A 115343-nucleotide genomic window follows, 5' to 3' on the forward strand; every position below is an offset into this window, starting at 1 on the left:
AAATGAATGAAATTATAAAACAGTAAACAGACAAATTAGTATGCTCCTAAAAGTGAAAATACTTTAGGAAAACTAAAATTGAGCATACATTAATTTGTCCTCGTCTGTTTTATAACATTTTAGTGTTTTTGATTACAGTCTTGATCTTTTGTTACTTTTGTATCAAGACAAAAGTAAAAGAATACAAACTGTAATTCAAATTATACCGATTATGAATATATAATAGTCCAATATCGGCTACGCCTTATTGTACTAAATATATTGCTATATCGGCATTTACCATTGTAAAATACAAAATAGTTTAGACTATTTTGTATTGACAATTGGTATTACTTAAACGTTCCAAGATGCTATCTTAAAATATAAATCATTGATATAATAACGGATAGTCAGGAATAATTGAATATTTAGAAGGAAAACTACCTTATCAATTTAATTTTTTGTACTACATCAAATTTTTGTCCGTCTTTTCCGCTGGCTCGCAGTTTTAGTAGGTAAATTCCACTTTCTATTTCTTTGTTTTTAAAAGTTCCATTCCAGCTTTCGTTGGTATTTGTTCCTTTAAATAATAATTCGCCCCAGCGACTGAATATTTCAAAATTTACAGTTCTTAAATCTTTGCCATAAATTTTAAAAAGGTCGTTTTGTCCATCATTGTTTGGCGTAAAAGCGTTCGGAATATTTAAAGTAGAAAAGTAATTAACTAAAACATTAATGGTATCAATAGTTGTGCAACCGGAGTTTTCGTCTGTTATTTCAATATAAAAACTTGTAGGGTCAGATGCTGTTAACTCATTATTAGAACAAGGATTATAACATGTGTCATTATTTATATTATTCCAAATAGTGTAGGAGTAATTGTTGTTTCCAATAATGCTAAAAGGGAATATTTCGCCAGAATTTATGGTTACATTGTTGGGTGTTACAGTAAAATTTGATCGTTGTATTTTGTATAATCTTGCTACTGTTGAATCACAAGCATATTCACTTTGATTTTCTACAGTTATTTCAATTATCGTATCTTTTGTTATCCAATTTCCAAATTGTAAAATAGAATCACACCTTATAATGGTATCTCTACCGTATTTTGGATTAGTAACTGAAAAAGTTATTGTTGAGTCTTTATCTGCTAAACATGAGTTCGGTTTTGATACGGTGTAGGTAATACTATATGTTCCTAATTTACCAATAGTGTTAAATTGATTGCCATTTTCTACATCTCCACTCCACGTTCCATTTTGAGTAGCTACATTGCTTAAAAAACCGTTTAAATTTAAGATGCCATAGTCGTTGCAAAGTTCAGAGGGGAGAGACCAATAGGGTTTTAGTGTATTAACAGGAGCATTGCAACCAGTATTATAGTAAGTAGGAGTTCCCAAGGTGTCAAAATCTACAGCACCACCATCGCCACCTATTAAATTTGTAGGAAGATAAGTAACGGTTTGAGATTGAGAGCAGTTTCCGCTATAACTAACGGTTAAACTTCGTGGTGTGTTTGCCAAATTGCTAAAGTGTCCGGATGTATTTCCTGCACATTGATACATTATATAAATAGTGTCGTCTAATCCTTCAAAAGAATTTGCTGTAATTAGCATATCTGTAGAACTGACTATGATTACTTTTTCATTAGCGGGTATTATTCCTGCCGGTGGTTCTAATAAAAAGCCACAACTGTTTTGAATGGTATTATTTAACTGAGCAGTTAAATTAGCATCGGCACACCAAGATAAAAATGAGTTGTTGGGCCAGTCAAAATCCAACTGGTTGATACTAATATCTGTATAAGTTTTAAGCGTAACCATTTCATTAGCACCTTCGGGGTCGCCACAAGCATCGGCTAAAATAGTTTCTATGCTAAAGCATTGTGCAAAAGCTACTTTAACACATAAAAATGAACTTAAAATAAGGAAATAGAATAATTTCATTAGATAATATAACGAACCACAAAGTTATAAAATATCTAAATGTCTATTTTTTATAAGTTTAATTGTCTTTTAAAATTTAGGACAATTAACAAATTCTCTATATCTACTTTTTTGTGTGCGAATAGTGTAAATAACATACAACTCGGGTCCTCCCATAAAAGTGGCTGCATTTCTAAGGTCAGAAACAGTTATATCATAAGCAAAACCTACGTCTAATGCTTCGTATTCAAACCGAGCACCTAAAATAAATGCATCACTTCCAAAAGATTTTTGTTCGTAAGCCGATAATCTATATTGCCCACCTACATAAAAAGCGGTATAGCTTCTTGTATTTAACAAAAACTGTACGTAAGAACCAAAAACTAATTCAGTATGAGGCCCTTGTTTTTGGAATAGTAATGTGGGCATTATAGAAACAATATCTCCTTTAAGCTGCAATTTACCACTGGCGTGAGCTGTAAATTTTCTAAATAATCTATCGTCTCCATTGCCATTAAAACTAACATTAGGTTGAGCTAAATGAGTAGCTGCAAAACCAACATTTAAGGCATGTTTATTGTCAAAATTGGCAAAATAATTTAATCCTGCTCCTACATCAAATATTATTTTACTATTATAAGCACCAAAATCTATGGGGTCAGTATTGCTATTAATTTCAAACAGGTTTCCAAAAATCAAATTTTGCAGATTAATTTGTTTAGAATAATAACTACCTAAAATACCGAGACTTAAAAAGTGTTTTTTTCTATTATTTCCCAGTTTTTGGGTGTAGGAGATAGGTAAACTTATTCCCATATTTTTAAATTCTCCGGTACTTTCCGTATCATAATAAAAACCAAGACCTGTACCAATAAAATTTCCGTTCAATTTGTTTCGCCATAAATTGGCATCAACAGAAACGGCATAAGTGGTAAAGGTGGCTTGCTGAAACCATTGGTTTCTATAATTGGCGGCAAACCTTACATTGTCGTCAAATAAACCACTTAAAGCAGGATTGAGATTAACTGGCGAACCCCAATACTGCGAGAAATGAAAATCTTGAGCATTAACATTACTCACTAAAATAAAACCAAAAACTAAGTATGCAATTAACTTTTTCATATTATCTCACCAATTTAATTTTTTGAACAATTTCATATTTCTGTCCGTCAGCACCTGCGGCTCTAATAACGGCCATATATATTCCTGACTCAACAGGCAATCCGTTAAATACGCCATCCCAACCTTCGGTTAAGATATTGGTTATAAACATTCTACCTCCCCAACGGTCAAATATCTCTAATTGATATTCTACAATATCTTCGCCATAACATCTGTAAATATCATTTTCCCCATCACCATTAGGAGTAAAGATATTAGGTACGTTAAATGCTGAATTATAGATTAGATTTACTATCATGGTATCAGATACAATACAACCGGTAGTGTCATCTGTAATAGTAAAGTAATAGTACGTTCTAATTTCTGTAGGAGATACTTCAAATTCTGCACAATCACTTTCGCAAGCTGTACCATCGCTGGCTATCCATCCAAAACTTAAATGACCATTATCATTGTCTATATAATATGGCACATCAGTACCTGAATTAACAGAAACTTCATCAGGAATTACGCCAAAGTTAATATCGTAAAGTAATACCGTTTGTGTGTGTGTAGAATCACAACCATTACTTAAAATTGTAGAACTAACATTTTCTCCAACATTTGATGCAAAACAAGTATAAATTGTATCTGTAGTAGAAACACTATAGTTAATTGTTAAATTTAAAGTAATAGTAGAATCACAACCATTAGTACCCAATATAGTATGAGTGGCAGTATTATTACTTGAAGTGTATGTATTACCATTTATCCAAGTATAAGAATCACAGGCTGTTATTGTATCTATTGAACTTGTACTATTATTTATGGTTAAATCAAGCGTTATTATAGAATCGCAACCTATACTGTTTGGTACAATATGAGTGGCAGTATTATTACTTGAAGTATAAGTATTTCCGTCAATCCATGTATAAGAATCACAGGCAGTAATTTCATCTGTAAATGTAGAACTATTGTTTATAGTTAAGTTAACAGTATGCGTAGAATCACAACCGTAAATAGTTGTATCATTTATAGTGATAGCTTGAGAACTAAAGTACCAAGTTCCATTAATATTAGCAGAATCACATTCAGTAATATTTTCGCTTGTAGCGGTAGAATTATTGATAGTTACATCTACATAATGCGTAGAATCGCAACCGTGAATAGTGGTATCGCTAAACGTTAAAGATTGTGTATTGAAATACCAGTTACCATTAACATTAGCAGAATCACAAGCTACAACAGTATCAAAAGTTTCCGTAGAATAATTAATAGTTACATCAACATAATGAGTAGAATCGCAACCGTGAATAGTGGTATCGTTTATAGTAACAGGTTGAGAAGTAAAATACCAATTTCCATTAACCATAGCGGAATCGCAAGCTACAATAGTATCAAAAGTTTCAGTAGAATAATTAATAGTTACATCAACATAATGTGTAGAATCACAACCGTGAATAGTGGTATCGTTAATAGTAACAGGTTGAGAAGTAAAATACCAAGTTCCATTAACATTAGCAGAATCACAAGCTACAATAGTATCGTAAGTTTCCGTAGAATAATTAATAGTTACATCAACATAATGCGTAGAATCACAGCCATTAACCGTAGTATCACTAAACGTTAAAGATTGCGTATTGAAATACCAGTTGCCGTTAACCATAGCGGAATCGCAAGCTATAACAGTATCAAAAGTTTCGGTAGAATAATTAATAGTTACATTGTACGTAATTATACTATCACAACCGTTAGCTGCTTGTCCAATTAAAGTATCATTGAAAGAAGTATTAGCGAAATACCAATTTGATACAAGTTGTATAGAATCACAAGTGGTGGTATCAATAGTATTAAATGCCGTAGGTATAAGTTGAGTGTAAACGGTATGTAATGAATCGCAGCCATATTGATTTAAGTATGGAGTTGTTACATATCCAGTATCACTCGGGTTACAAGATGTAATAGTTTCAAATGTAGAATCAACTGGATTAACATAAATAGTCATGGTGTCAAAACTTGAACAACCGGCACTACTTATTAACTCTAAAGTATATTGTGTAGTAGCAGTAGGGAAGAAGTTAGGACTTTGAGCATTAGGATTATCCAAAGAATTTGCTGGCGACCAATTATAAGTAACTCCGGATAAAGGAGCAGTTATTGAAATGGTATCGCCATAGCAAATAGTGTCATCTTCTAAAGCAATGTAATCTAATTTTTTCACTCTTACGCGGTGTTCATTATAGGCTCCACCTGTAGCAGCGGTAACGCCCCAATAAACTGTTGGATTACCACCAAAGATATTATTTACAATATCTCCGGTATAAGATATTCTTAAATCACCATCAAAATAAACTTCAAAAACCATAGTAGTAGGATTCCAAGTTATTTCTACATCATGATAAGCACAATCTTCAATATTAGCAGATGTTGCTGTTGCCGTTACTGGTCCAGATAAGTTATCAGCTGTAGCGTGATTTAAATTTCCGTTTTGTTGTATGGCAATATGGTCATCTGCTAAATCGGAAGAAGCGGTATTTTCATAAGTATCAAATTCAACGCCCAAAGAAGGTACAATGCCTCCATATCCCATACCTCCGCCACTTACACCTATATTAGTATTATTTTGTTGCAGTACAAATACTAAGCCGTCCGCTCCGGCATCATCACACCCAAAGAACAATTCAAAACTTAAATCAAATTCTTGTGTTAAGTCAATAGCATTAGTAAACCAAATAGAACCGTAATCTGAAAATTGATTTTCAGTTAATGAAAACGTATTTCCATCCATTTGATAGGCATTACCGTCTAAATTCATTTCACTAAATGATAATGGAGAATTTGTTATGTCTATTATTGTTGTATGCACAGAATCACATATTGCTGTAGGATAGGTATCTACAACTGTATCTTCTTGATAATACCATGTCCCGTTAAAGTATAAGGAATCACAGGCGTTAATGGTGTCATAAGTATAAGTAGTGTAATTAATAGTTACATCATAAGTAACAATACTATCGCAACCGTTATTAGCCGCTCCCGGCATTGTATCAATAACTGTAGTATCAGCATAATACCAATTGCTTAATAAACTTATAGAATCGCAAGCCGTTACATTTTCAGTATGATATGAAGTTGGAATTAATGTAGTATGAACAATGTGGGTAGAATCGCAACCATTTTGATTAGTGTAAGTAGTTGAAACTACGCCTGTATCACTCGGATTGCATGAAGTAGCATTTTCATAAGTTGTATCTAAAGGATTAACATAAATAGTCATAGTGTCAAAACTTGAACAACCGGCACTACTTATTAACTCTAAAGTATATTGCGTAGTAGTAGTAGGGAAGAAGTTAGGACTTTGAGCATTAGGATTATCCAAAGAATTTGTAGGCGACCAATTATAAGTAACTCCGGATAAAGGAGCAGTTATTGAAATGGTATCTCCAATGCAAATAGTGTCATCTTCTAAAGCAATGTAATCTAATTTTTTCACACGAACTTGATGTTCATTACTTTCATTTCCTGTTGCTGCAGTAATGCCCCAATAAACTGTAGGATTGCCACTAAAAACGGTATTGACAATATCTCCTGTGTAAGAAGTTCTTAAATTACCGTCAAAATAAACTTCAAACACCATTGTACTTGCATTCCAAATTATTTCAACGTTATGGAATACACAATCTTCAATATTCGTTGAAGAAGAAGAAGCTTGTACAGGACCAGATATAGTATTAGTTGTTCCGTGATTTACATCTCCATTTTGTAAAATAGCTATGTGGTCATCGCTTGGGTCATTCGTATTTGTGTATGTGTCAAATTCAACACCAATAGAAGGAACAATTCCATCGTATCCCATGCCAAATCCACTACTTCCAATATTGGTATTATTTTGTTGAAGAACGAAAACCATACCATCTGCACCACTGTCATTACACCCAAAGAATAGTTCAAAACTTAAATCAAAAGATTGTGTTAAATCAATAGCATTGGTAAACCAAATAGAACCATAATCCCAATTTTGATTTTCAGTTAAGGAGAACGTGTTGCCATTCATTTGGTAGGCATTTCCGTCTAAATTCATTTCACTAAATGATAATGGAGAATTACTTATATCTATAATAGTTGTATGCACAGAATCACATATTGCTGTAGGATAGGTATCTACAACCGTATCTTCTTGATAATACCATGTTCCGTTAAAGAATAAGGAATCACAGGCGTTAATGGTGTCATAAGTATAAGTAGTGTAATTAATAGTTACATCATAAGTAACAATACTATCGCAACCGTTAGTGGCAGCTCCCGACATTGTATCAATAACTATAGTATCGGCATAATACCAATTGCTTAATAAACTTACAGAATCACAAGCCGTTACATTTTCTGTATGATACGAAGTTGGAATCAACGATGTTTGAACAACATAAATAGAATCGCAACCATATTGATTAGCGTAAGTAGTTGAAACGACCCCTGTATCGTTTGGATTACACGAAGTAGTAGCAATATATACTGAATCTAAATTATTTACTGTTAAATCTAAAATAACAATAGAATCGCAACCCATGCTATTCTGTACAGTATCGTTATAATAACCTGCTGTGTTTACATATTCATCATTAAAATAAACAGAATCATTAGCACAAATAGTTTGATAGATAGTATCTTGATTAGGTGGTGGCGGTGGATTGGTAGACGATTGAGCTAAGAAGCCGGCATAACCCGGAGTTGAGTATATTTCAAATATGATATTGTTGTTTCCTGCTTGCCAATCATTGCAGAAAGAAAGAGATAAAATAGATGAACTACTAAACCCACCTGTATTTGGTGTAAATGTTCCATAAGGAGATTGAGGTACACCATTTACATAAATTTCTGTAATGGTATTATCTGAGAAAACGTCAAGATTTAAACAGAAATTATTTAATAAACAATCTTCACAAGGCAGTTCAAAGTCGGCTTGGTAGAAGAATGATTGATTTACAGAATGCGAACCGTCATTATTGTGTGAAATCCAAGTGGCATCCGGCCAAGGACTTGAATAATAAACAGCAGGTGTAGTTGTCATCACTACCGCAGGATTATAAACACCATTTAGTGTAGTTGTTGAAACTGTCCATAATAAATCTTGTGAGCCACCTGGAAGTGTACCGCCCATTCCGTCAGAACCAGTATTGAAATCTGATGAGCTTGGAGGGCTTATTGTAGAGCTGTTTATAGTAATGTTGTATTGGGCAATAGAATCACAACCATTAGCAGCTTGTCCAAATAAGGTATCGTTATAAACCTGACTACTTGTAAACCAATTACCATTAATCAAAATAGAATCACAAGCACTTGTATCAATGGTTGTTATAGGTGTAGGCAATAAAGTTGTAGTAACAGCATGCGTAGAATCACAACCGTATTGATTGTTTGTAGTAGTATAAACTACACCTACGTCAGCCGGATTACACGAAGTGGCAGTTGCAAACGTAGAGTCTGAATAGTTGATAACAAGATTATAGTTTACTAAAGAATCGCAACCATTAGCAGAGCCACCAATTATTGTATCTACAAAAGACGTATCAGCATAATACCAATTACTTAGCACAAAAGTAGAATCACAATCAGTTGTATTTACGGTTGAAGATGAATAAGGAGCTAAAGAAGTATAAACCGTATGCATAGAATCACAACCGTTTACATTTTGGTAAGGTGTAGTTGCAAAACCTGTATCAGCAGGATTGCACGAAGTAGTATTAGCAAACGTAGAATCCGAAAAATTAATTATTAAGGTATCAATTAAAATTACATCACAACCAAAATCACTTCCTCCCACATTCACATTATAAACAACTTGAGAATTATAATACCATGTACTATTGAATAAAATTGAATCACAGCCTGTTTGAGTAGCATGAATAATGGTATCATTAGAATGAATAACCAAATCTGTATAATGAATAGAATCGCACCCATTTGAGTTCATTCCCAAAAATGTATCAATTACCATTTGGGTATTATAATACCATGTACCATTTATCTGAGAAGAATCACAAGCATCTAAATATTCATAAGTGGAATCTGTGAGTAATAAAGTAGTGGTAACTGTATGTACGGAATCACAACCAAATTGATTACTTGTAATGGTATTAACTACTCCTGTATCCAAATAATTGCAGGAAGTAACAGTTTCAAACGTAGAATCCGAATAGTTGATAACAAGGTTGTAAGTAACCAAAGAATCGCAACCATTAGCAGAGCCACCAATTATTGTATCTACAAAAGAAGTATCAGCATAATACCAATTACTTAATACAAAAGTAGAATCACAATCAGTTGTATTAACTGTTGAAGACGAATAAGGTGCTAAAGCGGTATAAACTGTATGCGTAGAATCACATCCGTTTACATTGGTAAACAACGAAGTAGCATAACCCGTATCGGCAGGCAAGCAAGAAGTAGCGTTAGCAAACGTAGAATCTCCAAAAAGAATAGTAATATTAAAAGGTGTAATAGAATCACAACCATTAGAAGCACCGCCAATAATCGTATCATTCACGGTCTGATTAGTAGTGTACCAAGTTCCCGAAATATTAACAGAATCACAACCCGAAGTATCTACAGCAGCAGCCGTAATAGGCGATAAGATAATCACATTAAAAGGCGTAATAGAATCACAACCGTTAGCAGCACCGCCAATAATTGTGTCATTTACGGTTTGATTAGCGGAATACCAAGTACCTGCAATATTAACGGAATCACAACCGGCAGTATCCACAGCCGTAGCTGTAATAGGCGATAAGATAATCACATTAAAAGGCGTAATAGAATCACAACCGTTAGCAGCACCGCCAATAATTGTGTCATTTACGGTTTGATTAGCGGAATACCAAGTACCTGCAATATTAACGGAATCACAACCGGCAGTATCCACAGCCGTAGCTGTAATAGGCGATAAGATAATCACATTAAAAGGCGTAATAGAATCACAACCGTTAGCAGCACCGCCAATAATTGTGTCATTTACGGTTTGATTAGCGGAATACCAAGTTCCCGAAATATTAACGGAATCACAGCCTGCCGTATCCACAGCCGTAGCCGTAATAGGGGAAAGAATAATCACATTAAAAGGCGTAATAGAATCACAACCATTAGCAGCACCGCCAATAATTGTGTCATTTACGGTTTGATTAGTAGTGTACCAAGTTCCTGAAATATTAACAGAATCGCAACCTGAGGTATCTACAGCCGTAGCGGTAATAGGCGATAAGATAATCACATTAAAAGGCGTAATAGAATCACAACCATTAGAAGCACCGCCAATAATTGTATCATTCACGGTTTGATTAGCAGAATACCAAGTTCCCGAAATATTAACGGAATCGCAACCGGCAGTATCTACAGCAGCAGCGGTAATAGGCGATAAGATAATCACATTAAAAGGTGTAATAGAATCACAGCCATTAGAAGCACCGCCAATAATCGTGTCATTTACCGTTTGATTAGTGGTGTACCAAGTTCCCGAAATATTAACGGAATCACAACCCGAAGTATCTACAGTAGCAGCCGTAATAGGCGATAAAATAGTAATATTATAAGGCGTAATAGAATCACAACCATTAGAAGCACCGCCAATAATCGTGTCATTCACGGTTTGATTAGCGGAATACCAAGTACCTGCAATATTAACGGAATCGCAACCTGCCGTATCCACAGTAGTAGCTGTAATAGGCGATAAGATAATCACATTAAAAGGCGTAATAGAATCACAACCATTAGAAGCACCGCCAATAATTGTGTCATTTACGGTTTGATTAGCGGAATACCAAGTTCCTGAAATATTAACAGAATCGCAACCCGAAGTATCTACAGTAGCAGCCGTAATAGGCGATAAGATAATAATATTATAAGGCGTAATAGAATCACAACCATTAGAAGCACCGCCAATAATTGTGTCATTTACGGTTTGATTAGCGGAATACCAAGTACCTGCAATATTAACGGAATCACAACCTGAGGTATCTACAGCCGTAGCGGTAATAGGCGATAAGATAATCACATTAAAAGGCGTAATAGAATCACAACCATTAGAAGCACCGCCAATAATTGTATCATTCACGGTTTGATTAGCAGAATACCAAGTTCCCGAAATATTAACGGAATCGCAACCGGCAGTATCTACAGCAGCAGCGGTAATAGGCGATAAGATAATCACATTAAAAGGTGTAATAGAATCACAGCCATTAGAAGCACCGCCAATAATCGTGTCATTTACCGTTTGATTAGTGGTGTACCAAGTTCCCGAAATATTAACGGAATCACAACCCGAAGTATCTACAGTAGCAGCCGTAATAGGCGATAAAATAGTAATATTATAAGGCGTAATAGAATCACAACCATTAGAAGCACCGCCAATAATCGTGTCATTCACGGTTTGATTAGCGGAATACCAAGTACCTGCAATATTAACGGAATCGCAACCTGCCGTATCCACAGTAGTAGCTGTAATAGGCGATAAGATAATCACATTAAAAGGCGTAATAGAATCACAACCATTAGAAGCACCGCCAATAATTGTGTCATTTACGGTTTGATTAGCGGAATACCAAGTTCCTGAAATATTAACAGAATCGCAACCCGAAGTATCTACAGTAGCAGCCGTAATAGGCGATAAGATAATAATATTATAAGGCGTAATAGAATCACAACCATTAGAAGCACCGCCAATAATTGTGTCATTTACGGTTTGATTAGCGGAATACCAAGTACCTGCAATATTAACGGAATCACAACCGGCAGTATCCACAGCCGTAGCTGTAATAGGCGATAAGATAATCACATTAAAAGGCGTAATAGAATCACAACCGTTAGCAGCACCGCCAATAATTGTGTCATTTACGGTTTGATTAGCGGAATACCAAGTACCTGCAATATTAACGGAATCACAACCGGCAGTATCCACAGCCGTAGCTGTAATAGGCGATAAGATAATCACATTAAAAGGCGTAATAGAATCACAACCGTTAGCAGCACCGCCAATAATTGTGTCATTTACGGTTTGATTAGCGGAATACCAAGTACCTGCAATATTAACGGAATCACAACCGGCAGTATCCACAGCCGTAGCTGTAATAGGCGATAAGATAATCACATTAAAAGGCGTAATAGAATCACAACCATTAGCAGCACCGCCAATAATTGTGTCATTTACGGTTTGATTAGTAGTGTACCAAGTTCCTGAAATATTAACAGAATCGCAACCTGAGGTATCTACAGCCGTAGCGGTAATAGGCGATAAGATAATCACATTAAAAGGCGTAATAGAATCACAACCATTAGAAGCACCGCCAATAATTGTATCATTCACGGTTTGATTAGCAGAATACCAAGTTCCCGAAATATTAACGGAATCGCAACCGGCAGTATCTACAGCAGCAGCGGTAATAGGCGATAAGATAATCACATTAAAAGGTGTAATAGAATCACAGCCATTAGAAGCACCGCCAATAATCGTGTCATTTACCGTTTGATTAGTGGTGTACCAAGTTCCCGAAATATTAACGGAATCACAACCCGAAGTATCTACAGTAGCAGCCGTAATAGGCGATAAGATAGTAATATTAAAAGGTGTAATAGAATCACAACCATTAGAAGCCCCACCAATAATCGTGTCATTTACCGTTTGATTAGTAGAGTACCAAGTACCGGAAATATTAACGGAATCACAACCAGCCGTATCCACAGCCGTAGCCGTAATAGGGGATAAGATAGTAATATTAAAAGGCGTAATAGAATCACAACCATTAGAAGCACCGCCAATAATCGTGTCATTTACCGTTTGATTAGTAGTGTACCAAGTTCCTGAAATATTAACAGAATCGCAACCTGCGGTATCTACAGCCGTAGCCGTAATAGGGGAAAGAATAATCACATTAAAAGGCGTAATAGAATCACAACCATTAGCAGCACCGCCAATAATTGTGTCATTTACCGTTTGATTAGTGGTGTACCAAGTACCTGCAATATTAACGGAATCGCAACCCGAAGTATCTACAGCCGTAGCGGTAATAGGGTTTAATACTGTAACATCTATAGTGTCGGTAAGATCGGGACATGCTACAACAGGGTGTTCAAAAACTGCCCAATATGTTCCACTTGAAGTTATTACCCTTGTATTTACATGTGAGCCATCATCCCAAGTTAAATTTTCATAGGGAGGGAAGAAGGAATAAGGTCCTAATTCTATAGTTTCTCCTAAGCAAATAGTAGAATCTTCTGGCCAGTTAAACGGATTTGGAGGAGGTGTATTAACAAATATTTCTGCACGAAGAATATAATCTACGCATGTTCCGGAGGTATAAACGGTATCCCAAAAAACACCATCTTCATAATATTCAAAACTTGTACCCGGAGGCGTTACGGTATCTCCTTCACAGATAATAGCTTCCCATAAAATAGTATCCGTACTAAAAGTTACACTTATAGTATGAATAGAATCACAGCCATTAGCGTTTGTACCGTTGTTATTATAATTTCCTACTAAAGTAGGGTCGCAAGTTATAGAGTCTGCATGTGTGGAGTCTGATTGATAAACAATAATATTGAAAGGTGTAATGGTATCGCAACCATTAGAAGCTCCATTAAATATTGTATCATTCACTGTTTGATTAGCCGTGTACCAAGTCCCATTAATATTAACAGAATCACAGCCTGTAGTATCTACGGGAGTTGCTGTTATAGGGGATAACACAGTAACAGCCATGTTTGCCAATCTATTTCCACAAGCATTTGTGGCGGTAACAACATAAACTGTTGTAACAGTTGGCGATACGGTAATATCTTCAGTAGTACTTGCGGCAGGATCATCCCATAAGATACTTGTTTCATTGCTGATGGTAGTTTGAAGATTTACAGGAGTATCTCCGGGACAAATTTCTTGATCACCTAAATCTACTACAATAATTGGTAGTGGGTTTATAGTTACACTTACGGCTGTTCTAGCTGTGCTTTTACATCCACCGTCATTTTCTTCTACATAGTAAGTATAAGTACCCGGTACTAAAGTTCCGGGATTAAAAGGACTTCCTGTTCCTATACTTAGTCCTCCTGTGGCAACATTAAACCAATTTAACACACCATTGCCTGTTCCTGTTGCCGTAATGTTTATTGTAGTTCCTTCGCAAAAAGATTGTGGGGAAGCTGTAGGTGGTGGTAAACAGCAAAGTGTAGCGTTTAATTCTACTGCTTGGTCAGGTGTACATCCTATATCTGTCCAAATACCTGTTTCTCCATCAGCATAGGTTTTTACTTCCATACTTGCATCTTGATTAGGAATACAAGTGGCACTATTAACAGTAGTAATTTCAAAGCAAGCACTCCAAGTTAAACCCATTCCGTCTGCGGCATTGCCATAGCAAGTTCCTGTAGGAAATATACAATAAGGTGTTCCACTAGGACCTCCACCCGGAGGGTCGTACCAAGTTGCGTTTAATGATTCACAATAAGTTTGTGTCATTGAAGCATCTTGAATATCGGCATTCGTGCCGGGACCTACCCAAAGTGAATAACCCCAAAATGGATCTCCGTGACAACCTAAGCCTGGTAAGTATTCTCCGTAAATGGTGGAATTACAAATTGCTGAAGTAGTTGGATAAACAATGGCAGTACATCCGTCTCCCCAGCTATTATCTGGATCGGTAGGTAGTCCACCCGGAGAGTTGGTACTTAAAAACCACCAACCTGCATCGGGGATTAATGTACTTGTTGTATTATAATCTACTGTATTTCCCGGAAACCAATCCCATGTAGAGCCTGCTTCATTGTTAGCTGCCACATCAGGGTCATCGGTTGGTGTAATAGACGTAGCATCCCACCCTGGGCCAAAACTTGGAATAATACCATGTAAAAAGTTTACATTGGTTTGGTTATATTGGTTAATATCTAAACAAAACTCAACGGTAGTTCCGGGAGGGTATTGACTATTAGGAAAACTATTTGCCGGAGGCGTTGCCGTTAAAACCGCATCTACCAAGCATGGGTCATCGCCACAATTATATGTATTACTTACATTACCATAACTACAATGAGCATCGCTAATACTTATATTATATACATCATTGTTTGATAAACCATTTATAGTTACAGATCCACCATTTGGTACAGATGTAGTACTTAAAGTACCATCGCCACTATCTGTAATGGTAAAGTTGCCTCCTCCTGTAGAAGGATATCCTCCGGTTATAGTAAATGTTACAGTACCATTTCCAGTTGCAGGGTCACAAGTTTGTGTAATGGTATAAGTCATTTGAGGAACGTAAGTAACATGTATAGGTGTTCCCATATCAAAACAGCCGTCATTATCTATATCATAACCTATATTATTATCACAAAATTGAAGAATATCATCGCAATAATCATCAAATGTAATGGGTACAAAATATAAATCATTTCCCGTAGGGCTACCATTTGCATTTTCGTCCGGAGAAGGGTTAGCCACAATATAGTCATAGTAGGTATTGCCAGCGGTATTTGTTTCATTAAAATCTTCATTAATAATATACCACCCTGTAAAACAAGGATCTGTAGCCGGCTCTGAAGTGGTAGGTGCACAGTTATACACAGCATAGGCTAAACCAACAGGGTCGCTACTGGCAGGGTTTGGTAATGTATAATTATTATCTGACGTAACATTTAAAGTGGCATCGTAACATAAAAATACATTGTTTGTACCCATGTTGTTTGTTGTAGTTCCGGCATCAGCAGGACATGTAGATTCGCAGTTATCCGGCTCTGTGGCAAATACTAAGGTTACATCATTTAAAGTACCTTGATTAGCACCGGCATTGTCATTTATTTCTATTGTCCAAACGCCACTAACTGTTCCTGTTCCGTTGTTAAACTCATCTAATCCATTTCCGCCATCGCAACCTTCGTCCCATGTGCCCCAGTTTCCTGTATAGCACGGAGTTGTTCCATTACAAGGGTCGCTATAGTTTGGGCTGTTACAACTTCCTGTTCCTGTAGTTCCAAAAACGTTGGGTGCAGACATAGAAGGAATGGTAAAACATACAACCATATCGTCAGATGAATTACCAAAGGGGCTACCTTCATTTCCGCCCATAGAGCTATCACTGTTTCCATCTGCAAAAAGTACCACTTCCGTACCGTCCGGAGCTATTAAGGTAATGTCTAAATCACCTATCCAGTCATGGGTTATATTCAAACAAACTTGTTGCAGTTCATTATTTACACCCAAGGTATTATTAGATGTGTTTTGAACATTAATACTTGCCGTAAATGTAGTATTCAAATCATCGGGTAAATCAACCGGACAATTTGTACAACCACATTGAGCATAGATTTGATGTAGAGAAAGTGTTAATAATATATATAATAAAGTAAATTTTAATTTCATAGGCTGTCATTTAAGTAATAAATACTTTAAAAATTATTTTTCAAGTTTGCTTTCTAACTCTTTTATTTCTTCTTCGCAACATTGTTGTTCACGCAAATAAGCTATTTTGTTTAAAATATCTTCATTGGTATAACTTACTTTTTCTTTGTTATTTGATTTCCCAACCGCCATTTCTTCTTTCTTTGGCATCTTTTCAAGTTTTAATTTTTGTTTTGCCTCATAAATACTTTGGTAGTTTTCATCATTTACTTCAGATTTTTCTACTTTGTTTTGTGCATTTAAACTACTCATTAATCCAATGAATAAAGCGAATAATATTATTTTGCAAATTTTCATAAATTATTATTTTAATGTGTTTAAAAAACTAAACAACACTTAAAGTTATTAACATTTTTTAATTAAACAAACTATTTAAGTTTATTCGTAAAATTAAATCAATTTGTTACAGATTTTTATTGATTATCTTTGCAAAAAAATCAAACCAAATGCATAAAGTGTACAATAATATATTGCAAACCATAGGCGATACACCCCTTGTTAAACTCAATAATATTACCAAAGATTTTCCGGCAGATGTGTATGTAAAAATAGAATCTGTAAATCCGGGAAATTCTGTAAAAGACCGCATGGCTCTTAGAATGGTAGAAGGAGCCGAAGCCGAGGGCAAGCTAAAGCCCGGTGGCACTATTGTAGAAGGTACCAGCGGCAATACAGGTATGGGACTTGCCTTGGCTGCCATAGTAAAAGGCTATAAATGTATTTTTGTTACTACCGATAAGCAAAGCAAAGAAAAAGTAGATATACTTAAAGCCGTGGGAGCAGATGTTATAGTGTGCCCTACGGATGTAGATTCTAAAGACCCGCGTTCTTATTATTCGGTTTCGGCACGCATTGCATCAGAAACGCCTAATTCTTTTTATGTAAACCAATACGATAATCCGTATAATACCATTGCTCATTATGAGCAAACAGGACCTGAAATTTGGAAACAAACAGACGGAAAAATTACGCATTTTGTAGTAGGTGTGGGTACAGGTGGCACTATTTCCGGAACGGGGAAATATTTAAAAGAGCAAAATGCCGATGTGAAAATTTACGGTATAGATACTTATGGTTCGGTCTTAAAGAAATTTCATGAAACGGGTAAGTTTGATGAGAAAGAGATTTATCCTTATGTAACGGAAGGAATAGGAGAGGACATCTTGCCCAAAAATGTAGATTTTTCGGTAATTGACTACTTTGAAAAAGTAACCGATAAAGACGGAGCCGTAATGGCAAGACGCTTAGCTAAAGAAGAAGGTATTTTTGCCGGATATTCGGCAGGGAGTGCCATAGCAGGCGTACTGCAAATGAAAGATAAATTTAAAAAGGGCGATATGGTGGTTGTTTTATTGCACGACCATGGAAGCCGCTATGTGGGCAAGCTGTTTAATGATGAATGGATGCGAGAGCGTGGCTGGCTGGATAGTGCTCCTACGGCAAAATCTATTATTGAATTTAAGAAAACAAAAGGTTCTATAACTGTAGATGTCAATGAAACCATAGACAAAGTATTTGAACTGATGAAAGAAAATGATATTTCGCAGTTTCCGGTTACTAAAAATGGCGAAATAGTGGGTAGCGTATCGGAAAGAAATATTTTATCTGCTTTGTTAGAAGGTTCACATGCCAAAGAAACGCCAGTAAGTGGTGTTATGTTGCAATCTTTTCCTTATGTGGGTTTAAACGATAAAGCCAAAGATATTTCTAAATTAATCAACAAAAATAATACGGCTGTTTTAGTAAAAGACACCGCAGGGCTAATTCATATTATTACAGAGTATGATTTAATTGATGCTATGGCAAGGTAGGTTCTTAATTCTGCTTAAACCTTAGTAATTCTTGCTTATCTTTTAATAAAATTAAAGATGTATCTTTTAGCTGATAACTATCTGCTTCTTGTAGTAATTTGAAATACGCTTGCTCCGGAACATCTATACAGTATTTTTTAGTAGCGGCTATAGGTTTTAATACAAAACTATCCTCTTTTAGCGTAATAAAATCGGCAAAATAATAATTGCAACCACTAAAACCCATTATTTTATTTTCGCTAATATTAATTTCTAAATTAGGCACTTCATTTTTAAAAAAATCAGTAGCGTTTTTATTAGCCATTTTTTCTAAAACCCATAAATTGTTTAGCTTGTTTTCCTTATTTTCTGCTTGAGTATTCTCCACAAAATTTATCTTTTTAGTATTTTGTTTATTATCATCTTGGCTACAGTTATTAGCACTTAGTATAATTAATCCTATTAGTAAGTATTTCATCATTTTATTTTCTGTTTAGATGTTTTAGCAATGCAAATTCCACAAAAAAGTTATTCTTCTTTATCTATAAAACCTACAATAGTAGGGTGGTTGTTTTTAGTTAAAAAATCAAATCGTTTATCATAAGTAACTCGGTCTATATCGTCTATATCTTCTATGTTTTTCTTTATTTCATAAGAAGCTTTAAGTTTATCAAAATATGCTTTGCCTTCATCAGAGTTTAAGGTGTAAAAAATAAATTCGTTTTTAGAACTTCCTTTGCCGGCACCTCGGTTAAATACAGTAAGAATATTAACGGTATCGCCCGTTTCTTGTTTTTCTGCCATTAAATGAATAAAATAAGTTAGCTTTTCTTCATTTTGAGGTGTAGCACTTGAATATAATAACGTTATTTTATCTCCATTTTTTAAAGCATTGTTATCTATAGTGAAATTATCAGTTTTTTGATATTCAACATTAGGGGCACAAGCCCATAGAGCCACTAAGCTAATTATGAGGTAATAGTATGTTTTCATACTACAAAGATACAACAGTGAACATTAAAATTAAATGGAGAATATCTATTCTTATCTAAAATATTTTATCTTTGCTTTTAATGAACGCACGTATCATTTTAGATGCAACAAAATTTAAACTGGTAATAGACAGATTGTGTTATCAGCTTATTGAAAATCATAGAGATTTTGAAAATACCGTTTTATTGGGCGTTCAGCCAAGAGGTACTTTGCTGGCTTCGCGTATTTTTAACAGAATAAAGGAAATTTCGCCAAAAAATAAGCTACAGTACGGCAAGTTAGACGTAACTTTTTATAGAGATGATTTTAGAAAAAACAGTGAACCACTTCGTGCCAGCGAAATGGATATACCGTTTTCTTTAGAAGATAAAAATATTATATTGGTAGATGACGTGTTATATACGGGCAGAACTATACGCTCGGCTTTAGAAGCACTTATTGATTTTGGGCGACCTGCCGATGTTGAGCTTTTAGTACTTATAGATAGAAGATTGCACAGGCATGTACCTATTCAAGCAAAATATATAGGTAAAACCATAGATTCAATAACAGACGAAAAAGTGAAAGTGGAGTGGAGTGAACAGGGAGTAGATGATAAAGTTTGGATAGTAGATAAAAAATAAAGCAAATAAATGAGCTTACTAAGTCAAAAACATCTTTTAGGCATTCAAAATATCACAACAGAGGATATTCATTTAATTTTTGAAACCGCCAAACAATTTAAAGATGTATTGCAAAGACCTATAAAAAAAGTTCCTTCGCTTAGAGATATAACTATTGCCAATTTGTTTTTTGAAAACTCAACACGTACCCGTATTTCTTTTGAGCTGGCAGAAAAAAGACTATCGGCAGATGTTATTAATTTTTCGGCTTCATCTTCATCTACAAAAAAAGGAGAAACCCTAATAGATACAGTTAATAACATACTGGCAATGAAAGTGGATATGATAGTAATGCGTCATCCCAACCCGGGAGCTCATATTTTATTGTCTAAACACATAAATGCACAAATAGTAAATGCGGGCGATGGCACGCATGAACATCCTACACAAGCACTTTTAGATGCTTATAGTATGCAAGAAAAATTGGGCAATTTAAAGGGCAAAAATATAGTAATATGTGGAGATATTAAACATAGCCGTGTAGCATTATCTAATATATTTTGCTTACAAAAATTAGGGGCAAAAGTTAGAGTATGTGGTCCGCCTACATTAATACCCAAATATATTAGCAATCTTGGTGTAGAAGTTTCTTATAATATAAAAGAAAGTTTGCAGTGGTGCGATGTAGCTAATGTATTGCGTATTCAGCTGGAACGCCAAGATATAAAATATATACCTACACTTAGGGAGTACAATTTAGGCTTTGGAATAAGCAAAAAACTGTTAGACGGCTTAAACAAAGAAATAGTAATAATGCATCCGGGACCTATGAATAGGGGTGTAGAAATAGATAGTGATGTTGCCGATTCTGAACATTCTATAATATTGCAACAAGTAGAAAATGGCGTAGCTATACGTATGGCTGTGCTATATTTGCTGGCAGGGAAAAAGGAGTAATGTAGGTTATTCTAATAAAGTTTACGGTATAAATATTTATTTTTATGACTATGACTATCCGTAAAGATATCTATGAAGTATTTTACATTAACTTTTCTTTAGTAGAAAAGTTACAAAAGAATCGCACTAAGTTTTCAGCGACCCATTATAACCTTAACTCCTAAAAATCAAAAACTCATCACTCCGTTCTTCAAACAGTTTAATTTTTTACGGAGTTTTCGGTTAATGGGTGTCCCGCTTGCAAACTTAAGGTGCACTTTTTATCTGACCTTAATCAAAAATACGTTAAGAAATGGTGTAAAACAGACATCCAAAATGAATGAAATTATAAAACAGTAAACAGACAAATTAGTATGCTCCTAAAAGTGAAAATACTTTAGGAAAAATGAAATTGAGCATACATTAATTTGTCCTCGTCTGTTTAATAGCATTTTAGTGTTTTTGATTACAGTCTTGACCTTTGGTTACCTTTGTGTCAAGACAAAGGTAAAAGACCACAAACTGTAACTAAAATTAATTAAACGTTCCACTCTGCTATATTAAAAGCATAAAGTATTGGTATAAAAACGGATAGTCATAAATAATTTATACTTCATAGGTATCTTTACGAATTGTCATATTTATTTTCTAATTTCACAAAAGAAACCAAATATCCTTTATCACAAGATTCAAAACCTAAAGATTCATAAAAACCTCTTGTTTCTTCGGTATCTTCAGTTAGTAAAACTTTTTGCCTTACACTAGCATATTTTTGTAGTGTTCTTTTTATTAGCTCTGTCCCAATTCCCTTTCTTTTATAATCAGTATGAACTAAAATATCTTGGATATATAAAATTGTTGTTCCATCTCCAACGGTTCTAACTAAACCTACAAGTTTGCCATTGCTTTTAGCTGTTAAAACGTAGAGAGAATTATTAATAGCTTTTTCTAATTCATCAATATTTGAGGTGTAAGCTCCCCAGCCTGCATTATTATATAAATTCAGTAATAGAGTTTTGTCAATATTTTTTTCTTCATGATAAGTTATCTCGTTCATTTCCTATCGCTTAATCTTACGCTTTTTTAAGTCAAAAATATCTGTGCGTCTATCTTTTAAATTTCTAACACTACCAAATTCGTGAAGCTCATTTAATAAATCTATATCTACATCGGCTATTAATATCATTTCAGAGTTTGGTGTAGCTTCTGCTTTTATGCCATTGGTAGGAAACGCAAAATCGCAGGGCGTAAAAACCATAGATTGAGCAAACTGAATATCCATATTGTGTACATTAGGTAGATTGCCCACACTACCGGCTATGGCAACATAACATTCGTTTTCTATGGCTCGTGCTTGGGCACAGTGTCGCACTCTTGAATAGCCATTTTGAGTGTCTGTTAAAAAAGGGATAAACAAAATATCCATACCTTCTTCGGCAAGCAATCTGCTTAATTCCGGAAATTCAGAATCATAGCAAATTAGTACTCCTATTTTGCCACAGTCTGTATTAAAAGCCTTAAGTTGTGTTCCTCCTATCATACCCCACACTTTTGCTTCGTCTGGTGTAATGTGTAGCTTTTCGTAATGTTCTACTGTGCCATCTCTTTTGCACAAGTAGCCTACATTATACAGTTTTCCATCTCTAATTTCGGGCATACTTCCAGAAATAATATTGATATTGTACGAAATAGAAAAATTAGAGAATTGTTGTACAATTTCTTCGGTATGTTTTGCTAATTCTCTTATAGCTTCTGCTTCCGATAAATGGTTGTTTTTAGCCATTAAGGGAGCATTAAAAAACTCTGGGAACAAAGCAAAATCAGAACGATAGCTTGATACGGCATCTATAAAATATTCAGCTTGTTGCATAAGTGCCTCCACGCTTTCGTAAGGTCTCATTTGCCATTGTATTAAGCCTAAACGCACTACTTTTTTATTAGAAGCGGCTTTTTTTATGGGTTTTTCATAATAAATATTATCCCATTCTAATAGTACGGCAAACTCTCTTGAATCTTTATCGTCCTCTAAATATCCTTTTAAAACTCTAACTAAATGAAAATCGTTAGATAATTGAAAATTTAAAACAGGATCTTCAATTTCCTTACTTTTTACTTTATCTATATATTCTTTAGGGCTTAATTTATTGGCATATTTATGATAATTGGGTATTCTTCCACCAAAAGTTATGCCCCTTAAATTCATTTTTTCGCATAGCTCTTTTCTATAATCATATAGTCTTCGCCCTAATCTTAAGCCTCTGTATTGAGGTTTAATAAATACATCTATTCCATACAGCATATCTCCATTTGAATCGTGAGAGTCAAAGGTGTAATTTGCCGTAATTTCTCGGTAAGTGTGGTTATTGTCAAACTTATTATAATCTACTACTATAGATAAAGCACAGCCCGCTATTTGTCCGTTTACTTTAATGACAACTTGCCCTTCGGGAAATTTTTTCAGTAAAGATTTTATATGATGTTCTTCCCAATAATCGTTTGGCATAGAAGTGTATGCCGAAATCATAACGTCTTTAATTTCTATGTAGTCTTTAAATTTTAAATACTCTAATTCAATTTTTTCAATTTCGCTCAATTCCATTTTACTGCTTTATTTTAATGTAAATATACGATGCTAATTTTGGTGAGATTAAAAAAGAATAACCATTTATACACAAAACATAGTGGGAATTTTATACCAGCCTGGATAACAGATAAAAGAATTAAACATTAACCACCAACAATTAATCATTAAACTACCTTTACTTTATCTGCTTGTTGTTTTGCTTTAGTTCTTAATAGATTCATATCTGTATCTATATTATCATAAACCAAGCTAACGCCCATTCTTCTGTATTTTCGGGTTGAGGGTTTTCCAAAAATTCTAATATCTGTTTTAGACTCCTTTAATGCTTCAGCTATACCTTCATATTTAGGTAATTCAGCACTTTCGTTTTCGGCTAATATTACAGCACTTACTCCGGCTTTTTCTAAAGTGATTTCTGGAATAGGCAAGCTTAAAATAGTACGAGCATGTAATTCAAATTCGCTTAAATTTTGTGTGCCGGCAAGTGTTACCATTCCTGTATCATGTGGGCGTGGCGAAAGTTCAGAGAAATAGACACCCTCATTAGCTATAAAAAATTCAACGCCCCATATACCTGCTCCTGTTAAAGCGGTAGTTACTTTTTCTGCCATTTGTTGAGCTTCTTTTAAATCTTTTTCAGAAACGTAGCAAGGCTGCCAGCTTTCCATGTAGTCGCCTCGCTCTTGTCGGTGTTGTATCGGTGGGCAAAATAATGTAAGACCGTTGTTTTGAGTAACAGTTAACAAAGTAATTTCAGTGTGAAAAGAAACGAACTCTTCTATAATAATTTCTTTTAAATCGCCTCGGCTTCCTTCCATAGCATAATGAAAACTATCTTCTATTTCGTTTTCTGTTTTAACTATACTTTGCCCTTTTCCAGAGCTTGACATTAAAGGTTTAACTACACAGGGCAAACCAATATCTTCTACAGCCTTTTTATACGCTGAAAGGGTAGTGGCATAATGGTATTTAGCTGTTCTTAATCCTAAATCTTTTGCAGCTAAATCTCTTATTAGCTTTCTGTTCATTGTAAAATTAGCAGCTTTAGCACTGGGTACTACAGTGTAATCTTGCTTTTCGTAATCATAAAACCTGTCAGTGCGTATTGATTCTATTTCTGGCACAATTAACTTAGGATTGTGTTTGGCTACTACTTTATCTAAAGCTTGACCGTCTAACATATTGAATACTTCAAATTCATCGGCAACTTGCATAGCGGGAGCTCCTGCATAGCTATCGCATGCTACTATATATTCGCCTAATCTTTTAAGAGCAATTACTAATTCTTTTCCTAATTCTCCTGAGCCGAGAAGTAAAATTTTGTTTGATTTCATAGGGGAGTAAAGATAGGGTTTGTTGAGGGAAATATTTATTTGGAAATGGGATAATTTGGGAATGAGATAATTTGAAAATTTGGAAATACAATCTATTGCGTACGTCATGCCTCTACCTGTTGGCAGACACGGTGCGGAGGCAGGTATCTCAATATCACTTAGCACAGTTCTATTTTACGGGATTACCGCCTTTGCGGTAATGACGATTTGAGGGAGATATGCTAAATCGGTACCGTACGTCATGCCTCTACCTGTCGGCAGACACGGTGAGGAGGTAGGCATCTCAATATCCAGTTAGTACAGTTCTATTTTACGGGATTACCGCTTTTGCGGTAATGACGATTTGATGTGAGATATGCTAAATCTATGTAGTACGTCATGCCTGCGGAGGCAGGTATCTCAATATTCAGTTAGCACAGTTCTATTGCAAGGGATTCCCACCTGCGTGAGAATGACGATTTGACGTGAGATATGCTAAATCTATGTAGTACGTCATGCCTGCGGAGGCAGGTATCTCAATATTCAGTTAGCACAGTTCTATTGCAAGGGATTACCGCCTGCGTGAGAATGACGATTTGAGGGATGTTCTCGTGCCACGACTCCAAGTCGTGGCACGAGTATATACTGTACAAAAGACTTTACTCCACCGTTACCGTTTCTCCATTAAAACTTACTTTAAAACCACTGTAAATTTTATTGCGTCTGCGTAGTTCGGTATTGCCGTTTACTTGTACTAAGCCATCATCTATTATAGCATTGGCTTCGCTACCGCTCATTGCCCAGCCTAATACTTTTAGTAGTTGGTTGAGTTGTATATATTCTCCTTTTAGTTTAAAGGTTTCCATTTAGTTATACTAATTCTTTTACAGCTTTTATAACTGCATGGCTGTCTATACCATATTTTTCCATTAGTTGAGTAGGCGTGCCACTTTCTCCAAACTTATCATTTACGGCTACAAAACGCATAGATGTTGGTTGTTTTTCTGCCAATAGCTCTGCTACGGCACTTCCTAAGCCTCCCAATCTTTGATGCTCTTCTGCTACTACCACTTTTCCTGTTTTCTTAGCTGTTTTTAGTATTAATTCATTATCTAAAGGTTTAATAGTGTGTATGTTTATTATTTCGCAACTGATACCTTCTTTTTCAAGTTGGCGAGCAGCTTCTATGCTTTCCCATACCAAATGCCCTGTGGCAATTATACTTACATCCGTACCTTCATTAAGAACTATACCTTTGCCTATTTCAAAATTGGCATCCATAGCAGTAAAATTTGCCACTTTTGGTCGCCCAAAACGCAAATAAACAGGTCCTTGATGTTTTGCCGTAGCCAAAGTGGCTAAGTAGGTTTGGTTATAATCGCAGGGATTAATTACGGTCATACCGGGTAGCATTTGCATTAAGCCAATATCTTCTAATATTTGATGTGTAGCTCCATCTTCGCCTAAAGTAACACCAGCGTGCGAGGCGGCTATTTTTACATTTTTGCCTGAATATGCTACGCTTTGGCGTATTTGGTCATAAACACGCCCTGTAGCAAAATTAGCAAATGTGGTAGCAAATGGAATTTTACCACCAATAGTTAAACCTGCTGCCATGCCTATCATATTGGCTTCTGCTATACCTGCTTGTATAAATCTATCGGGATGTTTTTCTGCAAAATTTTCTAATTTTAATGAACCTGTTAAATCGGCACAAAGTGCTACAACTTCGGGATTGTTTTCTCCCAAAAAGTCCATTGCTGCTCCAAAGCCCGAACGGGTATCTTTTTTATCGTTTGCCGTATATTTTTCTAATTGATTTGCCATGATTTTTGAAGTGTCTTATTTTTAATAATCGCCTAAAGTTTCGGGTAGTTGACTTAAAGCATTTTCTAATTGCTCATCATTAGGAGCTTTACCGTGCCAATGGTGTGTGCCTTGCATAAAATCTACTCCATAGCCCATTTCTGTGTGCATTATTACGCATACGGGCTTTCCTTTTCCTGTTAGCGTTTTGGCTTTTTCTAAACCATCTATAACGGCTTGCATATCATTGCCTTTTTGTATTTCCATTACTTCCCAGCCAAAAGCTTCAAATTTTGCACGTACACTGCCTAAGTCTAACACTTCTTTAGTGGAACCGTCTATTTGCTGGCGGTTTAAATCTATGGTAGCAATGTAGTTATCTACTTTATTAGCTGAAGCAAACATAGCAGCTTCCCATATTTGACCTTCTTGTAGTTCTCCATCGCCATGAAGAGAATAGATAAGATTAGTATCCTTATTTAATTTTTTAGCTAAAGCAGCACCTATAGCTACACTCATTCCTTGTCCTAAGCTTCCGGAAGCCATGCGTATGCCGGGCAATCCTTCGTGTGTGGTAGGATGACCTTGTAGGCGAGAATTTAATTTTCTAAAAGTGTTTAGTTCATTTATAGGGAAATAGCCACTGCGAGCCAGTACACTATAAAAAACGGGAGAGATATGTCCGTTAGATAAAAAGAAAATATCTTCGTTTTTCCCGTTCATATTGAAATGGGTATTGTGTTTCATTATTTTGTAATAGAGAGCTACAAAAAACTCGGTGCAACCAAGGCTTCCTCCCGGATGTCCGCTATTTACAGCATGAACCATACGCAAAATATCTCTCCTTACTTGCGTGGCGGTATCTTTTAGTTGTTGTATATTGGGCATATAAAATTTGTTATGCCAACAAATGTAAAGAATAGGCTTTTTATTAAATAAAAAACAAAAAGTAAAGTATAAACATTAAGTGGATAAGGTGATTTTAATGGGGTAATTAGCTAATTAGGGAATGAAATAATTTACTATTTATTAGAATCTCTATTATCTGTTTTGTAATTTTAAACAAAATTATATTATGAAACAACTTTTATCTTTAATTTTAGTTTTGTTAAATGCATTTGCTATATCTCAAGTTGTAAGTATTCCAGACAGTTCTTTTAAGTATTACTTAATAAATAATACAGCTATAAATACTAATAATGATACTTCAATTCAAATAAGTGAGGCACTTAGTGTAGATACATTAATATTGAATGATATGGGAATTTATTCTTTAGTGGGGATAGAGGAATTTAAGAATTTAGAATATTTGGATTGTCGTTCTAATGAAATTGATTCTTTAGATATTGATTCTAATCAAAATTTAAAATATCTGAGTTGTTATAGAAATAATCTTTATGAGTTAAATACGAACAATAACGAATTCTTAACGACATTGCATTGTACTTTTAACAATCTAAATGGGTTGGAATTAGACAATAATCTTATGTTGAGAAATTTGTCTTGTGAGGGCAATAATCTTGATACATTATTTATAGGGAATAATATAAACTTGATTTATCTTAGTATTGGAGGAGATCTTATTGAAAACTTAGATATTTCTAACAATATTAATCTGTATAGGCTTAGTTTATTTAATTCACAGATAAAACAGCTTGATTTTTCAAATAATACTAATTTATATAATTTTGAGTGTCATAATACTGCTATAGAATATATTGACTTATCTAATCATCAAAATTTAAGTTCAATTTTTATTGTTAATTCACTTATAGAAAGTTTAAACTTAGATAATTGTACCAATCTAAGTTCTGTAAGAGTGAGAGGAAATTCTTTATTAAAGAATTTTTCTGTTAAAATAGGAAATAATAATCAGAACGTAAATTATTTTAGTTCAAATGGTAATATTAGCTTATTTTGTATTGGAATTGATTATCCATTAAACACTAATTGGAATAAGGATATTTGGACTGATTTTAATGATAACTGTCCTCAGAATAGTTGTGAAAGTCTCGGGCTTTATACATTGCCCTACCTTTGTTTATATGGGCAAGAATGGCCAAGTACTAATCCTACTATTGATACTTTAGTTAATAGTGAGGGTTGTGATAGTTTATTAATAATAAATTATAACAGTTTTTCCAGTGATGTATATTCTGTATATGATAGTATTATGTTAAGGTATAATAGTGATTTTTTACAACCATATTTATATTATAGAACAGCTTATGAATTAGATCCCCTTGAGGGACCTTTTGAGACAATTTTTCCAAACATTTTTTATGAATTTCAATGGTATCTGAATGATACGGCAATATATGGAGCTACAGATTCTATTTATTATCCCAATGTAGATGGAGAGTATAAGGCACAAATAAGTTTGAAAAATGTAGATGGATTGTGTAAAATATTTTCATTTCCATATATGATAAAGACAACAGGAATTTATGAACAGAATAATAATGTATCTTTTGATATTAAGCCTAATCCGTTTCTTAATTTCATTGATATTAATACAGATTTAACAGATGAATACAAACTTATAATATATGATGTTTTAGGAAGAGTTTTATTTAAGAATAATTATATGGGAAATCAAAAAATAGACTTAAGTAAAATAGAAAAAGGAGTTTATTACATCGGAATTATAAAAAACGAAAATGAGGGTATTGTGTACTCTAAAAAACTTATTAAGAAATGATTATTCTACAAACTCATTTTGGTTTCACATCTTTTTATAGATGCCATAGCTCGGTTTAAAGTATCATCACTTAAGGTAGATTTAGCACTTAATTTATAGTTTTCTATAGCTTTGCTGTAGTCGCCTAATTGTTCGTACATAATGCCGTATTCATTATAAATAGTAGATTTATTAATGCCGGGTACTTCTATAGCTACATCTAAATGTGCTTTTAATTCTTCAAATTTCCCCAATGTAGAAAGCAAAACCGCATAATTGGTATATCCTGCACTATAATCAGGAGCGTATTTTATAGCTAATTGGTAGTATCTATCGGCAAGTTTTAAGTTTTTAAATTTAGTTTCATAAAGCCAGCCTAAATGATTGTACGCTTTTCCAAATTTTGGGTCTTCTTCTATTATTTCTTCAAGTTTTGTTACTGCATCGTCAAATAATCCATCTTTAATATCTAAATCTGCTTGATAAAATTTTTCTTCTAATTTGAATTGGTTTGCCATTCTTAAAATATTTATATACTGCAAAAATACGAAAGCATTTTTAATGTTATGCAACCTGAATTTGTAAAAATAGATAAGGCTACTTTTTATAGTAGCCCTATCAACTTTACAATTGGTTAGATTATTTTTTTAGGATTCACTAACCATAACAACAATTACTAATTATTTTATGGATAATCCTACTTAATTAATTATTACAAATATAACCTCCACTTACACTGCTTGTAGAGTTATTGCTTTCAGAAAAATTAGGATTAGGATTTGAAGCCGTATTATAGTCAAAAATGGCACAGCCATATATATTGCTAAAAGATGTATTGCTAATATTTACGCTTGGGTCGGCACTCCACATTTCTACAGCTCCTTTGGCATTTGTTCCATTGCCTCCGGCATATTCTATAACAGCGTTATCTATTTTATTTACAGGGTTTGAAGAATATGAATAATAAATAGACCTCCAAGAACCAGCTGTTTTTGTTACGCCCGTAAAAGTAATAGGGTTAGAAGATGTCCCCACAGCTATTAAAGCACTTCCATCGTCAAATATGCCTTCTACATCTATGCCCATAGATGGTGCTACTTCTATAGTTACGCCTGCATTTAAAGTTAACACTCCTCCGTCATTTATTTTTAAATCATTGGTTAATCTGTAAGGCACACCTAAGTCTTTCCAAGTATGGTTTGTATTTAAACTTCTGCTACTTTCTGCATTTACAAAAATGCTATTAGTAGTATTTCCTGTAAAACTTCCTCCCGTTATTTTACTTACAGAAGTTGCATCTATAAAAAGAGGAATATTGCAAGATGAAACATTGCAGTTATTAAGCTCTACAGTATGATTTCTGTATGCTAAATTAATACCGTAGGTAAGTCCGTTGGCTACAGTTACATTATTTAAAACTAAGTGAGTTTGGCTTGTTAAAGTTATGCTACCTTTATCGCCATTGCTATTGTATTGTCCACCGCCAGCGTATTCTACAGTTACATAATCAAATCTATTGTTTATGTTATCACTTTCAACTAAAAGTCCTCTCCACGCACCTTTAGCTTTAGTTTTTCCTGTAAAAGTTACCGCTTTGCTTGATGTTCCATTGGCTACAATAGAGCCTGTTTCTTGAATCCACATACCTACATTATCGGCAAACTGGATAGTAACTCCGGCATCTATGGTTAGGTCAATTTCTACGTCAATATCGCAGTCAATTATGTAATCTACACCGCCTTGCACTCTGTCTGCTAAGTTAGTAATGTGGTCTGGATTACTACTTTCAAATGAATCACACGAAAGTGTAATTGCATCTAAAGTTTCGTCAGTTGGCTCGTCATCTTGGCAAGAGCCGGCAAATAATAGTAAAGCACTTACGCTTAATACTTTTGTAAAATTTTTTAATGTTGTTCTCATAGTTTTTTCAATTTTATTTGTTGATAGCACAAAAGTAGGGGCATAAAAAAGCGTAGCTAAACAAGAAAATATTAAAAAATAGGTTTTAACGAGTAGTCTTATTTGTATAATTATTTGAAAAACAATGAATTATTAAAATAATTTGTGTAATTTTAAAAGCGTATTTTTGTATAGTAATTTTTATACAAATTGCCCTAAAACCTAAAAAATGTCTAAGAAAAATACTGAATTATACTATTTTGTAAATACTTTAAATAAAACAGAAAAGGCTTATTTTAAGAAATTTGGCTACAAATACGATAAAGAAGATAATGCCGAAATGGGACTTTTTAATTTAATTAATACAGAAATAAAGAAAACTGAGGATTATGATGATTTAGAAAAACTATTAAAAATAAAATTTGAAAAAAAGTATCCTTCTAAAAAGTTTATTACCGTAAAAAACAATCTGTTTTATAGACTAATAGAAACACTTAGCGAATACGATAAAACAGAGGATTTTCAGTTTCAATTATTGCAAAATATTCAAACAGCTAAAGTTTTAATAAAAAGAAACCAGCCTAAAGTAGCTTTAAGAATTTTGCTAAAAGCTGTAGATGTAGTTGAAAAAGAAGAGGAATATTCCTTAGGACTTGTGTTTACTAATTTGATTTATAGATGTGCTTTAATGCTTGGTGATAAAAAGAATATAAAATTATCATTAGATAAAAACACCAATTATTTAAACTATATAAAACAGCAAAATGATTTAAAATTACTGTACGAAGAAGTATTTGATTTGCACAGAATGCAAGGCACAAGCAAGCACAGTGAATTTGTATTGGCATTGGAAAAAGTTGAGGAAAAAATGAAAGTGTTTTCTAAAGATTTTATAAGTCAAAAGCAAAAATTTAATTTTTATTCCTTACAAAAAATAGTAGCTTTTTTAAAAAATGATAAAAAAGAAGTTTTAGATGCTTTAGAAAAAATGGTAAATATTTTAGAGCAAAGTAATGCAGAGAGTTTTAGTAAAAATGAAAGAGTAATTATAGCCACTTATGCCGATTTAATAAGCCACCAGTTGGAATTAGGAAGCAATACGTATTTTAAAAAGTATTTTAACGTAATAGAAAAATGGACTACCGTTAAAACGGATATAGAAATATATAAAGAAACGCAGGTTTTAAGACTACAAATTTTAGAATATGCCTTTGAACATAAATTTGAAAAAATAGCCGATTTAGAAGAAAAATATTTGCTTCATAAAAAGAATATGAACGATATGTTTCAATTAGCCATCAACGATTGTTTTATATTAACATACTATTGTTTAAGAGATTTTAGGAACGCTGTAAAGTTTATAAATTTTCAGTTTGAAATAAAAAACTTAAGAAAAGATATGCAACTAATGGCGGAGTTAATACAGTTAGCTTTACTTTTTGAAGATAAAGATTTTGATGTGCTTTCAAATAGTGTACGATCTTTAGAAAGTAGGCTGAGTACTATAAATGTTTTAATAACAAAAGAGGAAGAAATTATCTTGTCTTTCTTTAAAAATGCCGTGAGTACCAAACCTATTTCTGCTACAGAATACGCTACACAATGCATAAGCCAATTAAAAGAAATAGATTACACCGCTTTGCCTTATTCTTTTGATTTTAATATTTGGTTTTTAGCTATAAAAACCAAGAAAACTTATTTGGAATTGCTGAGCCAGTAACTTAAGGATTTATAGTGTAAAACGTAATTTTATCGCAAACACGAATGGGAATTTGTTAGCGGATTAGTTAATTTGAAAATGAGGTAATTGGATAATTTGGGAATGTTATCTATACTATTTCCCTTACGTCATGCCTTTGCAGAAAGGCATCCCAAAGTTGATTAGCAAAATAATAAACATATCACGCCATGCCTGCGGATGCAGTTATCCCAATGTCAGTTCGCACAATTCTATTGTAAGGGATTACCGCCTTCGCGGCAATGACGATTCAGGGGAGGTTTTTTCTATATAGTACGTCATGCCTTTGCAAAAAGGCATCTCAAAGTTGATTAGCAAAATAATAAACATATCACGTCATGCCTCTACCTGTCGGCAGACACGGTGCGAATGCAGGCATCTTAATATATAGTAGTACAATACTATTGTAAGGGATTACCGCTTCTGTGGCAATGACGATTTTTTGGAGAGATTTTTTTTGAATAGATTGCTTCGTTCGTGCCTCACTCGCAAAGATGTTCCTTTATCGGGCGTACTCGTGCCACGACTCCAAGTCGTGGCACGAGTATAAACGAAAAGTTCGGAACTTTTATAAAAGTTCCGAACTGTGAAAAAATTATACCGTTTAGGAATATATAATAGTCCAATTTCGGTTGCACCTTATTGTACTAAACATATTGCTCTATCGGCATTTACCATTGTAAAACACAAAATAGTCTAATCTATTTTGTGTTAACAATTGGCATTATTTTAGTTTTTCCTATTAGCAAGCCTTCCGATTGGGTTCTTATAAAATAAGATGTAGTCCAGTTCCAAATGGTTTTCATTCTATTTCGGTAGTTTATTAGTAAAAATAAATGGACTAAAAGCCATACTGCCCAAGCCAACCAACCTGTGTAAGTTCTTTTAGGGTAAATCATATCGGCTGCGGCTTTGTTTTTGCCTATTATAGCCATAGTTCCTTTGTCGGTATATTTAAAGGCTGTGGTTTCTTTGCCGTTAATTAAAGCGGTTATATTTTTGGCTAAAGCGTGTCCTTGCTGTGTGGCTACACTACCCAGTTGAGGATGCCCGTTAGGATATTTTTCATCTGTTTTTTGAATACAAGTATCGCCTATAGAAAATATGTTTTTAGTGCCTTGCACTTTGTTTATTTCATCTACAATAATTCGGTTTCCTCTGTCATAACTTTCTTCGGGTATTCCTTTAAATTTATATGCCGTAACTCCCGATGTCCAAATAAGGGTTTTGGTAGGTATAGAACTTCCGTCTTTTAAAAACACGGTGTCATCTTTGTAGTCTGTAACAAAGGAATTAAGTTTAACAATTACCCCAAGTTTTTTTAAACTTTCTCTTGAATATTTTCGGGCTTTATCGCTCATAGCACTTAATACTTGATTTCCGCCTTCTATGAGATAAATGTGCATTTGTTTTTCGTTAAATTCGGGATAAATTCTTTTTAAAGAGCGATTTCTCATTTCTGCCAACATGCCTGCCACTTCTATGCCGGCAGGGCCGGCTCCGGCTATTACAATATTTCTAAGTTTTACTTGCTCCGCTTTGTTTTTGTTTATAGTAGCTAATTCAGCCACTTTCAGTAAGGTATTTCTTAAAAGAATAGCTTCATCTATAGTTTTCATAGGTAAAGCGTTTTCTTCTATATTTTTCATACCAAAAAAGTTACTGGTAGTTCCTGTGGCTATTACTAAATAATCGTATTTTATTTCGCCATTATTAAGTATTACTTTGTTTTCTTGTGGAAGTATTTCTTTTAGTTCTCCAAGTCTGAAATGTAAGTTTTTCTTGTTTTCAAATAGTGTTCTTATGGGGACGCTAATACTAGAAACATCAAGCATACCCGTGGCAACTTGATACAACAGCGGTGCAAAAAAATTGTAATTGTTTTTGTCTATTAAGGTTACTTTTGTTTTGGGTTTATCAGCCAATTTAAGAGCTAAGTTAATTCCTGCAAAACCACCGCCTATTATTACAACATTTTTCATATTGCAAAATTACAATCAATCCCTGCAAAATGTTGTATAAAAAATGCAAAAATATCTAAAAGTTCTAAGCCTATTTTTATCTTTTTTACCTTGCCCCGCTCAATCTCTCCGTACTTATATACTACACATTATAGGTAAAGTCAATAAAATAAACGCCATTAGCTATATTATTACTTTTCTATAAAAAACAAAAGCCACCAAAGCTATCAACCCTCCCAGTACCGCACCGCCCAATACATCGCTGGGGAAATGTACGCCCACATATATTTGAGCAAAGCATATTAAGCTTGCCCAAAATAAGAGTAAATATGATAGCCATTTAAGTTTTTTATAAAACACTAAAGCTAAAAAACTGCCTAAAGCAAAGTGGTTGGCTGCATGAGAGGAGGGAAAACTAAACGCTCCGGAGCATTTTGTTAAAACTAAATTAATGTGCCAGGCAAAAGGTTCTAAATCGCAGGGGCGTATTCTATTAAAATAAGGTTTTAATAAATGACTGGAAACAGCATCTGCAAGTACTACACATAGCACGCCTAAAACAATAATTATAAAGGCATTTTTAGGTTTAAAATCTTTGAAAATGAAAAAAACCAAAATAAAATAAAAAGGAATCCATGTTTTTTTGTTTCTAATAATAGGCATTATAGTATCAAAAAAAGAATTGGATAAACTTTGATTGATAAAATCAAAAAGATGATAATCTAATTGTAGTAAACTGTCTATCATTTGGTAACAATTAATATTAGTCTATCAGAATGTTCGTGCTTAAATTCTTCTAATTGATAACTGCCAAATACCGCTTTTATTTTTAACCCACTTTCATTAAAGTAATGTTTAAAATCGTCAATAGTTAAAATTTCAACTTTTTCTACAAAGGTGTGTTTTTCATTGCTATCATAAAAATCAATAGTTTTCACAATGTTGTTTTCTCTTATTTCTTTGCTAATATTAAAACTTATGCCGTCTATAATTTTAGTTTCGTTTTTTACAATATTGCTTAATACTTTATAGATGTTTAAAAAATCAATAACAATTGTCCCACTATTATTTATTTGGGTTTTCATGCTGTTTACTACTCTTTGATTTTCATTGTGAGAATTAAAATACCCAAAGCTGGTAAACATATTAAACAGAAAATCAAAAGAGTTTTCTTTATAAACATTTCGCATATCATTTACTGCAAATTTTAAATTAGGCAGGCTATAATGCGTTTTTGCCCATTCAATACTTTGAGCCGATAAATCTATTCCTGTAACATCAAAGCCTTTTTTTGCCAAAAAATAGGAATGTCTGCCTTTGCCACACGCCAAATCTAAAATTTTGCTGTCTTTTTCAATTTTCAGGTAGTCAACAAGGTTGTTTATAAACAATTCAGCTTCTTCAAAATCTCTATTTTTGTATAGTATGTGATAATACTTAGTGTTAAACCATTCTTTGTACCATTCTGTGTTATTCATGAAAAATAGCGAGTATTTATTTAAAATTTGGTACTAAATAAAGTAATTTTGCCCACCTTAAAAAATATTATAGTGGCTATTTTAAAATCAATTTCAGGAATAAGAGGAACAATAGGTGGAAAAAGAGGCGAAGGACTAACACCAATGGAGGTTATGCGATATGCCGGTGCTTATGCCGTGTGGCTTACAAAAAAATATAATAAACCTAAAGTGGTAATAGGTAGAGATGCCCGTATTTCTGGCGAAATGGTAAACAAAATAGTGTGTGGTGCTTTAATGGGCTGCGGAGTAGATGTTATAGATTTAGGATTATCTACCACGCCTACGGTAGAAATGGCTGTTAAAGATTTTAAAGCTAATGGCGGTATTATTTTAACTGCCAGCCACAATCCAAAACAATGGAATGCCTTAAAAATGCTAAATGAAGAAGGCGAATTTATTTCGGCATCTGTAGGGCAAAAAATAATTGAATTAGCAGAGCAAATTGAAGAATTATCTTTTCCGGAAGTAGATGATTTAGGTACGTACAATGTACAAAATTATATGCAAGAGCATTTTAAACATATAGCTAATTTACCTTTGGTAGATATTGAAGCTATAAAAAATGCCAATTTTAAAGTGGTGGTAGATGGTGTAAATTCCAGCGGAAGTGTTTTTGTGCCTCAGTTGCTTGAATTTTTGGGCGTTACAGAAGTTAAAGTTATAAATGAAGAACCGACAGGTAGATTTGCACATAATCCGGAACCATTACCGGAAAATTTAACTGAATTATCTAATACCGTAGTTAGAGAAAAAGCTCATTTAGGTATTTCTGTTGATCCTGATGTAGATAGATTGGCTTTTGTGTGTGATGATGGCGAAATGTTTGGCGAAGAATATACTTTAGTAGCTGTTGCCGATTATATTTTGGCTAATAAAAAAGGTGCTGCGGTTTCTAATTTATCATCTACAATGGCACTAAAAGACGTGGCAGAAAAACACGGATGCCAGTATTATCCCAGTGCCGTAGGCGAAGTGAATGTAGTAGAAAAAATGAAAGCAGTAAATGCCATAATAGGTGGCGAAGGCAATGGCGGTATTATATATCCGGAGTTGCATTATGGTAGAGATGCTTTAGTGGGTATTGCGTTGTTTTTAACACATTTAGCTAAGTTTAATGGTACTGTTTCCAAATTGAGAGCTTCTTATCCTAATTATGAAATAGTAAAAGACAAAGTGCCTTTAACAGCTGCTACAGATGTAGATAAAGTATTGGAAAAATTAATAGAAAAGTATAGTAATTTTGAAATAAACACAGTAGATGGCGTTAAAATTATAATGCCCGAAGGTTGGGTTATGATTAGAAAATCTAATACTGAACCTATTGTGCGTGTTTATGCCGAAAGCAGTAGCAGAACCATAGCCGAAAATATTGTAAATAAAATTAAATCGGATATTGCTTCAATAAATGATTAAGAGATGAATGTATATTTAGATAATGCTGCTTCTACACCTGTGCATAAAGAGGTGTTAGAGGCTATGTTGCCCTATTTATCTACTAATTATGGCAATCCTTCGGCTATACATTCTAATGGCAAAAGAAATAAGGCTGCAATAGAATTTTCAAGAAAAACTATAGCCAAATATTTAAACTGTAAAGCTCAAGAAATTATTTTTTGTTCAAGCGGTACAGAAGCCAATAATATGGCTTTAAAGCTTGCTGTAGAAAATTTAGGTGTTAAACATATTATTACCTCGGCAATAGAACACAAAAGCGTATTAAACATAGTATTGTATTTAGAAGAAGCAAAAGGTATTAAAGTAAGTTATGTAGATGTAAATAAAGATGGCACTATAGATATTGATAGCTTAGAAAGTATTTTAAAAGATAATAATGACAATACTTTGGTTAGTATAATGCACGCTCAAAATGAGCTGGGAAGTATAAACGATATAGATAAAATAGGTAAATTATCTAAAAAATATGGCACTTTGTTTCATACCGATACGGTTCAAACCATAGCACATTTGCCTTTTAATTTAAAAGAAAGTAATATAGATTTTTTATCGGCATCAGCACATAAATTTCACGGCCCATTGGGTAGTGGTTTTTTATATAAAAACGATAAAATAAAAATAGGCACTTGGCTACATGGTGGTGGGCACGAACGCAATGTAAGGAGCAGTACAGAAAATATTTCGGGCATTGTAGGTATGTCCACAGCTTTAAAAATGGCTTATGATAATTTAGCAGCAGATAGAGTTAAAGTTTTAGAGCTTAAAAACTACTTGAAGCAAGAGCTAAAGAAAAATATACCCGATGTAGTTTTTAATGAAGCAAAAGAGAATTTATATACTATACTTTCGGTTACATTTCCTGGCATAAAAGACGATTTAGCTGAGGTACTTATAAAATTAGACATGAAAGGAATAGCTGTAGCTGGCGGAAGTGCTTGCTCCAGTGGCAGTATAAAATTTTCAAAAGTACTTTCAAAATTGGGATATAACGAAAACGAAACTACTTTAAGAATTAGCTTTAGTGTGTTTAATACTAAAGAGGAATTGGATTATACCGTAAAAGCCTTAAAAGAATTATGTTAATAAAGTTTTCATTTAAAAATGAGGTAGTAAGATAATTTGGAAATGTTATTTGTAGTATCAGAGTTCCGAACTTTTAAAAAGTTCGGAACTCTAAAAGTGATAAATTATAATACCTGTCGTCAGACACGGTGCGAAGGCGGGCATCTCAATATCTGGTAGCAAAATTCTATTGCAAGGGATTACCGCCTTCGCGGTAATGACGATTTGAGGTTGGTTTGATAAATCTATCACGTACGTCATGCCTTTGCAGAAAGGCATCTCAATAGTTTATTGTAAGGGATTTCCACATACGTGGTGGATGACGATTTGAGGAGGTACTCGTGCCACGACTCCAAGTCGTGGCACGAGTATGCTATATAGTGCGTCATTTGTTTAACCCCTTGGAGTTGGTAAACTCTAATACTAAATAAATCTTAAAATATTTTAAGACTTATTGAACTTTTAATTAAGTTTTATAGTTTTGTAGCTGAATATGAGATATAAAAGCTCAAAAGTATCATCTTTCTTTTTTGTGTTTCTACTATTGTTTCAAGTAGCAATGTTTAATGTTATTTTATCTAATAGCCAGTACCAAATGGTAAACGTAGTAGAAGAAGAAATAAAAGAAATAGTACATTTTAATGAAATTACAGTCGTTAAAGACTTGTTTTGTAGTATAAACGATATTTTTGTAGATGTACTAAGTCAACATGATACAAGGGTTTTTTATTCTTCAAATTACATTACAACAGATACACCACCTCCCGAGTGTTAGTCTTTTAGATCCAACAAAGTAGTTTTATTTAATTAGTAAAGTTTTAAATACAGGCTTTCTATAAATTTTTGTACTTAAATGCATAAGTATTTTAGTGCTAAATGCTACTGCTCAATTAAAAAATTAATTAACATTCAAAATATTTTCAACAAATAATGAAAAGTATATTTTCAAATTTTAAATCCGATATTTCATCAAGTATCGTAGTCTTTTTCGTTGCTTTACCTTTATGTTTAGGTATAGCATTAGCCAGTGGAGTGCCGCCTATTTCCGGTTTAATAGCAGGTATTATAGGTGGTATAGTAGTAGGTGCTATCAGTGGTTCTCGGTATGGAGTAAGCGGACCAGCTGCGGGTTTAGTAGCCATAGTTTTAGTAGCCATTCCGGATTTAGGTGGTTTTTCTTTCTTTTTAACTGCTGTAGTAATGGCAGGTTTAATGCAAATTTTATTTGGTGTTTTTAGATTGGGAACTATCTCTCAGTATTTCCCTTCATCGGTTATTAAAGGAATGCTTTCTGGTATTGGTATTATGATTATCTTAAAAGAAATACCGCATGCTTTAGGCTACGATGCCGATTATTTTATAGATGAACAAGTAGAAGGACAAAGTATTTTTACTCCTTTAATGTCCGCTATTGAGGCACTTTCTTTTCCTGTTATTGTATTGACAGTTTTAGCTTTTGCTGTCATTTTGCTTTGGGATAATGTTATTTTGAAAAAAGTAAAAGCATTAAAAATATTGCCGGGCTCATTAATTGTTGTAATATTTGGGATAGCGTATGTAATATTTACTAATAATTATATGCCTGATTTTGTGATAGGAAGTAAGCATTTAGTAGATATTCCTATTATATCAAGTTTAAGTGAATTAAAAGGATTTATTGTTTTTCCTAATTTTGGTAATATATTGTCCTACGATATGTGGCTGGTAGCCTTTACCATAGCAGTGGTGGCAAGTTTAGAATCTTTATTATGTTTAGAAGCTACAGATAAATTAGACCCCAATAAAGCCATTACGCCACCCAATAGAGAATTAATAGCTCAAGGAGCGGGAAATATGTTTGCAGGTTTAATAGGCGGATTGCCAATAACACAAGTTATAGTAAGAAGTTCTGCTAATATGCAAAGTGGTGCTAAATCTAAATTGTCAACTATTTTGCACGGCTTTTTATTAATGGTAACTGTTTTTACAATACCTTTTATTTTAAATAAAATACCTTTCGCTTCATTGGCAGTAATTTTAATATTAATAGGCTATAAATTAGCTACTCCTGCTATTTTTGTTAATATGTATAAAGCCGGTTGGAAACAGTTTGTACCTTTTATATTAACCATTATAGGAGTTGTTGTTTTTGATTTATTAACGGGTATTTCTATTGGAATAGTAGCTGCATTATTTGTAATAATATACAAAAGCTATCAAAATACGCATTTTACTTTAAAAGAAGAGGAAGGAAGTACAAGAATAACTTTAGCAGAAGAACTTACGTTTTTTAATAAATCGCCTTTGTTAGATGAATTTGCACGCGTACCGGACAACTCGCATGTTGTTATAGATAAAACTAATAATGTTTATCTTGATTATGACGTTGCTGAAATTATAGAAGACTTTAAGCTGTCTTCAAAAGAGAGAAATATAACTTTAGAAATAATAGAAAAATAAGAAATAATGGAAAGGAAATTTTATAACCAACTGTTAGAAAATAATAAAAAGTGGGTAGCATCAAGAATAGATGAAAACCCCGAATTTTTTAAAAACTTAGCAAAAGGACAAACGCCACCTGTGCTATGGATAGGCTGTGCCGATAGCCGTGTGCCGGCTAATGAAATAATAGGAGCACAGCCCGGAGAAGTTTTTGTACACCGAAATATAGCCAACATGGTAGTGCATACCGATATGAATATGCTAAGTGTATTAGACTATGCTGTTAATGCACTAAAAGTACGGCACGTAATAGTGTGTGGACACTACGGCTGTGGTGGCGTACAAGCAGCTATGGGCAATAAATCTATTGGATTAATAGATAACTGGCTTAGAAATATAAAAGATGTTTACAGGCTGTATCATGATGAATTAGAAGGAATTAAGGACAAAAAGAAAAGATTTGACCGTTTTGTAGAGCTTAATGTTAAAGAGCAAGTTCTTGATTTATCTAAAACTTCAATAGTGCAAAATGCTTGGAAAAATAAGCAAGCATTGCATTTGCATGGTTGGGTTTACGGTTTAGACTCAGGCATAGTAAAAGATTTAGAAGTAAATGTAAACTCTAACAAACAGCTACAAGAAGTGTATCAATTAGAGTTTTAATAAAAAATAGTTTTTAGTGTAGTGTGTGGGAAAGGCATCTTCTTTATATAAAGTTGATGCCTTTTTTGATTTAATTTATACGGTATATTACAAAGCTATTGTTGTAAAAAGTAGTATCTTTTTTTTGTAAAACAGAATCAATATAAAGCTGAGTGGCATAATTCATTATCTCTTTAGATTGAATAATATAATTGGCATGCAAACTTTCAACATCCTCTTTAATTTCTTCTAAATTATTATAATAGGGATAATTTGAAGCAGAATATCTATGGGTATAAAGAGCCAAAACTCTGGGTTTTATAAAAATAATAGTATCTTCAATAGTGGTGTTATTTTTTATATAATTAAAAGTTTCTTGAGTTTCAATATTTTCTACATACTTAGAAGAAGCAGAAATTGTTTTGGCACTTTTTACTAAGTAAATTCGTAAGGGTAATAAGTAACTTAGGAGTATAATAATAAAAATAAAGAAAGGTTTGATTTTGATATTTTGCTGAATCAAGCTAATTCCTCTAATCATGTAAATAAAGAAAATAGGTGTTAAAGCAAGTATATATCTATAACCTTGGTAATACGGAAAAAGAGCAACGACAATTACAAAAATGCCAAAAATAAATTCAGTAATCTTAATGGTTTTATAATTTTTAAAGGTCAAAATAAAGCCTAAAAGAGTACAGATGATTAAAAAATCTATAAACAAAGCATTTGGAAAATTAAACAGACTACCTTCTAAAGACAGAAAATGTCTATAGGTAGTATAATAATAAAATAAGTTGTTTAAAAAACGCTCAAGAATTTCCTCTTCAAAGAAAAAGGAAGCAAAGTGTTCTACATGTCCTTCTACATTTTTTAATAAAAGAGCAGTTCCAATTTTGTATATCACAACACTTAGTACGGCAGAAAATGTAATGAAAGCTAAATCTTTAAGTTGGTATCTCTTTTTTACAAAATAAGCATAAAAAACATATACTATAAAAGCAATAGATAGAGCAAATCCCATGGTTTTTATGAGTATTGTAAAGCCTACACAACAGGCTAATAGTAGGGAAAGGATAAACTTATGCTTGCTTTTTAATAGCTTTAAAAATAGAATAATTGACAAAGCAAAAAATAATGAGAAAGGAATATCTGATAAAATATTAAGTTTAAAATCTAACATCCAAGGCAGGTAAGATGCCAATAATACTACTACAAATGAAATCCAAGGCTTTTCAAATTTAGCAATTAATATAAACCATACTATGCTGTTAAGTATAAAAAAAAATAGACATATAAGTGAATAAACTTGAATAGTCTGTATTGAAATAACAAACAGCAGGAGCTAAAAGTAGGGGAAACCCAGGAGGGTATGCTTGCGGTGCCAATTCACTATAATTCGGATTGTAAACATAGAATTGCTCGCCTTGGTTTATACCATTACAAACATTTTGAGCCTGAAAAATATACTGAGAAAAATCTCCACCCCAATAATGATAATCTGCAATATTAATAAAAAATAGAGGTATTAATAAAACAAATAGTAATGCTGCAAATCTAATTTTTGACTTTTTCATAAAAAATATTTGTAAAGTTATAAAATTATAAATAGATGTAAATAGTTTTTTATAGTCTAAAATAATACTCCTACTTTTACTGAAAATTGAATATTTGGGAACTTTAGATTGGATAATTTTTATAGCGTACTTAGTTATTGTTTTTTTAATGGGTGTATGGGCATCTAAAAAAGCGAGTACAGGTATAGAATCTTATTTTGTGGCAGACAGAAATTTGCCGTGGTGGTGGCTGGGTATTTCCATTATTGCCACCACATTTGCTGCCGATACGCCTTTGGCTGTTACTGGAATTACTGCAAATAATGGGGTAGTGGGCAATTGGCTGTGGTGGAGCTGGGCAGCCACCTACATAACCGTAGCTATATTTTTTGCTCAAAGGTGGCGAAAAAGCCATGTACTTACCGATGTAGAGTTTATAGAGCTTCGCTATGACGGAAAACAAGCAGCCGTTTTAAGAGGATTTAAAGCATTCTTTTTTGGAGTAGTTTTAAACTGTTTTATTTTAGGGTGGGTTATAACTGCCGCTGTTCAAATAGCCAGTCCTTTTATAGATTGGCAAGCTCTTTTACCTTCATTTTATGCTTTTATGGAGCAATTTTATCCTGCCTTTTTATTGTTTAAAGGCAATCTAAATGCCACCATAACTATTCTTGCTTTGTTAATTATTGTATTGTCATACAGCTCATTAGGAGGAATAAGAGGAGTTATTTTAACCGATTTATTCCAGTTTGCTATTGCCATGATTACTTCTATTGTTTTTGCCTATGTGGTAGTAAAATATTTAGGAGGAATGCAAAGCATACAACATCAATTAGTAGAAATATACGGAGCCGAAAAAGCAGGATATTATACGGAGTTTATACCTTCTTTAAAAAATCCCTTATTGCCTATTCATATCTTTTTGATTTACACTTTAGTGCAGTGGTGGGTTAGGTTTGATTCTGACGGAACAGGATATATAGCTCAAAGAATAAATACCGCTAAAACAGCTAAAGATGCACAAAAAGGTTCTTTACTTTTTGCTATTGCGTTTATAGCTTTGCGTACATGGCCTTGGATATTAGTGGGGCTGGCTTCTTTGGTAATGTTTCCTATTGGGCAAGAAACCATTAAATATATTGCGGAAGGAGAAATAGTGGCTACAAGTAGGGAAGCGGCTTATCCAATTATTATGAGATTGGTATTGCCGGTAGGCTTGTTAGGCTTAACATTTACCAGCTTAATGGCAGCTTTTATGAGTACGGTTGACACGCATATTAACTGGGGCTCAAGCTATTTAACAAATGATATTTATAGGAGATTTATCAATAAAAATGCTTCAGAAAAAGATTTAGTAGGTTTTAGCCGTTGGATGGTTGTATTAATAACTATTTTGGCTATTATTACTTCATCTCAAATGGGAAGTATAGAAGGTGCTTGGAAATTTTTTATTAATGCGGCAGCCGGTTTAGGTATAGCCCAAATAATCCGTTGGTTTTGGTGGCGTGCTAATGCCTATACTGAAATTAGTGCTATGGTGGTGGCACTTTTAATAACCATAATTCTAACAATTATAAAACCCGAAGATGCTTCACCGCACTACGATACTTATGGCTTGTTAATAATAACAATATCTACTATCATAATTTCTATAATTGTAACATTATTAACCAAACCCGTTAATGATGCTACGCTCACAAATTTTGCCCAAAGATGCCTACCCATAGGACTATGGAAAGGGAAAGTAGCTCATAATAAAAGTTTACCTAAGTTCTTAGACACTTTTATCATGTGGTTGCTTGGCTTAACTGTTAGTTTTTCAGGATTATTTGCCATAGGGCATATTTTGTTTGCTCGCTATGTTTTAGGTGTTGTTTTATTTATTGTAGCTTTAATAGCTTTGTTTGTTTTGCTAAAAATGATGCAAAAAGAAAGCAAGTATTTTGAGGAGAGTTGATATTTTAGTACAATAAGACGGAAGCTGATATTAGACTATTATATATCCCTATATCAAATTATTTCTTCTGGCTTTTTGTACCGCTTCTATTTTACTGTGTACTTGTAGCTTTTTGTATATGTTTTCAATATGCTTGCGTATGGTGTGTGGCGATAAAAATAGATTATCGGCTATAACGGTGTAGCTTAGTCCTTTGCTTAACTGCTCCAAAACATCTATTTCTCTACTACTTAATATTACATCTTCGGCATCTTTGTCCAACTCAAAATCTATAGGATTGCGTAAAAGTTTTAAAGTTTTCATGGCAATAGAAGGATTCATAGCTGCACCTCCGTTTAAGGTTTCTAAAATGCCATTGTAAAGGTCTTTTGGGTTCACTTCTTTAAGCAAATATCCATCGGCACCGGCTTTTATGGCATTAAAAATGTTTTCGTCATTATCAAAAACGGTTAGCATTATAATTTTTGTGTTGGGCAGTTTTTGCTTGCATAAGTTAGTAGCTTCTATACCATTCATTATGGGCATTTCTATATCCATAAGTACTACATCTATTTCATCTATAGGGCTAATATTATCTGTAAATTCTTTGCCGTTGTTTTTTTTCATTACCACTTCAAATTCTTCAAAAAAAGAAAGTTTTTCTTCTATAGCTTTCATTAAAAAAACATTGTCATCTACTATGGCTAATTTTATTTTTTTCATGTTTTTAAAGTGTTTTAGTTATTAATGTAATGGTAGTTTTATTTTTTGCAGATTCTATATAGAGTTTACCTTGTATTTCTTCTGCTCTTTTTCTTAATGAGTTTAATCCGTTTCCTTTGTTTAAATTTTCATCTATATTAAAACCTTTGCCGTTATCTTCTATTTGTATCATATTTTCTTTGTCGTTTTGCGTTATGCTAACTTTAATTTCTGATGCATCGGAATGTTTAATGGCATTATTTACACTTTCTTGTATAATGCGGTATATGTGCATTCCTTTTTTTGATTCAAAATTTGTGTTTTCGGGTACAGAACTATTAAAACTAAAATTTATATTTTGCAATGAAACTTTGGCTTGATTGATGAAATTTGAAATTCGGGTGTTTAAATCTTCTATGCTTATTTCATTTTTATTCATTGCCCATATTGTATCTCTAAGCTCTTGTATAGTATCTTTAGTAAACTCACTTAGCGATGAAAGTTTATCGCCTACAAAATTATCGCTGTTAGTTAAAAACATTTTTAGGTTTTCAATAGAAGAAATAATAAAGGTTAGCTGGGAGCCTATACTGTCGTGCAAATCTCTTGATATTTCAAGGCGTTGGTTTTGAAGTTTATTATTGGTTTCTATTTTGGCTAAAGCAGTGTTAAGCTCTTTTTCTCTTTCTAATTGTTTGTTTTTGAATCGCTGCTGATTTATAAATATAAAACCTAAAAGTGCTAAGGTTATAAAAACAATGCTGATTATTAAAAGTTGGTTGTTTTTGTTTTCTATTTTCAGTTCACGCTCGGCTACTTTTAGTTTTTCTTGGGCTAAAGCTTTTTCTTTTTCTTGTGTTTCATAGCGTACAGTCATATTATTGAGCTGCTCAAATTTTTCAGTATTTAATATTTCATCTTGAAGGTCTTTATACTTTACGTAATACTCCAAAGCCTCATTATATCTGCCTTGTTTTTTTCTTAACTCATGCAAGCGATAATAAGCTTCCGATTCAAATTGTTTATCATTATTTTCAATAACAGTTTTTAAGCTGGATTGTAATATTTCTTCTGCTTCGGCATATTTTCCTTGTTCTATATACACTTTGCCTAAATTGATACCTGCTATACGGCTTTTGTATTTTTTGCTGGTGTTTATAGATTTTAATAAATACTGCTCTGCATTTTTCAAATCGCCCATTTTAGTGTAGGTATTTCCTATATTGCTATACCAAACTATAAGATTGGAAGTGTCTTGGGCTTCTAAAAAATATTTAACAGCATTTAGGTTGTTTTCAAGAGCTTGTTTATAGTTTTCTTGTGCGTCATAGGCTATACCTAATAATCCATAAGATTTTCCTATATGTTCTTTTTTGCCTGTTTCTAAAGCTATAATTAATCCTTTTTCATACCATTCTATTGCTTTGTCAAATTCGCCCATTCTGTCATATATGTAGCCTACTTCTTGTATGTATAATATTTGTTTGTCTTTGGCTGGTAGTTTTTGAGCTATGCCTAAGCATTGCAGTCCTGTGGCAAGAGCTTCGGGATACAAGCCTTTTCGTTCATAAGTTCTGGTTTTCCAGTAGTATGATTCTGCTAATAATGAATCATTTACGCTTTCAAATTCTGCTATGGCTTTATCTAAATACGCTAAATGCTTTTCATCATTTTTATAGTATAAATGTATAAAAGCTTCCCAAAACAAGGCTAAACCTTTGGTTTCTTTATCTGTAGCGGTTTGATAGGCTTTAGTTATATATTCTAAATTTACACTGTCTAATTCAGCATAAGTATAATATTTAGCAAGCTCAATATAGGACAATGCTTTTTCATTGCTATCTAAACTTTGAATGACATTTTTAACACTATCCGGGTTGTTAATTAATGCACTAAACAATATACTTGGCAAAAAAAGGAAAATAATATAAAAGCACTTTTTCATAATAAGGGTAGAAACTAAAGTTTTGTTCTAACTTCCTAATTTACTTAAATTTTTATAATTAGATTAACAGACGTGCCTTTTTCCAAATTTTTTATATCAAAATTAGCATTTAGTTCTTGAGCTCTTTTTCTCATGGTTAACAGCCCATTTCCTGTGTTTTCTTTGTTTTGAGCTATTCCTACGCCATTATCTTTTATAGCAATTTGAATTTCATTTTCTGTTACATCTGTTTCTACTAATATTTTAGTGGCTTTTGCATGCTTTATAGCGTTGTTTACGGCTTCTTGTATTATTCTATAAATATTAATGCCGTTTTTAGAGGTAAAAGGTTTTACTTTAAAATTGTTTTCGTTAAATTTAAAATTAAAATCTATACCATTTAGCGATAATTTTGCGTTTTCTATAAAGTTTGAAATTCTGCTTTTTAAATCTTCAATAGTTATTTCTTCTTTATTCATAGCCCAAATAGTATCTCTAAGCTCTATAATCGTATCTTTTGTGAAACTACTTATATTAGTAAGTTTTTCTTCTATTTTTGGGTTTTTATCAGTCATAGCATACTTTAAATTATCTATTGACGAAATAATAAAAGTAAGTTGAGCACCTATATTGTCGTGCAAATCACGTGAAATTTGAAGACGTTGTTCTTGAAGTCTGTTTTGTGTTTCTATTTTTTGCAATGCGTCTTTAAGTTCATTTTCTTGTTTTAGCTGTTTATTTTTTTGGTTTAAATAGTTATAAATAAAAATAGAAAGGAGAATAATAAATAAAACAACTGAGATGCTAATTATTATATAAGCTTTTTGCTCGGCTATTTTAGCTTTTTGTACCAATATTTCCTTTTCCTTTTTTTCCGTTTGGTAAATAGTTTCCAGCTCTTGTGCTGTTTTATTTAGGTTTTGATTTTCTATTTGGGCAAAAAGTGCATTGTATTTTTTATTGTAGTAGATTAAACTGTCCATATTATTATTGTAGGCATACATATACGCCAATAGTTGATAAACTTGTATAAGCTTATCATTATATTGCATTTTTTCTAAGTTTTTTTCAAGCAAAAGAGCCTTGGGAAGTGCTTCGTTTATTTTACCTAAATTAAACAAGCTGATAACATACGTTAAGTTAGAACTTTCTAAATCACTTTGTGTGCCTAATTGCTCTCTTAAATCAATAGATTTTTTTACATAATAAAGGGAAGAATCATATTGATTGTAATTAATGAAGATAGAGGCATAGTTATTATAAATAGTAGCTAAAGCAACCATGTTTTTGCTAATATTAGCATAATGCTCTGCTTTTTTAAGTGTATTTAAAGCACCAGTAGTGTCTTTAATTTCTAAATTAATACCCGAAAGATTTATTAAGGTGTTAGAAAGTCGTAGATAATCTTCTGTTTCTTCAAAATATTTTAAAGGTCTTTCAATGTATTCTAAAGCTTTTTTATAATTTCCTTGTGTATGATAGTTTGCTGATAAATTTGAATAAATATTGTTTATAATATTTTCGTTATCAACTTCTTCATAATAAGAAAGAGATTTAAGTAAATAAAAAACAGAGCTGTCATACTGTGTTAATCTGCTGTAATTGCTCCCTATTTTAAAGTCTAAAGAAGCTACTCCTTCTTCATCATTCAGCTTCGTTCTAATTTGTTTAGAAATATTGCAATAATCTATTGATTTTATAAAATCGCCTTTATAAATATACACATTAGCTAAATCGTTGTAAGCCTGTGCTATAAGTGTATCATTTTTTAGTTTTTTTGATATTTCTAATGAAATATTGCCATATTTTTCGGCAGAATCTACTGAAACGTACAATACATGATACCATGATAAATCGGCAGCTAAAGTGGCTTTTTCTTTTTCGTTGGTAGTTTTATGGTATTGTTCTAAAGTTTGTTTTATTATTTCTACACCATCTTGTGCCTGCAAAGCAATGGAAAAGAAGAAAAAAAACATTATAAAAAGGTGTTTCATAATATTAGTTTAAAGGGTTTTTTTAACTACATGAAATTAGTGAAACAAAGATTGTAATTATAATTTAATTGGGGTATAAGGCAATTGTAGTATAATTTAATAATGACTATTCGTTATTATATCAATAATTTATGCTTTAAGATAGCATCTTGGGACGTTTAAGAAAGTTTGTGGTCTTTTACTTTTGTCTTGATACAAAAGTAACAAAAAATCAAGACTGTAATCAAAAATACTAAAATGCTATAAAACAGACGATGACAAATTAATGTATGCTCAACTTCATTTTTCCTAAAGTATTTTTATTTGTAGGAGCATACTAATTTGTCTGTTTATTGTTTTATAATTTCATTCATTTTGGATGTCTATTTTACATCATTTCTTAACGTATTTTTGATTAAGGTCGGGTAAAAGTGCACCTTAAGTTTGCAAGCGGGGCACCCATTAACCGAAAACTCCGTAAAAAATTAAACTGTTTGAAGAACGAAGTGATGAGTTTTTAATTTTTAGGAGTTGAGGTTATAATGGGTCACTGAAAACTTAGTGCGATTCTTTTGTAACTTTTCTTCTAAAGAAAAGTTAATGTAAAATACTTCATAGGTATCTTTATGGATAGTCATTAATTTAATATAACAGAACTATATCGTCTGTTCTAACTATGTTTGAGTAGTTGCCACTTCTATCCCTTATTATTACGTAATAAAAAACAGTATCAGCAGGATTTGGACTTGTTTTTTTATTAAGGAAAAAAGATAGGTCAACTTCACCGGAAATGGCTTTAACATTTCCCGTAGGTGTTAAATCGGGCAGTTGAAAACTTTGGAAACAGCTATCTCTGCTGTCAATTATAAAAGCAGAATAATATTTGTCGTTATAACAGGAAGAGTCTGAAAGATATTCGCAATTTGAATTGCATGAAGGATTTTCTGCTTCACTGCCACCTAAATCGCCATTGCCATCAGTAAAGGAAATAGTTAAAGAGGCAAATACAGATGTTTGTACGTATTCTTCTGTAGTGCTAACACTTACATATTCTATATGTGGTTCATTAGGATATTTTGGTTCTGCTACACATGCCCATAAGCCTGTTAATAACCCAAAGGCTAAAAATATGTTTAGTTTATTTTGCATTGTACCTTTGCAATATTAACTCTTTTTTTGCTAATAAAGTATAATGTATAGCTTAGATATTTTTAAAACAGATGAAATTTTTGAAGAAATTGCTTTGCAAGTTTTTCATTTTCAAGCAGAAAACAATACTGTTTATAATGAATATTTGAGCTATTTAGATGTTAATATTGAAGATATAGATAGTATAAATAAAATACCTTTTTTACCTATTTCCTTTTTTAAAACGCATAAGGTTATTTGTAGTAATTTTTCCGTAGAAACTATTTTTAAAAGTAGTGGAACAGGAAATTTAAGAAGTACGCACTATGTTTCAAATACAGCTTTGTATAAAGCCAGTTTTATTAAAAACTTTGAAAATACTTATGGCTGCTTAAATGAAATTCGCTTATTGGCTTTGTTGCCGTCTTATCAAGAAAATAAGTATTCTTCTTTGCTTTTTATGGTAGATGAATTAATAGCACAAACTAAAAATAATGGAAGTGAATATTTATCTTTTGAAAATGAAGATTTATTGCTGAAAAAGCTTGAAGAAGCTAATAAAAGTATGCTTAAAGTGATATTAATAGGAGTGAGTTTTGCCCTTTTAGATTTAGCTGAAAAATACAGTTTAGATTTAAGCAACATTATAATTATAGAAACAGGAGGTATGAAAGGTCGCAGGAAAGAAATAACGCGAGTAGAACTGCATGAGATATTAAAAAAGAGGTTTAAAGTACAGCAAATTCATTCAGAATACGGAATGTGTGAGTTATTAAGCCAGGCTTATGCTACTGAAAATGAAAAATTTCAAGCTCCTAATTGGATGAAAGTTTATACCCGACCTTTGCAAGAGCCTTTTGCACAATGTAAAACGGGCGAAACAGGCGTGCTTAAAATAATAGATTTAGCCAATGTTTATTCCTGTTCTTTTATAGAAACAGAAGATTTAGGTATAGTGCATAAAGATGGAAAATTTGAAGTGCTGGGCAGAATAGACTATGCCGCTTTAAGAGGATGCAATTTAATGTATCAATAGTTATAATGATAGTTAACAGACTTTAAGGTGTCTTTTTTACAAAAAATTGCTGTTGGTGTTTGTATAATGATTTATATTTACATACCCGATTAAACAAAGTTTTAAAATATCCAAATATGAACCAAACTGTAAAAGAGTGTTTTTCAATAAATGATTTAAAAAAATTGGCACAAAAAAAAATGCCCAGTGTAATGTTTGATTACATGGAAGGTTCTGCCGAAGATGAAATAACCGCACAGTGGAATATTAACGCTTTTGAAAAGTACGAATTTGTACCACGAGTTTTACGAAATGTTGAAAATATTGACCTTAGTACATCCATACAAAATATTAATTTAGAAATTCCTATAATTAGTGCCCCTACGGGAATGTCAAAAATGTTTCATCATGAAGGCGAAATTGCAGTAGCTAAAGCCAGTGCTAAAGCAGGTACGGCATATACACTTTCTACAGTGGGTACTTCTTCTATTGAAGATATAGCCAATGTTTGTAGCGGACCTAAGTTTTTTCAAATATATGTTTGGAAAAACAAAAATATGACACAAGATTTTATTGAAAGATGCAAGCAAAATAATTACAACGGTTTAATGTTAGCGGTAGATTCTCCGGCATTGGGCAAAAGAGAAAGAGATTTAAGAAACGGACACGGAAGACCTAAAGTATTGCGATTAAACATAGCTAAAAGTGCTTTGAGTAAGCCTTATTGGTTGTATAATTACTTTAAAAATCCTAAGTGGCGAATGGCAAATATGATAGAACACATGCCTTATGGTACTGAAACCACAAAAATAATAGACGATGTAAATGCCCAATTTAGAGCAGATGTAAACTGGGATGATGTGCAAAAAATGATGAATCAATGGCAAGGGACTTTTATTCTTAAAGGTATTCAAAGTGTAGCAGATGCCATAAAAGCAGCAGAAGTGGGCGTTTCGGGTATAGTTTTATCTAATCATGGGGGGCGTCAGCTTGACGGAGCACCTGCCACTTTAGATTTACTACCAGAAGTGATAAAAGCTGTAGGAAATAAAATAGATATTTATATAGACGGAGGTATAAGAAGAGGAAGCGATGTGGTAAAAGCTTTAGCTTTAGGAGCAAAAGCCGTACTCATAGGCAGAGCCTATTTGTATGGTTTAGCTGCTGGTGGAGAAAAAGGCGTAGATAGAACCTATGAAATACTAAAAGATGAAATGACTCGGGTAATGCAATTTATTGGTTGCGATTCTATTGCTAAATTAAATGAAGGGTATATTAAAAAAAGGGTTTAAGCTATAATTTTATCCTCTTTAAGTTTTTTAATAATACTAAAAGTGCCTCCCGTGTTTTCTTGTACATAATGGCTGGCGGTACTGCCGGCAGATGCATTATTGTTTTTATCTAAAAAGTAACTCACTGCATTTTCAAGTTCTATAGAATTGGTAACACATTTAGCTGCATTAAGCCTAATTAAATCAATAGCTTCCTTGCTTTTTGTATGATTGGGACCATAAATTAATGCTTTGCCATAAACTGCCGCTTCTAATACATTATGCACACTTGTGTTAAAACCGCCACCTATATAGCACAGCGTAGCATATCGGTATATTAAAGAAAGTTTCCCCACGCTATCTATTATAAGTACTTTTTTATCTTTTACATCTATAGGGTTAGATAATAACGTATGGTTTTTAAAATTCTTTTGAATTTGTTTTATCCTTATTTCATTAACATCATGAGGAACTATAATCAATTTTAAATGACTAAACTCTTTTACAATATTTTTTAGTATTACTTCATCTTTAGCCCATGTACTACCGGCTATTAAGCAGTTATTCCCGTCAATAAAAGATTCTATTATATCATTTCCAAAATTTAATTCACTAATGTGTTTTACCGTATCAAAACGTGTATCTTTTGCTATAGAACAGTGGTTAAATTGATGATTTTGTAATAAATTTAAAGAGTAATCATCTTGTACAAAAATATGAGTAAAGCAATTAAGTATAGCTTTATGTAAAACTCCGTATTGTTTAAAAAACAATTGATTATCTCTAAAAATAGCTGAAATTAAGTATGTAGGTATTTTTTGATTTTTTAATTCATTTAAGTAATAAAACCAAAAATCGTATTTAATAAAAAACACAAATGCCGGATTAATTTTTCTAACAAAGTTTTTAGCGTTTAAAGCAGTATCTTTGGGTAAATAATAAACTTCTTTAGCCAAGGCATAGTTATATCTATAGTTGTATCCCGAAGGGGAGTAAAAAGTAATGATGATAGGATATTTTAGATTATTGTAGCACCAATTAATTACAGGTTTTGCTTGCTCAAACTCTCCTAAAGAAGCACAATGAAACCATATAGTTTTCTCTTTTTCAGGCTTAATATCTTGCGTTAATCTTCCTTTGGTAAAAGAATTTGCTTTTGAATTAAAAGGACTTGCTATGCCAATAAACAAATGGTATAAACCAATGCCTATGGAATAAATTATTTTAGAGATAAATAAAAGCATGGTTTAATAATAGTAATATTCGCTTTTGGTGGTTTTGCCAAAATAAACAGGTATATACCAGTTCAATTTAATACCATACATTAAATCAACTCTGGTTTCTTTTAACTTTTGATTCAAATAAAAATCATAAGGGCGAGCATTGTGCGTAAAAGCTTCTGTAAGTTCAAAACCCAACGCTAAATTTACAAATTTACCTTTGTTTAGCTTTATTAATCCTATGTATTGAGAAAGTAAAATACCGTTAGAAAATCTATCGTATCCTTTGGCATAATTTCCTGTAAGTTGTGGTGTTTTCTTTTTGTCAACATCAATTAAAATTTTGTGTTGCATATAACCAATGCCCAGTTTAACCAACAAACCACTATTGGGCTTAGATTTTCTAAAATAAAATCCTTTTCCGGCATTTAATTTAACTATGGCACCTCTTAAATTTAAGTTTACGTCATCTAAAGGACCTTCGTTAGTAATGGTTTGTCCGTTAGAAGCTAAAGTGTGTTTAATATGGTCTGTTTCTTTAACTTTTGTTCCAAATAAAAATCCACCTTCTGCACCTATTTGCCAGTTGGCTTTAAATTTATAATCGGCTGCTAAGCCAAATTGATAACCTATGCCAAATCGTTTAGCCATATCTGCACCCGGAAATTGAACACTTATAACAGGCGAAATAAGAAAAACATCATGGTATTCGGGTTTTGTATCTTCACTTTCATTATTTTGAGAAAACACAACAATAAACGGAATACAGAAAGTAAATATTATTAGCGATTTTAATTTCATCAAACAAAAATAAGTAAATCAAATTCTTTTATCCGAATTAATGAAATAATAATAGTGTAGAACAGGTATAAATTATATCTTTGCAGGCAAATAGAGTGTATGAAACCTATACAAATGGTTGATTTAAAAACGCAACACGATAAGTTGCAACCCGAATTAAATAATAAGATTTTAGAAGTAGTAGAAAGTACTGCTTACATAAAAGGAGAGGAGGTTTCGTTATTTGAGCAAGAACTTGCCGAATATTTAGGTGTTAAGCATGTAATAGCTTGTGCTAACGGTACCGATGCTCTGCAATTAGCCATGATGGCTTTAGGCTTAAAATCCGGAGATGAAGTAATTACTGCCAATTTCACTTATGTGGCAACTGCTGAAATAATTGCTTTGTTAAAGTTGAAACCGGTATTAGTAGATGTTGACCCTAAAACATTTAATATTGATATACAGGCACTTAAAAATGCTATAACGCCAAAAACAAAAGCTATAGTTCCTGTTCATTTGTTTGGTCAGTGTGCCGATATGGAACCAATTTTAGAATTAGCTAAAAAACACAATTTATATGTTGTAGAAGATACCGCACAATCGTTGAGTGCCAAGTATTTTTTTAGCAATGGCACAGCTAAAATGGCTGGAACTATTGGAGATATAGGAACTACATCTTTTTTCCCGTCTAAAAATTTAGGCTGCATGGGTGATGGCGGTGCATTGTTTACTAATAATGACGAATTGGCTTTAAAATTAAAAATGATAGCTAATCATGGGCAGTCAAGAACCTATTATCATGATTTAGTGGGTGTAAACTCAAGATTGGACAGTATTCAAGCGGCTGTTTTGCGTATAAAATTAAGACAGTTAAATAATTATAGTGTAAACCGTTATAATGCAGCTCAATATTACAATGAATTGTTAGAAAATGTTGATGCTATACAAGCACCTTTTGAAGCAGTAAATTCAACTCATGTTTTTCATCAATATGTGTTGAAAACCAAAGGAATAGATAGAGATAAATTAAAATCTTATTTATTAGAAAATAATGTGCCTTGCAATATTTATTATCCTGTTCCTTTAAATAAACAAAAGGCATATTTAGATTTAGACAGCGAATATCCTGTTACAGAAAGTTTGTGTAAAGAAGTAATAGCTTTGCCAATCCATACAGAATTACAAAAAGAACAACAAGATTATATAGTTAGTAAAATAAAAGAATTTATAAATGAAAATTAGTGTAATAGGCACGGGATATGTCGGATTAGTTTCAGGCGTATGCTTTGCTGAGACAGGAAATGATGTAATTTGTGTAGATATAGACGAAAATAAAGTAAATAGACTAAACAATAAAGAGTGTATTATTTACGAACCGGGTTTAGATATTTTATTGGAAAGAAATGTTGACCAAAACAGAATTTCTTTTACCACAGACTTAGAATATGCGGTATCTAACAGTGATATTATATTTTTAGCTTTGCCTACACCTCCGGGAGGAAATGGTGAAGCAGATTTATCTTATGTGCTTGGAATGGCAGATACCTTAGGCAAAATAATTGACAGTTATAAAATAATAGTTGATAAAAGTACCGTACCTGTAGGAACGGCAGATTTAGTAAGAGCAAGAATAGCCAAAAATGCAAAAGTAGAATTTGATGTGGTATCCAATCCTGAATTTTTGAGAGAGGGAGTTGCCGTAGATGATTTTATGAAGCCGGATAGAGTAGTGATAGGAGTTTCTTCAGAAAAAGCTAAAGCTATAATGGAACGCTTATACAAGCCTTATGTAATGTCTGGTAATCCTATTATTTTTATGGATGAACGTTCTGCGGAACTGACTAAATATGCTGCAAATTCATTTTTGGCTACAAAAATTTCATTTATGAATGAGATAGCTAACCTTTGTGAATTAACAGGAGCAAATGTAGATATGGTTCGTAAAGGCATGGGAGGTGATGATAGAATAGGGAAGCGTTTTCTTTTTGCAGGCATAGGATATGGCGGTAGTTGTTTTCCTAAAGATGTGCAAGCTTTAGCTAAAACAGCAAAAGATTTAAAATATGATTTTAAAATTTTAAATGCTGTAATGGATGTTAATACTCAGCAAAAAGAGTTGTTTTTCAGTAAGATAAAAGACTATTACAAAGGAAATTTAAAAAATAAGAAAGTAGCATTGTGGGGTTTATCTTTTAAACCTAATACCGATGATATCAGAGAAGCTCCGGCATTAAAATTAATAAGCAATTTTTTAGCAGAAGGAGCATCAGTACAAGTTTATGACCCGGAAGCTATGGAAAATGTAAAAAGAGTTTTTGGCGATAAAATAACTTACACTAAAAATATGTATGAAGCTATTGAAAACACCGATTTTTTGGTTATAGCTACAGAATGGACAGTATTTAGAACGCCAAATTTTGATAAATTAAGAACAAACATAAAAGATAAAGTTATTTTTGACGGTAGAAATTTGTACGATTCTAAAAATATAGAAGAGGAAGGATTTACTTATTTTAGCATAGGAAGACCATAATGAAAAGAGTTTTAATAACAGGTGCAGCAGGATTTTTGGGTTCACATTTGTGTGATAAGTTTATTAATGAAGATTTTCAAGTAATAGGAATGGATAATTTTATTACAGGAAATCCGAAAAATATAGAGCATCTATTTAAGCTAAAAAACTTTGAATTTTATCATCATGATGTAACTAAGTTTATTCATATTCCGGGCAATTTAGATTATATTTTACATTTTGCTTCGCCAGCAAGTCCTATAGATTATTTAAAAATTCCTATACAAACTTTAAAAGTTAGTTCCTTAGGAACGCATAACTGTTTAGGTTTAGCTAAAGCTAAAAATGCAAGAATTTTAGTGGCTTCTACGTCCGAAATTTATGGAGATCCTTTAGTGCACCCACAAAATGAGGATTATTGGGGAAATGTAAACCCCATAGGGCCAAGAGGCGTGTATGATGAAGCCAAACGCTTTCAAGAGGCATTAACTATGGCATATCATACTTTTCATAATGTAGAAACAAGAATAGTACGTATATTTAACACTTATGGCTCAAGAATGAGATTAAATGACGGTAGAGCATTACCTGCATTTATAGGGCAAGCATTAAGAGGAGAAGATATTACTGTTTTTGGAGATGGTAGTCAAACTCGTTCTTTTTGTTATATAGATGATTTGGTAGATGGAATATATAAATTGTTGATGAGTAATTATCAATATCCTGTAAATATTGGAAACCCTGATGAAATAAGTATAAGAGAATTTGCAGAAGAAATAATTGCATTGACGGGTACTAATCAAAAAATAATTTTTAAAGATTTACCTAAAGACGACCCCAAACAAAGACAACCAGATATTTCAAGAGCAAAAGAAATATTAGGCTGGCAACCAAAAGTGTCAAGGAAAGAAGGATTAAAGAAAACCTATGAGTATTTCAAAAGTCTTTCTCGTGAAGAATTAACTAAAAAAGAACATAATAATTTTGAAAAATACATCATTAAATAAAGATTATTTTGCTCACGAAACAGCCGTAATAGACGAAGGTTGCGAAATAGGAGCAGGCACAAAAATATGGCACTTTACCCATGTTATGTCTAATTCTAAAATGGGAGAAAACTGTAATTTAGGGCAAAACGTAGTCGTTTCGCCAAATGTAGTTTTGGGCAATAATGTGAAAGTGCAAAACAATGTTTCAATATATACTGGCGTAATTTGTGAAGATGATGTTTTTTTGGGACCATCTATGGTTTTTACAAATGTTATAAACCCCAGAAGTGCCGTAAATAGACGAAATGAGTATATGAAAACAATTGTAGGAAAAGGTGCAAGTATTGGTGCTAATGCTACTATTGTTTGTGGCAATAATATTGGAGAATTTGCTTTTATCGGTGCCGGGGCTGTTATAACTAAAGAAATACCGGCTTATTCTTTGTGGGTAGGAAACCCGGCAAAACAAATAGGATGGATGAGCGAATACGGACACCGATTAATTTTTGATGAGAATAATGAAGCTATTTGTCCGGAAAGTAAAGAAAAATATAAACTAATAAATTCAAATAAAGTAATAAAACTCTAATACAAAAGTATATGTACAATAAAATTATAAATAAAGAAAAAAAGATAGCGGTAATAGGATTGGGGTATGTAGGTTTGCCTATTGCTCTTGAATTTGCTAAAAAAGTACCTGTTATTGGTTTTGACATTAATAAAGAGCGTGTTAAAATGATGCAAAATGGTATTGACCCCAGTCAAGAGCTTGAAAAAGAAGCTTTTGAGGGTGTAGATATTAAATTTACCGCAAATGAAGATGACTTAAAAGAAGCTAATTTTTTCATTGTTGCAGTGCCTACACCTGTTGACATACACAAAGTGCCAGATTTAAAACCGGTGCTTAGTGCATCTAAAACCGTAGGTAAAGCATTAAAAAAAGGAGATTATGTTGTTTATGAATCAACAGTTTATCCTGGCTGTACGGAAGAAGATTGTATTCCCATATTAGAAAGTAAATCAGGACTAAAATTTGTTGAAGATTTTAAGGTAGGATATTCTCCGGAAAGAATAAATCCGGGAGATAAAGAACATACTATTACTAAAATCACAAAAGTAGTTTCCGGTTGCGATGCAGAATCATTAGATAATATAGCTAAAGTATATGAAATAGTAGTAGAAGCAGGAACTTTTAGAGCGGCTAATATTAAAGTAGCTGAAGCAGCAAAAATCATTGAAAATACACAAAGAGATGTGAATATTGCATTGATGAATGAATTATCAAAAATATTTGATAAGATGGGTATTAACACTTTTGATGTTTTACAAGCTGCAGGTACTAAATGGAATTTCTTAAAGTTTTTTCCCGGCTTAGTGGGTGGGCATTGTATAGGTGTAGATCCTTATTATTTGACTTACAAAGCTATAGGATTAGGTTATAAACCAGAAGTTATACTTTCTGGCAGAAGAATAAATGACAGCATGGGAGCTTATGTGGCTCAAAAGTTGGTTCAAAAAATGATAAAACAAGAAAAACAACTTATTAAAACTAAAGTTTTAGTAATGGGTTCAACTTTTAAAGAAGATGTAGCCGATATAAGAAACTCTAAAGTAATAGATGTAATTGAAGAGCTTAAATCTTTTTCTGTAAATGTAGATGTTATAGATGCACACGCTGAAAAACATGAAATGAAAGAAGAATATGGTATTGATTTATTAGATGAACCGGGAAAAAATTATGATGCGGTTATAGTTGCGGTAAATCACAAAAAATATATGGATTTAGATGAAGAGTACTTTAAAAGTATATCCACTGAAAATCCAATAGTTGTAGATATTAAAGGTATTTATAGAGATAAATTTAAAGACATAGACTATTGGTCTTTATAAAAAATTAATTTATGAAGAAATTATTAATTACCGGAGGAGCAGGGTTTATAGGTTCGCATGTAGTGCGTTTATTTTTAGATAAATATTCAGAATATGAAATTTATAATTTAGATAAGCTTACTTATGCCGGCAATTTAGAAAATTTAAAGGATATTGAGCAAAATCCTAATTATCATTTTGTTAAAGGAGATATAACAGATGCTACTTTTATCCATAACTTATTTGAAGAAAATCAATTTGACGGAGTTTTACATTTAGCAGCAGAAAGCCATGTAGATAGGTCTATCAGCAATCCATTAGAGTTTGTAATGACGAATGTAATAGGTACAGTAAATTTATTAAATGCAGCAAAAACTACTTGGGGAAATTTTGACAATAAGAAATTTTACCACATCAGCACCGATGAAGTATATGGAGCATTAGGAACAACGGGTTTGTTTACAGAAGATACACCTTATGACCCACACAGTCCTTATTCTGCTTCTAAAGCAAGCTCAGACCACTTTGTAAGAGCTTATTATGACACCTATGGGTTGCCTGTGGTTATTTCAAATTGTAGCAACAATTATGGTTCGCATCAATTTCCCGAAAAATTAATTCCACTTTGTATCAATAACATTAAAAACAATAAGAGTTTGCCTATTTATGGAGATGGAAAATATACAAGAGATTGGCTTTGGGTAACAGACCATGCCAGAGCTATTGATATGGTTTTTCATAAAGGAAAATTAGGGGAAACATATAATATAGGCGGTTTTAACGAATGGCAAAACATAAATTTAGTAAAAACACTTTGCCGATTAATGGATAAAAAATTGGGGAGAGCAGAAGGTACTAATGAAAAATTAATAACATTTGTAAAAGATAGACCGGGACACGATTTGCGTTATGCAATAGATGCTACCAAAATAGAAAAAGAACTGGGTTTTAGACCTTCCGTAACATTTGAAGAAGGTTTAGAAAAAACAGTTGATTGGTATTTAAACAATGAAGAGTGGCTAAAAAACGTTACTTCCGGAAATTATAAAAACTATTACGAAAAACAATATTCTCATTAATGCCTTTGTACAAAAATAAATATCATACAAAACCAATAGAAGACAAATCTTTTTTAGTAACGGGAGGAGCAGGATTTATTGGTTCTCACATAGTTGCTTATTTAATGCACAATGGTGCTAAAAAAGTGCGTATTTTAGATAATTTAATAACGGGAAATTATAGCAATATTCAACAATGGGAAAATCACCCAAATTTTGAATTTATAGAAGGAAATATTTGTGATACAGCCACATGTATTCATGCCGCTAAAGATGTTGATTATCTTTCTCACCAAGCGGCATTGGGTTCAGTGCCACGGTCTATAAAAAACCCGCACAGAACAAACGAAATTAATGTAGCCGGCTTTTTAAATATGATGTTGGCAGCCAAAGAACACAATATAAAACAAGTGGTTTATGCTTCATCATCATCCGTATATGGCGATGAAAAAACATTGCCCAAAAAAGAAGATAAAATAGGTAGTCCTTTATCGCCTTATGCTGTTTCAAAATATACAAATGAGCTTTATGCTAAAGTTTTTGGCACTACTTATGGAATGAAAATAATAGGTTTGAGATATTTTAATGTTTTTGGTCCCAATCAAGACCCTAATGGACCTTATGCAGCGGTTATTCCTATTTTTATTGATAAATTAAACAGAGGTCAAGATGTTTTTATAGATGGAGACGGAGAGCAAACCAGAGATTTTACTTTTGTAGAAAATGCTGTGCAAGCAAACATTAGAGCCATGCTTACCGACAATGAAAAAGCTATAAACCAAGTGTATAATATAGCTTATGGCGAAAATTACTCTGTAAATCATCTATATAATTCAATAAGAGAACAATTGGGCAGTAGCCAAAAAGCCATACACAGAGATAGTAGAGTAGGAGATGTAAGAAATTCATTGGCAGATATTAGTAAAGCAAAAGAATTGTTAGGGTATAATCCTTTGTTTAGTTTTAATGATGGTTTGCCTGTAACTATAAAATCTTATTTAAAGTAAAGTAATTTGTTAGGTATTTTTAAAAATATATTTTCAAAGAAAGAAAGCATATACTTTAGCTCATTTAAAGATATAGCAGTAGATATTCATTCTCATTTAATACCTAATATTGATGATGGTTCTAAAAGCAAAGAAGAATCTTTAGAGATAATAGAGCATTTTACAAACTTAGGTTTTCAAAAAATAATAACTACGCCACACACCATGAAAGGCGGCTACGATAACACTAAGGAAATAATAGAAACAGGTACTTTAGAACTTAATAAATATCTCAATCAAAATAATGTATTTGATATTAGTTCATCTTCAGAATACTTTGGAGATGAGCATTTTATGAAGTTAATTAAAAGTAAAGAATTACTTCCTATTTTCAATAAATATATACTTTTTGAGCAGTCATTTGTACAAAAATCAGCTTTATTTGATACTATAGTTTTTGAACTGCAGTTGGAAGGATATAAACCTATTTTAGCTCATCCGGAGAGATATAATTATTTAATGGATAAAGATTTGAAAACTTACAAAGAAATAAAAAGCAAAGGCGTTTTATTTCAGCTAAATTTATTTTCTTTATTAGAAATATATGGTGAAGGAGCTAAAAAAGTAGCAGAAAAACTAATAGATGCACAACTTATAGACTTTGTTGGTACAGATATTCACAATAGAGCACAGCTTCCTTTTATGGAGCAGTTATTTAAAAGCGAATATTTATTTAAACTAATTCAGCAAGGTAAATTATTGAATAAAACATTACTATAGATGAAGTTTATTGAAACACCCATAAAAGATTTGTGGATTATAGAGCCTACAGTTTTTGAAGATAGCAGAGGTTATTTTTTTGAAAGTTTTAATAAAAGAACTTTTAAAAAAGGCACAGGTTTAAATATTGATTTTGTGCAAGATAACCAATCTAAATCTGAATATGGAGTGCTAAGAGGAATGCACTGGCAAGAAGGGGAACACGCACAAGCAAAATTAGTTTCAGTTTTAGAAGGAGCAGTGCAAGATATAGCCGTAGATTTAAGACCCAATTCGCCAACTTATGGGCAGTATTATTCTATAATATTAAGTGCTGAAAATAAAACTCAGTTTTTTGTGCCCAGAGGCTTTGCCCATGGTTTTTTGGTACTTAGCGAAACGGCTGTTTTTAGTTATAAATGCGATAACTATTACAACAAAGAAAGTGAAGGTGGAATAATTTATAATTGTCCTAAACTAAATATAGCTTGGGCATTAGATGAAAAAGATTTTAAACTTTCTGATAAAGATAAAATGTTACCTTGCTTGAAAGCGTAAAAAAAATTATGCCGTTACAGAATTGTACAAGTCATTTCTTCTTTCCTGTACTTTTTCATCTTCTAAATAATCATCGTAGGTTGTAAATTGTTTATCTATACAGCCGTTAGGACCAAATTCAAAAATACGATTAACCGAAGTATGCATAAAACTATGGTCTTGGGTGGTTAAAAGTATAATACCACTGAAATCTTTTACGCCATTGTTAAAAGCCGTTATTGCCTCTAAATCTAAATGAGAAGTTGGTTCGTTTAGCATTACCACATTGCCTTCTTGCAACATACATCTTGAAACCATACAACGCACTTTTTCTCCCCCCGATAGTACACTTACTTTCTTAAAACTCTCTTCTCCCGTAAATAACATTTTGCCTAAAAAACCTCTTACATAAGCTTCTTCTTTATTAGTACTGTACTGGCGAAGCCAATCTATCAAATTCAAATTGCTACCTTCAAAAAACTCGGAATTTTCATTTGGTAAGTAAGAATGTTTAACCGTAACGCCCCACTCAAAACTGCCACTTGTAGGTTTTATATCGCCATTAAGAATAGCGTAAAAAGCATCTGTAGCTCTACTGTCTTTAGATATAATACCTACTTTATCGCCTTTAGTTAAAGATAAATTTAAACCGGCAAACAACACTTCTCCGTCTTTTTCGTAGCTTAAATCATTTATGGTTAATATTTGATTGCCCACTTCTCTTTCTTGCGTAAAAATAATAGCCGGATATTTTCTGTTAGAAGGTTGCATATCTTCTATATTTATTTTATCCAAAGCTTTTTTTCGGGAAGTTGCTTGCTTACTTTTGGCAGCATTGGCACTAAATCGGGCAATAAACTCTTTAAGTTCTCTAATTTTTTCTTCGGCTTTTTTGTTTTTAGAAGCTCTTTGAGATAATAATAATTGGCTACTTTCATACCAAAAAGAGTAGTTTCCGGTAAATAATTTAATTTTTCCAAAGTCAATATCTACTACGTGCGTACATACAGCATCTAAAAAGTGTCTATCGTGCGAAACCACAATTACGGTGTTTTCATAACCTGCTAAAAAATCTTCTAACCAAGAAATAGTGTGAGCGTCAAGGTCATTTGTAGGCTCATCTAATACCAGCACGTCTGGATCGCCAAAGATAGCTTGAGCTAATAAAACTCTAATTTTTTCATTAGCTGTTAAATCCGACATTAATTTTTCTTGCTTGTCTTTATCTATTCCTAAATTGCTCAATAATTCGGAGGCATCACTCTCCGCATTCCAGCCGTTTAAATCAGCAAAATCGGCTTCTAATTCTCCTGCTTTTATTCCATCTTCTTCCGTAAAATCTGGTTTGGCATACAAAGCATCTTTTTCTTGCATAATGTTATAAAGTACGGTATGTCCCATTATAACGGTTTGCAATGCAGAATACTCATCATAAGCAAAATGGTCTTGTTTTAAAACCGATAATCTATCTCCCGGTTCTAACTCAATTTTACCACCAGTAGGTTCTTGTTCGCCTGTTAGTATTTTTAAAAATGTAGATTTTCCGGCACCATTAGCACCTATTACACCGTAGCAGTTGCCTTTAGTAAATTGAATATTCACTTCATCAAAAAGAACACGTTTCCCAAACTGTAAGGAAATATTATTAGCTGATAGCATTTTAATTAAATTTTAAGGATTAAAATTGAGAGTGCAAAGGTAAAGTTTTATTTGATAGAAATAAAATATTGTTTTGATGGAAAGATAAATAGAATTTAGGTTAGAAGTATTCGCAATCTTAAATTGGTTTAATAATAAAACTCCTTTCGCTAAATGCCGGAATGGTGGGCTCTTTTTCATAAAAATAGCGGATATCGTCTTTGCTGTCTGTCATTCCCAAACTGTATAAAATAGGCACAAAATGGTCGGGAGTAGGAGCGGCAAGTTTACCTAATTTGTGGCTTTTTTCGTAATTTATGATGTTATCAAAATTTCTTTCATCAATTTGTTTTTTTATCCAAGCATCATATTCCGCTTCCCAACCATAAGGTGTCATGTCATTTTTTCTCATTTTTTGCCCGGCAAGTTGCAGATTATGAATAAGCGAGCCACTTCCTATAATCAACACACCTTTTTCTCGCAAGGATTTTAATTGTTTGCCTAATTCATAGTGATATTGGGGTTTTGCATAATAATCAATACTCAACTGAAAAACAGGGACATCTGCTTTTGGAAACAAGTGCATTAGCATAGGCCACGCACCGTGATCCAAGCCCCAATCGGTAGTTTCACTAACAGATGGAATTATTTTTTTAACCTCATGTGCGGTTTCGGGCGAACCTTTGGCGTGGTAATATACATCATAATAGTTTTCGGGAAAACCGTAATAATCATAAATCTGTTCTTGTTCTGATGATATATTTACAAACGTTCCTTTTGTGCACCAATGAGCAGAAACCACCAATGCTGCTTTTACATCATAATTCTTTTGTAAATCTTTACCTAACTCAAATAAAGTGTTCCAAAATGGTCGTTCTTCTTTTGAAAGCGGAATATCCATAGGATTGCCGTGCGAGGTAAATAATACAGGCATACGCTTCCCTTGTTTAGGAAGCGTATTTGTAAATGCTTTTAAGCTGTTTAAGGTGCTCATGGTGGCAAAGGCTAAAATAGATTTTTTAAGAAATTCTTTTCTGTTCATCCTGTTAAGATTTGGGATTAATAGGAACTTTTTTTGTTCTTCCCCAAATAATAAATGTAGCAATAAGACCTATAAATATATTAATGCCTATTACAGAAAATTCTCCTTTTACAATATGGAATACAAAGGCAAGAATCATAACCACTAAAATACCTATGGCTGCATAAACAGTAAGTTTGGGCTGTATGCGTAAAATAGACGGAAGTAGCAAGCCTATTCCTCCAAGAAATTCGCTGATACCAATAAATCTAACCAATATAGATGGCACTTCTGCCACCCAAGGTAAAGAGCCTGCTAATTGATCTATAGCTTGTGTTGATTTCATAGCACCTGCCATTAGAAACATAAGGGCTAAAAATCCTTGTGCTATCCATAAAGAAATGTTTAATGCTTTTGAAGTTTGTTGTTGCGTTGTCATAGTTTTTGGTTCTTTATAAATGTATGTGAAATTATTTTTGGAAGCAATATAAAAATCTTTTGATAATGCAAAAATAAGTATCTTTGCTATACAAAAGTAAGCAATATACATTTTTATAGTACTATACTTTTGTATAGTTATAGTAAATACAGCATAGTATGAATAAAGCAAGCGAGTTAAAAAGTATTAAAGAATGTCCTACCAGTTATCTTTTAGCATTAAATGACACTATAAATGTTCTTACGGGAAAGTGGAAACTGCCTATATTGGCATCTTTGTTTTTTGGTAAAAAGCGTTATAGCGAGATAGAAAAAGAGATACCCAAAATAAATCCAAGGATGTTGTCAAAAGAATTAAGAGATTTAGAAGCCAATGGTTTGCTTGAAAGGAAGGTATATAATACTATTCCTGTTACTGTTGAATATGAATTGACCGAATCGGGCAAAACCTTTCAGCGAGTTATGGATGTTATGCTGGAATGGGGTTTAGAACACAGAGAAAATATTATTGGGAAGCGATAGATTTGAGAATGAGAAATAAATAATATATCTTGTGCTCTGTACAAGAGTCAGAATTATATAAAACGTGAGCATAAATGAGAGAACAAAATATTATCATATACAATACAAGTGATGGTAAAGCTTCTGTGGCTCTTTTTGCCAAAGATGGTAATGTTTGGATGAATCAAAACCAGCTTGCCGAACTTTTTGACACCTCTGTGCCCAATATTAGTATGCACATATCTAATATATTGAATGACAATGAGTTAGAAAATAATTCAGTTGTTAAGAATTACTTAACAACTGCTTCGGATGGCAAAAACTATGAGGTAACTTTTTATAGTTTAGATATGATTTTAGCTATTGGTTTTAGAGTTAGGAGTAAAAGAGGAACGCAATTTAGAATTTGGGCAAACCGAAACCTAAAGTCGTATATGATTAAAGGCTTCGTGATAGATGATGAACGTCTTAAAAATCCCGATGGCAGACCCGACTATTTTGATGAACTTTTGGAACGTATTCGTGAAATACGAGCTTCTGAAAAACGATTTTATCAAAAAGTAAAGGATTTACTTGCTTTGAGTAGCGATTATGATAGCACAGATAAAGCGACTCAAATGTTTTTTGCCGAAACACAAAATAAATTATTGTATGCGGTTACCCATAAAACAGCTGCTGAAATTATAATTTCCAGAGCAGATGCAGAAATGCCCAATATGGGTTTAACCAATTGGAAAGGAAGCAAAGTGAGAAAGCAAGACATAGTAATTGCTAAGAATTATCTGAATAAAGATGAGATAGATACGCTAAATAGATTAACGGTTATATTTTTGGAAACAGCCGAATTGAGAGTTAAAGAAAGAAAAGATATTACGCTTAAATTTTGGAAAGAAAATGTAAATAGGATTCTTGAGTTTAACGATAGATCTGTTTTGCAGAATACTGTTAAATATGAATTAACAGAATCGGGCAAAACCTTTCAACGGGTTATGGATGTTATGTTGGAATGGGGCTTAGAACACAGAGAAAATATTATTGGGAAGCGATAGATTTGAAAATAATAAATAAATAGCATATCTTGCACTCCGTACAAACGAAATATATACGACATAAATGTTCGTTTATATAATTGTTAGATGCGGCATACAAAAAAAGCCCAACGCACAAACAGCACATTTGGTTTTTGCCAACACAAAAGCCAACGCTCAAAAAACCAAAAGAGCTGTTTTTTGCCATCGCTCTAACAGAAATCCAAAACTTTTCGTAAATTTGCCAAAATTGTCAAGGTAAATTTGTCAAGAAAATGAAAGAAACATTTGGAGAATACATTCACAGATTAAGAGCTGACAACGGTTTAACACTAACAAAACTTGCAGCGGCACTTGACATTGACCAATCAACATTGTCAAAGATTGAAAATTCTAAACGCAATGTTCCCATTGAAATATTGCCTAAACTTTCCAAGGTTTTCAAATTGGACATTCATCAGCTTGAAAAAGAATATTACAGTGAAAAAATTGCTGAAATCATATACAATAAAGAAAATGACACTAAAGAATTAATTGAGCTTGCAAAAGAAAAGGCAAAATATTTCAGAATTAAAAAATTACAACAAGGTAGAATCAAGTTTTAATTATGATAGGAGCATCGTTATTTTCAAGTGCAGGTATTGCGGAAACTTACTTCGAAGAAGTAGGAATAGACATTGTTGCCGCCAATGAACTGATTCAGGAAAGAGCCGACTTATATCAGGCATTGTACCCCAAATCTAAAATGATAGCAGGAAATATTTTAGATGAAATGGTTTTTAAAACACTTGTAAAAAACACACCTGATAAGTTAGATTTTTTAATAGCTTCACCTCCTTGTCAAGGAATGAGCGTTGCAGGAAAAAACAGAAATGTTGCTCAAATGCTAACAGATGAGAGGAATTATCTTGTTTTTAAAATCATTGACTTCATTAAGTTAAAATCGCCTGATTTTGTCTTGATTGAAAACGTTCCAACATTTTTCAAATTACTTCTACCATACGAAAATGAACAATTAAAAGTCATTGAAATATTAAATATTGAATTTGGAGAAGAATACAATATTGAGGCAGATGTATATGATGCAGCCGAATTTGGAGTTGCACAAAGACGAACAAGAGCAATCATAAAACTTTACCGAAAAAGCAAAAAATGGGGGCAACCTAAAAAAGCCGAAAAACAAATAACGGTAGAAGAAAAAATTGGCTTTTTACCAAGCATTGAAGCAGGACAAAAATCAAAAATGAAATGGCATTTTGCACGAAAACATTCGGAAAATCACATTAAATGGATGAAACACACCCCGACAGGAAAAACGGCTTTTGAAAATGAAAAATATTTCCCAGTAAAATCAAACGGAGAAAAAATAAAAAGCTATAACACAACATACAGACGAATAAAATGGGACGAGCCTGCACCAACAATTACAATGCGTAATGATGCAATCAGTTCGCAACTAAATGTTCATCCAGGAAGAAAATTGGAAAACGGTACTTATTCTGATGCAAGGGTTTTAACACCATTGGAGTTAATGTTATTATCTTCTCTACCTCAAAATTGGAACATTCCAGAAAACACACCTGAACTACTTATCAGAAAGTGTATTGGCGAGTGTATTCCACCCTTATTGATTAAAAACATTGTAGCCCAAATCAACAAGTAGTATGACTTTAAGAATTGACAGTAAAAAATGGATTTTATATAGACACACAAGGAATTTTGAGAAACTTTGTGCTGTTGCTGAATTTTTAAAATCGTACACAAAAACAGGTATTTCAAAAGAGGATAAAATTAATCTCAATCTAAAATTGAGAGAATTAGGTTTATACAGTGAACGAAACCCCGATTTACCGCTTGATGCCATAAACCACAAAATCAACCAACTTTCGTATTATATGTTTGGCTACCAAGCCAAAGTTGACGGAGAAGACCGCTTTTTGTTTAGCCCACTTGGAAATTTGTTTTTGAAACACGTTGAAGACAAAGAAAAAACAGCCAAAATTTTTCTCACAATGCTTTGGGCTGTTCAATATCCACATCCTCACAGCGGTACAGATAAGGAATTTAAACTTTATCCATTTCGTTTGATTTACAAATTATTATCCGAGCCTAAACTTTCAAATAAACTTTACGCTTTTGAAGTAGCCTATTCGGTCGTTTTCACAAAAGAAATCACAAAATCAACCTACAAAGATTTGGTAGGTGAACTGTTGGATTTAAGAAAACTTTCTGATGAACAACTTGCCAATAAATTTCAAGAAGACAGACACGCTTACGTGAATTCTGCTTATGAATGGGACTATTACGTTTCAAATTTGTTTGCAAGTGCTGAAGTTTTGAACAAAAAAGACGGAGTTGTTATTACCAAATTACAACACGGAAATACCAACACTTATAGAAAAATAACACGAAACGAAGTTTCCATTCCAGACAATCTAAAAACTTTAGTTCAACAGTTAGAAAGCGAATATTCGTTTTTAGAAAAACCATTGTTACTAAACGACCCAGAACGTCTGAAAATAGACGTTATAAAAGAAATTTACAGCTTCTATCCAAAAACACTTCTCATTGACATTGGAGAGAAAATTGACGATTTCAAATTTGAATTGTTAAATCTCCCGAAACTAATTGAACAATATGCAGACAACAACGATGGTGCAGAAGCTTACCTTTTTGAAGATGCTCTGACAGACGGGTTCAATATGTTCTACAATGTAGATGCTCAAAAAGTTGGCGGTGCAGGAAACACCGATTTAGAGTGTCTATACCTACCCAAAAAGAAAAAATTCGCTGTTGATGCAAAATCAACTAAAAATAAATTGTCAGGTGTAAATGCAGGAAGATTAGAAGGACACCGTGAAAAGATTGGCGGTACATATACAATTGTTGTTACACCAAGATACGTTCCAGCCGTGCTTCAAGATATTCGCACGAGTCCTATCGTAATAATTCGTGCAAACACATTTTCAGAGTATTTGTACAACTGTATAGACAATGACGTAAGAGAAATAGACTATGAAGATTTTGACAGTATCATCGTTAATAATCTTGGAAAAGACATCAGTAAAAACATTTCTGATTTAACCATTTCAAGGTTCGCCACTAAAAATTAAAACTTGCTATGATTACAATTACAAGAGAAGACAATATGAATTTAATGGCAAGGTATCCTGATAATTATTTTGACCTTGCAATCGTTGACCCACCTTATGGAATTTTGAACAAAACTAAAAGAGGTGGCGACCATAAGTTTAATATGGACGAATACCGTCAATGGGACATAAAGCCTGATGACGAATACTTTAATGAACTTTTTCGTGTATCAAAAAATCAGATTATTTGGGGTGGAAATTATTTTGGGCATCTTTGGGCAAGAAGTCCATACAATAAAGGCTTTATCATTTGGGACAAAAATCAACCTGAAACATTAAACAACTTTTCAATGGCAGAAATGGCTTGGTCATCATTAGATAAACCTTCAAAGATTTTTAGATACAGCGTAAGAAAAAACAGAAATAAAATTCATCCAACACAAAAGCCGGTTGACCTTTATGAATGGCTTTTAAAAATGTATGCCGATGAAGGAGATAAAATTTTGGACACGCATTTGGGTAGCGGAACGATTGCGATTGCTTGTTATAATGCGGGATTGAGTTTGACTGCTTGTGAAATAAGTGACACATATTATTTGAAAGCTTTGGAAAAAATCAAAGAGGTTGTTCCAGAAAGTGCTATTCATACAAATGATTCAGAAGCGTTTGCTTTGACTTTCCCCGAGCAGAAAACATCTGAAAACGGACTTCATAAATTGTATAAGGAACATATTAAACAACTTAAATTATTTAAGGAGCAACGTGCGGAATACCGAGCAATGATAAAATAGAGTGAAAAATACCAACGCTAAAAGCCATACACATTTGCAATTACTCACGGTTTTTAAATGTTTTTTTTGTGTTCGTGAGTTTACGTTTCGCATCAGCCAACGCACAAACCAAAAATTGCAGGCAACGTATGTCTTTTCCATCGCTGAAATACGAACGAAAAAATAAAGCCTACAGACAACAACTAAGTTTTCGTTGCGTCCGAAGGACGAACAATGAATCCGCCACAGGCGGAGAACGGAACCGGTTGTTTTAGGATGGTTGATAAAAAAAATGTTCTATTGGGGATTTCGTAAAACAGTTTGTTACTTATATCGGCATCCTTGCCGATTTTCACTTTTTGCTTCACTGCGTTCGCAAAGACGAACCGATATAAGCACGTCTTTGCGAGTGAGGAACGAACGAAGTTTACCTACGGCAGGCAGGAAATATCTATAATAACACCAATTTTTAGCACAAAATAGTCTAAGCTATTTTGTATTATACAATGGTAAGTAAGGCAATACTTTTCTTCTACCGATGTTTTCCTATTCCCTCTTTTAATAAATTTTTATATTCTTGAATATCGGGAGTGTAGCCTGTGGGTTTCATTAAAATTTCTGTTCCGTCAGGATTAAGCATTACATATAGCGGCTGCGAAACATAAGAAAAATTAATAGCTTGAAAGTATGACCACTTGTTGCCGGAGTTTCTTAAATTCTTTTCATAGTTCCCGTTTTTAATTATCAGTTTTTGCTCTTCTGGCAGTTCTGTTCTGTCATCTACATAAAGAGAAACCAAAACGACATCATTTGCCAACATTGATAAAATTTCTTTATCAACCCACACATTTTCTTCCATTTTTCTACAGTTTACACAAGCATAACCCGTAAAATCAACAAAAAGTGGTTTATTTACTTCTTTAGCATAACATTGTGCTTCAAAAAAATCATGAAAACACGGTAAATCATGCGGGCACTCATCCGAAAAATTAAAACGTTGCTTATGTTCTGCTGTTACATTATTTTTGGTAGTAGATGAATGTTTAAAAATAGAGTGGTGCATAGGCGGTGGAAATCCGGCAATAACGTTTCTTACAAAAGGAATGTCTTTGCCTAACATGCTGGGTGTTAGTAGAATAGCTAATAAAACCATAAAACTGCCTAATGCAATTCTTCCTTTTCCTATTTTTTCTTTTACTCCTTTTTTAAATGAATAAAACCCAAATAAATAAGCCGCCAATAATAAAGCTATGATAATCCAAAGAGCAAAGAAAATTTCTCTTTTCACTATCACTAAGCTGGGATCTACTAAATCTGCGTTGGATAAAAATTTAAGTGCTAAAGCTAATTCTAAAAATCCTAAAACAACTTTTACGGTATTTAACCACCCACCAGATTTAGGCAAACTTTTCATCATGCCCGGGAACAAAGCAAAAAGTGCAAAAGGAAGCCCCAAGGCTACACCAAAACCTGCCATTCCTGCCGTTAAGTGCCATGCACCTTGCGTTAGCGTACCTGCCAATAGCGAACCTACTAAAGGCCCTGTACAAGAAAAGGAAACTATTACTAAAGTAAGAGCCATAAAAAATACACCTATTATTCCTCCGGCACTTTCGGCACTGCTTACTTTATTGGCTAATCCACTGGGTAAAGTTATTTCGTAAAAGCCAAAAAATGAAAAGGCAAACACTACAAAAATGATAAAGAATGCAAGGTTTAACCACACATTAGTGGCTATTTGGCTTAGTACATCCGGTGCTAAGTTTAATAAATGAAACGGTGCACTTACTAATGTGTAAATAAAAAATATAAAGAAACCATATAATAAAGCCTGAAATATACCTTGTTTTTTATTGCCGTCTTGCTTAGTGAAAAAACTAACGGTAAGCGGTATCATAGGAAATACACAAGGTGTTAGTAGAGCTATTAAACCTCCGCCTAACCCCAGTAAAAATACCAGCCAAATACTTTTTTCTTCTTTATTTTCACTTACTTGTTTAGATGCATCTATGTCAAGTACTAAGGCATCTTTAAAGTTTTCTTCACTAAAATTACCTTCATTATCATAAAAAGGCTGACACTCATAGCTAATTTTATTTTCTGCAAAAGCAGGCTTAAATAAAAAAACAAAGCTTAAAAGGAAAAGGCTGAAAATATATTTCATAAGGTTTTTTGTTATTCTACTTCTATAGTAAACTCAATAGGGTCCGGAAATAAACATTGTATAGAATCGCAAGTCATATATTCTAAATATCCGGTTACCGTTCCTGTTCCTTTTGTAGTAAAAACTTGAGAGAAAGTAGCTCCTGTACCAAATTTTTTAATATCCATATCAAAAAGCTCGTCATAACCATCTTTTTCTACCACACCGCTTTCTTCTACATTTTCTACTTGGTCTATTATTTCATTTTCATCATAATTAATAGTAGTAGGTATCGGTCCATCATCTTCTATATTGTTAGAATAAACATACCAATGTTCATCAATATTGGCATTAAAAGTAATTTTGTATTGATTGTCTGCTAATTTTTCTGATGAATAATCCCATTTTACAGGATCTAATATTTGTATTTCGTCTGCATTGTCTTCTTCTACAACTATTTCGGTTTCGTTCTCTTGTTTTGGTGCATTAGTGCAAGAATATAAGCTAAATGCTAATAAACATATCAAGGTAAAAAAAGTGGTTTTCATAATGTATTTAATTTTTGTTTAAGTTAAAATATATTTTTTTTGGTGGTAAACATTTAGTATTATCGCAACACATAAACTCTACATAGCCATTTTTATAGTTTTCGTTTAAGGGTTTTATAGAAAATGTTACTTCAGTATAAAATTTTGTAAGCGTTGTTTCAAACATTTCATCATAATCGTTTTTTACATAGTCTGAATTTCTATTGGCAAACATCTGTTCAAACTCCCCATTGTTATTTTCTAAATAAAAAGCAGTAGGTATAGGACCATCTTCATTTTGAATTTGACTATACAAATACCAGCCACTATCTATTTTTGCTTCAGCTATTATTAAGTTCTGTTCATTGTTATAACTAAAATGCCAATTAACAGGAGCTAACTCTTGCAAAAAAGCTACTTTAGTTAATATTACAAAAAGCAATGTGATTGTATATGACAGTTTAGAAATCAATAGCGTAAATTATGCAATTAAATGTTGCCAGCAAAATTATTGTTAAATGTATTAATTCCGAAACAATTGGGCGTTTAATTATGTTAATAGCCAATCCTAAATAAACACTGGCAGGAAAACACAGTATAATAAAGCTATTGATAAATGAGCCGGTATTGAAAAATATGAGTACTAAAAAGATAATGGAAGCCGATAATATGCTATTAAAAAACAGCCTGCCACTTTGGTTAATTTTTTTGGCAAGCACTGTGGTATTAAATAGGCCTATTAAAATAAAAATGAGTAGAAAAACAGATGGTAAATAGTTAACTATACTTTTATTGCTTAAAATATTGAGGGCAAATTTTAAATTTATTGGTGGTAGATATTTAAACCATAAATAGCTAATAAAGTAAAAATTTAAAATAGGGACAGCTATTGAAAATAATAGGATATTAAATACTTTTAGTGATAATTTATTGTAATGAAAAAAGAAAATTATAAAAAATGGCAAAAAGAAAATGGAAGGTGTCCATATTAAAAATGAGATGCCGAGTATAAAGCCTATATAAAAAATGTAAGTGTTAGCATATCCTTCTTGATTTTTGTAGAAAAGAAAAATAGAAAATAGAAGCAAAGTATTAGCAACTAAGGCTGGCGATAGCGTATAAAACTCAGGGAATGTATGTATTAAAAACACAAATAGCCAAGTAAATATAAAACTATATTGGTCTATTTGTCTAATGGAATTAGTAATATGGAATATTAATACACTTTGAAATGCTATTAAAATAAAGCTAATTATTTTAGCTAAAAATGGACTCATTGAAAAGTCTGATGAAAAAAAACTATTTTGCCAAAAAATATGATAGTCAATATTATTGGGCAATAAAAAATGCAATAAGGTTAAAGCTGTAAAAATTAAAATAACGGCAAAAAAAGAGTATTGCCTGTTAAATATGAATAGCATTAAAACACGAGTTTTATTAGCTTAAACTTACTTCTGCTCATGCTGGGAATTAAAATTTCGTTTGGAGCAGTTTGCATACTCATTTTTACAATAGGCACTACCTCATTGCCTCCAATATTCATAACTACTTTGTTTTTTGAATCTTCATGGGGCTCTATACTTTCTGCTAATAATTGTCCTTCATTATCTATTTCATCTAAATAAATGAGCTGTAGCTCATTTTGTAAATTGGCGGTATAAAAAGATGAGTAACTACCATTATCATTTGTAGAAATTTGCTTTTTTCTAATAATACCAATGTTTTCTTTGTCTATTATGCCATTGCTATCTACATTGTAAACCAAAATATCATTAAAATTATAAATAGTACTTGAAGAGTAAGTATTCATTCCGCTAACAGAAAAATAGTAATTGTTTAGAGATTCTTCTTCATTTTTAAAATACGATTCGGCAAGTACCAAACATCCTCCATCATTTTTAGGAATAATATTATTTATATAAAAAGTATAGAGCTGTGGGGGAGTAGTTTCACTGGCTTTGCCTGTTAGTTTGTTGTAAAAACTTTCTGTTATTGGAGCAATGTCGGTATAAGTTGTTTCAAAATTATTTAAGTCTATTTTAGTAACAAATAACTTTGATGCACCTGTATTATCTCTTTTGTTTTCCTTGGGTTCTCTATAAAAACCACTGGCTATCAAGCTATTAGTTTTGTAATCAATTTCAAATTCTATTTTTTTAAAAACATCTTGTATCGGGTTGTAAACAGATGTTTTTACTTGTCCATTTTTTATATAAGTAATAAAATAATCAGCATTGTCGCTTTCTCGGTCATTTGTGGTTATAAAAACATAACTGCCATCGTTTAAAAGAAAAACATCTACAAAATATTGATTTATCAAATAGTTATCTGTAAGGTATTTTGAAGCTACGGTTTCAAGTTTGTTATTAACAACTTTGGTATAAAAAGATTTTATACTGCCATTTTCAAAAATAGGTGTGTAGAATAATATTAAATTTTCATCTAATGAAAGCTGGGTGCGTAAATTATTATTTAGCAAATCACTTTTTTCTCTTAAAGTATCAATTACTATGGGTTTGTCTGCAAATCTTATTTTATCGTCAAGTTGCAGAGCATTTATGGTGCTATAATTATTGCTGTGGTTAAGTTTTATAAGCCACGATTGCTGTGGATTTATCCACAGTTTTTTTATATACTCATTGCTTTGTATAGGAATTGTTTTACTACTTTGTAGTTTTAAATATCCATTATATACATCAAGTATGTGATAATTATCCTTATATCTTTCTGCTAAATATCTATTGTTTAGCTTACCGGCTATTCTAAATTTAGGAGCTTTATTAGTTAGTTTTATTCCACTTGATACATTTACATTTTGAGCTTTTGCTGTACTAAAACAAAGCAACGCAACTATTAAAGTTGATATAAATAATATTTTATTGTTGGCTGAAAAAGTTAACACAGCTAAAATTTTGGTTTAAATATAACAATAAAACAAGTAGCGTAGTAGCTTATTATTGTTTTAATCTTGGATCTAAGGCATCTGTTAGTCCTTCGCCCATTAAATTGTATATAGTTACGGTAATAAATATAGCAAAACCGGGAGCTAAAGCTAACCACCATGCACTAAAGTTTTTACGTGCTAATGACAATAATTTTCCCCAAGTTTGTACTTCTGCTTCTACACCTATTCCTAAAAATGATAAAAACGACTCGGTAAGAATAGCACCAGCCACACCAAAAGCTATAGCAATTAATACCGGAGCTAATGAGTTAGGAATAGCATGTCTAAAAATAGTACGCCATTCGCTGTATCCTAAACTTTGAGCGGCTTCAATATATTCTAAACTTCTTACTCGCAGTAATTCTCCTCTGGTAAATCGGGCTATCCCCGTCCACGAAGTAGCTCCTATTATTACCATTACCAGCATTATAGATGGTTTAGCAATGGCAACTATTGACATAATTAAAAGCAAACTTGGTACAGATAATAAAATTTCTATTACTCTTGAAACAATTATATCAATAGGAACATTTATAGCAGGTTTAGCTTTTAATATTTTATCTATCAATTTAGCCAACAACTGACCTACGGCTATAATGATAAAGAAAATTACAAGTCCAATAATAATTTGTCCTAAGGCACTTAAAATGGAATTGCTAAAAGCATCGCTAATCGTGTAAGACCTTACTTGAAAACCATAGAAAAACGCTAAGGGTAAACTTACAATAAACAAAATAATACTTGAAAGCGAAGCTTTAAGTTTTTCATCGCCAAAGTATCCTGCCATGGCACCCATAAAAATACCTATTAATGAAGCTATACTCATAGAAACCACACCTACCATCATAGCAATTCGTGTTCCGTGTATCATGCCGCTCATTACATCTCTGCCTATTTCGTCTGTGCCAAGCCAATGCCACCAGCGTAGGCTTTTTACATTTTGTTTAGCCAAAGGACTTACATAATTGGCATTAGCAAAATCTGTTTCACTTTGCCCGTAGGGAACAGGAGCCCATATTGCATAGTCAAATTTTGTGGTTTTCCAATCTACAATACTACTTAATTCTTTAGGCCACGAACCGCCAAAATCAACGATATATTCTCTAAATACAGGAAAATAAGTATTTCCCTCATACTTGCACATTAAGGGTTTTTCGTTAGCTAAAAAATCGGCAAGTAAAGCAATCATAGCAATTAAAATCATAAAACGAAGCGACCAAACGGCCACTCTGTTCTTTTTAAACTGACGTTTCACTATTGCCCAATAGCTTTGGTCTTCGTGTTTTGCTTGTTCTACAACAGTTTCATTCGTTGTAACTTCAATTTCTTCTTTATTATTATCCAAGTTACTCATTTGTTACTTCTTTTTAGTAAATGAAATACGTGGGTCAGCTACAGAATATAAAATATCTGCTACCAGCACACCTACCATTGTTAACACTGCCGAAAATATTAATACAGTAAACAGCACAGGATAGTTTCTTGCCATTACAGCATCAAAACCTACACGCCCCATTCCCGGTATTGAAAATATTACTTCTAAAACTACTGAACCGCTTATCATCATTGGGAAAAAACCCGCAAACATGGTAATAATAGGTATTAATGAGTTTCTAAAAGCGTGTTTCCATGTTACGGTTTTATCCGGCAAACCTTTGGCTACAGCTGTTCTTATATAATCTTGTCTTAAAACGCTTAGCATACTTCCTCTCATTTGGCGAGAAACATAAGCAAAAGAACCATAAACCATACAAATTAAAGGCAAAATAATGTGTGCTCCTAAATCTTTAGTTGTTTCCCAAAATCCGGCATCTTCGGGTAGATTATTAGAGAATAAACCGTAGGTTGGAAACCAGTCCATGCCGTATTCTGATGTAGTAAAATATACTATAAATATAGTAGCCACCCAAAAACTTGGTAAGGAGTATAGTATAAAGTTGATAATTGATATTATTCTATCGGAAGTAGAATCTTTTCTTTTAGATTGATATACACCTAAAAATATTGAAAAAGTATAAGAAATTAGTACGGCTATTAAATTTAAACCTAAGGTAATAGGTAAAGCATCTTTAATAATAGAAGATACAGGTCTGCCGTCTAAGAAAGATTCGCCAAAATCGCCTCTAATAAATCCTTTTTTCAAACTTACATCTTCCGATTTTTTAAACCAAGGAGCATTTCCAAACAGCCACACATGATATTGATTATTAGTTCCTATCCATTTTAAAGCAGGAATTTTGGTTTTAGAAGGTGTAGCTTTCTCTTTTACAGCATTGTAGTTACTTTCTACGGTATTAAATGCCGCTAAAGGGGCTCCATAAAAGAAATTAACTTGTTTAGAATTTACACTATCTATTTGTACGGTATTAACAGTATTAATAGCTTCTTTCATAGCAGATAGCTCGTGGCTAACATCTACATCTTCATAGCTTACTAATAAGTTGTTGATTCCTTCTTTTAGTATTTTTAAATTCTCATAAGTGAAATCATTTCTTTCTACCTTAAAAAGTGTTTTTTCAAACTCTTTTATAGAAAGATAATAAGGATGTATTTCACTCCAGTTTCCATATTCATCTATTAATCTTTCAAGATTTTCTCTTTCTTTTTTTCTGTAAATATTATACAAATCTTTAGGCATAGCCTGCGAAGTGATAGAAAAGTAAAAAGGAGGGAGGTCTAAGCCCAATTTTTTACTCATGGCTATATAAGCTTCTTCACCGGCTTGTTTTTCATTCATGCCTGCGTTTTGACCTTGCATACCTCCTTGCAATCGTGTTTCTACAGGGTCGCCAGGAGCAGCCTGACTTAGCATAAATGTTAAGAGTGTTATAATAAATAACGTAGGAATAAAATATAATATCCTTTTGAGAATGTATTTAAACATAGTTTAAAACGGCTGGTTATTGTGCTGCTGTAGCACCAAAATTAGGATTTAGTTTAAATTCTGCTTCAAAATGTCCCGGACGTTCTAAATATGCATTGGCATTATCAAAACGTTTGTGGAAAGCCATTTTATTTTTAGGTGTAAACATAAATATGTATGGTACTTCTTCATGTAGTATTTCTTGAAACTCCATATACATAGCATTACGTTTTTCTTCATCCATTTCGTAGCGTATTTTTTCAATTAGCTCATCAGTATAAGCATCTCCAAAACCTACATAATTGCTACCACCATTATAAGAATCTGTATGCCAAATTTGTTTGAAATCACTAAGAGTAGAAGGCATAACCCAGCTTAAAGATGTCATTTCAAAATCGTGAGATTTTATTTGGTCTAAAAATACTGTCCATTCTTTTTGAACTATATCTATTTGAACACCTACTTTAGCCATATTATTCTTAAGCATTAAAGCAATGTTTTCTCCAGCTTCGCTTCCTGCCGGCAGTAGGTATGTTAATTTTAGCTCTACTTTTTTGCCATTTATTTCTTTTTCTCTCACGCCATTGCCATCTGCATCTACCCAACCAGACTCGTCTAATAATTCTTTAGCTTTGTTTAAATCGTAAGGATAAGGTGTAATATTTTTGTTATAATATGGTTTGTTTGGGTGCACAGGACCTATTGTTCTTTCAGAAAAACCATAAGCTATTACGTTTTTAATAGTTTCATAATCTAAAGCCATAGCTAAAGCTTTTCTTACTTTTTTGTCTGCCAACTTTGGATTTTTTAAGTTTAAACCAATATAACTATACGCAGGAGCAATAGGTGTGTGTAATGAGTATAAATCTAAAAATTGTTTGTTCTCTTGTAAACCTACAAAATCTTTAGAAGGAATATAGTCCATTACATCTATACTTTCATCTTTCATAGCGGTAACGGCAGTAGTGTTATCTACTATTATTTCATAAACTAATCTATCTGGATAGTTGTCAAATCTGGTTACTTTTCCTACTAAATCATTTCCCCACCAGTCTTGTTTTTTCTCTAATATTACTCTTTGTCCTGTGCTCCATTCTTTTAGTTTGTATGGCCCACAACCCGAAATAAATTCTGGATTTCTTGAGTAATTTTCTCCATTAAATTGCTCTGCAAAAGCTATAATGTCTTTATTTCCAGCAAGTTCTGTTTTTTTAGCCGGATTTCCTAAATCAACTAAACTAAATTTATCCATTAAACCATTTTTATCGTATAAATGCTTAGGTAATAATGGCGAAGAACTTGAAGATTCTGAAAGAATATAAGTATCTTTTGTATAGATTGTAAATTTCTTATTGTTAGTTGGATCTACTTTTATGTCATAAATAAAATCAAAATAAGGTCTTGCGTGTTCTGCATCAACTTTTGGATTTTTAATTACTTTAACGGTAAAAATAAAGTCATCGGCAGTTATTGGTGTTCCATCGTCCCATTTGGCTTCATCTCTAATTTCGTAAGTTATGGTTAAACCTTCTTTATCTTTTCCATAAACATTTACGGTAGCAGGTACTATTTCTGGTCTGCTTTTAGCTACTACGGGTACTAACTCTAATGTTTTTGGGTCTATTTCAAGTAAGTTATAAAATATAAATCTTTCTACTAATGATGAGTTGGCACTGGTAGAGGTAACGGGGTTTATTTTGTCTAAATCGGCACTTAAATGTACAAATACATCATTTACTCCGACTCTTTTGCTTACTACTGTAGATGTGCCATCTCCATTGCTTGAAGATGAATTTCCACCACAGCTGAACATTAGTGCGACTACTGGTAAAATTAAAAAAGATTTCAATAAGTTTTTTTGGTTTAACATGTTTAAAATTTTACGTAAAAAAATTAGTGTGCTAAATTACTAAAATTAAATAAAATACAAGGATTAATGTTTAGATAAGTGTGAGAAGGGAATAAAAATGTTTATAATTCTTCATTATTTGTATTAATATCAATAACTCAGCACTACAGAACATGGTAGAAATTTTAAAGAATGAAAAATTATCACTATCTTGTGTAAAGAGCTGGGTAGCTTGTTAGTTGATTAGTTTCTTGCAAAGTTGCTAAGATGCCATGAAGAGTAGTTGATTATTTAATTTGAAAATGAGGAAATTGGGATTGCCGCCTCTGCGGCAATGACGTTTTGAGGAAAGTTTTTCTATATTGTACGTCATGCCTGCGAAGGCAGGTATCTCAATGTCTATTAGCACAGTTTTATTGTAAGGGATTACCGCTTTTGCGGCAATGACGATTTTAAGGGAGGTGTTTTCTATCTCGTACGTCTTTACGATGAGTGTAGTGAAACGGAACGAAGAAGTAATCTCTTACTTGTTTGAGATTGCCACAAAAATTACTCCTCCGTCATAATTTTCTCGCAAAGACGTGTATCTGTTGGTTCGTCTATATTTTTAGATGATTAGATAATTTGGAAATGAGGGAATTTGGAAATTGCGAGTGTGATATTACTGCAAAGCTCCTTTATACGGACTAAGTTTAAGTTCTCTTTCTTCGTAGCCGGGGCGAGCTACATACGCTTTGGCATTACCAAATCTTTTGTTTATGCTCAATAAATTATCGGGAGAGAATAATAAAATGTACGGAACTTCATCTTGTACTATAGCTTGAAGTTCTTTAAACATCTCATTTCTTTTAGTTTCGTCCATTTCTTTTCTTAAGTCTTCAATAAGTTTATCGGTATAAGCATCTCCAAAACCCGGATAATTGCTGCCACCGTTATACGCTTCGGTATGGAATAGTTGTTTAGGGTCGTTTAGTATGGCTTCTTGCACCCAGCCTAATACATACAAATCAAAATCGTGATTTTTACATTCATCTAAATACACCGACCATTCTCTAACTTTTATTTCTATATCTATACCTACTTTTTTGGCATTTTCTTTAAGGAATAGACATACTTTTTCTCTTACTGCATTGCCGGAGTTGTATTTTATACTAATTTTTAAAGGTACTTTTTTGCCGTTTATTTCTTTATCTAATATACCGTCATTGTCGGTATCTGTCCAACCGGCTTCTGTTAGTAATTCTTTTGCCTCGCTTAAATCAAAATCGTAGGGTTTTAAATCGGTATTATATTCTTTTTTGCTGGGGTGTATAAAACTTGCCATTGTTTTTCCGTAGCCATATTGTAGTATTTCTATTATTTGAGGTACATTAACACAGTGAGCTATAGCTTTTCTTACCTTTTTATCTTTTAAAATAGGATGACGCATATTTACACCTATATATGTATAGGATAAAAAGTCTTCGTCAAACATAAAATATTTACTGTTAAAGTTTTTGTCTTTTTTTAGTTCGTTGTAATCATAAGGAGGCATGCTACGCATAATGTCTATTTGCTCATCTTTCATTGCGGTGATGGCTGTAATTTGGTCGTTTATAATTTCGTAGGTCAATTTATCGGGATAATTGCTAAACCCATTTTGTCCTACAAATTTTTCTCCCCACCAATTTTTTTTTTTTGTTAATTCTACTCTTTGTCCTGTTATCCATTTTTCAAATTTATAAGGACCACAGCCTACTATATAACCGCTTTCTCTCTGAAATTTTTCGCTATTAAACTCTTTGGCAAAAGCTATTAAATTTTTGTCGTTTTTAATTTTTTCTAATGAGTTTTTATCACTTAGTTGTTCTAAGGTGTAGTTTCTCATAATCTGTTGAGGGTCATATATATATTCCGGTATTATAAAGTTAATTCCACCGCTTGAAAACTCAGCGGCATAATGTTTTTCGTTGGTATAAAAACTAAATTTTTTAGGATTTTCTTTGTCAATATCTATTTTATAAACAAAATCAATGTAAGGGCGTTGGTGTTCGGCATCTACATGAGGATTTTTGGTAGTTTTAAAACTAAAATCAACGTCATAAGCAGTTACGGGTGTTCCGTTGTCCCAAACTGCTTCTGGTCTAATTTCATAATCTATTTTAAGTTTGTACGGACCTTCTTCAAATTCTGTAATAGTAGGTAGTTCTTTAGCCAGCCAGGGCGTTACTACCATTTTTTCTTTATCAATATCTAATAAATACATAAAAATAGCGTGCTCTATATAATTGCTACCGGCTCCTTGAGAGGTTAATGGATTCAGTTTGTCGGGGTCGCTAAGTTCGTGTATAATAACGTTGTTGCTTGTTTTATTTCCGCTGTAGGGCTGTTCTGCTATATTATTTGCCGTGTTTTCAGTATTGTTTTTTTCTGTAGAATTATTACAAGCTACTAAAACCAACGATATGCTGATAAGGAAGAAAAGTTTTTTCATAGTTTAAAATTAGGGATAAAGATAAAATAAAAATGAAATTAATAGTTTACTGTTAGTTTGAAGAAAGTTCTAATAGTTTTAATACTGTTTTCCAATTTCGGGTGGTGGTTTGTAGTTTAAGTTTAGTTTCAAAAAACTTATTACTCAGTTTGGTTTCGTGATATTTGCCCGCTATATATAAGTATATGTAATCATTTAAAATAATAAATTTATCCGTAGCAAAATTATATGAGTTTGTTAGTTCTTTATCTTCATTAGAGGGTAGGGCACTTAAAAAAGTTAAATGTAGTGTGTTTATGTCTTCATTATTTTTATAAAAAGGATTGTTGGCTACGGCTTGCTTATATTCTTCTACAGTCTTTAGAATAACAGGAACTTCAAATCCATATTTTTTTTGAATAGCGTTTTCAATTAAAGCAATAATCTCTTGTTTGTTGGTTATAGCTGTTTCAAAAATGATATTTCCACTTTGTATATAAGTAGTTATATTTTTAAAGCCACAGTTTTTAAGCAGTTGTTTTAAATCTGCCATTAATATTTTTTTGTGTCCTCCCACATTTATACCTCTTAAAAGAGCAATATATTTTATCATTTTATTAATTCAGTTGTTTTAAATCTATTTATTTTGCCACTTTCTGTTTCTACAAATTTATCAATAAAAAAAACTTCTTTAGGTTGCTCATATTTGTCAAGTGCGTTAAATATCTGCTTAGGTAAATTCACTTTTTTGCCTTCTATTATTAAAATTAGTTTGTTGTTAAAATTATCATCCGGTAGCGAGGAAACTAAAAATCTATTGCTGATAAATGATGCTAATTTTTGTTCTATCATTTCGGGGTGCATTTTAACACCACCACTTTCTATGGCAAAATCTTTTCTTCCTTTCCAAATAAAAGAATGGGCATCTATTAATTCTATAATATCGTTAGTTTCTAAATGGGCTTGTCCAATAGTTGGTGCATTTATCACTAAACTATTATCTTTATTTTTAGCTACGGATATGCCTTTCAAACAATGGAATATTTTTCCTTTTTGAATATTTCTAATTGCTATGTGGCTAATGGTTTCTGTCATTCCAAAAGTGTGAAAAGCACTTATTTGATGTTTAATAATTTTTTGTTCAAGGGAGTAGTTTATTGTGCCACCACCAATGATAAGTTTTTTTACTTTTTGTAGTTTTTCGGTATTTTGTTCTAAAGTTTTGTTTACTTGATAAGGCACCATTGCTAAAAAATCTATGGGTGTATCTATATCTTTTAGCGGATTAGCAGAAGGAGAAACAACAATTAAATTCATTTTAGCATAAATAGCTCTAACTATCATCATCATGCCTCCTATATGCTTTGCCGACATACAAAGTAGGGCGTTATCTTTTTCTTGCAATGAAAAATATTGACAAGTCATTTTAGCACTTTCAAGCATATACTGCTTTAGTATTTTAATGGATTTAGGCTTGCCGGTAGAGCCGGATGTTTCTACAATGATGTAATTCTTGCTGTTAATCCATTGATTTATAAACAGTACAACATTTTTATCTAAAGTGTTGTTTTTCAGATTAAAATTAGAACTAAACAGCTCCAATTTATTGCCATTTAGGTATAGTATGTTGAAATCTTTTACATTCATTGGTGTACAAAATTAGTGATATTGCGTAATATAGTATTAGCTAAACCACTGTTATTATGAAGTTGATTTTATACATATTGCTTGCTTTAATACCTGTATTGCAGTCGTGCCAAACCAAACAAATTGCAAAAACGGCATCCGTTTCAAAACCTATTTACGATTTTGCTATTATAAATATGAATGATATAGAAAGAGGAGATTTACTGTATAGGTTAAAAGGCGTAAAACTTCAAGAGGGACAGCTTTTTGTAGATGTTGAATATAGCGGAGGGTGTGTAAAACCACATGTGTTTAGTTTAGTAACAGACGGTATGGTACGCGATGCGGGCGTTATGAAATTTGCCTTGCTACATAAAACAAAAGATGATAAATGTAAAGCATTATTAAAAGAAAACATGACTTTTGATATAAGTTCAGTTTTAAATTTAGGCTCTGAAAAATTAAAAGAAATTCAAATTAACGAATACGTATTATCGTTAAACGGTACGGATTATTAGGGGGAGATTGGGTTGCCTATTCTAACAAATAGTTCTTTAAATTATACTTGTTAAAATTTAAGTTCTCATCAATAGATTTAATTCCATATAATCGCTTAATTTGGTCGGGGTAAATTCCCATTTTTAAAGGAAAAGTGTTTAATGAAATGTCTATAAATTTCATCAAAAAATAAGGGATTGAAATTTTAATTTTTTTTGTTTTGAAAGTTTTTTCAGCTAAAGCATATAGTTCGTAAAATGAAAATAATTCATTTCCGTTTATAGAAATTGTTTGGTTTTTATTAGTTGATTTTTCAAATATTTCATGAAAAATATAATTAGTAGCATCTTGAATATGAATAGGACTAAATTTTGAAGGGATTTTATTGGGGTAAAACAGTATTTTTTTAGTTTTAACCTTTGTTATTATATCTTCTATACCTTCTTTACTTTTTGAACCATATATTTCTGAAGGGCGGAGTATTAAATAATTACTACAATATTTTTTAATGGCTTTTTCAGCTAAAAACTTACTTTGGGCGTATTCTCCACTATTTTTATTTGCAGTATTGCTACTTATAAATACAAATTTAACTTCCTTTTTAAGATCTATCATTTTGCATAAATACTCTGTAGCTTTATAGTTAATTTCAAAATATTCTTCTTTGTTATGAGAATGTGTTATTGCTGCTGCATGTATAATAATATCACACTCTTTTATTATTTCATCATAATTATTAAGTTCTTGTAAATCTCCGTGTAAAACAGTTACATTGTTCAAACTCAATTCTCTTTTGCGAGTTAGACCAATAATTTCGTATTCCGATAACTGAATAAGATTAATTAAATTAAGCATTATAGGAGAGCTTATGCCCGTAATAAAAATTTTCTTTTTCATTATTTACTTTCTGTTAAACCTAAAGTGAATAAGGTTGCGGAGGAATTCTATTATGGCAGAAAATTTAACAAAAGAGGCTCTTCCTTGTAAATCATAAAACTCAATTGGAAATTCTATGTAATTAGAATCAATTTCAACTAAACGAATCATTATTTCTGTATCTATAAACCAGTCATCAGAAGTTAAATTTAGCTGTTCATAAACTTCACGTGTAAAAATTTTGGGTTTAGAGTTTACATCTTTAGATTTTATTTTAGGATACAACAGAGAAAACAAGTTATTATACACAAAAGAAATAGTTTTTCTATAAAATCCATCATTTCTTTTCTCTCTATATGTTTTCACTAAACCATAATTTCCACCTTTAATTAATTTATAACACTTTTCAATACTTTCTATTGGGAATTGTCCATCGCCATCTATAACACATAAATACTTGCCTGTTGCCATTTGTAAACCCTCTTTCATGTCCCAACCCATCATACCTTCTTTTGGCTTGCATACAGATTTATATATTTTATCTTCAGCTACTAATTGTTGTATATATAGTTTTGTTTTATCATTTGAACCTTCAATATAGTTTCCCACCAATACTATTTCTGAATTAGAGGTTAAACTTAAGGCTATGTTTTTAACTTTCCTTGCAAAAGATAAAACTTGTTCTTCAGACCTATAACATAAAATTACAATAGTAAGTTCTGTCATAATCTAATTTTTGTTTTATTATTTTTTAAAATGTAATAGTTCAAATGTGTTTTCACAATATAAAGTTATTGATTTGATATTAATCAATAACCAAAGTAGCATTTTTTTTGTTGAATATGCATAAATTAAACTTACTCAAACGTTTCAACCTACAATTAATTTTTGCGTAAATATTTAGTTAGAATAACTATGGTTTGTCCATCAATTTTTCCTTCTATTTGTTCGTGGTTGTCCTGCACTAATCTAATATTATGAACTACAGTACCTTTGGTAGCCGAAACACTACTGCCTTTTACATTTAAAGTTTGCGTTAATACAACTTTATCGCCATTTTGAAGTACATTACCATTGGCATCTATATGTTGTTCTCCACTTTCGTTCATTGCAGATAAAGCCCATTTTCTTGTTTCATCATCCATATACATCATGTCTAATAAATCTTGCTTGTGTAGCTGGTGCAGTAGCCTATAACTCATAACCTGCACAGCAGGAATTTCACTCCACATACTATCATTTAGGCAATGCCAATGCGTTTCATCAAACTGTTTATTTTCAATTTGGGTTTTGCAAGTATCGCATATATTTATAGCATTGTGTAGAACAGATTCCGTACTTGGAGGGATAATATAAGCACTTAAATTTTCGGTGTTTTTACAAAGCTCGCATGAATTTCCACTGCGTTCTGCTAATTCTTTTTCTAAACTCATTTTTATTTATTTGTTTTATTATTTTGGTGTAAATCGTTTATATATTGGTGCTTTAAGGTGTCGTAAAATGATTTTGAACTTACAGATACAGCAGTAATATTTGAAATTAAAGCTGTAAACATAATGTAAAATATAACAATATGGCTATTGGTCATTTCTATTACTAAAATACAAGCTGTAAAAGGACTTCGGGTTATAGCGGTTAAAAATCCCGTCATACCACATAGAATAAGTAAATTAGCTTCTCCTGTAGTTAAGTCTAAAAACTGCGAAAAAACAGCACCTAAACCTGCACCTGTACTTAATGAAGGAGCAAAAATACCACCGGCTGCACCACTTGAAAAAGAAATGACAGAACCTATTATTCTTATAAAAGGGTAGTACCAATGTATGGTTTTATCGTCTGTAAATAAACTATCAACCATCATTTTTTTGCCGGAACCTAATACATCAGAATTTATGAAATAAGCAAAACTTGCTATAACCAAGCCGCTAACGATAAGAAAAACAATATTTTGCCATTTATTTAAGTGTTGTTTTCTAAAATTGGAGAGAGAAATTATCATTTTGCCCATTATGCTGCCCAACAAACCTGTAATAATAGCAAGGGCAATAACCGGCATAACAATAGAAAAACTATATTGCGAAATTTTAGGGTCGCCTATGTATAAATACGGTCCCAAAATACCCAAAGCCGTGATACCTGCTATAATAACGCCCGTAAGTAAAGCCGATTTAAAATAGTTGAAATGCGTTTTTGTAAGTTCTTCAATGGCAAAAACAATTCCACCTAAAGGGGTGTTAAATGCGGCAGCAAGTCCAGCGGCAGCTCCTGTTATTATCATATTGCTTCTTGATATTTTAGGATACCACTCTGGTAAAATATCATTTATTTTTTTAAAAATAGATGCTGATATTTGAATAGTAGGACCTTCTCTGCCTATAAAACCACCACCCAATAATAGTAATAAACTTGAAAGCATTTTAACTATAGCAACTCTAAGACCTAACAATTTATCTACTAAATCTTTATGCTTATGGTTGTTGAGTTCAATAGCGGCAGTTACTTGAGGAATACCACTTCCTTTTGAGTACGGTGCCCATTTTTTAACTACCCACCACGCAGCAATAAAAGCTATAGGAGAAAGTGCAAATAAGATATAGGGATTTAAAGAAAAAAGATGTTCGCGAAATATTTCTACAAAGTCAAATAATTTAGCATAAAATACGGCAATAATACCACAAACAAATGCTCCTGCCCAAAACGGTATAGCATGAAGTATATTGTATTTTAACTTAGCATTATTTATTTGGTCAAAACCGAGTTTTGCATATTGCTTGAGTTTTTCAAACCAAATTTTTACTTTATGTTCAATGCTTTTAAACTGCACAGTGCAAATTTATGATACTTTAATGCAAATTGATAATAATAACCTAAGTTTAATTAATATTAGTACGCCCTTACCATTCTATCTTTTCCTTGTAAGTCGGTATTAGTACTAACATTTTTAAAACCTTTGTCTAAAAGCATGTCTGCCACATCATTGGCATTAAATTCATTACATTCAAAGTACAATTTGCCATTAGGTTTTAGATAAACAAGAGCTAAATCGGCAATGGCATTATAGAATTTTAAAGGATTTTCATTTTTTACAAATAAGGCAGTATGTGGTTCATACATTAAAACATTTTTGTGCATTAGTTTTTTCTCAGCTTCCGGTATGTACGGTGGATTGCTTACTATTATATCAAATTTTGGCAATTTCATTTTTTTCCAATAAAAGATATTTCCTTTTTTAAAATGGATTTTTGTTTGATAGAAAGTATCACTTTTTTTGGCAACGGCAATAGCTTCTTTGCTTTTTTCAATAGCCCAAACATTGGAGGGATAAAATCTATTGGCAAGTGCCAATGCTATACATCCGCTTCCTGTGCCAATATCTAAAATATCTAAACCATGATGTTCTTTATGGTGGTCTTGAACTATTAAATTAACAAGTTCTTCTGTTTCGGGGCGGGGAATGAGTACGTTTTTGTTGACATATAAATCCATTCCATAAAAATGAGCATTTTCTACTATGTATTCGTATGGCTCATGCTGCAATAATCTTTTGATTATTTGATTAAACTCTTTTAACTGGTTTTCAGTTAGTTCAATGCTATTATTGGCTACAATTTTGTAGTATTCTATATTAAAAACATCAAAAAGCAACGCTTTTAGTATTTGAATGGCTTCTTGTTTATAATAAATAGGTTTTAGTGCATCTACAAAATCATCTATAAACTTTTGCTTAGCGATTATTTGTTTTTTCATTAGTTGAGCATCTTCCTATTTTATCTCAAAACGAGCTAAAATTTTATATTGCACTTTAATTTTTTCAAACTCCACATCGGGGTTTGGTTCATAGCCACCCGCATCCATAGAAACATTAGACATGCCCATAGCTCTGTACATTGGTTGGTAGCCGTAATCTTGTTCTATAATATAAATAACATCTCCAAGTTGCTCATTTACAGCACTTAGTAAGTATTGTGCTTTTTCTTTAGCTGCTTTTACAGCATTAATTTTTACATCTTTTCTTATTTGTTCTATATCGCTGTGGTCTGTTCTGGCTACGTACATTCTGTACAGTTCCAGCTGATTAAGCTCATACAAAACTTTAGAAGCACTATACGCATCATTTAATTTAAGTTCATAACTTTTCTGTTTAAAGCTTTCCTTGGTTTTTTTGTCCCAGCGTGTATAAGAACCCACATCAGAAAGTTTTAAGTTTTTAATGTCAATATCAAGCTTTTTTAGCGAGTTTATTAATACTTTTTCTTGGTCTTCTACGGTTCTTTTTCTGCCATCTTTTTCTTCTTGAAGGGTTATGGCAACATAAATTTCATTTGGGGTAACCATTTGCTCGGCTACGCCAGTAACTTCTACATATTTTTTATCCATTGCTGTGTTGTTTTGTGCTTTTGCTGTAAACAAAGCTAATACCATTAATATACTTAAATACTTTTTCATTTTTTTATTGTTTTTTACTTATTCATCTGCTTTCTATTTGACTTCGGGATTCCTGCCTTCGCAGGAATGACGTTGTCTGACGTTGGTCTAATATCCTCCCAGCCATTTTCTTATAAACCACTCTAAAGCTAATAAAAATATTATAGCAAAAAACAAACCATATAAATTAATTATAGGCATGGTTTTAGAACTTTCATAAAGTAATGGTTTAATATTCTCATTATTTAAGATGTCATTTTTTACATTTTCCACATTTTTAGCTAAATAATATTTTCCGTTAGTTTTGTTTGCTAATTGTTGCAAAAGTGTATGATTAGCCTGTGTTTGGGTTGCTTCAAGTTGCAATGCTTCTATACTAAAAGCTCCACTTGCGGTTAATTTTTTACCATTAAAAGTAGTGGAAGCCGTATAGTTATAGTTTCCTATGGGCAAACTTTCTGTTTCGTAAAGATAGGCTTTGGCTGTTTTAGTCATGGCAAAAGGAAATTCGTTGCCTTCGTCATTTTTTATAAGAATATTTACTTCTGGTGTGTTTATTAATTCGTAATTGTCATTGTACAGTTCCGCTTCAAAAATTACTTTTTCGCCTTCATAAAAATTATTTTTATTGGTGTTTATTCTAAACTTGCGTTTATCGCCTTTTAGGGCTAAATAATTTATAGTTTTTTCTATAATTTCATCAAAAGCGTCAGTAGTACCGTTTTCGTAGTAATCATACATTTTCCATCGCCATAAGCCATCGCCTATAAGTATGGCATTTCTTTTATTTAAGTTGTCTTGAAAAGCCAAAATAGGGTAGTCGCTAACTACTGTTCCTATTTTTTGCAATAAACAAACTGAAGTATTATTAGCTATTTGATAACTACCAAAAGGTGTTTGTAATGGTGGAAAATCTTTAAATGCATTTATGGTGCTTTCGCTTAAATTGAAAGAAGAAAAATTGGTATTAAAAGCAGGCGAAGCATCGTTATTACTGTTACTTTTTACAGTGATATTACAAGCGTTTTGAATGGTATTTAGCTCATTATAATTAGAAGAAGCTCCGGTAATATACCACACGGGAATATTGGTTTTTTGTATAGCATTAAACACACTATTTCCTCTGTTAGCTTTAGCTGGAAGCTGATGCACAATTACTAAACTGTAAGGGTCTAAATTTGCCGAAAATTTGTTAATGTACTGAATATCAAGCTCATAATTTTTATTTTTTTCCACTACACTTTTTATAGCCGCAATATCGGGATGGGGAGCGTTGGCAACTAAAAGGATTTTTTGTCTGTTGTCAATTACTTCTATGTAGAAATCGTAGTAGTTATTTTTTGTAGTTATCTCATTTTCAAACTCTTGTAAGCTAACTCTATATTTATGAATACCTACTGATGATGCATTTATAATAAAACTTGTTTCTTGCTCGTCAAAATCGTTTTTAATTTGTAAAGTTTTATTGTCTAATTTTTGAGCCGAATTTTTGCCAATTTTAGAAATACTAACGGCATAGTTTTTATTGGCTAAATGATTGGCTTGCAAGCCTATTTCTATTTCTAATTTATCATCTAAATATGCCAGTTTATTGTTTCTTACAAACATTATTTTGGCATCGGTTTGAATATTAGTATCTCCTAAAGCAATGGTGTATAAAGGAAAATCAAATGAGGTGTAGTAAGGATTATTTCCTTTGTTGTAAATACCGTCAGAAGCAAAAATTACTGCTCCCACATTTTGATTGTAAAAAGTACCGTTTATTTGTTCTAAAGCGTTGCTTAAATCGCTGGCTTTGCCTTTAAAATCTAAAGTGTCAACGGCTTTTATTTCTTCATCAAATGCAAAATATTGTATTTCAAAATCTTTAGATAAATCGGTTAAAACGCTGTTGAGTTTATTTATATAATTAGCAGAATCTTCTTTGTTCCAGTTTAGTTTTATAGATTCGCTATTATCGTGAGCTAATACTAATACCGGCTGAATTTTGTCAACTTGTTTTTTCTTTATAAAAGGCGAAAGCAATAGAAAAGCAATAGTGCTAGCACTAAGAAAACGCAATAACGCCAATCCAAAAATTATTTTATTGGTGTGTTTGGTTTCAAGCGTAAAAACATTATTTTTAACATACAACAAAGACGCATAAATGCCTCCAAGTAAAAGGCAAAAAAGTATAAACCAAATAGGATATTGAAATATCAATTGCATAAAATTACCTATTCAATCCTCCGCAAACGCTAATTACTTGTCCATTTACATAACTACTTAAATCAGAAGCAAGAAATAGAGCCGTATTGGCTACTTCTTCGGCAGTGCCTAATCTTTTTTGAGGAATACCTGCCAAATAACCTTTTTTTACATCTTCGGGTAGTTCATCTGTCATATCGGTTTGAATAAAACCCGGAGCTATGGCATTGGTCCGTATATTTCTTGAGCCCAGTTCATCTGCTACAGATTTGGTAAAACCAATAATTCCCGCTTTAGATGCCGAATAGTTGCTTTGTCCCGCTTGCCCTTTCATGCCCACAATAGAAGTGAGATTAATGATACTTCCTTTGCGTTGTTTTAGCATTATATAGGAAACAGGTTTTGTTAAATTAAAAATAGATTTTAAGTTGGTTTCCAAAACGCTGTCCCAATCTTCTTCATTTATTCTAAGTAACAAATTATCTTTTGTAATGCCTGCATTGTTTACCAAAACATCTATACTGCCAAAATCTTCATTTACTTGCTTGCTCAGTTCTTGAGCATCATTGTAAGAAGCGGCATTAGATTTATAACCTTTAACTTTTACGCCCAGTTTAGACAATTCATTTTCTAATGTCTTAGCTTTTTGCTCAGAAGAATGATAGGTAAAAGCAATATTAGCACCATTTTGGGCAAAAACTTTAGCTATTGCGTTTCCTATACCTCTTGATGCACCAGTTACTAAGGCAACTTTATTTTCTAGTAATTTCATTCTAATGCTTTTGGCTTTTAGCCTCTAGCTATTAGCTTAAAGGTAAAAGCTTATTTTCCTTTATAAACCTTATTTTTATTGTAAACAGATTACGCTTTTACACCCAATACTTCTGCCATTGTTTCTCCAATATTAGCTGGAGATTCTACTACGTGAATACCACATTCTGCCATTATTTTCATTTTAGCAGCTGCAGTATCGTCTTTTCCGCCTACAATAGCACCAGCGTGTCCCATTGTTCTTCCTTCCGGAGCTGTTTGCCCCGCTATAAAACCTACAACAGGTTTAGTGCCATTTTCTTTTATCCAATGAGCGGCATCGGCTTCTAAAGTTCCGCCTATTTCGCCTATCATTACTATGCCTTTAGTTTCCGGGTCGTTCATTAAAAGCTCTACAGCTTCTTTAGTAGTTGTACCTATAATTGGGTCGCCACCAATGCCTATAGCCGTAGTAATACCTAAACCGGCTTTTACCACTTGGTCGGCAGCTTCATAAGTCAATGTACCCGATTTAGAAACTATACCTATACTTCCTTTTTTGAAAACAAAACCTGGCATAATCCCCACTTTAGCTTCATCGGCAGTAATAACACCCGGGCAGTTAGGACCTACCATACGTACATCTTTATTGCTGATAAAAGCTTTAACTTTTGTCATATCTTGCACCGGAATACCTTCGGTAATAGTTATAATTACTTTAATATCGGCATCGGCAGCTTCCATAATAGCATCGGCAGCAAAAGCAGGTGGAACAAAAATTATAGAAACATCTGCTCCTGTTTTATTAACAGCATCTGCCACAGTGTTAAATACAGGCAAGCCTAAATGCTCTTGACCACCTTTTCCCGGAGTAACACCACCAACTACCTTGGTTCCATATTCTATCATTTGGCTGGCATGAAAAGTTCCTTCTTTTCCTGTAAAACCTTGAACTATAATTTTTGAATCTTTATTTACTAATACTGACATAATTTTGTTTTATTATTTTGGTGCGAAAATAAGGAAAAAATGGTTTAATACTAAGAGAAAGTAGTTTAATTAATGTGAATAAGATTTTTTGAGTATTAAAAAACCTATTTACTTATAAAGATATAGGCAATAACTAAAAATAAACTAAATTTGTGTATCATGGCTTATACAAAGTTAAAAGCAAGAATACATGAAATAATTTTTGAGGCAGATACCAAAGCAGGTAAAAACTTTGATATTGTTTTATTAATACTTATTATTATAAGTATTGTAGCTACTATGTTAGAAACAGTAGCGAGTATTAAGTTAAATTATGGTGATTATTTAATTAGCTTAGAGTGGGTTTTAACTATTGTTTTTACAATAGAATATATATTAAGGGTGTATAGTTCTAAAAAACCTATTTCTTACATTTTTAGCTTTTATGGTTTGGTAGATTTAATGTCTATATTCCCTACTTATTTTGGTATATTTTATCCTAATACCAGAGCCATGTCTATTATCCGTTCGTTAAGGCTGTTAAGGGTATTTCGTGTGCTTAAAATGGGGCAGTTTATTAATGCTAACGATACACTATTAGGTGCTTTAAAACAGAGTAGAAGCAAAATTATTGTCTTTTTAATGACGGTATGTATTATTGTTTTTATAGTGGGAGCATTAATGTATGTTATAGAAGGAAAAAATGGTAGCGGTTTTGACAATATACCTGTTAGTATTTATTGGGCTATAGTTACCGTTACTACCGTTGGCTATGGCGATATTGCTCCTATTACACCATTGGGACAGTTTTTTGCTTCGGTATTAATGATAATTGGTTATGCCATTATAGCTATACCCACAGGAATAGTGGGGAGCGAAATGGTTAAAGAAAGTAGAAAAGAAGAATTGTCAACGCAAGTATGCCACCATTGCCAAAAAGAAGATCACAAAAGGGATGCTACATTTTGTTATAATTGTGGTTATAAATTAGATTAAATGGAAAAATTGCGTGTAGATAAATATTTGTGGGCAATTAGGCTTTATAAAACAAGAACAGCATCAAGCAAAGCTTGCGAAGCAGGGCATGTAAAGCAAGGAAATGATAAATTAAAAGCTTCTTCAAAAATTCAAGAGGGCGATAAACTTACAGTAAGAGTTAATCATATAAATAGAGAAATAGAAGTAGTAAAATTAATAAATAAAAGAGTGGGAGCGGCTATAGCTCAAGAGTGTTATACCGACCATACTCCACCAGAAGCGTTAATGGTTCATAAAATGAAATCGGCTTTTTTGCTACCCAATGCATACAGAGATAAAGGCACAGGGCGACCTACAAAAAAGGATAGGAGAGAGATAGATAAATTTAAAGACATTGATAATTTAGAAGATATAGAATGAAACACACTATAATAACCGGAGCAAATGCAGGAATTGGCTTTGCTACCGCAAAAGGATTGCTTGAAAAAGGCTTTAAAGTTTCTATGTTTTGTAGAAATATAGACAAAGCAGAAGAAGCAAAAAAAGAATTAATTAAGTTAACAGGCAATAAAGAAATAGATATTTTTCAAATAGATTTTTCTTCATTACAATCAATAAAAACGGCTTGTAATGATTTTAAAGCAAAATATAATTCATTAGATGTTTTATTAAATAATGCAGGAGCAACTTTTGCCAAATTTGAGCTAAGCGAAGACGGCATAGAAAAAACAATGGCAGTAAATCATTTTGGTTATTTTGCTATGGCTTATTATTTGTTGCCACTATTAAAAAATACGCCTAATTCAAGAATAGTAAACGTGGCATCTAAAGCTCATTTTGGTAGTAAAATGAATTTTGAAACAATAAACGCAGAAAAAGGATATTTTATTTATAATCAATATGAAAATTCCAAATTGGCTAATGTGTTGTTTACAAAATATTTAGCCGAAAAATTGAAAGACGATAATATAACCGTTAATTGTTTGCATCCGGGAGTGGTAAAAACTCAAATAGGCAATAAAGCAGGAAACACCTTTTTTGGAATGGCTTGGAGTTTATTTGCCGCTTTTGGCATTAATACCGATAAAGGAGCCGAAACATCTATTTATTTGGCAAGCAATAAAAAAGTAGCTGACATTAGTGGTATGTATTTTGATAAAAAGAAAGCATATAAAGGTTCTGAACTTTCAAGAAATAAGCAATTACAGCAACAATTATGGGAGTGGAGTGAAAAGATGAGTGGTTTAGAATGGAGTTTTTAATAAAAGTGTGTATAACAAATTTTTAATGAAGAGATTTTTAGTACTTGCGTTATTTGTAATAAATTCATTATGTGCCCAAACCAATATAAGTGGTACAATTAACAGCTATGCAGCAGTTACAAATATAGATATACAAAGTTGTGTTAGTAATAATATTACAGTAGATGATGCAACAGGGTTTAGTATAGGCGATACGGTTTTAATTATACAAATGCAAGGAGCTACTATTGATGTGAGTAACTCTGCTACTTTTGGAGATGTAACAAATATAGGTAATGCCGGAAACTATGAGAAAAACTATATAAGTGCCATTAGCGGCAATGTTTTTACTTTAGGATTTGAATTGTTAAACACTTATGATGTTGCAGGAAAAGTGCAAATAGTTAATATACCTCATTATATAGGAAATGTAAATGTAAATGGAGTGCTTACGGCTATGGCATGGAATGGAAACAAAGGAGGCGTATTAGCATTTTCTTGTAGTGGAGATGTAACTATGTCAAGCAATATTAATGTTAGTGGTTTAGGGTTTAGAGGGGGCGGAATTATTCCCGCACCAACTGTGGGAGTAAGTCAAAGTTGCGGTTTTCTTGGAACAGATGGATGTGTAGGGGTAAATTATTTTTATAATAATACGTCTGTTTATGCTGTAGATAAAGGAGAAGGCATATCTGTACTTAATGCTAACTATCAAAGAGGTAAAGGTAAAAATGCTAATGGTGGTGGTGGTGGTGGAATTGAAGCGGGAGGCGGAGGAGGTGGGGCCAATATTGGTAATGGAGGCTACGGAGGTGGTTGTAATGAAAAAAGTTGTCCAACTACTTTCGGATGTTCTTGTAATGCTAGTGTTGTAGCAGGATTAGGAGCGATAGGATTGTCTTTTACTAATAAAGTATTTTTAGGTGGAGGAAGTGGAGCAGGAAATAATGGAAATGGCAATCAGTATTGGAACACACCGTATTGTTTAGGACTTGCTGGCGGAGGAATTATTTATATAAAAGCTAATCAAATTGTAGGCAATGCCAATTCTATTACAGCCCAAGGAATAGATGGTGTAGATTTAAGTGCATCGGGAGCAGGAACAATGGGAACATCTGGAGGAGGAGGAGGAGGTTCTATTTTATTAGAAGCAAATAATATTGATAATGTTACTATAAATGTTAATGGAGGAAGAGGTAACGATTCAAGAAAAACATCAGGTTCTTCTAATGCTACAGGAGGCTCAGGCGGAGGAGGAGGCGGAGGTCTAATTTCTTATAGTGGAGCAAGTTTTCTTGGTACTGTTTCTGCAAACGTGAGTGGAGGAATAGCAGGAAATAGCTATGACAGAGAAGGAGATTTACGTTTAGCACCATATAAAGGTGTTGACGGAACAAATGGAACAACATCATTTAACTATTCTATCCCTTTCTCAAATAGTATTTTTTCTACAGGAACGGTTATTGCAGGAGGTACATTAAATACGCCTATAAATACTTGTGTAGGCGATTCTGTTTATTTTACTTTTTCTACTAACCCTACAAGTGGACAAAGTTATGTGTGGCAAGTAGATAGTAGCGGTACATGGGAATATTTAAGCAATAATGCAACTTTTGTAAATACCACTTCTCAAAATTTGAGTATTAGAACTGTAGTAAGTTCAATGAGCACGCATCAATACAGATTAATGGTTTATAATTCTTGCGATAGCGTTTATTCTACTGTGGCTACATTAAGTATAGGTGCAAGCCCAACTATAAGTATTCAACCTTTAAATTATACTACTTGTGCCAGTTCTAATGCTTTATTTTATGTAAGTGCCACAAATGCCGATGCATACCAATGGCAATTGTTTGATGGTACTAATTGGAATAATTTAAGTAATAATGCCACATATACGGGAGTTACTAATGATTCTTTAACCGTAAATAATGTTACTACCGGTTTTAATGGGAATTTGTACAGAGTTATTGCATCAAATTCTTGTACTTCTGTTAATTCTAATTCTGCCGAATTAATTATAGATAATCAGCCAATAGTTGCCACAGCCATGTTAGATACTATTAAAGTTTGCTCTGGAACAGATACCATTTTAGTCGCCAACTATACAGGGCAGGTAGATAGTGTACAATGGCAAGTAGATGAAGGCAGTGGTTTTATAGATTTAGTTAATAATGCCAATTATCAAAATGTGCATAATGATACTTTGGTCTTCCAAAACATTTCACAGGCTTTTGATGGCTACATATACCGAGCTTTATTATTCAATAATTGCGGTAGCAGTGCTGTTAGCGAAGAAATTATCCTATCGGTTTTTGATGCACCTTCTGTTTCCGTTAATCCATTAACTAATGCTTGCGAAGGACAAGGGGTATTTGTATCTATTAGTAATTTAACAGGTTCTAACATAACTTACCAATGGCAGGTAGATACTACAGGCGTATGGCAAAATTTGGGAGATTCTTTAGGATATTCTAATACTACAGGAAACTTTTTAGGCTTTTCAAGTAGTATAACGCACCCCAGTATTAATACAGATAATTATCGGGTGCAAATTACTACAGACTGTGGGATGGCAGTTTCTAATGTTTTTCGTTTAAATGTTTCTCCAGCACCACAAATTAGTATTCAACCTATAAATGATTCGGTTTGTATTGGAGATAATGCTCAATTTTTTATTCAAGGCAATAATATAGATTCTTTTCAATGGCAAAATAATCAAAGTGGTTCTTATGCTAATTTAGTAGATGGTGTAAAATTTTCTGGCGTTCATAATGATACTTTAACTATAAATAATATCCAGAGTTCTGATTTGGGTATTTTATATAGAGTTCGTATTTATGGTGTAAATCATACATGTACTCATGTAACAAGCACTACAGTTCAAATATTTTTAAGTGATACCGTACAAATAACTCAGCAAGCTACAGATGAAACCGTATGTGCAGGAAATTCAACTTCTTTTGCCATAAATGCCATAAATGCAAATTCTTATCAATGGCAAGTAGATGAAGGTAGCGGATTTATAAATTTAACAAACAATACAAATTATGCTGGTGTAAATACAGATTCTTTACACCTAAATAATATTCCTCAAACTTTTGATGGTTATATTTTTAGATGCGTAGTAAGTAATAATTGTGGTTCTTCAAATACTAATCAATATACACTTACCGTAAATAATACGCAAACTTACAACCAAAACGTGGTGCTTTGTTATAATGATTCTTTAGTGTTAAACAATGGTACTGTTGTTCATAATACTGGTGTTTATAATGACACTATTGCTAATGGTTTGTGCGATTCTATAATTACTTATAATGTTACAGCCTTACCTATTGTTTCCAGTACAAGTTCTGAACAAATATGTGCTAACGATAGCTTCCAAATGAACAATGGAACTTTTGTTTATAATCAAGGTATGTATGTAGATACTTTTTTAAATGCCACAGCTCAAAATTGCGATAGTTTTCATTATGTAAATTTGAGCATAATACCTTTAGTTTATGATACAGTACTTCAAAATATATGCAGTGGAGATACCTTTATTTCTCCTAATGGAAATGCAATATGGAATAATGGTTTTGTAACCGATACTTTTAATACTGCTCAGTGCGATTCTTTTGTCAGCTATAATGTTTCCTTATTGCCAATTTCAAATACTACATCTACTATAAATATTTGTAGTAATGACAGTTTATTATTGCAAAATGGAACTTATGTTAATACCGCAGGAATGTATATAGATACATTTACTAATGCTACTACTCAAGGTTGCGATAGTTTGCATTATATTAATTTAACGGTGTCTAATCCGCATTTTGATACACTGTACCAAAATATTTGTACAGGAGATACCTTTATTTCTCCTAATGGGCAAGAGTTAATAACCAACGGAAACGTAACCGACACAATAAATGGTATGGTTTGCGATTCTTTTGTTACTTATAATATTTCTTTGTCGCCTTTAAATTTTGATACCATTTTTGCTACCATTTGCTCTAATGAAAATTACACTTTACCAAGTGGAATAATAGTTAACACAACGGGAGCATATAATGATACTATTTCCGTTGCCACTTCTTGCGATAGCATTATTACTACTAATTTAACGGTATTGCAAACAAGCTCTTCAAGTTATACAGATACCATTTGCTCAATTAATGAAAGCTATACTTTGCCAAGCGGTACAGTTGTAGTAGGAGAAGGAATTTATTTTGATACTATTCCGAATGTTGCATTCTGTGATAGTTTTATTACCATAAATCTAAATTATTTGCCCAAAATAAATGCTACCACTATTTATAGAACTTTTTGTAATGGAGAAAGTTATGTTTTGCCAAGTGGAAGAATAGTATTTAACTCCGGTGTTTATAATGATACAGTTGTTACTTCATTAGGTTGTGATTCTATTATGACCTTTAATTTAGTAGAAGAATTGCCTTTAAGTATAACTAATCAAAGTACTGATGTGGAAGTTTGTGAAGGAGAAAATGCTACTTTATTTGTAGTGGCTACAGGTGCTAATATTCAATATCAATGGCAAGAAAATGGATTGGATATGGCAGGACAAACAACGTCAAGTTTAACTTTAAATAATGTAATTACAGGAAATTTATATAATGTAGTGGTGTATAATAATTGTGATACTTTATATAGTCAAAATATAAGTGTGGATTTATATGAAGAAGCTACCGTTTTAAGTCAGTCTGAAAATATAGAACAGTGTGGAGGGTTTTCTTTTATAGTTTTTGTAGAAGCAAATAATGTTACAGCATATCAATGGCAAATAGACGAAGGAAATGGTTTTGTTAATTTGAATAATGGAAGTTTAAATGGAACTACTACACAAATAACAGGAGCAAACAATGATACGCTTATTATTTCAAATTATGATACTGATATTTCGGGCTCAGTTTTTAATGTAGTAATGACTACCCAATGCGGAGAAACTTTAAATTTTAATTCAGTAAGTGCAATTATAACTCAAGCTGTTGTGTTAGATAATACTCAAAATGATACTACAATTTGTACTCACGAAATTAATCCAATTACAGTTTCTTATGTTAGTGGCTCAGCCGTATGGAGCAATGGAGATTATGGTCAAACTTTTACGCCAACAGAAACAGGCGTATATACAGTTGAATTTACAGATGCTAATAATTGTCCTAATTCTGATAAAATTTATGTAGAAATTAAAGATTGTTTGGCTGATTGTGCTGTATTTATGCCTACAGGATTTTCTCCTAATAATTCGGGCGTAAATGATGTGTTAAAAGCTATTTATAATTGTGATATTGATTTCTTTGAATTTTCTATTTATAACAGATATGGCGAAAAAGTATTTTATACTAATGATTTCACTATTGGCTGGGACGGAACTTACAGAGGTAAAGATGCCGAAATAGGTATTTATACTTGGCATTTAGAATATAAGTTTACAGACAAAACTAATACTGAATCTTTAAATGGAAATACCACTCTAATTAGATGATTTTCTCTTTTAAAGGGATAAAAAAATAATTATTTTCCCTTTTGTAAGGAAAATTTATATAAAATATTTCCTTTTTTAAAGGAAAATTCATACATTTGCTATATGAGAAAAGGTATAGTAAAGGATATTATAGTAGATAATCAAGAAGAAGATTATAGCCATATATACGCAAGAGATATTATTTTGCCTATAAAAACTAATAAAATAATAAGTCTTACGGGTGTTAGGCGGTGTGGTAAAACGCACGTTTTATTTCATACTATAAAAAAACTATTAGAAGAAGGCGTAGAAAAGCAGAATATATTGCATATAAATTTTGAAGATGAAAGAATAGATTGGGAAACTGCCGATTTAGATTTAATACTTCAAGCTTATACCGAATTGCACCCAAATATCAATTTAAAAGAATGTTATTTCTTTTTTGATGAAATACAAAATGTAAAAGACTGGCAAAAGTTTATAAGAAGAGTAGATGATTCTGTAAGTAAAAACATATTTATAACAGGCTCAAATTCTTCAATGTTGAGTAGCGATATAGCTACAAGTTTAAGAGGGCGAAACATAAATTATGAAATATTCCCCTTGTCATTTTCTGAATATTTGAGATTTAATAAGATGTCAACTAATTATGTTGGTACAAAACAAAAAAGCGAAATAAACAGACTGTTTCAAAAATACTTAAAAGAAGGTGGATTTCCGGAATTAATCAATTTATCTGATGATGTTAAACAGAAAACACTGCAAGAATATTTTTACGTAATGTTGTATAAAGACATTATAGAACGCTATGAAGTTAGCAATCCTACTACGCTTAAATATTTCTTAAATAGGGTTTTAGTAAATGTAGGAAAACCCACATCTGTACACAAAATATATAATGAGTTAAAATCGGGTGGATATAAAGTTTCTAAAAACACTTTGTACGATTTTTTAGAATATTCAGAAGCAGTTTATTTGAATTTTGCTCTTCAAAAATTTGATTATTCATTAATAAAAAGAGAAAGTGCAGACAAAAAAAACTACTTTATAGATAATGGATTAATGAACGCTTTAACTTTTAAGTTTTCTAAAGATTACGGTATGTTGTTAGAAAATTTAGTTTACTTACATCTCAGAAGGATGTATAAAAATGAACTGTTTTACTACAAAAACGGAAAAGAGTGCGATTTTGTAATATTTGAAAAAGAAAAAGTAAAACACTTAATACAAGTTTGCTACAATACTGAAGATACAGATACTTTAAATAGAGAAGTGAAGAGTTTAATATATACAGCTAAAAAATTAGATAAAAAAGAAGGTATAATAATAACTTTAAACGATACTGAAAGAATAATAGAGGAAGGTCAATTTAAAATAACTATAATGCCTATAATTAAATTTTTGCTAACAAATATTTTAGATTAAGGTTAAAAAAGCAATATTCCCTTATTTTTGCTTTATGGAAAATAAAAAACCTTTAATTTTAGTAACTAATGATGATGGAATTACTGCACCGGGCATAAGAGCGTTGGTTGAAGTAGCCAAAGAGTTTGGAACAGTAGTAGTGGTAGCTCCCGATAGCCCACAGAGTGGCATGGGGCATGCTGTTACATTAAACAAGCCATTGCGTATGCATCCTTCTCAAGTTTTTGAGGGAATAGAATCTTATGAATGTTCCGGCACTCCGGTAGATTGTGTTAAAATAGCTGTAGATAAAGTACTAAACAGAAAACCCGATTTATGTGTTTCTGGTATTAATCACGGAAGCAATTCATCTATAAATATAATTTATTCCGGCACCATGTCGGCAGCCGTAGAAGCCGCTTTAGAAGATATTCCTTCTGTAGGCTTTTCTTTATGCGATTTTGCTTACGAAGCAGATTTTTCTGCGGCACAAGATGCCGCAAGAAAAATTATACCTCAAATATTAAGTAAAGGTTTGGCTCACAATACTTTATTAAATGTAAACGTTCCTAAAGGAACAAAAATAAATGGCATAAAAGTATGCCGACAAGCATACGCCAAGTGGGAAGAAGAATTTGATAAACGTCAAGACCCTCACGGGAGAGATTATTATTGGCTAACAGGAAAATTCGTAAACAAAGACAGAGGTCAAGATACAGACGAATGGGCTTTACAGCATGGTTACGTTTCTGTAGTGCCTGTGCAGTTTGATTTAACAGCACATCACGGTATTAATTTTATAAATGAAAACTGGGATATATGAACAATGACAACATGGTAAGAGATATTTTTATTGGCATGGCTGTAACTATAGTTTCTATGCTTATAATTGCTTATGCTGTAGCTAAAATAAAATATCCCTATATATTAACTGATTTTTCAAGTTTTAAACAATTTTATATTGTCCTTTTAGGCTTCGGTTTTTTTGGTAATATAATATGGTACGGCTTATTTTGGTATCTTAAAAAAGAATACATGCAAAGAGGCGTTTTAATTATTACCGTAATAGCGTCATTCTTATTTATTATTAATAAGTTTTTATAAAATGAAATACTACTTAATAGCAGGCGAAGCCAGTGGCGATATGCACGGAGCTAATTTAATGCTTGCTATTAAGCAACAAGATACTACTGCCGAATTTCGTTTTTGGGGTGGCGATAAAATGGCTCAAATACCCAATGCTACACAGGTAGAACACTACAAAAACACCGCATTTATGGGTTTTGTAGAGGTGCTAAAACATCTCCGAACCATTTTTAAATTTATAAAGCAGTGCAAAGAAGATATACAAAACTATCAGCCGGATGTTGTTATTTTTATTGATTACCCTGGTTTTAATTTAAGAATAGCCAAGTTTGTAAAAGAAATAGGAATAAAAACAGTCTATTACATATCTCCGCAAGTGTGGGCGTGGAAAGAAAATAGGGTAAAAAAAATAAAGCAATACATAGATAAAATGCTGGTTATTTTGCCTTTTGAAAAAGATTTTTACAAAAAGTGGAATTATAATGTTGTTTATGTGGGGCATCCTTTGTTAGATGAAATTTCGGATAGAAAATATCCTTTAAATATTCAAAAGGAAAAGCCAATTATTGCTCTTTTGCCCGGAAGTAGAAAGCAGGAAATAGAAAAGATTTTACCTGAATTTTTAAGTGTAGTAAATCAATTTAAAGCGTACCAATTTGTTGTAGCTGGTTTATCGCATATTGAAGATGAAGTTTATACTAATTTAATAGGTAATAAGAATGTAATAGTAGTTAAAAACAATACTTACGGAATATTGCAACAAAGCCATGCTGCCATAGTGGCAAGTGGTACAGCCACACTTGAAACAGCCTTGTTTGGCGTGCCATTGTTTGTAGGCTACAAAGGAAATTTTTTATCTTATTATATTGGTAGAATGTTAGTGAAAATTAAGTTTATTTCGTTGGTAAACCTAATTTTTAACGAGCAGGTAGTTACAGAGTTAATTCAAAATGATTTAAACAAAGAAAATATAGAGAAAGAGTTAAAAAACATACTTTCAAATCCTAAAAGAGAACAAATGATAGCTAAATTTCAGTTATTGAGGCAAAAATTAGGAAATAAAGGAGCTTCTACAGTAGCTGCAACAGAAATATTGAGTCTTATAAATTCTAAATAATACAAATTCAACAACTTTACTTATTTTTACAAAATGAGAGTTGAAAACTATATCCTAAACGATATATATAAAGATTGGGCTAATCTTAATCCACTTACTTTATCCAAGCCCGTTTCGTCATTAAGAATTGGCATTGATACCATTAAAGAAAAATGGGAATTTTTATTGAAAGAAAATGTTAGTATAAAAACTTGTGTGCCACATCTCCAATCTTTTGATAGTGATTTTAACAATGAAAACATAAATATTTATGTTAATTCAAGTGTTATTCCCAATAAACTTTTAGTAGAAAAAATAAAAGTACTTCAAGTAGGAGAAACTTTATATAAAGACGGTGTTCAAATAGCTTCAAAAATTGATTTTAACCAAAAAAGCTTAGAAAAAGATGTTCACTATTCTGAAGAAGTAACTAAAATAAATTTTCCTTGGGATATTTTTAAACTAAACGATAAAGTTTTAAAAGCAGATTTTGAAAGAATTACAGCCAATAGAACTTCTCAAAAGTTAAGTTCTACAAATATTGTAATTGGAGATACTAAACAGATTTTTCTGGAAGAAGGAGCAATAGTTGAAGTAGCAGTTTTAAATACCAAAAGTGGACCAATTTACGTGGGCAAAAATACCGAAATAATGGAAGGAAGTGTTGTAAGAGGCGGTTTAGCTTTATGCCAAGGAGCAGCTTTAAAATTAAGCACTAAAATATATGGAGCTACAACGGTGGGGCCTCATAGTAAAGTGGGCGGAGAAGTAAATAATTCTGTAATTCAAGGCTATTCAAATAAAGGACATGATGGATTTTTAGGAAATTCTGTAATAGGCGAGTGGTGCAATTTGGGAGCGGACACTAATAATTCTAATTTGAAAAACAACTATGGCAATGTTAGAGTTTACAATTATTTTAAAAAAGATATGGTAGATTCTAGCTTGCAATTTTTGGGCTTAATAATGGGCGACCATAGCAAATGTGGCATTAATACCATGTTTAATACAGGAACAGTAGTGGGCGTTTTTGCTAATATTTTTGGTGGTGGTTTTCCCAGTAAATTTATTCCATCGTTTAGTTGGGGCGGAGCAGAGGGTTTTAGCTCGTATAAATTAGAAAAAGCTTATGAAGTAGCTGAAAAAGTAATGGAAAGACGCAATATAAATTTAACAGAGCAAGATAAAGAAATATTAAAGCATATATTTGAACAAAGAGAAAATGAGAAATAAATTAGTAGTAGGTAATTGGAAAATGAATACCACAATAGATGAAGCTATTGCACTTATCAATAACTTAAATAAAGAACTTGATGAGCAGCAAACTGTAGTTTGTGTTCCATTTACGCACATTAGTGAGCTTTCAAAAATTAAAAAGGCTAACATAAAAATAGGAGCTCAAAATATTTCGGCACATAGCAATGGTGCTTATACAGGCGAAATATCAAATGTTATGCTTAAAAGCTTAAGCGTAGCTTATGTTATAGTAGGGCATTCCGAAAGGCGAGAATACCATAATGAAACAAACGAAGTGGTAAATACGAAAGTAAAAAGAGCCTTAGAAAGTGGCATAACGCCAATAATTTGCTTTGGCGAATCTTTAACTTTAAGAAAAGAAAACAAACATTTGCCTTTTATAGAAAAACAAATAAAAGAAGCTTTATTAAATATTTCAGCAGAAGAATTTAAACAGTGTGTTTTAGCTTATGAACCCATTTGGGCAATAGGTACAGGAGAAACAGCCACGCCTGCACAAGCACAAGAAGTGCACGCTTTTGTGCGTAATTTATTAACAAAATTATACAATAACGCATTGTCTGAAAAATGCAAAATACTATATGGAGGTAGTGTTAAACCAAGCAATGCTTCAGCTTTGTTTAAAGAAAAAGATATAGATGGAGCTTTAGTGGGCGGAGCATCCTTAAAAGCAGTTGATTTTACACAAATAATAAATGCCTAATGCAAGATTATAAAGTAGTTACTTTTAAAGAAACCCAACAACAAAATGACATTTTAATTGCTTTGCTAAGTCAGTTAAATTACAATTCATTTGAAGAAATAGATGACAATACTTTAGATGCTTATATTTTAAAAGAAGATTATTCGGAAAATGAAGTAAAAGAAATATTGCAACAGCTTGAAAGTTTTAAGGATATTCAATTTTTGGTTAAAGATTTAGAAAATAAAAATTGGAACGAAGAGTGGGAAAAAAGTTTTAAACCCATAAAAATAAGCGATAAATGTGTAGTTCGAGCCCCTTTTCATGATGCTACAAACGCAAAATTTGAGCTACTTATAGAACCCAAAATGGCATTTGGCACGGGGCATCACGCCACTACAGAAATGATGCTAAAACTAATGTTAGATATTGATTTTAAAGAAAAAAATGTGTTAGATTTTGGAGCGGGAACAGGAATTTTAAGTTTGTTAGCATCTAAAATGGGAGCTAAAAATATAGTGGCTAACGATATAGAAGAAGATGCTTTTGAAAATATGAAAGAAAATTTTGAGCTCAATAATTGTAAGAATATCAAGCCTTTGTGTGGAGATTTTAAGGTGTTGCCCACTCCTAAAAAATACCAAGTTATATTAGCTAATGTTACCACCAATATCATTAAGCAAAATTTTAATAATTTAGTGTCGTTATTATTAGTTGGAGGCGATATTTTATTTAGTGGAATTTTAAAAGACCAATCGGAAGAAATAGAAAAGTTGGCTCAAAACTTGAAATTAATTAAAAAAACGGAGCAAAATAATTGGATTGCTCTACATTATAAAAACAAATGAATATGAAATTATTTAAACTGTTAATTGTTGGTTTAATATTTATTAGCTTTGCTAAATCTCAAAATATAGATACCTTACCTAATACTAAAACAGAATTTTTAAAAGGTCTTGACGATATGTTTTCCGCTACAAAACGGTCAGATTTAAAAGATTTATTTACAGATTTTAATAATAAAGTAAGTTCCGGTAAAGTAAGTGATGCGGTATTGAAAAATATAATTAATTCAAGCAATACCATGCTTAAAATGAGAGGGAAAGCCTATCCCCAGTTACAACAAATAATAATAGGTTATTTACAATTAAACGATGCGGAATTAAGTTCGGGAGAATGGAGTGATTTTCAAAATACGATGAGTTTAGTAATGAAAAACTCAAAAAGTGGAGATACCAAAACCAGCTTAGATTTTCTTGATTTTGCTATACAATTATATAAAAGTAATGCTTTGTTTTATAGTAAGGGGAAAACTTGGTATTTAGACAATAACAATTATAAATTAGCCTATTTAGAAGGGAAACCGGTAGTAAATGTGAACCCATCAACATTAAAAGGGGCTACCAATGGAGATACACTCACTGTTTATAACACATCGGGCGTATATGATGTGTTAAGCAATAAATGGACAGGAAATAGCGGAAAAGTAACATGGGAAAAATCGGGATTGCCGGCTTCAGACGTTTTTGCCACTTTTGGTAAATACGAAATAGATATGAGTACGCAGGAATTTACAGTTCCTGAAGCCAATTTTACTTACAAAAATTATTTTGACAAAGTAATAGTAGGCAGGTTAGAAGACAAAGTAGTAGCAGCTACTACAACAGAAACAGCCCGATTTCCAAGATTTACAGCTACAAGAGAAAATGTTCCTCCTCAGCGTATTTCAGATAATGTTACATACTACGGTAGTTTTACTTTAGCCGGTTCTAAAATAATGACAAAAAGCGATGATGAGTTATCGGAATTGGTTATAACTAAGCCCAACTCCAAAGAGAAAATACTTACAGCCTATACTTCTTCTATTACTATGGATTTACCCGAAAAAATTAGTAGTAAAAATGCCAAAATATCTATGTTTTTTGGTACAGATAGCATTTATCACCCAAGCATAGATTTTACTTATAGTTTAGCTAAAAATGAAGTAAAACTTACAAAAGGAGATGGTAGCTTGGCTCAGTCAAGTTTTTTAGATTCTTATCATAATGTAGATTTTGATGTAGATGTAATTACTTGGAATTTAGGTACAGATAAAATGGATTTAAGAACCATTACTACTTCCGGAATAAAAACAGCAACAATAGAATCTAAAGAATATTTTAGTAAAGAAAAAATGCGAGATTTAAGGGGGAATGTAAATTACGACCCATTGTCAATACTTAGAGTTAAAGCAGCACAAGGTTTTGATAATGAGGTTCATGCCGATTTATTTGCCAAAGAAATTGCACCTAATTTAACTGTACAGCAAATAAAACCATTATTATTTAGTTTAGTACAAGAAGGATTTATAACTTTTGATGAGAAAAAAGAAATAATACATGTAGAGCCTAAAGTAGAGCATTATGTACTTTCTAACGCAGAGAAAAAAGATTTTGATAACATCACTATACGCTCTAATTCAAAAGATTACAATGCTACAATAGATTTAAAAGATAAAAGTTTAGCATTAAGTGGTGTGAAATCTGTACCAATAAGCTTGGCAACATCAACTTTTTTCTTTCCCGACAGCCAAAAAGTAGTGATAGAAAAAAACAGAAATATGCTATTTGACGGTTTGATGTTTTGTGGTAGAATGGACGCTTTTGGTAGAGATAATCATTTCAATTATACTGATTTTACAGTTGATTTACCTACTGTTGATACCTTAATATTAAACATACCGGATGGCGATAAATTAGATGCAGAAGGGAAACCAATATTGCGTCCTATTAATTCTGTATTGCAAGATTTAAAAGGAAAATTTACTATTAATTTGCCTATTAATAAATCGGGTGTTTCTGAGTTGCCACAGTTTCCAATGTTTGAATCTTTTGAACCGGCAAAGGTTTATTATGAAAGTAAAGACATAATGGACGGCACATACAAAAAAGATAAATTCTATTATGAAATAAATCCTTTTAAAATGGATTCTTTAATGTATTTAAGTATTCCTATGATAAAATTTGGAGGTACTTTTTACTCTTCCGATATTCTTGAACCAATAAAACAGCCTCTTTCTGTTCAACCAGATTTATCTCTTGGTTTTGAATTAACATCTCCCGATGAAGGATTTGCTTTATATAAAGGTAAGGGTAAGTTTGTAAGCGATATTAAATTGACAAATTCAGGATTAGAAGGTAAAGGAGATATAAGTTATCAAACGGCAAATTTCTTTTCTGATAAAATTTATTTTTATCCCGATTCTATGAAAGCTGTTGCCCAAGATTTTAAACTTAAAGAGTCAAGTGGAGCTTATGAATCTCCAGAAATAAACAGCTATGGAAATAATGTAAAGTGGACTCCGTATCAAGACCACATGATAGCATATAGTGTTGATGACCAACCGTTTAAAATGTACGATGAAAAAGTTAAATTAGATGGAGCTATTGAGTTGACAAACAGAGGCGTTTCCGGGTCAGGTATAGCAGATTGGGATGAAGCAGAGCTTATTTCAAGCAATTTTAAACTGAAATCTAAAGAATTAAATGCCGATACGGCAAGCCTTCAAATAAAATCTATAGAAGGAGATAAAGTAACTTTTAATACACCTAATGTTAGTGCTTATGTAAATTTTGAAGAAAATACGGGAGAGTTTAAGTCTAATACTAATGATAATAGAACAGAATTTAATTACAACGAATATGTAACTACTATAGATGAGTTCTTTTGGGATATAGACAAAAAAATATTAGAATTTTCAGTGCCGGAAGGAGCACCTCCTGCACCGTTTATTTCACTCCGACCTGAGCAAGACACTTTAATGTTTTTAACCACTAAAGCTACGTATAGTTTAGAATCTTCTGTAATAGACGCTACGGGCGTTACTGAAATATTAGTGGCAGACAGTAGAGTGATTCCGGGAGATGGTAAAGTATCGGTTTTGCCGGAAGCTAAAATGCAACCGTTAACCAATGCTACAATAGAAGCCAGTGCCGAAAGTAAAAAGCACATTATTAAAAATGTTGACATTGAAATATTTGGTAAAAACAAAGTTTCGGGAAGTGGAAATTATATGTACAATACTAAAAATACGCCAGAGCAAAGTATTAGAATGAATAATATAGAAGTTGTAAAATTAGATTCTTCTGAAAAGAAAAAGGACACTAAAGAATTTTATGCTTTGCACGGTGCCGGAGTTATAGACAAAAGCGAAAATTTTATAGTTTATCCTAACACCGAGTATTATGGCAAAATAGATATGATTTCTTCAAATGAAAGTTTAAAAACAGACGGATTTGCAAAAATTGATTTTAAAAATATTTATGTTCCTACAAACTTCTTTTCAGTTAAAGGAGAAGTAAATGCCGAAAATTTAGGATTGACAGTTGAGGGAGCAAAAGATCCATCGGGAAAACTGGTTAGAACAGGTATTTTTATAAATAAATCGGGAATAGAACCACTTTATACTAATATCTTAAATAGTCAAGTAGGACCATTAGATAAGCCTTTAATTGAAACTAAAGGAATAGTAATTCATGATGATAAAAACAATGTATATACATTTGGAGATAAAGATGTACTTAACGCCACAGAGGTAGTAAAAGGAAATACCTTAAAATTTTCGCCTACAGATAATGCAGTAGAAGCCGAAGGTTCTTTAGATTTAGGATTAGATATGAATGCTTTTAGCAGTAGAGCTTCTGGAAAAGTAAATTCAAGTTTAGATAAAAGTGATTATACTTTAAATGCTACTATTGCTTTGCCTTTGGGTTTTGATAAAACAGTACTTGAAAAAATGGGATATTATCTTTTTGAAGATAATTTTGACATGAATGATGTAGATTATAGCACCGCAGAAATACAAAAACAGTGGGCTGAATTATTAGACGATAAATCATTCAAAAAGATGCAACAAGAAGTTTATGATAAAGGAATATTTGAAAAACCTAAATCATTAAAAGAAACTATTGTTTTTACGGATGTTGATTTATACTATAGCCAAACTGAGCGGTTGTTCCGTTCTAAAGGAAAATTTGGATTGGCATTTGTAGGCGATAGAGGTGTGCATAAAATGATAAATGGATATTTAGAATTTGGTCATAGATTGGGTTCTGATTTTATAAATATTTACTTAAAAACATCATTTAATGATAATATATATATAACGTTTACGGTTAGTGTAGCCGAAGTTTCTTCTTCTTTTGATGATTTAGTTACCATGATAAATGCCTTAAAAACGGAGCAAAGAACCATAAAAGGCGAAAACAATAAAATGTACACCTATATAGGTACAGGCAATGCAAAAGCAAGATCATTTATAGAAAGAATGAAAATATTGGAAAGTGGAGGCACACTACCACCACCGGAGCCACCAAAAGAAAAACCTGTAGAAACAACTCCGCCTTCTGAAACTCCAAATGATGGAAATACTAATGAAGAAACTGTACCACCTACTCCTAATGAAAATGTAGAACAAGATAATAATGGGGG

At 32.5% G+C, this 115343-nt stretch carries 89 protein-coding genes (1 of these 89 running past the window's edge); 41 read left to right on the forward strand and 48 right to left on the reverse strand.

From position 1 onward, the window contains the following. Positions 1–419: 419 nt before the first annotated feature. The 4 genes from H6578_07280 to H6578_07295 all read right to left on the reverse strand — a co-directional run bounded on the left by H6578_07280 (position 420) and on the right by H6578_07295 (position 16740). Complete coding sequence (locus tag H6578_07280) at positions 420–1925, reverse strand: gliding motility-associated C-terminal domain-containing protein (GenBank protein ID MCB9226948.1); 1506 nt, start codon at positions 1923–1925, stop codon at positions 420–422. Between the two features lie 69 nt (positions 1926–1994). Next, positions 1995–3026 (reverse strand): PorP/SprF family type IX secretion system membrane protein, encoded by a 1032-nt coding sequence (locus H6578_07285; GenBank protein MCB9226949.1) that lies wholly within the window; start codon positions 3024–3026, stop codon positions 1995–1997. A gap of 1 nt (position 3027) precedes the next feature. Then, the gene (locus H6578_07290; protein ID MCB9226950.1) at positions 3028–16404 is read right to left on the reverse strand and encodes a gliding motility-associated C-terminal domain-containing protein; all 13377 of its coding nucleotides are present in this window, start codon (positions 16402–16404) and stop codon (positions 3028–3030) included. Between the two features lie 33 nt (positions 16405–16437). Continuing rightward, positions 16438–16740, reverse strand: a complete 303-nt coding sequence (locus H6578_07295) for a hypothetical protein (protein MCB9226951.1) — start codon at positions 16738–16740, stop codon at positions 16438–16440. Between the two features lie 149 nt (positions 16741–16889). Between H6578_07295 and H6578_07300 the strand changes: the two genes are divergently transcribed. Further along, entirely contained in the window at positions 16890–18254 is a 1365-nt protein-coding gene (locus tag H6578_07300; protein ID MCB9226952.1) for a pyridoxal-phosphate dependent enzyme, read from the forward strand. A 4-nt stretch (positions 18255–18258) separates the two neighbouring features. On the opposite strand, the gene H6578_07305 is transcribed toward H6578_07300, so the two are convergent. Then, positions 18259–18714, reverse strand: coding sequence for an META domain-containing protein (locus H6578_07305; protein MCB9226953.1), 456 nt, complete (start codon positions 18712–18714; stop codon positions 18259–18261). 47 nt (positions 18715–18761) lie between these two features. Next, entirely contained in the window at positions 18762–19226 is a 465-nt protein-coding gene (locus tag H6578_07310; GenBank protein ID MCB9226954.1) for a hypothetical protein, read from the reverse strand. Positions 19227–19306: 80 nt separating this feature from the next. Between H6578_07310 and pyrR the strand changes: the two genes are divergently transcribed. Together pyrR and H6578_07320 are read left to right on the forward strand one after the other, a co-directional pair. Then, positions 19307–19849: a bifunctional pyr operon transcriptional regulator/uracil phosphoribosyltransferase PyrR gene (gene pyrR / locus H6578_07315; protein ID MCB9226955.1), complete on the forward strand. Its 543-nt coding sequence runs from the start codon at positions 19307–19309 to the stop codon at positions 19847–19849. Between the two features lie 9 nt (positions 19850–19858). Then, positions 19859–20785, forward strand: a complete 927-nt coding sequence (locus H6578_07320) for an aspartate carbamoyltransferase catalytic subunit (GenBank protein ID MCB9226956.1) — start codon at positions 19859–19861, stop codon at positions 20783–20785. 604 nt (positions 20786–21389) lie between these two features. On the opposite strand, the gene H6578_07325 is transcribed toward H6578_07320, so the two are convergent. The 6 genes from H6578_07325 to H6578_07350 all read right to left on the reverse strand — a co-directional run bounded on the left by H6578_07325 (position 21390) and on the right by H6578_07350 (position 27355). Next, positions 21390–21821, reverse strand: coding sequence for a GNAT family N-acetyltransferase (locus tag H6578_07325; GenBank protein ID MCB9226957.1), 432 nt, complete (start codon positions 21819–21821; stop codon positions 21390–21392). A 3-nt stretch (positions 21822–21824) separates the two neighbouring features. Continuing rightward, complete coding sequence (locus H6578_07330) at positions 21825–23363, reverse strand: GNAT family N-acetyltransferase (protein MCB9226958.1); 1539 nt, start codon at positions 23361–23363, stop codon at positions 21825–21827. Between the two features lie 149 nt (positions 23364–23512). Further along, on the reverse strand, positions 23513–24682 hold the full coding sequence (purT, locus tag H6578_07335) for a formate-dependent phosphoribosylglycinamide formyltransferase (GenBank protein MCB9226959.1): 1170 nt from the start codon (positions 24680–24682) through the stop codon (positions 23513–23515). Positions 24683–25320: 638 nt separating this feature from the next. Next, positions 25321–25527, reverse strand: coding sequence for an RNA-binding S4 domain-containing protein (locus H6578_07340; protein ID MCB9226960.1), 207 nt, complete (start codon positions 25525–25527; stop codon positions 25321–25323). A gap of 4 nt (positions 25528–25531) precedes the next feature. Further along, the gene (locus H6578_07345) at positions 25532–26488 is read right to left on the reverse strand and encodes a transketolase family protein (protein MCB9226961.1); all 957 of its coding nucleotides are present in this window, start codon (positions 26486–26488) and stop codon (positions 25532–25534) included. A gap of 21 nt (positions 26489–26509) precedes the next feature. Further along, complete coding sequence (locus tag H6578_07350; protein MCB9226962.1) at positions 26510–27355, reverse strand: transketolase; 846 nt, start codon at positions 27353–27355, stop codon at positions 26510–26512. A gap of 187 nt (positions 27356–27542) precedes the next feature. On the opposite strand from H6578_07350, the gene H6578_07355 reads away from it, so the two are divergent. Further along, positions 27543–29168, forward strand: coding sequence for a T9SS type A sorting domain-containing protein (locus H6578_07355; protein ID MCB9226963.1), 1626 nt, complete (start codon positions 27543–27545; stop codon positions 29166–29168). A gap of 5 nt (positions 29169–29173) precedes the next feature. Here the strand turns inward: H6578_07355 and H6578_07360 are convergent, their stop codons facing one another. Together H6578_07360 and H6578_07365 are read right to left on the reverse strand one after the other, a co-directional pair. Then, entirely contained in the window at positions 29174–29665 is a 492-nt protein-coding gene (locus tag H6578_07360) for a hypothetical protein (GenBank protein MCB9226964.1), read from the reverse strand. A 187-nt stretch (positions 29666–29852) separates the two neighbouring features. Beyond that, the gene (locus H6578_07365; GenBank protein ID MCB9226965.1) at positions 29853–31067 is read right to left on the reverse strand and encodes a hypothetical protein; all 1215 of its coding nucleotides are present in this window, start codon (positions 31065–31067) and stop codon (positions 29853–29855) included. Between the two features lie 208 nt (positions 31068–31275). On the opposite strand from H6578_07365, the gene H6578_07370 reads away from it, so the two are divergent. Then, on the forward strand, positions 31276–32766 hold the full coding sequence (locus tag H6578_07370) for a hypothetical protein (protein MCB9226966.1): 1491 nt from the start codon (positions 31276–31278) through the stop codon (positions 32764–32766). 719 nt (positions 32767–33485) lie between these two features. Here the strand turns inward: H6578_07370 and H6578_07375 are convergent. From H6578_07375 to H6578_07385, 3 genes are all read right to left on the reverse strand, one after another. Further along, the gene (locus H6578_07375) at positions 33486–34766 is read right to left on the reverse strand and encodes an NAD(P)/FAD-dependent oxidoreductase (protein ID MCB9226967.1); all 1281 of its coding nucleotides are present in this window, start codon (positions 34764–34766) and stop codon (positions 33486–33488) included. Positions 34767–34928: 162 nt separating this feature from the next. After that, positions 34929–35492 (reverse strand): phosphatase PAP2 family protein, encoded by a 564-nt coding sequence (locus tag H6578_07380; protein ID MCB9226968.1) that lies wholly within the window; start codon positions 35490–35492, stop codon positions 34929–34931. Beyond that, positions 35489–36223: a class I SAM-dependent methyltransferase gene (locus tag H6578_07385; GenBank protein ID MCB9226969.1), complete on the reverse strand. Its 735-nt coding sequence runs from the start codon at positions 36221–36223 to the stop codon at positions 35489–35491. The genes H6578_07380 and H6578_07385 overlap by 4 nt, the downstream gene beginning before the upstream one ends. A gap of 72 nt (positions 36224–36295) precedes the next feature. Between H6578_07385 and glmM the strand changes: the two genes are divergently transcribed. The 5 genes from glmM (at position 36296) to can (ending at position 41866) form a co-directional block, all read left to right on the forward strand. Then, complete coding sequence (gene glmM / locus H6578_07390; protein MCB9226970.1) at positions 36296–37678, forward strand: phosphoglucosamine mutase; 1383 nt, start codon at positions 36296–36298, stop codon at positions 37676–37678. A 3-nt stretch (positions 37679–37681) separates the two neighbouring features. Beyond that, the gene (locus H6578_07395; GenBank protein ID MCB9226971.1) at positions 37682–38803 is read left to right on the forward strand and encodes a cysteine desulfurase; all 1122 of its coding nucleotides are present in this window, start codon (positions 37682–37684) and stop codon (positions 38801–38803) included. A gap of 472 nt (positions 38804–39275) precedes the next feature. Beyond that, on the forward strand, positions 39276–39557 hold the full coding sequence (locus H6578_07400; GenBank protein ID MCB9226972.1) for a hypothetical protein: 282 nt from the start codon (positions 39276–39278) through the stop codon (positions 39555–39557). A 164-nt stretch (positions 39558–39721) separates the two neighbouring features. Next, positions 39722–41221 carry a SulP family inorganic anion transporter gene (locus H6578_07405; GenBank protein ID MCB9226973.1) on the forward strand — a complete coding sequence of 500 codons (1500 nt, stop codon included), beginning with the start codon at positions 39722–39724 and terminating at the stop codon, positions 41219–41221. Between the two features lie 6 nt (positions 41222–41227). Beyond that, positions 41228–41866: a carbonate dehydratase gene (can, locus tag H6578_07410; protein MCB9226974.1), complete on the forward strand. Its 639-nt coding sequence runs from the start codon at positions 41228–41230 to the stop codon at positions 41864–41866. 70 nt (positions 41867–41936) lie between these two features. Here the strand turns inward: can and H6578_07415 are convergent, their stop codons facing one another. Continuing rightward, complete coding sequence (locus H6578_07415; protein ID MCB9226975.1) at positions 41937–43025, reverse strand: hypothetical protein; 1089 nt, start codon at positions 43023–43025, stop codon at positions 41937–41939. Positions 43026–43113: 88 nt separating this feature from the next. Continuing rightward, positions 43114–43419, reverse strand: a complete 306-nt coding sequence (locus tag H6578_07420; protein MCB9226976.1) for a hypothetical protein — start codon at positions 43417–43419, stop codon at positions 43114–43116. A gap of 94 nt (positions 43420–43513) precedes the next feature. Between H6578_07420 and H6578_07425 the strand changes: the two genes are divergently transcribed. Beyond that, positions 43514–45355 (forward strand): Na+:solute symporter, encoded by a 1842-nt coding sequence (locus H6578_07425; protein MCB9226977.1) that lies wholly within the window; start codon positions 43514–43516, stop codon positions 45353–45355. A gap of 48 nt (positions 45356–45403) precedes the next feature. Here H6578_07425 and H6578_07430 read toward each other — a convergent pair whose 3' ends face one another. The 4 genes from H6578_07430 to H6578_07445 form a co-directional block, all read right to left on the reverse strand. After that, complete coding sequence (locus tag H6578_07430; protein MCB9226978.1) at positions 45404–46057, reverse strand: response regulator transcription factor; 654 nt, start codon at positions 46055–46057, stop codon at positions 45404–45406. A 4-nt stretch (positions 46058–46061) separates the two neighbouring features. After that, positions 46062–47981 carry a tetratricopeptide repeat protein gene (locus H6578_07435; GenBank protein ID MCB9226979.1) on the reverse strand — a complete coding sequence of 640 codons (1920 nt, stop codon included), beginning with the start codon at positions 47979–47981 and terminating at the stop codon, positions 46062–46064. A gap of 44 nt (positions 47982–48025) precedes the next feature. Continuing rightward, positions 48026–49954, reverse strand: a complete 1929-nt coding sequence (locus H6578_07440; protein MCB9226980.1) for a sensor histidine kinase — start codon at positions 49952–49954, stop codon at positions 48026–48028. 621 nt (positions 49955–50575) lie between these two features. Then, positions 50576–51082 (reverse strand): hypothetical protein, encoded by a 507-nt coding sequence (locus H6578_07445; GenBank protein ID MCB9226981.1) that lies wholly within the window; start codon positions 51080–51082, stop codon positions 50576–50578. Positions 51083–51125: 43 nt separating this feature from the next. Between H6578_07445 and H6578_07450 the strand changes: the two genes are divergently transcribed. Further along, complete coding sequence (locus H6578_07450; GenBank protein ID MCB9226982.1) at positions 51126–52097, forward strand: acyl transferase; 972 nt, start codon at positions 51126–51128, stop codon at positions 52095–52097. 116 nt (positions 52098–52213) lie between these two features. After that, the gene (locus H6578_07455; protein ID MCB9226983.1) at positions 52214–53368 is read left to right on the forward strand and encodes an alpha-hydroxy-acid oxidizing protein; all 1155 of its coding nucleotides are present in this window, start codon (positions 52214–52216) and stop codon (positions 53366–53368) included. Here H6578_07455 and H6578_07460 read toward each other — a convergent pair. Together H6578_07460 and H6578_07465 are read right to left on the reverse strand one after the other, a co-directional pair. After that, positions 53365–54591 (reverse strand): 3-deoxy-D-manno-octulosonic acid transferase, encoded by a 1227-nt coding sequence (locus H6578_07460; GenBank protein ID MCB9226984.1) that lies wholly within the window; start codon positions 54589–54591, stop codon positions 53365–53367. The genes H6578_07455 and H6578_07460 overlap by 4 nt on opposite strands. Positions 54592–54594: 3 nt before the next feature. Next, positions 54595–55368, reverse strand: coding sequence for a hypothetical protein (locus tag H6578_07465; GenBank protein MCB9226985.1), 774 nt, complete (start codon positions 55366–55368; stop codon positions 54595–54597). Between the two features lie 99 nt (positions 55369–55467). Between H6578_07465 and H6578_07470 the strand changes: the two genes are divergently transcribed. Genes H6578_07470 through rfbC form a run of 9 tightly spaced genes read left to right on the forward strand, consistent with a single transcriptional unit; the run spans position 55468 to position 64081 of the window. Further along, entirely contained in the window at positions 55468–56592 is a 1125-nt protein-coding gene (locus H6578_07470; GenBank protein MCB9226986.1) for a DegT/DnrJ/EryC1/StrS family aminotransferase, read from the forward strand. Further along, complete coding sequence (locus H6578_07475; protein MCB9226987.1) at positions 56582–57883, forward strand: UDP-glucose/GDP-mannose dehydrogenase family protein; 1302 nt, start codon at positions 56582–56584, stop codon at positions 57881–57883. The genes H6578_07470 and H6578_07475 overlap by 11 nt, the downstream gene beginning before the upstream one ends. Further along, positions 57883–58869, forward strand: coding sequence for an SDR family oxidoreductase (locus H6578_07480; protein ID MCB9226988.1), 987 nt, complete (start codon positions 57883–57885; stop codon positions 58867–58869). The genes H6578_07475 and H6578_07480 overlap by 1 nt, the downstream gene beginning before the upstream one ends. Further along, positions 58847–59440 (forward strand): N-acetyltransferase, encoded by a 594-nt coding sequence (locus tag H6578_07485; protein MCB9226989.1) that lies wholly within the window; start codon positions 58847–58849, stop codon positions 59438–59440. Before H6578_07480 ends, H6578_07485 begins: the two co-directional genes overlap by 23 nt. 11 nt (positions 59441–59451) lie before the next feature. After that, complete coding sequence (locus H6578_07490; GenBank protein ID MCB9226990.1) at positions 59452–60741, forward strand: nucleotide sugar dehydrogenase; 1290 nt, start codon at positions 59452–59454, stop codon at positions 60739–60741. 11 nt (positions 60742–60752) lie between these two features. Further along, positions 60753–61799, forward strand: a complete 1047-nt coding sequence (gene rfbB, locus H6578_07495; protein ID MCB9226991.1) for a dTDP-glucose 4,6-dehydratase — start codon at positions 60753–60755, stop codon at positions 61797–61799. Then, positions 61799–62785, forward strand: coding sequence for an SDR family oxidoreductase (locus H6578_07500; protein ID MCB9226992.1), 987 nt, complete (start codon positions 61799–61801; stop codon positions 62783–62785). Before rfbB ends, H6578_07500 begins: the two co-directional genes overlap by 1 nt. A 6-nt stretch (positions 62786–62791) precedes the next feature. Beyond that, entirely contained in the window at positions 62792–63544 is a 753-nt protein-coding gene (locus tag H6578_07505) for a capsular biosynthesis protein (protein MCB9226993.1), read from the forward strand. After that, a complete protein-coding gene (gene rfbC, locus H6578_07510) occupies positions 63545–64081 on the forward strand; it encodes a dTDP-4-dehydrorhamnose 3,5-epimerase (GenBank protein ID MCB9226994.1) in 537 nt (178 codons plus the stop codon). 6 nt (positions 64082–64087) lie between these two features. Here rfbC and H6578_07515 read toward each other — a convergent pair whose 3' ends face one another. The 3 genes from H6578_07515 to H6578_07525 all read right to left on the reverse strand — a co-directional run bounded on the left by H6578_07515 (position 64088) and on the right by H6578_07525 (position 67158). Next, positions 64088–65719, reverse strand: coding sequence for an ATP-binding cassette domain-containing protein (locus tag H6578_07515; protein ID MCB9226995.1), 1632 nt, complete (start codon positions 65717–65719; stop codon positions 64088–64090). A gap of 118 nt (positions 65720–65837) precedes the next feature. Further along, complete coding sequence (locus H6578_07520; GenBank protein MCB9226996.1) at positions 65838–66740, reverse strand: dioxygenase; 903 nt, start codon at positions 66738–66740, stop codon at positions 65838–65840. Positions 66741–66744: 4 nt separating this feature from the next. Next, complete coding sequence (locus H6578_07525; protein ID MCB9226997.1) at positions 66745–67158, reverse strand: DoxX family protein; 414 nt, start codon at positions 67156–67158, stop codon at positions 66745–66747. Positions 67159–67316: 158 nt separating this feature from the next. Here H6578_07525 and H6578_07530 point away from each other — a divergent pair, with 158 nt between their 5' ends. From H6578_07530 to H6578_07555, 6 genes are all read left to right on the forward strand, one after another. Further along, positions 67317–67679 (forward strand): helix-turn-helix transcriptional regulator, encoded by a 363-nt coding sequence (locus H6578_07530; protein MCB9226998.1) that lies wholly within the window; start codon positions 67317–67319, stop codon positions 67677–67679. A gap of 74 nt (positions 67680–67753) precedes the next feature. After that, positions 67754–68707, forward strand: a complete 954-nt coding sequence (locus H6578_07535; GenBank protein ID MCB9226999.1) for a virulence RhuM family protein — start codon at positions 67754–67756, stop codon at positions 68705–68707. 254 nt (positions 68708–68961) lie between these two features. Continuing rightward, positions 68962–69291 (forward strand): helix-turn-helix transcriptional regulator, encoded by a 330-nt coding sequence (locus tag H6578_07540; protein MCB9227000.1) that lies wholly within the window; start codon positions 68962–68964, stop codon positions 69289–69291. A 2-nt stretch (positions 69292–69293) separates the two neighbouring features. Continuing rightward, positions 69294–70349: a DNA (cytosine-5-)-methyltransferase gene (dcm, locus tag H6578_07545; GenBank protein ID MCB9227001.1), complete on the forward strand. Its 1056-nt coding sequence runs from the start codon at positions 69294–69296 to the stop codon at positions 70347–70349. Position 70350: 1 nt separating this feature from the next. Then, a complete protein-coding gene (locus tag H6578_07550; GenBank protein ID MCB9227002.1) occupies positions 70351–71799 on the forward strand; it encodes a restriction endonuclease in 1449 nt (482 codons plus the stop codon). A gap of 8 nt (positions 71800–71807) precedes the next feature. Continuing rightward, positions 71808–72569 (forward strand): site-specific DNA-methyltransferase, encoded by a 762-nt coding sequence (locus tag H6578_07555; GenBank protein ID MCB9227003.1) that lies wholly within the window; start codon positions 71808–71810, stop codon positions 72567–72569. Positions 72570–73080: 511 nt separating this feature from the next. Here the strand turns inward: H6578_07555 and H6578_07560 are convergent. The 11 genes from H6578_07560 to H6578_07610 form a co-directional block, all read right to left on the reverse strand. Beyond that, positions 73081–74712 (reverse strand): thioredoxin family protein, encoded by a 1632-nt coding sequence (locus H6578_07560; GenBank protein ID MCB9227004.1) that lies wholly within the window; start codon positions 74710–74712, stop codon positions 73081–73083. Between the two features lie 11 nt (positions 74713–74723). Continuing rightward, positions 74724–75239: a cytochrome C biogenesis protein gene (locus H6578_07565; protein ID MCB9227005.1), complete on the reverse strand. Its 516-nt coding sequence runs from the start codon at positions 75237–75239 to the stop codon at positions 74724–74726. A 7-nt stretch (positions 75240–75246) separates the two neighbouring features. Continuing rightward, a complete protein-coding gene (locus H6578_07570; protein MCB9227006.1) occupies positions 75247–75660 on the reverse strand; it encodes a hypothetical protein in 414 nt (137 codons plus the stop codon). Between the two features lie 19 nt (positions 75661–75679). Then, a complete protein-coding gene (locus tag H6578_07575; protein MCB9227007.1) occupies positions 75680–76639 on the reverse strand; it encodes a hypothetical protein in 960 nt (319 codons plus the stop codon). Next, positions 76639–78120, reverse strand: a complete 1482-nt coding sequence (locus tag H6578_07580; protein ID MCB9227008.1) for a hypothetical protein — start codon at positions 78118–78120, stop codon at positions 76639–76641. Before H6578_07580 ends, H6578_07575 begins: the two co-directional genes overlap by 1 nt. A gap of 52 nt (positions 78121–78172) precedes the next feature. Next, complete coding sequence (locus H6578_07585) at positions 78173–79516, reverse strand: ABC transporter permease (protein ID MCB9227009.1); 1344 nt, start codon at positions 79514–79516, stop codon at positions 78173–78175. Between the two features lie 3 nt (positions 79517–79519). Further along, positions 79520–80974, reverse strand: a complete 1455-nt coding sequence (locus H6578_07590; protein ID MCB9227010.1) for an ABC transporter permease — start codon at positions 80972–80974, stop codon at positions 79520–79522. Positions 80975–81062: 88 nt separating this feature from the next. Continuing rightward, positions 81063–82895 (reverse strand): hypothetical protein, encoded by a 1833-nt coding sequence (locus H6578_07595; GenBank protein MCB9227011.1) that lies wholly within the window; start codon positions 82893–82895, stop codon positions 81063–81065. A 640-nt stretch (positions 82896–83535) separates the two neighbouring features. Then, positions 83536–85347, reverse strand: a complete 1812-nt coding sequence (locus H6578_07600; protein ID MCB9227012.1) for a hypothetical protein — start codon at positions 85345–85347, stop codon at positions 83536–83538. A 52-nt stretch (positions 85348–85399) separates the two neighbouring features. Beyond that, positions 85400–85939 (reverse strand): DUF1697 domain-containing protein, encoded by a 540-nt coding sequence (locus H6578_07605; GenBank protein MCB9227013.1) that lies wholly within the window; start codon positions 85937–85939, stop codon positions 85400–85402. After that, positions 85936–86973, reverse strand: coding sequence for an AMP-binding protein (locus tag H6578_07610; GenBank protein MCB9227014.1), 1038 nt, complete (start codon positions 86971–86973; stop codon positions 85936–85938). Before H6578_07610 ends, H6578_07605 begins: the two co-directional genes overlap by 4 nt. A 56-nt stretch (positions 86974–87029) precedes the next feature. Between H6578_07610 and H6578_07615 the strand changes: the two genes are divergently transcribed. Then, positions 87030–87470 carry a hypothetical protein gene (locus tag H6578_07615; GenBank protein ID MCB9227015.1) on the forward strand — a complete coding sequence of 147 codons (441 nt, stop codon included), beginning with the start codon at positions 87030–87032 and terminating at the stop codon, positions 87468–87470. A 16-nt stretch (positions 87471–87486) separates the two neighbouring features. Here the strand turns inward: H6578_07615 and H6578_07620 are convergent, their stop codons facing one another. The 9 genes from H6578_07620 to sucD all read right to left on the reverse strand — a co-directional run bounded on the left by H6578_07620 (position 87487) and on the right by sucD (position 96678). After that, positions 87487–88347: an NAD-dependent epimerase/dehydratase family protein gene (locus tag H6578_07620; GenBank protein ID MCB9227016.1), complete on the reverse strand. Its 861-nt coding sequence runs from the start codon at positions 88345–88347 to the stop codon at positions 87487–87489. 3 nt (positions 88348–88350) lie between these two features. Then, on the reverse strand, positions 88351–89052 hold the full coding sequence (locus tag H6578_07625; GenBank protein MCB9227017.1) for a glycosyltransferase family 2 protein: 702 nt from the start codon (positions 89050–89052) through the stop codon (positions 88351–88353). Positions 89053–89207: 155 nt separating this feature from the next. Beyond that, a complete protein-coding gene (locus tag H6578_07630; GenBank protein MCB9227018.1) occupies positions 89208–89759 on the reverse strand; it encodes a PhnA domain-containing protein in 552 nt (183 codons plus the stop codon). A 2-nt stretch (positions 89760–89761) separates the two neighbouring features. Beyond that, positions 89762–91117: a chloride channel protein gene (locus H6578_07635; GenBank protein MCB9227019.1), complete on the reverse strand. Its 1356-nt coding sequence runs from the start codon at positions 91115–91117 to the stop codon at positions 89762–89764. 92 nt (positions 91118–91209) lie between these two features. Then, positions 91210–92073, reverse strand: a complete 864-nt coding sequence (gene prmC, locus H6578_07640) for a peptide chain release factor N(5)-glutamine methyltransferase (protein MCB9227020.1) — start codon at positions 92071–92073, stop codon at positions 91210–91212. Between the two features lie 15 nt (positions 92074–92088). Then, complete coding sequence (locus H6578_07645) at positions 92089–92772, reverse strand: SIMPL domain-containing protein (GenBank protein MCB9227021.1); 684 nt, start codon at positions 92770–92772, stop codon at positions 92089–92091. A gap of 87 nt (positions 92773–92859) precedes the next feature. Next, positions 92860–94959 carry a hypothetical protein gene (locus H6578_07650; protein MCB9227022.1) on the reverse strand — a complete coding sequence of 700 codons (2100 nt, stop codon included), beginning with the start codon at positions 94957–94959 and terminating at the stop codon, positions 92860–92862. A gap of 4 nt (positions 94960–94963) precedes the next feature. Continuing rightward, complete coding sequence (gene fabG, locus H6578_07655) at positions 94964–95710, reverse strand: 3-oxoacyl-[acyl-carrier-protein] reductase (GenBank protein ID MCB9227023.1); 747 nt, start codon at positions 95708–95710, stop codon at positions 94964–94966. Between the two features lie 89 nt (positions 95711–95799). Then, complete coding sequence (gene sucD / locus H6578_07660; protein ID MCB9227024.1) at positions 95800–96678, reverse strand: succinate--CoA ligase subunit alpha; 879 nt, start codon at positions 96676–96678, stop codon at positions 95800–95802. A gap of 159 nt (positions 96679–96837) precedes the next feature. On the opposite strand from sucD, the gene H6578_07665 reads away from it, so the two are divergent. The 12 genes from H6578_07665 to H6578_07720 all read left to right on the forward strand — a co-directional run. Continuing rightward, positions 96838–97653, forward strand: a complete 816-nt coding sequence (locus H6578_07665; GenBank protein ID MCB9227025.1) for an ion transporter — start codon at positions 96838–96840, stop codon at positions 97651–97653. Beyond that, positions 97654–98055, forward strand: coding sequence for an RNA-binding S4 domain-containing protein (locus H6578_07670; GenBank protein MCB9227026.1), 402 nt, complete (start codon positions 97654–97656; stop codon positions 98053–98055). It begins immediately after the preceding gene. After that, positions 98052–98897 (forward strand): SDR family oxidoreductase, encoded by an 846-nt coding sequence (locus H6578_07675; protein ID MCB9227027.1) that lies wholly within the window; start codon positions 98052–98054, stop codon positions 98895–98897. The genes H6578_07670 and H6578_07675 overlap by 4 nt, the downstream gene beginning before the upstream one ends. A gap of 1084 nt (positions 98898–99981) precedes the next feature. Next, complete coding sequence (locus H6578_07680; protein MCB9227028.1) at positions 99982–104370, forward strand: gliding motility-associated C-terminal domain-containing protein; 4389 nt, start codon at positions 99982–99984, stop codon at positions 104368–104370. Positions 104371–104472: 102 nt separating this feature from the next. After that, positions 104473–105774 carry an ATP-binding protein gene (locus H6578_07685; protein MCB9227029.1) on the forward strand — a complete coding sequence of 434 codons (1302 nt, stop codon included), beginning with the start codon at positions 104473–104475 and terminating at the stop codon, positions 105772–105774. Between the two features lie 34 nt (positions 105775–105808). Further along, entirely contained in the window at positions 105809–106576 is a 768-nt protein-coding gene (gene surE, locus H6578_07690) for a 5'/3'-nucleotidase SurE (GenBank protein MCB9227030.1), read from the forward strand. Then, complete coding sequence (locus tag H6578_07695; protein ID MCB9227031.1) at positions 106573–106857, forward strand: hypothetical protein; 285 nt, start codon at positions 106573–106575, stop codon at positions 106855–106857. The genes surE and H6578_07695 overlap by 4 nt, the downstream gene beginning before the upstream one ends. A 1-nt stretch (position 106858) precedes the next feature. Next, positions 106859–107956 carry a lipid-A-disaccharide synthase gene (gene lpxB, locus H6578_07700; protein ID MCB9227032.1) on the forward strand — a complete coding sequence of 366 codons (1098 nt, stop codon included), beginning with the start codon at positions 106859–106861 and terminating at the stop codon, positions 107954–107956. Positions 107957–107989: 33 nt separating this feature from the next. Further along, positions 107990–109168, forward strand: coding sequence for a GlmU family protein (locus H6578_07705; GenBank protein MCB9227033.1), 1179 nt, complete (start codon positions 107990–107992; stop codon positions 109166–109168). Then, entirely contained in the window at positions 109158–109895 is a 738-nt protein-coding gene (locus H6578_07710) for a triose-phosphate isomerase (protein ID MCB9227034.1), read from the forward strand. The genes H6578_07705 and H6578_07710 overlap by 11 nt, the downstream gene beginning before the upstream one ends. After that, a complete protein-coding gene (prmA, locus tag H6578_07715; protein MCB9227035.1) occupies positions 109895–110722 on the forward strand; it encodes a 50S ribosomal protein L11 methyltransferase in 828 nt (275 codons plus the stop codon). Before H6578_07710 ends, prmA begins: the two co-directional genes overlap by 1 nt. 2 nt (positions 110723–110724) lie before the next feature. Beyond that, positions 110725–115343, forward strand: partial view of a hypothetical protein gene (locus H6578_07720; GenBank protein ID MCB9227036.1) — the 5' portion only. The gene runs 64 nt beyond the window's last position; 4619 of the gene's 4683 nt are visible here — the first part of the coding sequence; its start codon is at positions 110725–110727; the stop codon falls past the right edge of the window.

This window comes from Chitinophagales bacterium (assembly GCA_020635995.1).
Lineage (GTDB): Bacteria > Bacteroidota > Bacteroidia > Chitinophagales > UBA8649 > JAFMKE01.

Bases quoted from the DNA above. Each gene is read 5' to 3' on its own strand.
- H6578_07280 (MCB9226948.1), bottom strand. From the start codon at position 1,925: ATGAAATTATTCTATTTCCTTATTTTAAGTTCATTTTTATGTGTTAAA.
- H6578_07285 (MCB9226949.1), bottom strand. From the start codon at position 3,026: ATGAAAAAGTTAATTGCATACTTAGTTTTTGGTTTTATTTTAGTGAGT.
- H6578_07290 (MCB9226950.1), bottom strand. From the start codon at position 16,404: ATGAAATTAAAATTTACTTTATTATATATATTATTAACACTTTCTCTA.
- H6578_07295 (MCB9226951.1), bottom strand. From the start codon at position 16,740: ATGAAAATTTGCAAAATAATATTATTCGCTTTATTCATTGGATTAATG.
- H6578_07300 (MCB9226952.1), top strand. From the start codon at position 16,890: ATGCATAAAGTGTACAATAATATATTGCAAACCATAGGCGATACACCC.
- H6578_07305 (MCB9226953.1), bottom strand. From the start codon at position 18,714: ATGATGAAATACTTACTAATAGGATTAATTATACTAAGTGCTAATAAC.
- H6578_07310 (MCB9226954.1), bottom strand. From the start codon at position 19,226: ATGAAAACATACTATTACCTCATAATTAGCTTAGTGGCTCTATGGGCT.
- pyrR (MCB9226955.1), top strand. From the start codon at position 19,307: ATGAACGCACGTATCATTTTAGATGCAACAAAATTTAAACTGGTAATA.
- H6578_07320 (MCB9226956.1), top strand. From the start codon at position 19,859: ATGAGCTTACTAAGTCAAAAACATCTTTTAGGCATTCAAAATATCACA.
- H6578_07325 (MCB9226957.1), bottom strand. From the start codon at position 21,821: ATGAACGAGATAACTTATCATGAAGAAAAAAATATTGACAAAACTCTA.
- H6578_07330 (MCB9226958.1), bottom strand. From the start codon at position 23,363: ATGGAATTGAGCGAAATTGAAAAAATTGAATTAGAGTATTTAAAATTT.
- purT (MCB9226959.1), bottom strand. From the start codon at position 24,682: ATGAAATCAAACAAAATTTTACTTCTCGGCTCAGGAGAATTAGGAAAA.
- H6578_07340 (MCB9226960.1), bottom strand. From the start codon at position 25,527: ATGGAAACCTTTAAACTAAAAGGAGAATATATACAACTCAACCAACTA.
- H6578_07345 (MCB9226961.1), bottom strand. From the start codon at position 26,488: ATGGCAAATCAATTAGAAAAATATACGGCAAACGATAAAAAAGATACC.
- H6578_07350 (MCB9226962.1), bottom strand. From the start codon at position 27,355: ATGCCCAATATACAACAACTAAAAGATACCGCCACGCAAGTAAGGAGA.
- H6578_07355 (MCB9226963.1), top strand. From the start codon at position 27,543: ATGAAACAACTTTTATCTTTAATTTTAGTTTTGTTAAATGCATTTGCT.
- H6578_07360 (MCB9226964.1), bottom strand. From the start codon at position 29,665: ATGGCAAACCAATTCAAATTAGAAGAAAAATTTTATCAAGCAGATTTA.
- H6578_07365 (MCB9226965.1), bottom strand. From the start codon at position 31,067: ATGAGAACAACATTAAAAAATTTTACAAAAGTATTAAGCGTAAGTGCT.
- H6578_07370 (MCB9226966.1), top strand. From the start codon at position 31,276: ATGTCTAAGAAAAATACTGAATTATACTATTTTGTAAATACTTTAAAT.
- H6578_07375 (MCB9226967.1), bottom strand. From the start codon at position 34,766: ATGAAAAATGTTGTAATAATAGGCGGTGGTTTTGCAGGAATTAACTTA.
- H6578_07380 (MCB9226968.1), bottom strand. From the start codon at position 35,492: ATGATAGACAGTTTACTACAATTAGATTATCATCTTTTTGATTTTATC.
- H6578_07385 (MCB9226969.1), bottom strand. From the start codon at position 36,223: ATGAATAACACAGAATGGTACAAAGAATGGTTTAACACTAAGTATTAT.
- H6578_07395 (MCB9226971.1), top strand. From the start codon at position 37,682: ATGAATGTATATTTAGATAATGCTGCTTCTACACCTGTGCATAAAGAG.
- H6578_07400 (MCB9226972.1), top strand. From the start codon at position 39,276: ATGAGATATAAAAGCTCAAAAGTATCATCTTTCTTTTTTGTGTTTCTA.
- can (MCB9226974.1), top strand. From the start codon at position 41,228: ATGGAAAGGAAATTTTATAACCAACTGTTAGAAAATAATAAAAAGTGG.
- H6578_07415 (MCB9226975.1), bottom strand. From the start codon at position 43,025: ATGTTAGATTTTAAACTTAATATTTTATCAGATATTCCTTTCTCATTA.
- H6578_07420 (MCB9226976.1), bottom strand. From the start codon at position 43,419: ATGAAAAAGTCAAAAATTAGATTTGCAGCATTACTATTTGTTTTATTA.
- H6578_07430 (MCB9226978.1), bottom strand. From the start codon at position 46,057: ATGAAAAAAATAAAATTAGCCATAGTAGATGACAATGTTTTTTTAATG.
- H6578_07435 (MCB9226979.1), bottom strand. From the start codon at position 47,981: ATGAAAAAGTGCTTTTATATTATTTTCCTTTTTTTGCCAAGTATATTG.
- H6578_07440 (MCB9226980.1), bottom strand. From the start codon at position 49,954: ATGAAACACCTTTTTATAATGTTTTTTTTCTTCTTTTCCATTGCTTTG.
- H6578_07445 (MCB9226981.1), bottom strand. From the start codon at position 51,082: ATGCAAAATAAACTAAACATATTTTTAGCCTTTGGGTTATTAACAGGC.
- H6578_07450 (MCB9226982.1), top strand. From the start codon at position 51,126: ATGTATAGCTTAGATATTTTTAAAACAGATGAAATTTTTGAAGAAATT.
- H6578_07455 (MCB9226983.1), top strand. From the start codon at position 52,214: ATGAACCAAACTGTAAAAGAGTGTTTTTCAATAAATGATTTAAAAAAA.
- H6578_07460 (MCB9226984.1), bottom strand. From the start codon at position 54,591: ATGCTTTTATTTATCTCTAAAATAATTTATTCCATAGGCATTGGTTTA.
- H6578_07465 (MCB9226985.1), bottom strand. From the start codon at position 55,368: ATGAAATTAAAATCGCTAATAATATTTACTTTCTGTATTCCGTTTATT.
- H6578_07470 (MCB9226986.1), top strand. From the start codon at position 55,468: ATGAAACCTATACAAATGGTTGATTTAAAAACGCAACACGATAAGTTG.
- H6578_07475 (MCB9226987.1), top strand. From the start codon at position 56,582: ATGAAAATTAGTGTAATAGGCACGGGATATGTCGGATTAGTTTCAGGC.
- H6578_07480 (MCB9226988.1), top strand. From the start codon at position 57,883: ATGAAAAGAGTTTTAATAACAGGTGCAGCAGGATTTTTGGGTTCACAT.
- H6578_07490 (MCB9226990.1), top strand. From the start codon at position 59,452: ATGTACAATAAAATTATAAATAAAGAAAAAAAGATAGCGGTAATAGGA.
- rfbB (MCB9226991.1), top strand. From the start codon at position 60,753: ATGAAGAAATTATTAATTACCGGAGGAGCAGGGTTTATAGGTTCGCAT.
- H6578_07500 (MCB9226992.1), top strand. From the start codon at position 61,799: ATGCCTTTGTACAAAAATAAATATCATACAAAACCAATAGAAGACAAA.
- rfbC (MCB9226994.1), top strand. From the start codon at position 63,545: ATGAAGTTTATTGAAACACCCATAAAAGATTTGTGGATTATAGAGCCT.
- H6578_07515 (MCB9226995.1), bottom strand. From the start codon at position 65,719: ATGCTATCAGCTAATAATATTTCCTTACAGTTTGGGAAACGTGTTCTT.
- H6578_07520 (MCB9226996.1), bottom strand. From the start codon at position 66,740: ATGAACAGAAAAGAATTTCTTAAAAAATCTATTTTAGCCTTTGCCACC.
- H6578_07525 (MCB9226997.1), bottom strand. From the start codon at position 67,158: ATGACAACGCAACAACAAACTTCAAAAGCATTAAACATTTCTTTATGG.
- H6578_07530 (MCB9226998.1), top strand. From the start codon at position 67,317: ATGAATAAAGCAAGCGAGTTAAAAAGTATTAAAGAATGTCCTACCAGT.
- H6578_07535 (MCB9226999.1), top strand. From the start codon at position 67,754: ATGAGAGAACAAAATATTATCATATACAATACAAGTGATGGTAAAGCT.
- H6578_07540 (MCB9227000.1), top strand. From the start codon at position 68,962: ATGAAAGAAACATTTGGAGAATACATTCACAGATTAAGAGCTGACAAC.
- dcm (MCB9227001.1), top strand. From the start codon at position 69,294: ATGATAGGAGCATCGTTATTTTCAAGTGCAGGTATTGCGGAAACTTAC.
- H6578_07550 (MCB9227002.1), top strand. From the start codon at position 70,351: ATGACTTTAAGAATTGACAGTAAAAAATGGATTTTATATAGACACACA.
- H6578_07555 (MCB9227003.1), top strand. From the start codon at position 71,808: ATGATTACAATTACAAGAGAAGACAATATGAATTTAATGGCAAGGTAT.
- H6578_07560 (MCB9227004.1), bottom strand. From the start codon at position 74,712: ATGAAATATATTTTCAGCCTTTTCCTTTTAAGCTTTGTTTTTTTATTT.
- H6578_07565 (MCB9227005.1), bottom strand. From the start codon at position 75,239: ATGAAAACCACTTTTTTTACCTTGATATGTTTATTAGCATTTAGCTTA.
- H6578_07575 (MCB9227007.1), bottom strand. From the start codon at position 76,639: ATGCTATTCATATTTAACAGGCAATACTCTTTTTTTGCCGTTATTTTA.
- H6578_07585 (MCB9227009.1), bottom strand. From the start codon at position 79,516: ATGAGTAACTTGGATAATAATAAAGAAGAAATTGAAGTTACAACGAAT.
- H6578_07590 (MCB9227010.1), bottom strand. From the start codon at position 80,974: ATGCTAAGTCAGGCTGCTCCTGGCGACCCTGTAGAAACACGATTGCAA.
- H6578_07595 (MCB9227011.1), bottom strand. From the start codon at position 82,895: ATGTTAAACCAAAAAAACTTATTGAAATCTTTTTTAATTTTACCAGTA.
- H6578_07600 (MCB9227012.1), bottom strand. From the start codon at position 85,347: ATGAAAAAACTTTTCTTCCTTATCAGCATATCGTTGGTTTTAGTAGCT.
- H6578_07605 (MCB9227013.1), bottom strand. From the start codon at position 85,939: ATGATAAAATATATTGCTCTTTTAAGAGGTATAAATGTGGGAGGACAC.
- H6578_07610 (MCB9227014.1), bottom strand. From the start codon at position 86,973: ATGAATGTAAAAGATTTCAACATACTATACCTAAATGGCAATAAATTG.
- H6578_07615 (MCB9227015.1), top strand. From the start codon at position 87,030: ATGAAGTTGATTTTATACATATTGCTTGCTTTAATACCTGTATTGCAG.
- H6578_07620 (MCB9227016.1), bottom strand. From the start codon at position 88,347: ATGAAAAAGAAAATTTTTATTACGGGCATAAGCTCTCCTATAATGCTT.
- H6578_07625 (MCB9227017.1), bottom strand. From the start codon at position 89,052: ATGACAGAACTTACTATTGTAATTTTATGTTATAGGTCTGAAGAACAA.
- H6578_07630 (MCB9227018.1), bottom strand. From the start codon at position 89,759: ATGAGTTTAGAAAAAGAATTAGCAGAACGCAGTGGAAATTCATGCGAG.
- prmC (MCB9227020.1), bottom strand. From the start codon at position 92,073: ATGAAAAAACAAATAATCGCTAAGCAAAAGTTTATAGATGATTTTGTA.
- H6578_07645 (MCB9227021.1), bottom strand. From the start codon at position 92,772: ATGAAAAAGTATTTAAGTATATTAATGGTATTAGCTTTGTTTACAGCA.
- H6578_07650 (MCB9227022.1), bottom strand. From the start codon at position 94,959: ATGCAATTGATATTTCAATATCCTATTTGGTTTATACTTTTTTGCCTT.
- fabG (MCB9227023.1), bottom strand. From the start codon at position 95,710: ATGAAATTACTAGAAAATAAAGTTGCCTTAGTAACTGGTGCATCAAGA.
- sucD (MCB9227024.1), bottom strand. From the start codon at position 96,678: ATGTCAGTATTAGTAAATAAAGATTCAAAAATTATAGTTCAAGGTTTT.
- H6578_07665 (MCB9227025.1), top strand. From the start codon at position 96,838: ATGGCTTATACAAAGTTAAAAGCAAGAATACATGAAATAATTTTTGAG.
- H6578_07670 (MCB9227026.1), top strand. From the start codon at position 97,654: ATGGAAAAATTGCGTGTAGATAAATATTTGTGGGCAATTAGGCTTTAT.
- H6578_07675 (MCB9227027.1), top strand. From the start codon at position 98,052: ATGAAACACACTATAATAACCGGAGCAAATGCAGGAATTGGCTTTGCT.
- H6578_07680 (MCB9227028.1), top strand. From the start codon at position 99,982: ATGGGAACATCTGGAGGAGGAGGAGGAGGTTCTATTTTATTAGAAGCA.
- H6578_07685 (MCB9227029.1), top strand. From the start codon at position 104,473: ATGAGAAAAGGTATAGTAAAGGATATTATAGTAGATAATCAAGAAGAA.
- surE (MCB9227030.1), top strand. From the start codon at position 105,809: ATGGAAAATAAAAAACCTTTAATTTTAGTAACTAATGATGATGGAATT.
- H6578_07695 (MCB9227031.1), top strand. From the start codon at position 106,573: ATGAACAATGACAACATGGTAAGAGATATTTTTATTGGCATGGCTGTA.
- lpxB (MCB9227032.1), top strand. From the start codon at position 106,859: ATGAAATACTACTTAATAGCAGGCGAAGCCAGTGGCGATATGCACGGA.
- H6578_07705 (MCB9227033.1), top strand. From the start codon at position 107,990: ATGAGAGTTGAAAACTATATCCTAAACGATATATATAAAGATTGGGCT.
- H6578_07710 (MCB9227034.1), top strand. From the start codon at position 109,158: ATGAGAAATAAATTAGTAGTAGGTAATTGGAAAATGAATACCACAATA.
- prmA (MCB9227035.1), top strand. From the start codon at position 109,895: ATGCAAGATTATAAAGTAGTTACTTTTAAAGAAACCCAACAACAAAAT.